This window comes from Gracilibacillus halotolerans, from assembly GCF_014206945.1.
Lineage (GTDB): Bacteria > Bacillota > Bacilli > Bacillales > Amphibacillaceae > Gracilibacillus > Gracilibacillus halotolerans.
The window spans coordinates 640,572-755,914 of record NZ_JACHON010000001.1 but is presented as its reverse complement, the minus strand read 5'-3'; the positions used below and the strand labels follow the sequence as shown (position 1 = coordinate 755,914).

The window sequence follows — 115,343 nt, the reverse complement described above, 5'->3', positions numbered from 1 at the left end:
CAGGAAATGGAGAGTTTGTTGAATTACAAGGTACCGGAGAAGAGGCAACTTTTTCGGGTAATCAGTTAATGGAAATGTTAGTTCTTGCCGAAGAAGGGATAAGAGAGATTTTTTCGATTCAAAAGCTTGCGATTGCGGAATATGATAAATATATCACGGAAAAAAATGAGGAACATGAATAATGAAAGAGATTGTTATTGCGACTCGAAATAAAGGCAAAGTGAAAGATTTTGAGCTTTTATTTAATAAGTACGGAATAAAAGTCAAATCATTACTAGACTTATCACCGGAAATAGGAGACATCGAAGAGACTGGTACAACATTTGAGGAGAACGCTGCGATTAAGGCAGAAGCCATTTCTGAAAAGCTTCATATACCTGTAATTGCTGACGATTCAGGCATTGAGATTGATGCACTGAATGGTGCCCCAGGTGTTTACTCTGCTAGATATGCGGGTACAGACAAAGATGATGAGGCTAATAACCAAAAAGTATTATCTGAATTAAAAAATATACCTTCTAGCGATAGAACAGCTCGGTTTGTATGTGTACTTGCAATTGCTGAACCAGGGAAATCAACAGTTTTTAAAAGGGGAGAATGTGAAGGTAAAATTGGTTTCGAACCAGTTGGGGAAAATGGATTTGGGTATGATCCGTTATTTTATCCATCAGGTTTTGATAAGACAATGGCACAAATGTCCCCTAAAGAAAAAAGTGAAATTAGCCACCGAAAAAAAGCTCTAGATCAACTTGAAGATTGGTTGCAAAAGTGATTATATAGTATTAAGGAGAGTTCTTCATGCCAAAAGTGTTAATTATGAGTGACAGTCATGGTTGGAAGGAAGAGGTTCTAACGATTAAAAATCGCCATCATTATGAGGTCGATGTAATGATACATTGTGGAGATTCAGAATTAGAGCCTGATAGTAAAGAACTAGAAGGATTTCAAGCAGTGAGAGGGAATATGGATTTTGATATGGATTTCCCTACAGAAAAAGAAGTGCAGACTGGTTCTTTACATTTCCTTGTCGTACATGGTCACCTACATCAAACTAATTCTACTTATATGAATGTACAATATCGAGCGCAAGAAATTGGTGCAAATGTTGTTTGTTTTGGTCATTCTCATATCCCAGTAGCTGAAAAAATAGGTGAAATTTTATATATAAATCCAGGTAGCATTCGTCAACCTCGCGTACAGTTACCCGGATCCTATGCTATTTTATCAGCAGATGATGATCTGGAAAACGTACAAATTGATTATTATACAAAAGAGGGACTAGAAATAGAAAAGCTCGCTTATAAAACGTCCTTATAAGCGCAATAAATAATAGCGAAAGAAAAATCGTATTATTTTGGTCGATTTTTTCTTTCCTATTAAGCTTTACGTTCTTTTTTGAAAAAATACATAAAAAATGTTGACATTCATTCAGGAAGTTAATATAATAATACTTGTCCGAAAAAAAGCAATAACTTTTTAAGCGGTCATACATATGATACCTAAAGAGCATGCGGGTGTAGTTTACTTAGTAGGTTGCTTAAGCACAACCGGGTGTGTATTAGTATGTGTTTTGCTCGTCACACTAGTTGCGTGAATACATAAGAGTTTTATTTATATTATGCGGGTGTAGTTTAGTGACGAGCATAACATCGTCGAAACCACATCGAGTTGTCCCGAAGAAGCCAACAACGAAGCGATACTAGAAGATGCAGGGACAGGAACCATAAGCTTAAATTAAAAGCGTGTTGGTATTGAAATTTATTATTTTAATTATTTTGCGGGTGTAGTTTAGTGGTAAAACCACAGCCTTCCAAGCTGTTGTCGAGGGTTCGATTCCCTTCACCCGCTCCATATTGTGTCCCAGTAGCTCAGCAGGATAGAGCAACAGACTTCTAATCTGTAGGTCGGGCGTTCGAATCGCTCCTGGGACGTTTTCTCAGCACTGTTAAACGTTAGAATATGACGTTAACAGTGCTTTTATTTTTATAGCAGTTCAAGCAAATAGTTTTGAAACTGTATCGTTATAAGTTTAGAAGGTAGCAAAGAAGTGAATACAAGTAATAGTGTGTATCTTTAAAAGGGAATCCTTATAGTTGTCTGTTTCACTCAACAATGCCTCTCAGCATCTGTAGATTATAGTTATTAAAGTTAAAAACTCACATAAGAAAACGACTATGTCATATTTTGTTGAAAATCCAGCTCTCTCTACATAATGGTGGTACTTGTATAAACGTGGTTATATTATTTATAATAAAAAGAAACGATAGACCAAGGCAGGTGAAAGAATGGAGGAGGAAAAAGAAAAAATCATTATATTTCCGAAATGGAAAGACAACTTAGAAAAAAAGGCTAAAGAAGCTATGGAAGCCAATCACTTTGAAGAGGCTCTCCGTTATTTTGAAGAATTAACATCAAATGGAGTAGCATCTCATGAAGTACATACAGGAAAATTAATTTGTATGATGGAAATGCAGATGCATGAAGAAGCAGAAATATACTGTGAAGCACTTCTATCTGAACATAATGATTATTATTTTTCCTATTTACATATCTATACGACATTGTTGCTAGAATCTAGCAAATATCAAGATATCATAGAATTACTGGAAGATGTGTTTCGTGATGAAGTGGTTCCGGATTTATTTAAAAGTCAGCTAGAGCACATCTATACATTAAGCAAAGAATTATTTGAGCAAGAGAGCGAGCAAACTTTCGGCGAAATAATTGAAAAACTGAAACAGGCAGTTATACATAAGAATGATCGTCAACAGTGGTATATGATGAAGCAATTACATAGTCTGAAATTAAGTAAGGATATCCCGATTTTAAAGCAAATGTTAGTAGATGAGAATATACATCCTGTAGTCAAATCGGCAATACTAGAATATTACATAGAAACGAAGCCAGTTGATACCATCGCTATAGAGAAATTCAATATTCATTACGAATGGGATTTAAATGATGTCAATAGCTTATCCCCAAGTGATTTTTTCTCGGGTGTTTACTACTACTTAGATGATATGGAAAGTGATGATCCGACATCCTATCAAATGATGCAATTTGTCTTAAACCGCTTTGCTTATGTTTACGCACCATTTTTACCAGAAGAAGAGAATTATCAAGCGTTAGCGGAAACATTACGTTATTATGTACATATGAGTTACGATTTAAAAAAACACGCAGACGATAAGCGGATATTACGCTTAAAAGAACATTATTTAAATATGATTGAGACTTCAGAAGCGTTGTATTCCTCGATTATTGATATGTAGAGAAGATTAATTCTTGCAAATCAATCAATCGTTGTATACAATTTTGCCATGTGAGTTTATTATTGAAAGGTATACTAGTTGTGTTATAATATTGTAGTTGTTTGCGTTCGGTCTACAATATATGAGAAGTGATATGAACGTTAATTATATGATTTATTGTTGGAGGGAAATGTAATGGCAGCAAAATGGGAAAAGCAAGAAGGTAATGAAGGAGTATTAACGGTTGAAGTTGAAGCCGAGAAATTTAATAGTGCACTAGATCAAGCATTCAAAAAAGTGGTAAAGGATGTACAAGTACCTGGATTCCGTAAAGGTAAAATGCCACGTGGTCTATTCGAAAAAAGATTTGGAGTAGAATCTCTATACCAAGACGCAGTAGATATTGTGTTACCTGCTGCATACACAGAAGCTATTGAAGAAACAGGAATCGAACCTGTTGATCAGCCAGAAATAGATATTGACCAAATCGAAAAAGGTAAAAATTTAATTTTCACTGCAAAAGTAACGGTTAAACCAGAAGTGAAGCTTGGAGAATATAAAGGCTTAGAAGTAGAAGAAGAAAATACAGAAGTTACAGATGAAGATGTAACTGAAGAACTTACAAAACGTCAAGAGCAACAAGCAGAGCTAGTTGTAAAAGAAGATGGAGAAATCGAAGACGGTGATACGGCTGTAATCGATTTTGAAGGGTTCTTAGGAGAAGAAGCTTTCGAAGGTGGTAAAGGTGAAAATCATTCATTAGAAATTGGTTCTGGTTCCTTTATCCCAGGTTTTGAAGAACAACTTGTTGGTAAAAAAGCTGGTGAGGAAACTGAAGTAACGGTTACGTTCCCAGAAGAATATCATGCAGAAGATCTAGCAGGTAAGGAAGCTGTCTTCAAAGTGAAAATCCATGAAATTAAGCAAAAAGAACTTCCTGAATTAGATGATGAATTTGCAAAAGACCTTGATGAAGAAGTTGAAACACTTGATGAATTAAAAGAAAAGATCAAGAAACAACTAAAAGATCAAAGAGAAACAGACGCAGATACTAAAAAACGTGAGTCTTTAGTTGAGCAAGCATCAGAAAATACAGAAGTTGATATTCCAGAAGCGATGGTAAATACAGAACTAGATCGTATGATGCAAGAGTTTGAACAACGTCTTCAAATGCAAGGTATGAATCTAGAAATGTATACTCAGTTCTCAGGCCAAGATGAGGATCAATTGAAAGAACAAATGAAAGAAGATGCAGGTAAACGTGTAAAAACGAACTTAACATTAGAAGCTATTGCAGAAGCTGAAAATGTTGAAGTAACAGAAGAAGATATCAATAAAGAACTTGAATCTATGGCTTCTCTTTATAACATGGAAGTTGATCAAATTAAACAAGCACTTGGTGGGAATACAGCAATGCTTCAAGATGACTTGAAATTCAGAAAAGCAATTGATGTATTAGTAGATAATAGCAAAACAAAATAAGTTAGCTTTAATGAAAACAAGGTACGGTGTTAAGTACCTTGTTTTCTCTCCATTTCGTTCATGAAAGAAACAGATCATATAAGAAGCTCATCTGGTTATCATACCTATTGTTGCCTTGTATAGGGCGAAAACATAATAAACGAACGAATGGATTAAATCCACAGTTACATACATATACTAAATATCGATGAGTACTTTTTTACATATCCATTATCCGAATCTCCTTAATCGCCATCAGACATATTAGTTGCTATACTGAATATAAATTTGGTATGCTTCACTCGTGTTTTGTCCAATCCAATTACAAATAAGACGATAAAATTAATCGCGCTAACATCATAAAATGTATATTACTTTTTTATTTTAGTTCAATTTGATATGATTGGCTAAAGAAAGAAGTGAAGGAATAATCTTATTTGGACAGGAGATATTCTATAGAAGGGGTGAGTCTCAACCATGTACAAATTTAATGAAGAAAAAGGACAATTAAAATGTTCTTTCTGTGGTAAAAACCAAGACCAGGTTCGTAAACTTGTTGCTGGACCAGGTGTTTATATATGTGATGAATGTATAGAGCTTTGCACGGAGATTGTAGAGGAAGAGCTAGGAACAGAGGAATCATCTGAATATAAAGATATTCCAAAGCCACAGGAGATCTGTGAAATTTTAAATGATTATGTTATTGGTCAAGAAGATGCTAAAAAGAATTTATCTGTAGCTGTATATAATCATTATAAGCGAATTAACGCTATATCAACGAAAGATGAAGTAGAATTAGCGAAAAGTAACATCGTTATGATTGGGCCGACTGGAAGCGGTAAAACCCTACTTGCACAAACTTTGGCACGTATATTAAACGTTCCATTTGCGATCGCAGATGCTACTTCTTTAACTGAGGCTGGCTACGTTGGAGAAGATGTAGAGAATATTTTGCTGAAGTTAATCCAAGCAGCAGATTATGACGTAGAAAAGGCTGAGAAAGGGATCATTTATATTGATGAGATTGACAAAGTAGCAAGAAAGTCGGAAAACCCATCGATAACACGTGATGTATCTGGAGAAGGTGTTCAACAAGCATTGTTGAAAATTCTAGAGGGTACAGTCGCAAGCGTACCTCCTCAAGGTGGAAGAAAGCATCCACACCAAGAGTTTATTCAAATAGATACCTCTAATGTTCTATTTATTTGTGGTGGAGCATTTGATGGTATTGATCAAATTATAAAACGTCGACTAGGTAAAAAAGTGATTGGTTTTGGTGCTGAAACCGAAGGTAATGATCTAAATAAAGCAGAATTGTTATCTAAAGTATTACCAGAGGATTTACTGCGCTTTGGGTTAATTCCTGAATTCATTGGAAGATTGCCTGTAATTGGAAGTCTTCAACCGTTAGATGAAGAAGCTTTAGTTGAGATTTTAACGAAACCTAAAAATGCACTCGCTAAACAATATCGTAAATTATTAGATATTGACGGTGTCGAGTTAGAATTCGAACAAGAAGCATTAGAAGCAATTGCGAAAAAAGCAATTGAACGTAAAACAGGTGCACGTGGTTTACGTTCCATAATTGAAGAAATTATGCTCGAAATCATGTTCGAAATACCTTCAAGAGACGACATTAAGAAGTGTATTATTACTAAAGAGACCGTTGTTAATGAAAAAGGTGTAGCTGTCTTATTAAATGAAGATGGCGAAGAAGTCAAAGTCTCCAAACAAACACCGAAAGAAAGTGCATAGCCACTAATAAATGCACCGATAGCCTATCAGGCTATGGTGCATTTTCTTTTTACATTGTACGAAAAATTTTACAAACATATTGTTTTTCATTAAACTTATACAAAATAGGGAATAATACATAATGATTTTTATCCTATGATAAAAATGAGACTGTTAGAAGATAATAACGATATGAGCTATTGTGTTATTATGCAACAAATGAGTTAAGCGGAGGTGCCACCATATGGACGAAAAAAAATTTATACATATCCCTTTACTGCCATTACGCGGTTTAATTGTTTTTCCGGGAATGGTTATTCACCTGGATGTTGGTCGTAAAAAATCAATTCAATCATTAGAAAAAGCTATGATGAATGATAAACATATCTTCCTTGCAGCCCAAAAAGAGAGTGCAATAGATGATCCAACAACGGAACAGATTTTTAATATTGGTACAGTTGCTAAGATTAATCAGATGTTAAAATTACCAAACGGAACGATGAGAGTATTAGTTGAAGGTGTTCATCGTGCAGAGATTTTACGATATATTAATGAAGAAGAGCAGTTCTTTGTAGAAGTCGAACCTTTAGAGGATAAAGAAGAGAACTCTAATAAAGAGATTGCACTTATGCGAGCTTTAATTGAGCAATTCGAATATTATAGTCAAATGTCTAAAAAAATTAGTAAAGAAACATTAGCGAGTGTAACAGACATTGAGGTACCGGGACGTCTGACAGATATGATTGCTTCTAACATTCCTTTAAAACAATCTGATAAACAAGCATTGTTGGAAACGATTAATGTGGAAGAGCGTTTGCAATTGTTACTTTCAATTATATCGAACGAGAAAGAGGTATTGGAGCTAGAACGCAAAATTGGAAAACGTGTAAAAAAATCAATGGAAGAAACACAGAAAGAATATTATTTGCGAGAGCAAATGAAAGCTATTCAAAAGGAACTAGGCGATAAGGACGGTAGAAATGGAGAAATAGCTGAAATTCGTAAGATGATTGAAGAAAAGCAGCTACCAGATAATATTCATAAGCTTGTCGAGAAAGAGTTAGCTCGATATGAGCGAGTTCCTCAAACATCCGCTGAAAGCTCCGTCATTCGTAACTACATTGATTGGGTTTTATCACTTCCTTGGACAGAAGAAACGGAAGATAATCTTGACCTACACCATGCGGAAAAAATCCTAAATGAAGATCATTATGGATTAGAAAAGGTAAAAGAAAGAGTTCTAGAGTATTTAGCTGTTCAACAGTTAACTAACTCGCTAAAAGGTCCAATTCTTTGTCTAGTTGGTCCTCCAGGTGTTGGAAAAACCTCCTTAGCTAGATCAATTGCTCGAGCGATTGACCGAAAATTTGTAAGAATATCACTTGGTGGTGTCCGAGACGAGGCGGAGATAAGAGGTCACAGACGTACATACGTTGGAGCTCTTCCAGGTCGTATCATACAAGGAATGAAAAAAGCTTCGACGATTAACCCTGTATTTCTTTTAGATGAAATAGATAAAATGTCTAATGATTTTCGGGGTGACCCATCTTCAGCAATGCTAGAAGTTCTTGATCCGGAGCAAAATAATACGTTTAGCGATCATTATCTCGAGGAAACATACGACTTATCTAAAGTAATGTTTGTAGCGACAGCTAATAATTTGGCAACAATTCCACAGCCTTTATTAGACAGAATGGAGATTATATCTATTCCAGGATATACAGAGGTAGAAAAAACACATATAGCCAAACAACACTTAATAACGAAACAACTAAAGGAAAATGGTTTGAAAAAAGGGCAACTACAAATTCGAGATGAAGGCTTAATCAAGCTAATTCGCCGATATACTCGAGAAGCGGGAGTTCGAGGATTAGAACGTCAAATTGCATCTATCTGTAGAAAAGCTGCACGTATGATTGTCGGAGAAAAGAAAAATAAAGTCATCGTAACAGAGAAGCAATTGGAAACGTTACTTGGTAAACCTCGTTTCCGTTATGGGTTAATGGAAGAAGAAGACCAAGTAGGGACTGCAACTGGACTAGCCTATACAGCTAGTGGTGGAGATATTCTCTCTATCGAAGTTAGTTTAGCAGTTGGGAAAGGAAAACTAACGTTAACTGGTAAACTAGGTGATGTAATGAAAGAATCTGCCCAGGCAGCGTTTAGTTATATTCGTTCTAGGGTAAATGAGCTAAGGATAGAGGAAGATTTCCATGAGAAATACGATGTCCATATTCATGTACCAGAAGGAGCGACACCAAAAGACGGACCTTCTGCAGGTATAACAATGGCGACTGCACTTGTTTCAGCTTTAACTGGACGCCCGGTTAAGCGCGAAGTCGGTATGACTGGTGAGATAACACTCCGAGGAAGAGTTCTACCTATAGGAGGTTTAAAGGAAAAATCTCTTAGTGCACATAGATCTGGAATAACAACAATAATAATTCCTAAAGATAATGAAAAAGATTTGGATGATATTCCAGAAAGCGTACGTAATGAATTGAGATTTATACCTGTCACTCATTTAGACGAGGTGTTACAACACGCTTTATCGGAGGAATATTATGAAAGTAACTAAAGCAGAAATAGTAATTAGTGCGGTATCAGAGAAACAATACCCAGATGGTAACTTACCTGAAATCGCGCTAGCTGGAAGATCCAATGTAGGAAAATCATCATTTATTAATAAGTTAATTAATCGTAAAAGTTTAGCACGTACATCATCGAAACCTGGAAAAACCCAAACGCTTAATTTCTATCTTATTAATGATGCCTTTCATTTTGTAGACGTACCTGGTTATGGGTATGCAAAAGTCTCGAAGCGAGAGCGCGAAAAATGGGGCAAAATGATGGAAGAGTACTTTACTAAAAGAACTAATTTGAAGCTAGCAGTACTAGTTGTTGATATACGTCACAAGCCTACCAATGACGATGTAATGATGTATGATTTTTTTAAATACTATGAGATGAAGGTATTAGTTATTGCAACTAAACTAGACAAAATCCCTAAAAATAAAAAGCAACAACATCTTCAGCAAGTTATTAATACGCTGGAACTAGATAAAAATGATACTATTATTCCCTTCTCAGCAGAAACTGGAGAAGGAAAAGATGCAGCTTGGAACTTCTTGCAGCAATACTTATAAAAAAGAGGACGAGACAGAAGTATTTTATCATAGTAGATACCGAACATATTGTAATAATTCGTTCGGTATCTACGCTTTTTTAATTACTTCGCAAAAACACTTCGCTTTCCGCAGGCAACGCTTCAACTAATTTCATAAGTTTCTAAAAAAACTTATGAAATGGATTTTCAGCTGTTGCTTTTCCTGCTGGAGTCTCGTGTTTTGACTACGTAATTTATATAACAGCATTTTGTTGTATTGAGTTATGTCTCAGACTTTTCTTTAATATTATTTATGGACGATGCTGGTATAGATAAGTAGTAAAATGGAAAAAGTAACTGATAACTCGTTACTTTTTCTTTACTAACATGTAAATTCCACCGAATATTAATAAGATAGGCCATGATTGGAACAACCAATTCATTATAGTATTTACCCACCCAAACCATTCCGGTTTATTTTCCATAAAAATTGCCATAAAAGAAATTAGTAATAGAACAATAGCAGGTACGAAGCCTTTCTTTGATTTCCACGCTTGAACGAGAAACGCTATTCCGATGATTAATGTAAACATAGCCCAATGATCAATCCAAAAGGAATAATATTTCAATCCATGAAAGTGGATACCAATTCCAAATAAAAGAACTCCAGGGAATATATTTTTATATTCTTTCGTACTAAACGAATGAATTAAAAAAGCGACACCAACGATAATAAGTAGTGTAGGCCATGAATAAAAATCCGTTAATATTGGAATTTTCCATTCTCTTAGTAAAAAATATAGGCCCACTCCAATTAATAAATAAGGAAAAAGACCATTCTTTTTCATTTTTAACACCCCAGATTATAATAATTATTATATGATATTAATTTCTTGATTGGTGTTTTAATCTGTGTTACATTAGCTATACGTTCATAAGTAGACACAATACACCTATTTTAGCATAGAAACAACTAACTGTTCATAAATTCCTCACGATTTATTCGTTCTAATTCTGCTATAATGGAAGATAAGTGTTTGTGTGGTTGGGGGTAGGTAGGCGTGCATATTATCGCAGCAGGTATAAATTATAAAACAGCACCAGTTGAAATAAGAGAAAAGTTAGCATTTACAGAATCTGAATTACAAGATGCTATGATGGCACTTAAGGAACGAAAAAGTATTCTGGAAAATGTTATCCTTTCTACATGTAATCGGACGGTAATATTTGCAGTTGTTGATCAACTTCATACAGGAAGATATTATATTCAGCAGTTCTTATCCGATTGGTTCTCAATTGATAAGGAAGTCTTTGCTCCTTACATTATCTCTCATGAAAATGAATCAGCAGTAGAACATTTATTACGTTTATGCTGTGGTTTAGAATCCATGATTGTAGGGGAAACTCAGATATTAGGACAGATAAGAACTGCTTTCTTAGAAGCTCAAGCTAAAAAGCTGACTGGAACGATTTTTAATGAATTGTTTAAACAGGCGATTACTTTTGGAAAACGTTGCCAACGTGATACTTCAATTAATGAGAATGCGGTATCTGTCAGTTATGCGGCAGTTGAGCTATCTAAAAAGACGTTAACAGAATTAAAAGACAAGCATGTAGTCGTAATAGGTGCAGGGAAGATGGGCGAGTTAGCGGCAAAAAATCTCTATGGCGCAGGTGCAAATCAGGTAACAGTGATTAATCGTACGAAAGAGAAGGCCGAAAAACTTGCAGAAAAATTCAATGGTATTGCAAAATCAACGGAAGAGCTAGAAGAAACGTTAGTAGAAGCGGATATTGTTATTAGCTCAACGGGGTCTCGAGATTATGTAGTGACACATCAACAAGTGGAAACAATCATAAGGCAACGTCAAGAGAAGCCGCTCTTCTTAGTAGATATTGCTGTACCAAGGGATATTGATCCAGAAGTAAACAATTTTGAGAATGTTCACTTATACGATATAGATGATTTATACGATACAGTTGATCAGAATCTTGAAGCAAGAAAAGAGGCAGCTAAGCAAATCGAAGAATGGATTGGTGAGGAGATAGCTGTTTTCTATGAATGGGTACAGACATTAGGCGTTGTACCAATCATCAACGCTTTAAGAGAGCAAGCGTTAACTGTACAAAAAGAAACAATGGAAAGCATTGAAAGAAAAATCCCTGACCTTACAGAACGGGAAAGAAAAGTACTGAATAAACATACAAAAAGTATTGTTAATCAATTATTAAAACAGCCAATTCTACAAGCAAAGGACCTTGCAGGAGAACCAAATGCAGAAGAGGCTCTAGCATTATTTATGAGGATTTTTGCTATAGATGAATCCGTTTATGAAACAGCGATACAAATTCGCAAAAAGACGAGTAAAGACTCGGAGCTTTCTATAATCAATAGTTAACAAAATGAAAAGCTAATGTAAGAATAATGGAAGCATTTTAAAAAGAAACCAGAGAGCGAATGTGCTTGCTTTCTGGTTTCTCACTATTAGTAGGTTTATGAGGTGATAGCATGCGGAAAATAGTTGTAGGATCGAGAAAAAGTAATTTAGCTCTTACCCAATCCAAATGGGTTATCGAGGAATTGAAAAGAGTAAGTAACGGAAAATATGAATTCGAACTAAAAGAAATCGTAACAAAAGGGGATAGAATTCTTGATGTGACCCTTTCTAAAGTAGGCGGAAAAGGATTATTTGTTAAGGAAATAGAAAAAGCAATGTATGATAAAGAGATAGACTTCGCAGTACATAGTATGAAGGATATGCCAGCCGTAATGCCTGAAGGTCTAATTATTGGATCCATTCCTGTTCGAGAAGATTCTCGAGATGCATTTATCTCTAAGGATGGACGTACGCTAGATCAATTGCCAGCAGGGGCTATCATTGGTACAAGTAGTCTGCGACGTGGTTCTCAAATACTTGCCGCTCGACCTGACTTAGAAGTAAAGTGGATTCGAGGAAATATCGAAACTCGGATGAGAAAGTTAAAGGAAGAGAATTTTGACGCAATCATACTTGCTGCAGCTGGTATGAAACGAGTAGGTTGGGATGAGAGCATTATAACGGAGTATTTGGAGCCAGAGGTTTGTGTGCCTGCAGTAGGACAAGGCGCGTTAGCTATTGAATGTAGGGAAGATGATTTGGAGCTACTGGAATTAATTAAAAAAATTAACGATGACTACACAGAAAAGACCGTGAAAGCAGAAAGAACATTCTTACATTTATTAAATGGAGGATGCCAGGTACCTATTGGAGGCTATGCAACACTAGAGGGTAATGAGATTACTTTAACGGCGCTTGTGGGTAGTAAAGACGGGGATATTATTTTGAAAGAAAAAATTACCGGAAACAATCCTGAAGAGGTTGGTAAAGAAGCTGCTGACCGTCTAGCTGCTAGAGGAGCAAAACAATTAATTGAAGAAGCTTTAAAGGAAGAAGAAGAATGAGTTCTCCGCTAGCAGGAAAGAAATTATTAGTAACAAGAGAGCAGAATCAAGCGGAAGAGTTAAAGGAATTGCTAATTAAATACGAAGCTCTTCCGATTGTCACTCCATTACTAAAGTTTGCCTCGATTCCAATTGAAGAAGTTTCTACTACTCTTGAAGAAATAAATAAATACGATTGGATATTCTTTACAAGTGCAAACACGGTACATTTCTTTCAAAAATTGAACGAAGGTAGATCGCTCGCGCTACCTAAGAAAATTGCGGCAGTTGGTGAAAAAACAGCGAAAGCATTAGAGCACTATGGCTACAAAACTGACTTTATTCCGTCACGATATAACGGCGAGACATTAGTTAAGGAATTTCATGCTAAATATGGCAAAGAATCGGTTGCATATTTATGTGGAGAAAAAGCAAGACCAGAAATACCTACTTTATTTCAAGAGTATGGAATTCATTTTGAAAAAATAATCTTATATCGTACAATTATGAATAGAGATATTCAACATGAGCTAGTGAAAATTATGCAAAATGAAAAAATGGATGGTTTATTGTTTACTAGTCCGTCTACTGTAGAGGCATTTTGTGAGTTACTTCCAACGGATTTGCTTACAGTGGTAAAATCAAACCAACTGACAGTTGCTATTGGTACAACTACCGCTGCTTCACTCGAATATCACAACTTTCAACAAGTGGTTTATCCGGAAAAATTCACCATTGATGCGATGGTTCAAGAACTGGAAAGATATCTTTTAATGAAAAATGGGTGATAATCAATGTTTGATCGACATAGAAAATTACGAAGCTCAGCTACAATGCGTAAGTTAGTACGTGAAACGGTACTCCAAAAAGAGGACATGATTTATCCTCTTTTTATAGCAGAAGGTGAAAATATTAAAAATGAAGTATCATCAATGCCAGGGGTATACCAACTTTCACTTGATTTATTAGATAGGGAAATCGACGAATTATTAGAGTTAGGTATTCCAGGTGTGCTACTTTTTGGTATTCCTAAGCATAAAGATGAAGTCGGATCTGGTGCATACGCAGATGATGGTATTGTCCAACAGGCTATTCGCCAGATTAAAAACAAAACGAAGGATTTGCTCGTGATTGCCGACACTTGTTTGTGTGAATATACATCACACGGTCATTGTGGAGTAATCCATGATGGTGACGTAGATAATGATGAGTCGTTACCTTTACATGTTAAAACGGCGATTACACAGGCAAAAGCTGGTGCTGATATTATTGCACCATCGAATATGATGGATGGATTTGTTGCTGAAATTCGTGAAGGATTAGATGAAGCAGGTTATGTACATGTACCAATTATGTCATATGCGGTAAAATATGCGTCTGCTTTTTATGGTCCGTTCCGAGATGCAGCAGATAGTACACCACAATTCGGTGATCGAAAAACATATCAAATGGACCCTGCCAATCGTTTAGAAGCAATACGTGAAGCGGATTCGGACATAAATGAAGGTGCAGATTTCTTAATTGTAAAACCTGCATTAGCATATATGGATATTATCCGTGAAGTAAAAGATCGCCATGCTGTTCCGGTTGTAGCCTACAACGTAAGTGGGGAATATTCCATGACAAAAGCGGCTAGTCTTAATGGTTGGGTAGACGAAAAAGCGATTGTGATGGAGCAATTAACAGCTATGAAACGAGCAGGCGCAGATATTATTATTACGTACTATGCAAAAGATGTAGCCAAATGGTTGAATGAACAATAGAGGAGGATAATTAGATTGAGAAATTATCAACAATCAATAGATGCTTATAAAGAAGCAGTGGATTTAATGCCTGGGGGAGTCAACTCTCCAGTACGTGCATTTAAATCTGTAGGAATGAATCCTATCTTCATGCAATCAGGTAAAGGGTCCAAAATATATGATATCGATGGAAATGAGTATATCGATTACGTTCTTAGCTGGGGACCTTTAATATTAGGTCATGCTGATGAACGAGTTGTCACAAAGCTAAAAGAAGTTGCAGAAAAAGGAACAAGCTTTGGAGCTCCAACTGAACTTGAAAGTGAGCTAGCACGCTTAGTAATTGAGCGCGTGCCATCTATTGAGATGGTTCGAATGGTTAACTCAGGAACAGAAGCCACAATGAGTGCTTTACGTTTAGCTCGTGGCTACACTGGCAGAAACAAAATTTTGAAATTTGAAGGTTGCTACCATGGCCATGGAGATTCTTTACTTATTAAAGCGGGTTCTGGAGTAGCGACATTAGGTCTACCAGATAGTCCTGGTGTTCCAGAAAGTGTGGCACAACAGACGATTACGGTTCCATATAATGATGTAGAAAGTGTTCGTTATGCATTTGAGCAATATGGATCGGATATTGCGGCTATTATTGTAGAGCCAGTCTCAGGAAACATGGGTGTAGTCCCACCAAAAGATGATTTCTTAGTGAAACTAAGAGAGATTACTAAAGAATATGGTTCCTTACTAATCTTTGATGAAGTAATGACTGGATTTAGAGTTGGTTACGAAAGTGCGCAAGGTCATTTTGGTGTCACTCCTGATATTACATGTCTTGGAAAAGTAATTGGTGGAGGCTTACCTGTAGGTGCTTATGGAGGTAAACGAGAAATAATGGAACGTATAGCACCAGTTGGAGACATTTATCAAGCTGGTACTTTATCAGGTAATCCATTGGCGATGACTGCTGGCTTAGAAACATTGAAAGCAATGACAAAAGAGGCTTACGAAAAGCTGAATGCTAAAGTTGATAAACTAGTCCAAGGATATAGAGAAGCTGCAGATAAACATGGTATTAGCTTGCAAATCAACAGAGTAGGTTCAATGGTAGGAGTATTCTTTAATGACCAGCCTGTTATTAATTACGAAACTGCTTCTTCATCCGATACAGACCGCTTTGCAAAGTATTATCGCAGTATGGCAGAACAAGGTATCTTCTTACCTCCATCTCAATTTGAAGGATTATTTGTTTCATCTGCCCACACGGATGAAGACATTGATCAAACCATTCAAGCTGTCAACAACGCTTTTCAAAATTTAAAATAAAAGAACACAAAGCTATCTGGAAGTTACCAACTTCTCGATAGCTTTTTTTGTCTTGGCAGGTAAAATCGGATAACTCATTTGAACATGGGAAATCTACCCCTTAAAATCAGATAACTCGTTTGAACGTTAGAAACCCACCTATCAAAATCAGATAACTCATGAGAGCATGTAGGAGAGATCCCCCCTTTACTCTTAAAATGACGAATAGATTGTGCACAATCCAATATTAGACCGCACGAATCTGATGTTAAATGCGTAAATCCAATATTAGACTGCACGAATCTGATGTTAAATGCGTCAATCCAATATTAAGCCGCACGAATCCAATGTTAAATGCATCAATCCAATATTAAGCCGCACGAATCCAATGTTAAATGCATCAATCCAATGTTACGTAAAATGTTTGATCTCTCAAGATTTCTTGAATCAGCATGTATATTCTTTTGCTAACCTCATATATATGTAAAGAATAAGATTGTACGGATATGGGGGAGGGAATCTCTATGACGGAAGCGTATGTTTTTGAACTAAATGAAACGATTTATTTTGATAGAGAAAACGAAATCGAAGAGATGTTAGGTGTTGGTTTAGAGCCAGTTATTACTGTAGAAGAGACAGGTGATGTTATTTCCGTAAGAGGGGTATTAGAATTACAGGGTGAGTACCGTAAAAAGAAGGAAGCAAATAATGAAATAATCATCGAAAGCTCCTTTGTTGACCGAGTAGAGCCTTTGTCAGAAGACTTAAATGAATTCTTTCATCGTTTTATGTTAGATATTTCATTATCTAATGAAAAAGTAAGAAATATAAATGATGTAGTGATAGAGGTAAGTCATTTCGATTATCAGTTACCATCCAGTGAAAGAATGGAAATTGAAGCGAAACTAGAGATACAAGGTTTGGTACCTTTTCGAATGGAAACTTCCGAAATACAAGAAGAGCATGATTTACCGTTAGCTACAGTAGATGAGGAAATCAACGATGAAGAACGAGAGCAATTTAGTTTTGAATTGAATCATAATGATGACCAAGTCTCACAATCTTTCAAACCACCTACAAGCTTCCAACCAGACTTTACGGAAAGAGAAATACCTAATGTTTTTGAGGTTGAAGCGAATCAACAGATGCCCGAGCAAGAAACAGAAGGAAAGGTGAGTGAAGAAATGGTTGAACATAGGGATGAGGAGATTCAGGGTGAAGAAATCGATGATAACGAAAGAGAAGAAGTCATAAATGAAGAGATTTTAGAAGATGAAATGGAAACAAATCAGCAAGTGGTGGAATTAGTACAAGACATTAGTGAAGAGGAAGAGCTCGATGAACGGGCGGAGGATTTAGAAGAAGATGAACAAGAAAATTCTGAAGAAATAGTAACCGTGCATGGGAAAAGTGAAAAAAGAGATGATGCTAGTTATTTAATGAATATTTTTAAACAAGAAGGGGAAGAAGATCGAACGAAGCTAACTATTTATATTGCACAACCAGAGGATAGCTTGAATGAAATAGCAGAAAAATATAAGATTTCTACATCGAAACTAGCGAGAATTAATCGTTTGGACGATGATTGGGTAGCTAATGGTCAAATTCTCTATATTCCAAAAAAGAGTAAATAGGAATGGAAAGAAGAGATAGTAAATGGAAATCACCTGCTGAGAACTCATGAATTGGTGAGTATACCAGCAGGTTTTCACTTTTCTAATGAAGAAGTTATAAAGGATAAATTTATGGAGGAAAGGAGCATTTTATGTTGTTCTCTTCTGCAATAACTACTATTTTATCGACGTATGGCATTACTGATTATCACCAAGAGAAAAGAACAGAAAGAGTATACCGAATTCAAACAAACACAGGTAGCTATGCGCTAAAAAAATCTCATGTAAACAATCAAACAATTGGAAAATGGCAAGCAGTCTACCAATGGGTTGTACAACAGCAAGTAGATGCCTTTCTACCAATTATGCCTAATCAAAACCAACAGTTACTTGTATTGCACGAAAACGAATATTATTATCTTACACCATGGATAGAGAATGAAACTGTTGATATGCATCCAGCCTTCTTTCATGCGATAGGGAAACTGCACGGATCTACCTTACAAAAAAAAGACTTTGTGTTGGATAACGGAAAGCGTCAAACTATAGAGGAATCCCTACTTGAAGAGCTTGAATTCTATCGAGGTCACATGAATGTCTACGTGGAACAAATTGAGAAAAAACGCTTTATGTCTCCGCTTGAATTACAAATAGTAATGAATTATCGGTATTTAATTAAACTATTTGATATTACTGAATATTGGCAAGCGATGTATGTAGAAGCGCTTGAGGAAGAAACAACATGGTCATCTTGTCTTGTGCATGGTAGTCTTACTCCTGAGCATCTGATTGTGAATGACTTTTACCAATATTTTTTAAATTGGGAATCTACGTATATAGGATCTCCTGTAGATGATTTATATACTTTGTGTCGCAATATGTTCAAGAACCACGATTGCTCCATGGATAAAGTGATGGAGGGATTTCAAATTTATGAAAACTACGTTACGTTTTCAAGGGTGGAGAAATGTTCCCTTATCTTACGTTTAATTGATATTAGACAACTTTTTACTCTTGTTCAAGAAATTATGGATCAACCAGTTGAGAAAAAAAGAATCCCGTTATCAATAGAGACAGAAAGAGAGTGGAGAAGGATCATTTTAAGTCTACAATTACAAGAAATACTACGGTCACAAATCGAGGCAGAGGAAGCAGAAACAGATTAAATCCAATGCAATCGAAAAGAGATATATACACCGATTAATATGCTAAGGATTATTATATCAAAGGAGGTAGGTATAAAAAGAGTTCGAATAGCTTGAAAGATAATGATAGGTAACAATGATCGCTCCAAAATAAATAAACATTCCCGACACCAAAGTGGTAATCGATAACGATAATAACGCCCCATTTCTTCACACTCCTCTGAAAACAGATGTCTATGACAAAAACTTTGCCTCAATCATTTTTTTCTTAGCGCATTATAGGATTGATTTTTGTACTAGAATTCTCCCAAGTTATCTCCATTATATGCAGCATCTCAAAAAATGTACCTAATATAATGTATCTTCTAATAATAGATAGCTTGATTTTTATCCCTACTATTTTAGTTTATTTTCGGGTAATGTAAGGTATACAATAATAGATGTCTCATGTATAAAATACAGGACATGACGTAAATTATCTGTATATGTAGAAAGGGTGGGATGAATGAAAGAAACGAAACCACATATTGTACTGCTTGGTGCTGGCTACGCAGGAATGATGACGACAAAAAAACTTTTACAAAAGCTATCTGCTCAAGATGCAGACATTACACTCGTTAATAAACATAATTATCATTATCAAACGACTTGGTTACACGAAGTCGCAGCTGGAACAATTGATGTCAACCGTTCGCGTATTATGATTTCAGATGTAATTGATTCGAACCGGGTACATATTATTCAAGATACCGTACTTAAAATCGATAAAGATAACAAGAAAGTAGAATTATCGAATAGTGAGCTTACGTACGATTACTTAGTAATTAGCTTAGGCTTCGAAAAAGCATCATTTGGTATTTCGGGTATGGATGAACATGCATTTTCTATTCAAGATGTAAATCAAAGTCGTTTGATTCGTGACCATATCGAGTATCAATTCGCTAAATATCAGAATGATGTAGAAAATCGTGATGAAAGCATGCTAACGATTATTGTAGGTGGAGCTGGCTTTACAGGTATTGAATTTTGTGGAGAGTTAGCTGAGAGAATTCCAGAATTGTGCAAAAAATATGATATTCCACGCAATCAAGTAAGGATTATTAATGTAGAGGGTATGGATTCTATTCTCCCAGGATTTGATCCGGAATTAGCAGAATATGCTGAGCAATCACTGCGCACTAGAGGGATTGAATTTCGATTAGGCACCTTTATTAAAGAAGTAAAAGAAGGTTCTATTATTGTAGGAGAAGGCGAAGAAATACGTGCTGGAACATTTATTTGGACAGGTGGTGTACAAGCAAACCGCTTAGTAGGTGAAGCAGGATTTGAGTTGACAAAAGGGAAAGTGAATGTAGATAACACATTGCGTCCAGCAGGATATGAAGATATATTTATCTTAGGAGATTGCTCTTGGGTATTAGATAAAGAAACGGCAATACCATATCCACCGACAGCGCAGTTAGCCATTCAAGAAGCGGATACATGTGCACATAATATTCATACCCTTATTTTTGGTGGGACATTACAGGAATTTAAGTATGATAATAAAGGGACTGTTGCTTCATTAGGTGGCCGTGATGCAATGGGCACAGTGTTTGACGGAAGAAAGCTATACGGTATCCAAGCGAAAGTAATGAAAAATGTTATTGATGACCGATATTTATTTATGTTAGGTGGTCCAAAGCTTGTTCTTAAGAAAGGTAAATTCCGTCCATTTTAATCGATAAGGAGTGACATTGAATGAAGAATACATTACTTTATACATTGATAGCGGCTGTAGGAATGTTTGTATATGCTATGGTTTCACGGAAAATGGAAGAGAAACGTGATTGGAGATAACTAGAGGAGAGTAGATAAAACATATCTGCTCTTTTCTATACCCATGACTAGGACAAGTAGCAACTAGGAGGAAGCAATGTTCTTATTAAAGGATATACACTACAAAGATATACTGCATATTCCATATTTAGAGATTAAATCTGGAGAAATAACATGTTTGTTTGGTGAGAGTGGTTCCGGGAAATCTACCTTACTTAGGATGTTAAATAACATGATTACACCTGACAAAGGAGAAATACGGTATCAAAATCAGAGTATTTCAGAATATATCCCAATGGAATTGAGACAGGAAGTCGTGATGCTTGGGCAGGAGCCAATCGTATTCGACGGCACAGTACGAGATAACTTGCTAAAAGGTTTAGAATTCTCAGGGAAGCCTGAGGTCGACGATTCCTCCTTGCTTGCATTAATGAATGAATTGAAACTACATAAAAAGCTAGATGAGGATGCAAGTAAGTTATCAGGAGGCGAGAAACAACGGGTTGCCTTTGGAAGAGTATTATTAATGGGAGCAAAAGTGTACCTACTTGATGAACCGACATCTGCTTTAGATGAAGAAACAGAAAATAGTATTATGGACTTTGTAACTACCGAAATAAAGAAGAAAAAGAAGACAGCTATTATGGTAACACATTCAAAATACGTAGCTAAAGAGTATTCCGATACGATTATTTATATGAATGAGATAGCCACTACACCTAACAACAAGGTAGGTACTGGACATGAATGAGATGTTAGATATTACACTAATCCAGTTAATTTCTGCGTATTTATTTATTGTGATATTACTGATTATTGTGAGACTCAGAAAAATACCGCGTGAAAAAGAGATTGTGATTTCGACGTTTAGAATGACCATCCAACTGGTATTGGTCGGTTATGTATTGACGTATATTTTTGAAAATGAACAATGGTATTATTCTGTTATTATCCTTATCATCATGGAAACTTTTGCGATTTACAATATTTTCAAACGATCGAAGCATCCACTGAATCGTGAGCTAAAGAAAATAATCGCAGTTTCTATGGTGGCGGGAACATTGTTTGCTTTTCTATACTTTGACTTTGTTGTTGTGCAATTTTCTCCATGGTATGATCCAAGATACTTTATCCCGATAGCTGGGATGCTTATCGGTAATTCTATGACAGGTATTACACTTGGAGTTAGCTCTCTCATGGAAGGTTTCTCCTCAAGGAAAAAAGAGGTTGAAGCAGCTTTAATGCTAGGAGCCACTCCTAACAAAGCATCGCAGAAACTCGTGAATCACGCGTTTGACTCAGCTATACTACCTACTATTAATAATATGGTAGGTATGGGGATAGTATTCCTACCTGGGATGATGACAGGGGTAATTTTATCTGGTGCCAGTCCATTATCCGCTATAAAGTATCAGATCGCGATTATGTTAGGTATTACTGGAAGTGTGGCACTATCTGTTATTCTGTTTCTATATTTTGGTTACAAAACGTTCTTTAATAAGTCTGCCCAACTAAATATTTAGTATTGACTGAATATTTTAACGTGAAAACTTGCGTTACTTCCGCTTTTTCGCTAAAATAACATCATATATGAATAGATGAAATGCGATGAAAGGGAAGAGTACTTTATACTCCTTCACCAGAGAGGAAAATCCTTAGGCTGTGAGATTTTCTAGAAGTAAGATAAAGGAACGTAGCCCTAGATGCAGCTTTACTGAAGGTAGTAGGTAAAGCCGGTTAGAACCGTTATGGAGTCAAGGGTATGAGTAAGATAGCTTATTCATGAACAAAGGTGGTACCGCGAAATAGAATCTTTTTCGTCCTTTTTAGGGTGGAGAAGATTTTTTTATTGGAATAAGATAGTACACGAAATGCAATAATTACATATTTTTTAACAGACACACTTCGTAATGAAAAAGTGGATAAAACTGATATAGGAGGATAAACATGTCAAAACAAAATGAAACGAATTTGCCACCAAAGTACGATCCAACTGCAGTTGAGAAAGGTCGCTATGACTATTGGGTAAATGGTAAATTTTTTGAAGCAAAAAGAGATGCAACAAAATCACCATTTACGATTGTTATTCCACCACCAAATGTAACTGGTAAACTTCATATTGGTCATGCTTGGGATACAACGTTACAGGATATTATTACGAGAGTAAAAAGAATGCAAGGCTATGACGTACTTTACTTACCAGGGATGGATCATGCTGGTATTGCAACTCAAGCAAAGGTAGAGGGTAAGCTCCGTGAGCAAGGAATATCTCGTTACGATTTAGGACGTGAGAAATTTTTAGAGAAATCGTGGGAATGGAAAGAAGAGTATGCAGGACATATCCGTGAGCAATGGTCCAAGCTAGGTTTAGGACTTGACTATTCTCGTGAACGATTCACTCTTGATGAAGGTTTATCTGAAGCGGTAAGAGAAGTATTCGTGCAGTTGTATGAAGAAGGACTCATTTATCGTGGTGAGTACATTATTAACTGGGATCCAGCTACAAAAACTGCACTCTCCGATATCGAGGTTATTTATAAAGATGTAACTGGACATTTTTATCATATGAAGTATCCATTAGCGGATGGTAGCGGACATATCGAAGTGGCGACAACGCGTCCGGAAACAATGTTAGGTGATACGGCTGTAGCGGTTCATCCGAAAGACGAGCGTTATCAACATTTAATAGGTAAAAAAGTTACGTTACCGATTGTTGGTAGAGAAATCGAAATCGTTGCGGATGATTATGTCGATATGGAGTTTGGTTCCGGCGCGGTAAAAATTACGCCTGCTCATGACCCAAATGACTTTGAAATCGGTAATCGTCATAATTTAGAACGAGTTCTTGTTATGAATGAAGACGGCACAATGAATGATAACGCTGGGAAATATCAAGGTATGGATCGATTTGAATGTCGTAAACAAATCGTAAAAGATTTAGAAGATCAAGGCGTATTATTCAAAATCGAAGAGCATGTCCATTCAGTTGGTCATTCTGAGAGAAGTGGAGCGGTTGTTGAGCCGTACTTATCAACTCAATGGTTTGTGAAGATGCAGCCACTTGCAGATACAGCTGTTGCTTTACAGAACGAATCAGATGATGAAAAAGTACATTTCGTACCAGAACGATTTGAAAAAACGTATTTACATTGGATGGATAATATCCGTGACTGGTGTATTTCGAGACAATTGTGGTGGGGTCACCGTATTCCTGCTTGGTATCATAAAGAAACAGGAGAAATGTATGTAGGAAAAGAAGCACCAAAGGACATAGAAAATTGGGAACAAGATCCTGACGTGTTAGATACATGGTTCTCATCTGCCTTATGGCCATTCTCTACGCTAAACTGGCCAAACAAAGAGGACGAGGATTTTAAGCGTTACTTCCCTACAAACGTTCTTGTAACAGGCTATGATATTATCTTTTTCTGGGTAGCACGTATGATTTTTCAATCGAAACACTTTAATGATACGCGACCATTTAAAGATGTTTTAATCCATGGTTTAGTACGTGACGCAGAAGGTAGAAAGATGAGTAAGTCACTTGGTAACGGAGTAGATCCTATGGAAGTCATTGAAAAATATGGCGCAGACTCCTTACGCTACTTCCTTTCAACTGGCTCAAGTCCAGGTCAGGATTTACGATTCCAGTGGGAAAAAGTCGAATCAACATGGAACTTTGTTAACAAAATATGGAATGCTTCTCGATTCGTATTGATGAATCTAGAAGGATTAAAACATGAACAAATTGATTTAACAGGTAAAAAATCGGTTGCAGATGAGTGGATTTTAACACGATTAAACGAGACGATTGAACAAGTTACTCGTAATGTCGATAAATATGACTTTGGTGAAGCAGCTCGTTACCTATACAATTTCATTTGGGATGAGTTTTGTGATTGGTATATCGAAATGGCGAAGCTTCCACTTTACGGTGAGGACGAACAGGCAAAACGTACAACTCGCTCCGTTTTAGCACATGTACTAGATAACATCATGCGTATGCTGCACCCTTTTATGCCATTTGTAACAGAAGAGATTTGGCAACAGTTACCACATGAAGGAGAGTCGATTGTAACAGCATCATGGCCAACTGTTGATCCATCACTTAGTAATAAGGATGCAAGCAATCAAATGACACGGTTAGTTGCTATTATTCGTTCTGTTCGTAACATTCGTGCAGAAGTAGATACGCCACTATCCAAGGAAATCCCAATATTCATCGAAGCAAACAGCGAAGAAATCAAGAATCAGTTAGAAGCGAATCGCCATTATTTAGATAGATTCTGTAATCCAAGCACGTTAACAATTGATACGGCAATGGATGCACCAGATAAATCAATGACAGCTGTTGTGTCAGGTGCAGAGATTTATTTACCACTTGAAGGTTTAATTGATATCGACAAAGAAATCGCTCGATTGGAAGCAGAACTCGATAAGCTTAATAAAGAAGTAGAGCGCGTCGACAAAAAACTTTCTAATCAAGGGTTTGTTAGCAAAGCTCCAGCACAAGTAGTAGAAGCGGAGAAAGAAAAACAAAAAGATTATATAGAAAAAAGAGCGAAAGTAAAAGAGCGTATTGCAGAATTGAAATAAAAAAATGTGCTGTCTAAAGAGGTTTACAACTAGTGACCTTTAAGACAGCTTCTTTTTTTCTATAAGTAGAGGTGAGACAATGATTCGTAATATGGAAGAACTACAGGAATTTTTTGAGGAACGAAGGAAGTTAGGTATTCAGCTAGGTTTGGAGAGATTAGACTATTTATTGGATAAAGTAAATCATCCTGAGAGAGACCTTCCTGTTATTCATATTGCGGGGACAAATGGGAAAGGTTCAACGTTATCCTATCTCCGTCAAGTAATGATGGATGCTGACTATACAGTCGGCTCATTCGTTTCCCCTGGTTTACCAACATTGTTAGATCACATTTTATTGAATGATCAACGAATCGATGTAGAAGAGTTCCTAGCGATTTTAAACGATCTCCTTCCAATCATTTATGAAATGGATGACCTAGAATTGAATCCATCCGAGTATGAAATTTTAATGGTAGTTACGTTATTGTTTTTTAAAGATAATGTGGATATCGCGCTTATCGAAACAGCAATGGGTGGTCGAGACGATATTACGAACTGTGTACAGCCTTTACTAACAATCATCACAAATATATCGTATGACCATACTCAATTTTTAGGTTCTACGTTAAAGGATATTGCAACACATAAAGGAGGTATTATCAAGAGGAATATTCCAGTAATTATTGGAGAAATGCATGAAGAAGCACTGTCTGTAGTGAAAGAGACAGCAAGCAAAAATAAGTCGCCAATCTACCAATACGGTAAGGAGTTTCAAGCAACTAACATTCGTTATGACGAAGGCAAGCAAGTATTTGTTTGGCAAAGTACTATCGATAAGAAAGTAATGGAAATTTCTATGCTAGGGATGCATCAAGTCCACAATGCTAGCTTGGCGTTAATGGCTTGTGAGTTATTGATAGAGCAAGGTTTTAACTTACAAGAGAGTCAGTTGATAGCGAGTTTTCGTAAGGCATCTCTGTCTTACAGGATGGAAAAAATCAGTTCTAATCCAGTTGTGTATGTTGACGGAGCACATAACGAAGCAGGGATACAGCAGTTTATTCAAACAGTAGACAAACACTTCTTAGTAAAAGATGTTGTCATAGTTATCGGTGTTTTTAAAGATAAGAGTGTAAAAAGAATGTTGGAATTATTGAAGGATAAGTTTGGAACAATTTACGCGATGGAATTTAAGCATCCACGTTCCATGAAAAAATCAGACTATGTGGCGTTAAACAACCAAGATTTCATCGAGATAATAGAAAGTCAATCTACACTTTATCAAGTAATCGCTGAAGCTACTAAAAAAGATAAGAACATAATCTTTGTTGGTTCCCTACACTTTGTCAGTTTCATAAAGACGTTACTAACTAATAGTTCAAAATAATCCATAGTACAATCTACATGTATGTAAAGCTAATATCCACAATAGGATGTTAGCTTTTTTGATTATAAAAACTCATGAAACTTCCAAAAAATGATGATAAAGGCAACTATAGTATGATATTTTATATTAAATAGGGCTAAAAGTATGATATAATATCTTCAAAACATAGTAAAAAATAAGGGGGAGAGAATGGTGTGTGAAAAGTCGAATATGGACAAGCAAAAAGGTTTTACATTGGTAGAAGTGTTAGCTTCTATAGTTCTTATCTCCCTTATAGTAATGGTATCCATTTCCTTTTTTATTCACTCCCAACAAACTCAGAATACCTCCGCACAAATAACAGATGCAACATACGTCGTTCAAAGTGAAATGGAAAATATCCTGAATTTAAGTAAGGCTGAAACGTTAAATATAGCGGTGGAACAACTACGGGATGATCCTGAGTATCAAGATCAATCCAATTCAAATATGTATAAATTTAAAAAAATAGAAACACCCTATTATTTAGAATTAAGAGTGATAAAAGATGAAGATAAAAATAATAAAGATGTAGATATGTATAAAATTATTATTGAAGCTTATGAAAATAGTAAATTAAAAGCAAAAATGGAAACGAAGATAGAATGGGAGGATGGAAGGTGAAGAGTAATCAACGAGGTTTTACATTAGTAGAGTTGTTAGCAGCTATTACATTAGCGAGTCTTGTTATTATCTTACTTGGTTCCGTCCACCTTTTCGCGCAAAAACAATACAACACACAAACAGAGTCTGTTAACCATCAAAAAGAAGTACGACTCGCCATGACGTCCATCACACAACAGTTACGAACGGTAACATTTAGCAATGATGGAGAAAATCTAGAAAATCAAGAAGATAATCCAGTTGAATTTAATGATAATACTCTTACTATAGATGGAGATAAAACGTATCACTGGGACGAACAGAGTCGCACGATTACATTAGATGGAGCAGTTTTAACGAAAGGTATAGCAACATTCGATGTGGACTTGTGTACAGATAAAACAGTATGTACGGAAAGATATATTATACTCACGATTGAAAGTGAGCAAAATAAACAAGGGAAAATAGCAGAATTAACTTCTACTATTTACTTTAGGGAGTAGATAAATATGAAAAGTTACTTCCAAAATGAAAGAGGCGGAATGTTAGTTTATACATTACTCGTGTTCCTTATCTTTACTATACTAGGAGTTTCTTTAATGGCTTACACATATTCTGATGTGAAATTATCTAAAGTTGATCAGAAGCAACAAGCTGCTTTCTATATAGCGGAAGCAGGCGCTAATGAAGCTTTCTATGACATTGATTCATATATAGATGATCTAATAAATATGCGCGCAGGGGAAAAAATAGAATTCGAATACATTAAGTTTGAAGAGCAATTTGGTGAGCAACCTAGTGCTGAGGTAGTGCTGGAAAAACAGGAAGATCAAGAATATGATTATGTTATTAAATCAACAGGTAAAATTGGAGAGCAGGAGAGAGCGGTATCTAAAGAATTTACTATAAAATTTGAAGAGGATGAATCATCAACTATAAACTTGCCCGAAGGAGTGGGTGGGATATTTAGAGATGAATTTAGAAAGAATGGAAACTCTGGTGAAATTAATGGAGATATTTATGTGTTATCAGGAGTAGTTATAGCTAATCCATTGGATAAAGCTATAAAAGGTACCATTTTTGTACCAAGACATAAAGTGAATGACTCACAAATGGCTCCTTTGCCACACGAATATGATATAAATTGGTATAACCAACTATCGAATAAAATAGAGGAACTTGTTAGTTCCTTTCCAGAGGAGGCAATATTTTATGATTCTATTAATGAGACATTAAATATAGATACTAAAGATAAGACTATGAACATAGTTGTGGATGATTTCAATTCGAATGCCAATATTAAGGTTAAGGGAGATGGAAAGGTTAACCTCTATATACGTAAAAATATTAATCTTAATAAAAATTTAAACAATAATGGTGATGCTAATCAACTAACTATTTATTATGCTGGTCATTCAGAAATAAAAATTAACGGGGGCAATGTTCTGGTAGGGAGTATAATAGCCCCTAATTCAGATGTAACTACTAGTGGGAATCCAACAATTAAGGGTATAGTCATAGCGAAAACATTAGAAGGTAACGGTGCCGTTGTCAATAATGGGGAGAATATTGATGTAAGTAACATAATTTCTTTTCCAGTAGAAGATAATAATGGACGAGAGATTATTACAGCGCCGACAATTGAAATAAAGTAAAAGGTGATATGGAGAGGGGGAACAGTCATGCCAATTCAACAACGTAAAAAGCTTGGGGATATCTTAAAAGAAGCAGGTATCGTCCAAGAAGAAGATATCATTAACGCATTAGAGAGTCGTAAATCGAATCAGAAACTCGGTGACGCATTAGTTGAACAAGGTTATATAACAGAGAAGCAATTACTAGAAGTATTGGAAATTCATTTGAATATTCCAAGTATTTCGTTATTTAGATATCCAATCGATGAGAAATTAATAAACTTGATTCCTAAAAACATTGCGATGGATCGAGTGATTTTGCCGATACAATTACAAGATAATACATTGGTACTGGCAATGAATGACCCGATGGATTATTTCACAATAGAAGATGTTGAATTATCCACTGGATTTACTGTTCGTCCGGTTGTTGCTACAAAGAATGACATCATGCAAACTGCAAGTAAGCTGTATGATATGGGGAATGAATGGGATTTAGAAGTGAATCCGGAAGACAACACTTCTGTTATTCGTTTACTTGATCAAATCCTTCAAACAGGTGTTTTAATGAAGGCGAGTGATATTCATCTTGATCCGTTAGAAACAGGCGTTACAGTTCGATATCGAGTAGATGGAATTCTTCACATTGATAAACATATTCCTAAAACTATCCAGAGTGCGTTAACGGCCCGAGTTAAGATTATGTCTAATTTAAACGTAACAGAAACACGACTACCTCAAGATGGAAGAATACGGATTATGATTGACAGCAAGCCGTTTGACCTTCGAGTTTCTACCTTACCTACGATACATGGCGAGAAGGTCGTAATGAGAATTCTAGATTTAACAGACGCGTTACAAAAGATTAATGAAATAGACTTGAGTGTTACTAATGAGACAATCCTCCGAAACACATTAAAGAAGCCATCCGGATTAGTACTTGTAACTGGACCAACAGGCTCTGGAAAAACGACAACATTATATGCAGCTATAAATGAGTTAAACAAAGAGGATGTTAATATTGTCACTGTTGAAGATCCAGTAGAATATCAGATGGATGGGGTAAATCAAGTCCAAGTAAATAGTGGAGTAGGTCTTACATTTGCGAAGGGATTACGTACGATATTACGTCAAGACCCTAACATTATTATGGTCGGTGAGATAAGGGATCAAGAGACGGCGGAAATTGCTATTCGTTCAGCGTTAACCGGTCATTTAGTTTTTAGTACGATTCATACAAATAGTGCTATAGCAGCTATTCCTAGATTAATAGATATGGGAATTGAGCCTTATTTAATCCTTTCCTCACTAGTGTCAACAGTTGCGCAACGACTTGTGAAAAAGATTTGTCCGGATTGTAAGCAGAAGCGTCCTGCGACAGCGATGGAAAAAGATATTTTCCATCGTCATGGACTTGAGATTGAAGAAATTTATTATGGTTTAGGCTGTAATCAATGTAAGGAAACAGGATTCCGAGGAAGAATGGCAATCCACGAAATATTTGAAATTACACCAAAAATTCGAGAACAAATTCAACAAAATCAATCTGTTGCACAATTAAAAGAGATTGCGACTAAAAATGGAATGATATTCTTAATTGAAGACGGCTTACAGAAAGTTAAAACGGGAGAAACAACATTAGAAGAAGTGTTGAAAGTAGTGAACGAAGAATAGGGGATACGACATGAGTCTTGATCAAATTCTTACAAATGCATTTTATCAGGAATCTTCTGATGTACATCTAACAGTAGGAGAGGTGCCTGTTTTTCGTATAAACGGAGATTTAGTTAAACGAGGTGAAAAACCTTTAACTCCCGGTGATACCGAGACAATGGCGAAACAAATTATTGGTGAGGAGAAATGGGCTACCTTCCAAGATAAAAGAGACATCGATATATCATATTCTATTCCATCAGTAAGTAGATTCCGTGTTAATATTTTTTATCAGCGAAATAGTATTGCTCTAGCAATTAGGATTATTGCTACAAAGATACCTAGTTTGACAGAATTAGGAATGCCAAAATTATTAGAAAAGCTTGCCATGAAACAGAAAGGTTTAATTCTGATAACAGGACTTACTGGCAGTGGTAAAAGTACAACCCTTGCAGCAATGCTCGATTATATGAACGAAACGAGTGCCAAACATATTATTACGCTTGAGGACCCAATAGAATACTTACACAAGCATAAGAATTCTATCATCGTTCAAAGAGAGCTTGATTTAGATGTAACAACTTTTGCAAAAGGCTTACGTGCTAGCTTACGGCAAGATCCCGATGTCATTATGGTTGGAGAAATGAGAGACTTGGAAACAATCTCTACAGCTATCACAGCAGCAGAGACAGGCCACCTTGTTTTAGCTACTTTGCATACGACAAATGCTGCCATGACGATTGATCGTATTATTGATGTGTTTCCAGCAGAGCAAAAATCACAGATTAGAATTCAGTTAGCTAGTGTACTAGAAGCGGTTATTTCACAACGACTATTTCCTCGAATCGATGAACCAGGAAGAGTGGCAGCAACAGAAATATTAATTAATACACCTGCAATTCAAAACTTAATCAGAAATGAAAAGATGCACCAAATACCGAATGTTATCCAAACCTCTAAAGAAGAACAAATGCATTTAATGAGAACAGATGTAGAGAGATTAGTGAGAGCCAATTTAATATCATCTAAATCGTTAGAACTACTGGAATAAGAAGGAGGTGGCCATTTGAGCATTTATCAATACCAAGGCAGACAGGAAGACGGCTCGCTAAGAAAAGGACAAATAGAAGCAAATACGAAAGAAGAAGCCAATGTTTTATTAAGAAACCAAGGGGTTACAGCTTTTCAAATTAAGCAGTTAAACCCTTTCTTATATAAAGACATTTATATTGGTAATCCGGTAAAAAATAAAGATTTTGTTATTTTTCTAAGACAGTACGCAACAATGATTGACGCTGGAATTCCGTTAGCCGAAGCAACAGGAGCCTTGGCAGAGCAATCGACAAATAAAGTATTAAGTCAAACATTAAAAGAAATCAAACAAAATCTAGAAGTTGGATCCAAACTATCAACTGCAATGAGCCACTATCCGAAAATATTCCCAGCGTTACTTGTTAATATGGTAGAGGCAGCAGAGGTAAGTGGTAATTTGGATGAAGTAATGGATGAGATGGCAGTATATTTTGAAAAGCAATACGAATTAAATCAAAAGATAAAAACGGCATTAACGTATCCAATAGTAGTAGGGACATTTTCGATGCTAATCATTACTTTCTTACTAATTTTTATCATTCCTATTTTTACGCAAATGTTTGAGGACAACGGTAGTGAATTACCTGCATTTACACAATTTGTATCGGATACGAGCGTATTTCTAGGGAATTATTGGTGGACAATCTTACTAGGTATTGGACTTTTGTTTGTTCTATATCGCTTGGCGGTAAGAAATGAGGAATTTGCTTTTTTAAAAGATAAATGGAAACTCAAAGTGCCGATCTTTGGAACGTTTATCCAAAAATCACTTTTAGCTAGGTATACCCAAACTATGAGCATGTTATTATCGAGTGCGGTACCTGTATTGCAGGCTATCAGCATCACAGAAAAAGTTATCGACAACAAAGTTATGAAAAAAGTTATAGCAGATAGCCACCAGTCAATCCAAGAAGGGAAAAGCTTATCTACTACATTAGCGCATAGTTGGATTTTTCCTAGTTTTGTTACACAGATGATGTATGTTGGAGAGCGTTCTGGAGAAATAGAGAAAATGTTAAAAAAGGTAGCGGACTTTTATGAGAGAGAGTTAGAAGAATCCTCCGAAAAGTTAAAGGCATTAATAGAACCATTACTTATTATCTTTCTTGCAATTGTAGTGGGTTCGGTCGTTTTATCTATAATTCTACCAATGTTCTCCTTATTTAACGAAATATAGGTAAAAATTAGGAAAAAACTATTGACTTAAGTTAATCTAGTTAGTATAATATGCTTATAAGTAATCTAGTTAACTGATGATAAATAACTAGATTGATAGGAAGAGGCGAAGAGTAACTATTTTTATCTGGGCACTTGAATAGTTAGGAGCCAGTAGTGCAACCGACTTACTATCGATGTACATGGACATCTTTAGTTTGACTTGGAGTAGAGCAATGAAGCACTAGGATAAAAATAAGTTAATGAGGTGAAAAGAATGAAACAATTAGTTAGTAAGTTCAAGAAAAGTGAGAAAGGTTTTACGTTAGTAGAGTTACTTGCAGTTATCGTTATTTTAGGAATTATTTTAGCTATCGCAATCCCAGCTATTGGAAATATTATTGATAATGCCAAAGACGATAACAAGGATAATCAAATTGAGTTAATTCATGATGCTGCTAGACTAGCTGAAGTTAATGATGAAGAAGGCATCACAACTGTTGGAGACCTAATTAGCAAAGGCTATCTTGAAGACACTAAAGCATTGGCGGGTTACAAAACTACAAAGTTATCTGAACTGGGAAGTTCCGAAGATGAAGATGAAGATGAAGACGAAGATGAAGACGAAGACGAAACTGGAAATTAGAAGCAAGAAATATTAGAAATTAGATCAATATTACTTCTTGAATAAAATATCGCTATCTTATTACTGAGATCCCATAACTTTGCTCATGGGGTCTCTACTTATATAAAGGTGAAACGATGGAAATTATATGGACCATTTATTTTTTTATTATAGGAATCGTGTTTGGCTCTTTTTTCAATGTCGTTGGTTTACGTACGAAGAAGGAGAAGCTATTTGAACAACAACGTTCGTTTTGTCCTCATTGTCGTCATACTTTATCCGCTAGAGAGTTAGTCCCAATCTTTTCCTATCTCTTTCAAAAAGGAAAATGTCGACATTGTAAAAAGCGAATTTCTCCGTTATATCCAACGATGGAATTTGTAACTGGTTGTTTATTTGCATATAGCTACACACATCTAGGGTTTCGAATGGAATTACTTACAGCATTATTGATGGTTAGTATGTTTATGATTCTGATGGTTACGGATTTGAAGTATATGCTCATCCCTAACCGTGTTTTATTATTTTTCCTTCCTCTTTTTGTTGTATTACGTATTATCGAACCGCTTGACTCTTGGTGGTCCCCATGGGTTGGTGGATTCGTCGGATTTAGTATCATAGCTCTTATCATTCTTTTGTCTAGGGGTGGTATGGGAGCTGGTGACATGAAGCTCTTTGGTGTTATTGGTATTATACTTGGATTTCCGAATGTATTACTTGCGTTTTTCTTTGCCAATTTGGTTGGCTTACTTTACTCAATGCCACTAATCATTGGCTCAAAAAAAGGATGGAAAAAAGCAGTTCCATTTGGTCCTGCTATTATTATCGGTTCGCTTATTACGTATTTTTTTGGCGAAGGTTTACTTGCATGGTATTTTGAACTCTTCTAAGGGGAGGTGCTTCTAATCGCACTTTTTACTAAATCGCATTTATCTATTTCTATAAGAGATACTTATCTTCGAATCATCGTTACACCGAATCACGAAAAAAGACAGGTAACATTTCATCAAGAAATCCCAATCGATGAAGGAATTATCGAGGACGGAGTTATTGTTGATCAAGAAAAATTACGTATGATTCTAATGAATATGGTTCAGGAGAATACATGGAAGGGAGCAACAGTCTCTTTTTTTGTCCATGATTCTCATATAAACATTCGAAAGATTCAAGTTCCAACTGAGTTAGATGAAAAAGAAATAGAACCGTATATTCTATTAAATAACGAAAGCACCTATCATTTACCGATTTCCAACCCAGCGATTGATTTTAAAGTGCTTCAAGAAACAGAAGGGATGAAGGAAGTACTTGTCTTTGCGTACCCAAAGGATATTTTAGATGATTATCTGTCTGTTTTCCGCGAATGTAAGTTGAAACCAATTGTTGCAGATCTCTCTCCATTAGCGTTGCACCGTCTCATCGAAAAATCAGAGGGTGGCAATGTTAGTGATTTACTACTAATTAGCTTGTATGCAGATACAATGACTTTAACGGCAATGACGGATGGTTATCCTTTATTTACACGTTCGATTGCGCTTAATCCAGCTACTAATCCAATTAGTGAAACATCTAATCCCTGGCTTCGCACGTCGGAAAATGCCCAACAATTACTTGAAAATCAAATTGCTAGTGTAGAACGTTTTATGAATTTCTATCAATATACGGTCCATCAAGGTGATCGGAGTATTACGAAGCTTGCAATTTATAGTGATCATGGAGGTACCGTTCCATTAGTAAATATGCTAGAGAGTTCTTTCTCTTTACCAGTTATATCCCTACATTCAGTAACAGAAGAAGTAAATCTCCCGCCACAATTTGCGGATGTCTTAGGTTTGGTAGGAAGAGATGTTTAGAAGGGAACAAGGCTAATGACAGTAAACATCAATTTTATAAAAAGAGAAGAAAAAAACTATTCCAACTATCTTTTATTTGGTATTGGTATTTTACTATTTATACTTGTTATAGCTGGTAGCTTTGGATTGAAGTTGATCACCGATCATCAAGCTAACGCAGTACAAGAGGAAATTCAGCAGAATAAAGTTGCTGAAACAGAAGCACAAAATAAGCAATTAATGCATCAAACATATCAAAATCACAAGCGACACAGTGATACAATACGAGATAATCAATTTCTGATGCATTACTTTTATACGGAGATGTTAGCTCTTGTTCCTAGTGAAATTAATTATCATGAGATAGCTTATATGAAAGAAGATATCTGGTTTATTCAATTAACATATGAGGAAGTTGAGTTAATCGCTCAATTAATGAAACAATGGGAAGAAAAAAGTTATATAGAGTCAATAGAAATTATTGAAACAATGTATGGTGAGCCAAATACGATCGCCCTAAATCTTCATGTTAACCATGACGGCTTTATTGTGGAGGTAACTAATGAAGTGGAATAGAACGCATACGGCAGTATTATTTTTAATAATCGGTTTAAGCTTTTTACTTTCCATTGGGATGTACTATCTCTTTCTTAAGGATAGTTTAGATAACTTTGAAGAAGTGTCAAATGAAAGAGAAAAACAAAAAAACATGATCGCCAATCAAACGCAATTCGACATAGAAGAAGATATTACGATGTTTCATAAATTGCCGGTGGATCAGAATCATAAAGATATACTAACGAGAATAGAAGCTGAGAGAGAGGCTCTTAACATCCAAATAAATCAATTAACTAAGACGGATGCGACAGTGGATGAAGAGCTGCCTGAAGGTATAGAAGTATCTACCTTTACTCTTTCAATCTCGGGTGAATCTGAACAAGAATTACTGGATTTTATGGAGTCAATAGAAGCGAATGAGCGGATTTTCTCTATAAATGAAGCCGTCGTAACAAGGATAGGTGAGCAAGCTTGGCAAGCGTCCCTCCTATTGAATAGCTATCATTATCCAAACAGTCAAAAACTAAAAGTATATATGGAAAACAGTCCATCCTAATGATGGCTGTTTTTTTGTCTTATTATGATGAATACTTTTTCAGAATCTTGACAAATTTCCTCTTACATTGCATTGCTCGTATGATAGGGTGATAGAAAAGGTAGCGAAAAGAGGGAATGACATGCCAAAAAAGAGTAAAACTATTACGTATCCAATATCTACTGAAAACTCCACTACTAGAAAAGATAGCTTTGAAGAAGAAAATGTTTTCCAAAGAGATTACCTGCCTACTGAACCTGAACCGGTACACAAGAAGAAAAGCTCCTTCTTTCAAAAATATAAATCATTTATCCTATCGGCAGTTACTGCAATAGTAATAGGGACCGGTTTAGGAATTATGATTATGAAGATGTTTATTGATCTAGACCCAGAAGCTTTTTCTGCTAGTGAAAATGACGCGAATCATTCTGTAGCAATTGCGAATGAAGCGGTAAGTAATACAGAAAGTACCCAAGTGCGGCTGCAAATCCCTACTTTACAAGGCTATGTTATTCAGGCTGGCGTTTTCTCTAGTGAGGAAAATGCGAAAAATTTCTTTGACTCCCATTTAGCTTCTTTTAATTTACCTTATTCTATCTGGTACCATGAGGAAATGTATTATATTTTTGTCCATCTTGCGGGTACAGAGGCAGGTTCAAAAGAGTTTCATCAGGCTGATTTAGAGAATAATGAAAATTTTTATTCTGGTAAACTGTGGACAACGGCTGAATTTTCGATTGATATAGACGAGGCTTCTAGTGATTGGCTAACTGCTTTTCCCGAAGTATTTACAACGACATTATCAGAGGGGAATACAACGGCTTGGGAACAATGGTTAGAGAAAAAACCAGAAAACCCACATTCGAGTCTAGAAGATTTTGTTACTCAATCGTTAGCTGTTGCAGAGAAAAATAGTGAAGCGGAAAAAATGGTCCAAGTACTCGAAGCTTGGAAGAGCTTAGTAGGTATAAGTAAATAAATAGAATGATATAAAAATGAAAATTGTCGCATCCTAAGCGGCAATTTTTTTAATTTCTCCAGAGCTCGTTTTGCTGAAATAAAGCCGAATGAATACTCAATTCATTATGAATGCATAGTTGTTGTTCCAATAAATACGTCCTAGAATAAAACATACTAGAAAGGAGGGAAGGATAATCGAGCTAAAAACAAGAATGAAGGAGTTACCCAGACAAGACAGACCTAGAGAGAGACTTATCGAACATGGTCCTGAAAATGTTTCGAATCAGGAATTACTAGCGATTTTGTTAGGAACTGGAACAAGGCAAGAAAATGTATTTCAACTCGCCGAAAAGGTACTGCAAAACTGGCAAGGGATCCACAACCTGCAGGATGTTACGATTGAGGAGCTAACGAACCTAAATGGGATTGGAACAGTGAAAGCTGTAAATGTATTAGCAGCTAGAGAGTTTGGGAAACGAATTTTTGCTTATCGTAACAATGAGAAGGTGGTGATACGTTCGCCTGAGGATGGAGCAAATTATTTAATGGAGGATATGTGCCGGTTAAAACAAGAGCATTTTGTCGTTATTTTCCTCGATACGAAAAACCAAATTATTCATCGTCAAACAATATTTATTGGTAGCCTTAATGCTTCAATCGTCCACCCCCGAGAAGTTTTCCGCGAAGCTGTCAAACGTTCCGCTGCATCGATTATTTGCGCGCATAATCACCCTTCTGGTGTGCGCCTATACGGTGTCTTGCATTAGTGATTACTAAGTAATCTGGAACTCCTTGCAATGTTCCATGGTCAGCATCTTACCTTGAGAGGAAACTCAATACAGGGACAATAGCATGATGTGAAAAGGAGAAGAGACGGAAATGCTATCGATCCGATTCAGTTCTTCAGACCAAATGATGTATGGCAAAGGCTAAACTGCTTGAAGCCTAAACGGATGAGCGGCGGGTGCGCCATTGCATTAGATAGCCTGTGGCAATGAGGATAAAATAGGAGGCACAGCTAGTAATAGTAAGCCTGTTGAGTATCACCAGAACTCTGCCTGTAGCAAGGTTTATCCTTCAATCCTCGAACAGAGGAAAACGTTGAAAGGGCTGCCTAACCATCATGTTTCTAATGTAAGATATAATATAGGGATTACCTACGTGTATCAATCATACATAAGGTAACGGAGTCTCCGTAGTACCCAACGTTTGCTTGTAATGAGTTTAGCATGGGGAAGGGAGACAGGTTGGTCCTAATTAGTGAGGGGAGTTGTATAATGGCGGAAACAATAAGGAAAGAGTTAAACTGGATGGGCAATACTTTAAATAAAGGTGAATGGATAAAGAATTGCAACAAACTGATATTGAGGCGAGATATTTGGATTCTTGCTTACGAGCAAGTATATCAGAAACAAGTAACGGAATCAGATGTGCAAAAGATGGATGTTATCATTTCTAAATTAGCCAATATGTTTCAACAACTCCAAAGAAAGAATTACATCATGTATCTTAACAATACTATTTTTGAAAATAGGCTACTAATAGAGGTCGTACGAATTATCTTGATGAAAATATACGAACATTATCTAAAAGAATATCCCATCATGAAAAATGAGATGGAGATGATTCACTATATTAAACGAACACGAAAAAAGGTAACTTGGCTATGCGCTGGAGAACTCAATCTCCAATCGTCACAAATAAATAAACGTTTCATATATCAGTTACGTCGTAATGTAAAAGATGAACTTTTCATACTGTTAGTTGATCGTATATGTAAGCGTGCAGTTGATAACAAAAATAAGTCCAATCAAGCTTTACGCTCGATATATCATCTTCTAGTCGATATTTCATTGATCGAATGGGACGCTTTAATGAGTGTTTCTCCACATGAGGTGTCATCTGCAAATTTTCATCCTCGCTATGTTTCCCCTACCTTCTATGTGCGGTATAAACAGCACTTCATCTGTGGTTATACAAGTTCGAAACGAATGGCTAAAAAACATCTTGAAGCTATGCAATATCTGAAAAAATGGAAGTTCGAACATAGTGGTGTGTATCACTGGCAAACAACGTTGCCATTTTTGGATTATACGCTACGTTTTAATGATAAACAAAACTCTTCGGTTCTCTTATCCAAATCGACAGTGAATAGGTTAATAACCACTTATGCCAACTTGCCGAGTTTATCCATTAAACACCGACCTCAATTAATCAATAAGACAGAATTAGAGATTATCCAAGTTTACAATAAAGAATTAACAAGTATGGCCGAAAAGTTCTTCTTTATAGATAATTTTTATGTGTTTGACAAAATTCGTTATTTTGCTAAATCTAGTTTAATCAAAACAATTGCTTGCAAACGAAGAAGTACATCTAAAAAAGTTACGATAAGCTTGAAAAATAATGAACATCAAACATTAGGGGTTTTCTATGAGAAGAATGGCAGCCGCTGTTGGTACGGTTTTATCACATATAGAGAATTGCGTACCATCCAATTTAACAAAAGGAAAGTCAAAAAGACCAACTGATGAGCCGTATACATTGAAAGGTGTACGTACGGTTCTGTGGGAGGACAATGAAACCTGTATTACATAAGGCGCATTGATTCTACCCTCGATCCACAACCTTCACAAGAAGATATACAAGTGACAAAACGATTAGCGGAAAGTGGAAAAATGATCGGGATTGAATTATTAGATCATTTAATTATTGGTGAATACAAATTCACATCTTTAAAAGAGAAAGGCTACTTATAAAAATCAATACAGCTCTTATGATTTTTTTCCTGATGTATAGAATTACTATCAATTTTTTACAAAGTTAAGTATAATAAATGGTAAAGGCTGATGATGGCGCCATATACAAGAATATCCCTTGTATAATGGCGCTTATTATACTTTAAAATAAATTAATGGATGTTTTTCTTGATTGAATACACGCTACGTCATAAAATATGAACAGAAATCGAACATCTATAGAGTAAGTATGTGAACATGCTTACAATGCTGAAAGGACGAAAATAATCAATGAAATTATTTAATTTTTCGCAAGATTTAGGGATAGATTTAGGTACTGCTAATACCCTTGTATTCGTGAATAATAAAGGGGTAGTAGTTAGAGAGCCTTCTGTAGTGGCAATTAACAAAAAAACAGGTGATATCGAGGCAGTAGGGAATGACGCTAGAAATATGATTGGGAGAACGCCTGGTAACATCGCAGTCATTCGACCAATGATGGACGGGGTCATCGCTGACTATGATACAACCGCAGCAATGATGAAATACTATATTAAATTAGCACAACGAAATCGTTCTTCTTTAGCTAAAAAACCAGATGTCATGGTTTGTGTTCCATCAGGGATTACAATGGTAGAAGAAAGAGCTGTCATAGATGCAACAAAACAAGCGGGTGCAAAAGACGCTTTTCCTATCGCTGAACCATTTGCTGCAGCGATTGGTGCTGGCTTACCTGTTTGGGAACCAACTGGTAGTATGATCGTGGACATTGGTGGAGGTACAACAGAGGTTGCAGTTGTTTCTCTAGGAGGAATTGTAACAAGCCAATCAATAAGAGTTGCAGGAAATAATATGGATGAAGCAATTACTCAATATGTGAAAAAGAAATACAATCTAATGATTGGTGAACGCTCCGCAGAATCGATTAAATTAGAAATTGGTTCAGCTAGTGGTACAAATGAAAAAGATGAAATGGATATTCGAGGAAGAGATTTGCTCACTGGTTTACCACAAACCATTACGATTCAAGCATCGGAAATAACATTAGCTTTAAAAGATACAGTTACAGCTATTGTGGATGCGGTAAAAAATACATTAGAAGAGACACCACCTGAATTGTCAGCTGATGTAATGGATCGAGGAATTGTGTTATCGGGTGGCGGTGCCTTGCTAAACGGTTTGGATAAAGTAATAAGTGAAGAGACGAAAATACCTGTTTTTATCGCGGATGAGCCACTTGATTGTGTTGCAATCGGAACAGGAAAATCACTCAAATACTTGGAACATTTCCGCAAAAATCCGAGTGGGGGATCTCCACGATTCAAGAAATAAGAAAAAGGTGGTTTCATGGCTGATAAAAAAAGGCGACTATTTATCCTTTTAGTCTCACTTATTATAGTTGTAGGAATAATAGGCTTTTCCCTTCGTGAACGAGCAAACTTAACAACGATAGAAGATTTCGTACATGACGCAGTTGGTTGGACGCAGAACATAATTAATAAACCAATCGCCTTTCTTGATAATCTAGGGGATAATATAAACGAAATAAAGCATGTATATGATGAAAATCAAGTTTTAAGAGAACACATTGATCAAATAAGACAATTAGAGTATGAAAATCAAGAATTAAGAAAGGAAATTTCTGAGCTAAAAGATGCTTTAGAAAAAGCAGATTCTGATTTTCTACTGAATTTCCAATCTATCCAAGCCTCCGTTATTGCTAAAAGTAAAGACCAGTGGTTTAAGCAAATTACGATAAATAAAGGAACGGAGCATGGGGTTCAGCCTAATATGGCAGTTATTACAGGTAAAGGAATGGTAGGGAAAGTTCAGTCAAGCTCACCATTTACATCTACAGTGCTTCTACTTAATGGGTTTGATCGTACCAATCGGATAAGCGTCAATGTAGATTTAGAAGATTCTGATAGAGACGCATCTGGTTTTATTGTTGGCTATGATGAAGAAACAAGCCAACTTATATTGGAATTGAATGAAAGAAACGATAAAATAGAAGAAGGACAATTTGTGTTTTCGTCAGGGATGGGTGGCCTATTTCCTAAAGGATTAGAAATTGGTACCATTACTGAAGTGACACAAGATAAATACCAATTAACACAATTAGCATATGTCGAACCTTCAGCTGAATTAGATGAGATTCATCATGTTATTGTCATTGATCGACTAATGACAACGACGGATGAAGCAGAAGAGGGGGATGAGGAATGAAGTCAATCGTCCCCTATAAAATTGCCTTATTATGCTTCATAATGGTTCTATTAGAAGGCATAGCAACGGTACTTACACTCCCTTTTACAAATGATAAAGATGTCGTTCTACACTTTTTATTTGTTTTTTTAGTATTGTTAGTTGTTTTTTTTGAAAAAAGTCATACATACTATGCCATACTTTTTTCGTTAATATTTAGTATAATGATAGATATACTGTTTACAAGTGTTCTTGGTGTGTATTTATTTTCCTATACAATTACGTTATATGCCATTCGTATTATTATGAAAGTGTTCCATTCGAACTTCTTTGTTGCAATGTTTATGGTTGTAATAGGAGTGGCACTTATGGACCATATCGTTTATTTGTTGAATAAGATAATTTTAATACATGATATAGCTTGGAACGATTATATCGTGGATCGTTTTATACCCACTATTATATGGAGTGTTATTATAGGGATAATTTTTTATCTGATTTTCGGGAAACGACTGGAAAGATGGTCCGATAAAAAATTCGGGGAGAATAAATAAAGAAAAACATGTTTTATCATTTGTTGAAGGAGTGGAAATTTGTTGGCTGTTAAACGAGGGGTTACGATAAAAGGAACGAGAGACGGTCTCTCGCTTTATATGGACGATACCTACAGTTATAAAGAGCTATTGTCTGAGCTAGAAGAAGTACTCTCGGCTCAACATATATTAGAAGAAGATCCACTAATAAGAGTGACGATAGAACTTGGCAATAGATACTTAACAAGCAAACAACAGGACGAAATTCGTCAAATTTTCGAAAAGCATAATAAATTAGTAATTGATAAGATTCAGTCCAACTTAATCGAAAAAAAGACTGCTTTAGAGTGGAAGGAACAGACAGATATTAAAATGTACCATCGTATGGTTCGTTCTGGACAAGTCCTCCATGTGGAAGGAGACCTATTTCTAATTGGCGACGTAAACCCGGGAGGAAAGGTGATGGCTTCTGGAAATGTGTTCGTATTAGGTAGTTTAAAAGGCATTGCACATGCAGGCTGTTCAGGTAATAAACAAGCTGTCATTGCTGCCTCTTATATGGCACCAAGTCAACTTAGAATAGCAGATATAATAAGTAGACCTCCAGATTCTGATGAAGAAGGAATGTATATGGAATGCGGATTCCTCGATGAATCTTATGAAAAGATTAGGATGGAACGAGTGACGGCCTTATCTAAAGTAAGGCCTGAATTAAATGGATTTGAAAGGAGAGTTATGAATGGGTGAAGCAATTGTTATCACGTCTGGAAAAGGTGGCGTAGGGAAAACAACAACAACGGCTAACTTGGGAACTGCTCTCGCATTATTAGGTAATAATGTTTGTTTGATCGATACAGACATTGGACTACGTAATTTAGACGTAGTGATGGGATTAGAGAACAGGATTATTTATGACATTATCGATGTTACCCAAAATAGATGTAATGCTAGACAAGCACTTGTGCGGGACAAGCGCTTTGATTGTCTACACTTGTTACCAGCAGCACAAACAAGTGATAAAACAGCATTAACACCAGAAGCAATGATCGAAATTATCCAGGATTTAAAACCTGACTATGATTATATATTAATAGATTGTCCAGCTGGAATTGAACAAGGCTACAAGAATGCAGTTGCTGGAGCAGATAAAGCTATAGTAGTTACAACTCCTGAGAAATCTAGTGTTCGAGACGCCGATCGAATTATTGGTTTACTAGAGCAAGAAGACATTGACCCACCAACATTGGTAATTAACCGAATTCGAAATCATATGGTGAATAATGGAGATATGTTAGAAATTGATGAAATCATACAAATTTTATCGATCGATTTAATCGGTATTGTTGCAGACGACGATGAGGTAATAAAGGCATCCAATCATGGTGAACCTGTAGCATTTCAGCCGAAAACAAAAGCGAGTATCGCATATCGAAATATTGCTCGACGTATTCTAGGTGAATCGATTCCGTTACAAACTTTAGATGAAAAAATTACATTTCTAGGGAAAATGAAAAAAATGCTAGGAATGAAGTAATAGAGACTGTGTAAAGACAATGAGAGTGTCTTTACACCTTTTTTTTGCCTGTTACGAACCTCGATAAGCATCGTATTCCCCCTTCCTATCTACTATTCTCGTATTCTTAGCTTTGTTTTATGCATAAATGGTAGTGCGGCTCATATAGTATTACAAATGCGAAAAAAAGGAATGGGTTGGGATGAATAAGGACAAGTTATCGCAAATCAGAAACAATATTTCTAAAAGAAAAGATCAAAAGAAAAAATATACTAAGATAGCCTCATCACAGGTTAAGACGGATAAATGGCGCGTAGCTCAGCATTTACCAGATGATGAAGCACGTCATGGCCATTTTTCTTCCATACCAACATATAACACGACCTCAAAAGACCGAGTTCCATTTGTACAAAAATTTTTATGGCAAAGTGTAGCAGCATCTGCGATATTTTTCGCAGCTGTGTTCTTCCAAGGAGCCTCACATACGTCTCTTGAAGAACCTAAAAAATGGACAAACTATGCATTAACCGAAGAGTTTCCATTTGCAACGGTAAATGCTTGGTATCAATCTAAGTTTGGTGCACCATTTGCTATTGAATCAGATATGGCTAGCACTGATAGCAGTCCATTAATCTCACTTCCAGTTTATGGAGAAGTAACGGAGACATTTCAAGAGAATGGAGATGGAGTGCTCATTTCTACAGATGAGAAAACGGAAGTGACAGCTGTCGATACAGGTACAGTCATATTTGCTGGTAAAGATAATGAAAAAGGTAATACTGTTATTGTTCAGCATGCCGATCAAAGTAAAACAATCTATGGTCATCTAACCAAAATTGATGTATATGTATATCAATCCATCCAAAAGAATCAAAAAATAGGTGAATATGAACCTGAAGATACCCAGCAAGCTATGTTCTTCTCCATCGAAAAAAATCGGCAAGCTATCGATCCGATTCAGGTGATTGAAGTTGGAAAACAAAAATAAATTTCCAACCATTCATATTCATCCCATATTAATTTTTTTTATTGCTGTGGGGATTGTAACCGGGATGCTAACAGAATTAATCATTATTTTTACGCTCGTCTGTTTCCATGAACTTGGACACTTTTTATGTGCACGGTTTTATAAATGGAGAATCGAGCGTATTTTTTTATGGGTATTTGGCGGTACAATGGAAACCGATGAAGCCTTCAGGAGACCGATAAAAGAGGAGTTTTTTGTTACATTGGCAGGTCCTTTTCAAAATGTTCTTGTTTTTATTATATTAATCTTTTTACCGAAGGATTTGTTTCCAGAGTCAGTGTATACATTAATTCTACAATATAATGGAGCTATTTTATTAGGAAATCTTCTTCCAATCTGGCCGTTAGACGGTGGAAAGCTAGTGAAGCTGACATTAGATTACTTGATTCCGTATCACCGAGCGCATTATTGGATGGTGAGCCTGTCCGTTTTTAGCCTAGTAATTGGTATAGCCTATTGTTTTCTAACTGATTTAGCAAACTTAAGTATCTTTCTCCTCTTTAGTTTTTTATTAATGGAAAATCGTTTAGAATGGAAAAGAAGATATTATCGTTGGTGGCGTTTTTTATGGTTTCGATGGACAGAGCCAAAACGTTATCCAAAAACAGAATGGCTCACATTTAATGATACGGAGAATGTTAAAGTAGTCCTTCAAAATTTTTATCGAAATAGGAATCATATCATTATTTTAGAAAAAGACGGACTGTCTTATCCAGTGCCAGAAAAGGAATTTCTACGTGTCTATATGAATGGGAAACATTTAACGATGAATAAGCACGTATGATTAGGGTGTGTAGAGATGAAAGAGATATATTTTTTAACGAAATTAACAGAAAAGTTTGGCATACTTGTTGAGAATGGAGATATAAGCGATTTATTTATAGAAAGACCTAGTAAAGTAGAGAAACTAGACTCCATTTTTGCAGGGAAAATTAGGAATAAAGATACCAGTCTTCAAGCTTTTTTCGTTGATATTGGAACTGACAAGCCAGGTTTTTTACCGTTCAATAACATACCAGATGCGGTTAAGGAAACGTACCCGTTGACAGATGGATCCTACCTTCCAGTACAAATATGGAAGGAAGCATATCAAGATAAAGGCCCTCGTCTCACAGCGAATATCACACTTTCAAATAGTGCACTCGTTTATAAGCCATTTGGAGAATCAATTAGTTTTTCTAAAAGGTTGAATCAAGAACACGCGGAAAATTGGAAGGCGATGTTTGAAAAAGTGCTAGAAGATACGGAAGGTGTGATTGTTCGTAGTGATGCAACTCTTTATTCAGAAGATGATATGCAAAACATGCTGCATCAATTACGTCAACAATGGGAGAAAATTGTTGACAGTATCACTAAAATTAAACGTGCTTCAATGATTTATGAACGTCCGCTTGTTCCTGACCAAATGTTAAATCGGTATCTTCATCAATCGGTAGACCGATTTTTGTTTGACGATTATGATGATTATCAAAGAATGACACAACACTTTCCTTCATTAAGTGAAGCGATGGAACTGGTTAAGACCCCATCCCAAATAGCAGGAGCTTCTATTGATGAGTGGTTAAATAGACTTTCAACTAAAGAGGTTACTAAAAAAAGTGGTGTAGCATTAACAATTGAAGTTACAGAAGCATTAACGGTAATCGATGTGGATACAAGTACATTCCGAACGAATCAGCCAAAGGACATTGCTGTATTTCAAGCAAACAAGAAGGCAGCAACCTACGCTGCTCAAGAAATAAGAAGGAGAAATTTGTCCGGTATAATTTTAATTGATTTTTTGAAGATGACGAATCAAAAGCACCGTGTAGCAATCATTCAACAAATGGAAGAGCTTTTCCAACAAGATGTGATTCAGACAAAAATCTATGGATTCACAAGACTTGGTCTTTTAGAAATAACAAGAAAAAGAGAGCGGATGGGATTATATTCTCTGATGCAAGAACAGGATGGCACTTTTTATCGATTAGAAAGAGAATTGTATGAATATAATAAAAAAACCTCTGTAGAGGCTGTTTTATTAAAAATTCATACAGATTTATATAAGGCTTGGGAAACGACATGGTTACCGAGGATCAAAGCATGGAATAGAATGACTATTTATTATGTGAAAGACTCGTCTGTAACTAACGTTGAATTTTATCGGGTTGGCAGTGAAGAATTAGTAAAAGAGTGGATAGTCAATCATCCTGAATTAATAATTGACAAAGTTTAAAGAAATGTGATATTATCAATACGTTATTCATGTAGCACCCGTGCTACAACCGCACAGATCAGGTATTAAGTTTTGCATAGTCAAAACACCTGTATGGCGAGTCTTAGTAAATGAGGAGGTGCATTTAATGTACGCGATTATTGAAACTGGTGGGAAACAAGTGAAAGTCGAAGAAGGCCAGGTAATTTATGTTGAAAAACTTTCAGCAGAAGCAGGAGACGCTGTCACTTTTGACAAAGTACTTGCAGTTGGAGGAGAAGAAGCTAAATTCGGTACTCCATATGTAGAAGGAGCAACTGTTACAGCTAAAGTTGAAAAACAAGGTCGTCAAAAGAAAATCACTGTTTTCAAATATAAGCCTAAAAAGAACTATTCACGTAAACAAGGTCATCGTCAGCCATACACGAAGCTAACAATCGAGAAGATTAATGCTTAAGGACTGGCTACTATGATACGGGTAAAAATTAAACGTGATAATGGCCAGATTAAGTCGTTTCAACTGAAAGGACATGCGGAAAGCGGTCCTGTTGGTCATGACTTAGTATGTGCTGCTGTTTCAGGAATTACTTTTGGTGCAGTAAATGCAGTCTTGGAATTATGTAACGTTCCTTTAGAGATTGACCAAGCTGGTTCTGAAGGAGGTTTTCTCAAGGTAACTATTGAGGATATGCAACCTTCTCCAGATTTAGAAAAGGCATGCTTGTTATTTGAAGGAATGCTGATATCTTTACAAACAGTGGAACACGATTATAGTAAACATATTTCTATTATAGATAAATAAGGAGGTGCAACAAATGCTACGTTTAGATTTACAGTTTTTTGCATCTAAAAAAGGGGTAGGTAGTTCTAAGAACGGACGTGACTCTGAAGCTAAGCGCCTTGGTGCGAAGCGTGCAGACGGTCAAGTCGTTTCTGGTGGATCTATTCTTTACCGTCAACGCGGTACAAAAATTTATCCAGGTGAGAACGTAGGTCGCGGTAGTGATGACACACTTTACGCTAAAATAGACGGTGTCGTACGCTTCGAGCGTTATGGTCGTGATCGTAAAAAAGTAAGTGTATACCCAGCATAATACAAGAGAGCTCTAAGTCATTATATCGTGGCTTAGAGCTCTTTTTTAATGAGAGAGTAGGTGTGTTTATGTTATATGATCAAAATTGTATCTTTTGTAACCCTGATAAAGATGAAAATCAAAATATAGTCTTTGAAAATGATACGTGCTATTTTTTACAACATAATCATCAACAAGATGTTTTAGAAGGTTGTGGTGTAATCGTTCCAAAACAACATAGACAGCATACATTTGAATTAACGAAGGAAGAATGGAACGATACGTATTATTTACTTCAAAAAGCAAAAGACTACCTCAATAAAGAATACACTCCTGACGGGTACACACTTGGATGGAATGTAGGAGAGGCATCTAATCAGTCAATTTTACATAGTCATTTTCATGTAATTCCAAGATACAATGATGAACCATTAGCAGGGAAGGGTCTTCGTCATTGGTTAAAGCAACCTGCAAACAAAAGGAAGAAATCGACAAAACAACTATAAATTCTTCTGTAAACATTTGTTAAGAACCTCCATGCGATGGAAGTTCTTTTTTGTTTTGCTCAGAATTAAAATAAAATAAATTGTAACAAAATTGTAGTTACAGAGTTATATAAGCGAAAGGGGGAAAAAGTTGGACTTTGAAACCATTTATCGAAAATATTTTAGAGAAGTATATTTGTATGTTCTTTCATTAAGTAGGGATTCCAATATAGCCGAAGAAATTACCCAAGAATCATTTTTTAAAGCGCTAAAAGCTATTGAAACGTTCGATGGTTCAAACGATATACGTGCGTGGTTATTTACGATTGCTCGTAATACATATTTTACTTACTTCAAGTTTAAAAAGCGAAACATACCTGTAGAAACTATAGAAGAATCAACCGATAATGTGGAATTAGTTGAACAATTAATGAACGAGGAGAGCGCTTTTAAAGTACATCAGTTTCTACATAAAATGAAGGAGCCATACAAAGAGGTATTTACACTACGAACTTTTGGAGAATTAACTTTTGAAAAAATAGGTTCTATATTTGGGAAATCAGCCGGTTGGGCAAGAGTAACATTTTATAGAGCGAGAAAGCAGATCATGGAATATATGGAGGAGGGCGAGAATGGAGAGAGTTAATTGTAATATTATACAAGACGTCTTACCCTTATATGTAGATGACATAGTCTCAAAGGAAACGAAAGAAATGGTGGACGCACACGTAATCGAATGTGAGACTTGTAGAAAAGAATTGGATATGATGAAGGAGAAGCTGTTCCTTCCAATAGAAAATAAAAGTCCTCAATTGCAAAAAATCAGCAAACAGTGGCGTAAGAAAAAGTCGATTGTCTCTCTAATTTCTGTCATTGGTACAGCGGTAGTATTAATAGGGATTTTTTCTTATTTAATCTATTTTGAAACAGTAATTCCTTATGACGAGGATTTAATTCAAATTGAGAGATATGGAGATGAATTAACCACACATTATTTTGGTGAATCCTATGCTACTTTTCATAGTACCCATCCATTCTCACTTGAAGTTAAAGGAGAAAAGAAAAATATTATTTTTATATACTATACAAAAACGATTGTTGATTCACCGACTAGAAATATTTTTAACACAGAAAACCATCAAGTTGAGGATGAATATATTTCAGTATTACCTGAAAGTGAAAAAACAGATGCTGTATATTATGTAGATTATGATAATAAAAAGGTTACTTCTGGAGAAGAATCTTGGGAGTCTATCTTAGAGCGCGCTGTATTAATTTGGGAAAAATAATGAATGCATGAGAACTTTGGACATAACAAACTATAATTTATGTCCAAAGTTCTTTTTTCTTGTATTATTAAATTGTATCCTAGTTAAAGATGATACGAATCCTTAACTATGCTATAATTTCGTTATTGTATAGGAGTGTGACGAAATGGACGAGAAAGTGGCAATCCAAATAATTCAGAAGTTACGTCATGATTGGATGAATGATCTTCAACTTATCCTTGGTTATATTCAGTTGGGTAAACCAGAAAAGGCAGAGGAGAAAATAGCGTCTGTTATAGAGTTAGCTGGAAAAAATCGTGCATTGGACCGATTACAACTTCCTAAAACAACGATTCTTCTCCTTCTTTTGAATGCCGAAAATGCGCATTTTCAATGGGAGTGGGAAGTGCGTACGACAAATTCTTCGAATGAGAGCTTTCCTAATGATGATGAATTAAAACAGCAACTAGTATCAATCTATGAGCTTTTACAAGAGCACTTAGTTGAATACGAAGTATATCATGCAACACTCTCCATTCAAAAGAAGGAAGAGGAATGCGCGTTCCAATTAATTGTAAATGAAGCATTGGATAATACGGAAACACTCGTGGAAAAATTAAAGAAACTCTCTTTTGTAGAGAGTATTACATCGACAGAGAGCTTCCAAATAAAATGGAAGCAATTTAGGAAGGTGATTGAATGTTTGTAGATCAGGTCAAGGTATATGTAAAAGCAGGAGACGGCGGTAATGGTAGCGTCGCCTTTCATAGAGAGAAATACGTGGCGATGGGAGGTCCTGCCGGTGGTGATGGAGGAAACGGTGGTGATATCGTTTTTGAAGTGGACGAAGGCTTAAACACTTTAATGGATTTTCGTTACCAAAGGCATTTCAAGGCGCCACGTGGAGAACATGGAAAAGGAAAAGGTATGCATGGAAAAAATGCTGAACCTTTAATATTGGCTGTTCCACCTGGTACTACCGTAAAGGATTTAGCAACGGATGAAGTAATTGCTGATTTAACAGAGCATAAACAACGAGCTGTTATTGCAAAAGGCGGTAGAGGTGGCCGTGGTAATATACGATTTGCCTCACCAAGAAATCCTGCTCCAGAAATCGCAGAAAACGGTGAACCAGGTATTGAAAGAGATATTCAAATAGAATTGAAACTAATTGCGGATGTGGGCTTGGTTGGCTTTCCAAGTGTCGGTAAATCTACACTTCTGTCCGTAGTTAGTGCTGCCAGACCAAAGATAGCGGATTATCATTTTACAACTCTTCAACCTAATTTAGGTGTTGTTGATACTGCTGATCAGCGAAGCTTTGTATTAGCAGATTTACCAGGTTTGATAGAAGGTGCTCATGAAGGAGTAGGTTTAGGTCATCAATTTTTAAGGCACGTAGAGAGGACACGAGTTATCCTTCACGTTTTAGATATGGCTGGATCTGAAGGAAGAGATCCTTATGATGATTTTATTACAATTAATAAAGAACTAGAACAATATGACGAAACTCTATTAGAAAGGCCTCAGCTTATCGTCGCAAATAAAATGGATATCGAGGAAGCGGAGGAGAATTTAGAGTTATTTAAAGAACAGCTAGAAGAAGACTACGAAATCATACCTGTTTCAACGATTACACGAGAAGGACTGCGTGAACTGTTATTTAAAGTCGCAGATAAGTTAGACGAGATTCCGAAAAACTATAAACCAATTGAAGAAAAAGAAGAACGAGTTATTTACCGTTATGAGAAACAAGAAGAAGCCTTCCATATTACACGTGATCCTGATGGTGCGTTTGTATTATCTGGAGCTAAGATCGAGAAACTATTTAAGATGACCGATTTCACAAGAGACGAATCCGCACAACGATTTGCTCGTCAAATGCGCTCCATGGGTGTGGATGCTGCACTTAGAGAACGTGGTGCTGTTGATGGGGATACCGTTCGTTTACTTGATTATGAATTTGAATTTATGGAATAATAGATATAATGCGCATCCATAGGAAAAAAGGGGAAAAGAGGATGTCTAATAATAATGAAAAATTCTATTTAGTCCGTGAAGACTTCTTATTAGAAGGAATGAAAAAAACGTTAGAGGCAAAGGAACTTGTCGAAACGCGTAAAGCGGACTCGATTCACGAAGCTGCAAAGATGGTCGGTGTATCAAGAAGTGTTTTTTATAAATATAGAGATGCAGTTTTTCCGTTTCAGCATATGGTGAAAGAACAATTAATTACTCTTTTCTTCCATTTGGAGGATCGTACAGGTGCTTTGTCTCAGCTACTAGCGGTTGTCGCAGGATCAGGTTGTAATATTTTAACAATCCACCAGACGATACCAATCCAAGGCAAAGCGAATGTGACGTTATCTTTAAATACCTCAGGAATGAAAAAGGAAATTCATCAGCTCTTAAGCGAGTTAAAAGAAATCGAATTTGTGAATCAAGTAGAAATATTGAGCTCTGGGGTTTCATAATTATAGGGGGAACAAATCAAATGACAACAAGTATTGGTTATTTGGGACCAAAGGGAACCTTCACCAAAATAGCAGTAGATGCTATGTTTAATGGGGATATTAAAAAAGCATACAAGAACATTCCTGAATGTATCTACGCAGTAGTTAATAATGAAGTAGACTATGCAGTTTTGCCACTTGAAAATGCAATCGAGGGAACCGTTAATCTTACACTCGATTACTTAATCCAAGCAAAAGAAGCGCATATTGTCAGTGAAGTGATTGTTCCGATACAACAACATTTAATGGTCCATCCAAATAATAAAAATTCAATCGAGCAATTAGAGGAAATACATTCACACTCACACGCAATTGCACAATGCCATCATTTTTTAAATAATCATTTGCCAGATGTTCCAACACACGCTGTAACTTCTACTGGGGCCGCAGCTAAGTTTGTTCGCGACAATCCTGATTTGAAAATTGCTGCAATTGCGAATCATTTAGCAGCGAAAGAATATGGGTTAGAAATAATTAAAAAAGATATTCATGATTTTGACAATAATCATACGAGATTTGTTGTCTTACACAAGGATAGTAAAGAATTAACTTCGAACAAACTAGAGGAAAAGGGATATAAAACTACGGTAATCGTTACATTACCATCTGATCAACCTGGTGCACTGCATCAAGTTTTATCTGCTTTTGCTTGGAGAAATATCAACCTGTCAAAAATTGAATCACGTCCAATGAAAACTGGTTTAGGAAAATACTTTTTCCTAATTGATATTGAACAAAAAATGGACGATGTTTTAATACCAAACGCAATTAAAGAGATGGAATCATTAGGGTGTGCGGTTACGATTCTAGGTAGCTATCCTTATTATCAACATAGTGGGAATGGCGTCACTGTTTCTAACTAGAATCAACATAAAAAACATCAAAAAGATAATTTGCTTTTTGATGTTTTTTTAGTAATTAGAGATCTAGTAAATCGTTTATTCAAGTAGAAACCCTTTTTGTTGCAGGTTTTGGATTGCTTGTTCGATTTGCCATTTTTCTTTAGAGGTAATGGTGTGATTATGTATTCCACCTGTTAATTCGAGCAGAAGTGGCGCTTGCTCGGCTTCCATACGGTCGATAAAGCGATCTACTTCAGCTCTATTGCTAACCATTAGAGAGGCTTTTAACTCTCCATAAACTGGATGCTCAATCATTACATCTTTCACGGTACAACCATAATCCACAATGGTGTATAATTCTTCACGCGTGTCCACCCCATCATGCTTACAAGCAATGACCTGTGTTATTACCCCTTCATTCGCTTCTGTACTCATATATATATATCCATTACTTGTTGCCATAATCGGGTGGTTCTTTGCTTTTAATAAAGAAATATCTTGTACAATTACTTGTCTACTAACATTTGCTTTAGTTGCTAACTCACTTCCTGTTAATGGTCGGTCGCTGGACTTCAACCAATTTAAAACAATCTCTCTTCTTTCGTTTCCTTGCAACTTTTTAGACATGAAGAATGCCTCCTTTAAGCCCTAATTAAATTTTAAAAGAAATCAATCTTTTATTCAACATTTTAGGCGGATTGCATATGTTGATAGGGAAGAAGAAAAGGTCGGTACAAAAGACCATTTTTTACTTATGGAAAGGAGAATACAAGTGAAAATTCATGTTGTTCAAGACAATGAAACATTATGGACGATTTCACAAAAATATGGAGTGTCCTTAGATGCAATCATTGCAGCGAATACACAGATTGCAAATCCAGATATGATAATGCCAGGCATGAAAATTAGAATACCAGGCGATTCTTCGTCTAAACAACATCAACAACAGCAACAACAGTCTCTACCTAAAAAACAACAACAGGTCCAGCAACAACAGATACAACAACCACAACCATCTCAGAAGGATAAGAAACAGTGGCTACCTAATATTAAAGAAGATGACGATAAAAAATGGGAATCTCTAAAAAAAGAAATGCCATCCTTGCCATTAACATTCCATACGAAAGAACCGATAATTCCACCAAAGGAACCGAAATTCCCACCGAAAGAACAAAAATTACCACCTAAAGATAAAACTTATGAAATGGAGGCTTTATGGCAACAACAGGACACGTATCTAAAACCAGCTCCATCGATGAAGCAACCTAAAGAGCCTAAAACATTTAAAACAGATAATCTACCATCAACTCCGACACCACAAACACCATCCTACAATCTGCCAGCTACTCCTACACCATCTTATAGTCAATCAGTTACTGAAACACCTAAGCCTACATCCCAAACAAGTCCTACTAGCTACCAACCATCACAAGCACAACCACAACTAGCTATGCAACAACCACACGTTCATCAACCAATATATCAATCTGACGGGTGCGGACCGCAAGGAAATAATCAGGTAATGTGGCCGCAGCATCAACAAACACCTAATATGCATTATCCAGGATGTCCTCCAAATCCATATGATTATATGTCTCAAAACTTATCACCATATGGTCATGGAGGATGGAATCCAAATATGATGACAGGATTACAACAACCAACGCAAAGTTTTGGATCACCTTCAGCTAATCCAGGGCAGATGATGCCGATGCAAGGATATGGTTCAATGAATCCTATGGCATCTCCTTATAGTATGAACCAACCTTACTATCAGCAACCGTATAGTAGTGCACCAAACTTAAATGATTGTGGATGCGGAAGTAGAGACGAACAGTAATTCAATAACGCGCATGGAGACCAGTAGATTTTAATTTACTGGTTTCTTAATTTATCTATTAATATATGGACGATTGCTCGCAAAGTGGAATTTCTCCTAAGTTCATCTTGAATAAAAGTGTAACTATAGAATGTCAGAGTTTTTTAGAAAAGTAATTGAAATAGTATTGACGAAAAAGCTAAAATTTGGTTAGATAGAGATATACATTATTTACATTTTTTTCAAGCGGGAGAGATAGGGGTTATCAAACGCATAGAAATATAGAGCAGATGGAGAAATGCCTATGGAGGAGCTGTTCGACCAAAAATGTAGCAAAAAAGAAACGATGCACCATATTTTCGAATCGTATTATAGTTATGTTAATTATACAGCGTATACATTAGTACATGATATTCATACAGCTGAAGATATTACACAAGAAACATTTATAAAAGCCTTTCATCACCTAGAAACCATTCATGATAATAAAAAGCTCGGTCCTTGGTTAAAAACAATTGCAACACGGACTGCTATCGATTTCTTAAGAAAAAATCACTATAAAATGAAAGTGCTTACTGATGCAGTAGAAATAGAAAACATACAAGTTCATTCTAAATATGGGCATTCTCAAATAGAGGAACTCGTAGAAAACAAAGACGACACTCTCTTATTAGAAGAAAAAATAAATAGTTTAAAACGAGAGTATCGAGAGATTCTTCTTTTAAAATATCGTTATGATTTGAAAAACATTGAGATAGCCGACACATTAGGAATTTCTGCGGCCGCAGCAAAAACACGTTTGTATCGTGCAAGACATCAGTTGAGATTAAAATTAAATAAATGTTCAACGATGCCATTTAGTTATTAGAAAACAGAGTTACTCTTTGTTGTGCACATTTTTCATCCAAATAGAATTATGGTAAAGTATAAGAGTATAGTAGTTTTAGTTCGTAGAGAGGTGAAAAAGAATGGCAGGACATTCTAAATGGAAGAATATACAACGTCGTAAAAATGCGCAGGACGCAAAACGTGGTAAAATTTTCATGAAGCATGCGAAGGATATATATGTCGCGGCAAAACAAGGTGGCGGGGATCCAGAGATGAATCCAAGCTTACGATTAGCGGTCGAAAAAGCCAAGAGCGATAATATGCCTAATGATAATATTGAGCGCGCCATTAAAAAAGCAACGGGTTCTTTAGATGGCAAGCAATATGAAGAACTGACGTATGAAGGTTATGGACCTGGTGGAACAGCGGTAATGGTAGAAGTATTAACCGATAACAAAAATCGTACTGCTGCTGAAATTAGACATGCTTTTAGTAAAAATGGCGGTAATCTTGGAGAAAATGGATGTGTAGCATTTATGTTTCAGAGAAAAGGTTATTTAGTAATTGATAATAGTAATAATGAATTAGATGAAGATACGGTCATGTTAGAAGCAATTGATGCAGGAGCGGAAGAAATGGAAGCAAATGACGGAGTTTTTGAAATCTATACAACTCCAGAAGAGTTTTCAACTGTGAAAGAAGCGATGGAAAATAGCGGATTCACTTTCTCGAATGCTGAGATAACGATGCATCCTCAAACACTATCTACAGTTTCCGATGAAGATGGTCAAAAAATGATTGGTCTTGTTACGATGTTAGAGGATTTAGAAGATGTGCAAGAAGTCCATCATAACGTGGATGCAAGTGAGGACATCCTGGCTGAATTATAATTATAATGAACGAACTGGCAATGTTTTATTGCCAGTTTTTTTATGGATACTTATACTCTTAAGAATAGCCTGAAGCACTTCTTGTTACTTTTATCCTACATTTTAAATTAAGTAATAAGTACCTATGAAAAATTTTCCAATAACCATATAATGAGTACTTGAGCAGAAAAAATAGAGGTGAAGATGGTAGTGGCGATAATAGGTATTGATTTAGGAACGTCGAATAGTGTTGTTGCATATTGGGATGGAAAAGAAGCAAAAGTTATTAAAAATAACTTAGGAAAAACTTTAACCCCATCTGTCATAAGTATAGATGAGAATGGAGATCTTCATGTTGGTGAAATTGCGAGAGAACGTTTAATATCTCACCCAGAATACTCCGTAGCGCTTTTTAAAAGGGATATGGGTACGAAGAAAAGAATCACACTTGGTAGCCATACGTATTTACCTGAAGAACTTTCTTCCTTTGTAATAAGAAAACTGAAGGAAGATGCAGAGTGTTTTTTGAAACAGGAAGTTAATGAAGCAGTTATAAGTGTACCTGCTTATTTTAATGATCAACAAAGAAGAGCAACAAAGCGAGCTGCAGAACTGAGTGGATTGAAGGTGGAAAGGCTAATAAGTGAACCGACTGCTGCAGCTTTGTCTTATGGATTACATAATCAACATGAAGATAGTAATTTCTTAGTATTTGATTTAGGCGGAGGAACATTTGACGTCTCCATATTAGAAAAGTTTTCAGGTGTTATTCAGGTTAGAGCAATAGCAGGCGATAATTATTTAGGTGGAGAAGATTTTACGAATGCTATTTTTGAATATGCTTTAAGTAGCCAAGATTTGGATAGAAGTGATTTGACGAAGAGCGAGGAACAGATTCTATTAAAGCAGTCAGAAAAAGCTAAGCGTCTCATGAATAATTCAGTAGAAACGGATTTAGTTTTTACAGTAAATAATACAGAAAGAATAACTAAGCTAACTCGACAGAAATTTGAAATTATAATAGAAGAATTGGCTTTACGTTTACGTGCACCTATTCTACGTGCTATGAACGATGCACATCTGAGTAGTAATGAAATCGACGCAGTTGTTTTAGTTGGTGGTGCAACGAAAATGTCTATCATTAAAAAATTAGTAGGTAAAATTGTTGGCCAGATACCATTTTCTGTTGTTGACCCTGATCATACAGTAGCTATTGGAACAGCAATTCAAGCAGCCTTAAAAGAACGCGATGAAAATTTGAAAGAAATTATTTTAACGGACGTTTGTCCTTACACGTTAGGAACAGAAATCGTAAAGCAAGTGGAGAATGGTCACTACGAAGATGGTTACTACTATCCGATTATAGAACGTAATACCCCTATTCCTGTAAGTATCGTTCGTAGACTTCATACAGTAGTCGATAATCAAACATCTATTGTAATTAATGTTTATCAAGGTGAGCATCGATTAACAAAGGATAATCTCAAAATTGGAGAAATTAATGTAAAAGTTCCACCGGCACCAGCAGGGGAAGAGTGCATTGATGTAAGATATACATATGATATTAACGGTATTCTTGAAGTCGAAGTAACGACCGTTTCTACTGGGATAAAAAATCGAATTATTATAGATCAAAGCTCTGGAGATTTATCTTTAGAAGAAATAGAGAGTCGGTTACAAGAGCTTAGTTCTATCAAAATCCACCCACGTGATGAAGAAAATAATCAACTACTTATTTCAAGAGCTGAGCGATTATATGAAGAATCACTCGGTGACAAGAGAAAATACATAGAACAGTTACTTGATAGGTTTGAAAGAGTATTGGATACGCAGAGAACAGACATAATTAAGGACGTTTATCTACAGCTCGAAAGAGAACTTGATCTAATGGAAAGGGGCAATCCTTTTCTATGATTGACTGGAGCTTATTAGAGATTGAACCTACATCCAATACGAATCAAATAAAAAAAGCATATGCAAAATTATTAAGTAAGCATCATCCTGAAGATGACCCAGAAGGCTATCAAAAGTTAAGGGAAGTATATGAAAAAGCAATAAAATATGCAAAAGGAGCTGAAAAAAATCCACAGCATGCCTTAAAAGAGGAGAGCGCATATCCTTATTCTGTTCCAGAGCAGACGAACTCAATTGAACAACCAATAGTAGAGGTTCAGAAGGAGAAACACTGGGATGAATTGTTACACGAGGTACTTAATTGTATCGAAAAAAGAATGAATGTAAATGATTGGAAGTCGTTATTAACGAATGATTTTATTTGGAATGTAGATATACTCTCAAGATTTAATCAATTGGTTAAAAATTATATACTTGAACGACCTTATCTTCCATACGAAATTTGGGAGATATTAGATGAACTGTTGGATTGGAAGAACGATGAGAAATTATCCTATGAAAAGAACATTGAAGAAATCTCCCAATTTGATTATTATCAAACTTTAAAAGTAAAAGATATTAATCACGAGCTGTTTTTTGCCACACGCCATGAAGCAAGAAACCACTATATTCAAAATGATATACGTGAGGCCTATAAGAAAACTACTGAAGCAATGTCTATCTATAACAAGGACGTTGATTTGTTGAAATTACGGGCAACTATCTGTCAACACTTACTAAAGTGGGAAGAGGCTCGAGATATTTATGAATTGATTGAAACAATCGATCCAGCTAACATAACGCACCAACCTGAAAAAATAAAAGTGCTTTATCGATTAGAGAAATGGGATGAAGTAATTAAGTTAGCGAAGGAAGATACAAGTAAGAAAAATGTCAAAGGTGTTCGTATTTTAATTGCTAAAGCATACATTAAAAGCGGTCTAAAGAAGGAAGCTAAAGGTATTTTAGACCAAATGTTAGCGGAGGATCGTAATGATATTGAAGCTCTCTTACTTTTAGAGCAACTAAAAGAAAAAAGGAAAAACCCTTTCAATTTTAAGACGATATTTGTTATTTTTCTTCGAAATCTCCTATCCATACAATTAATTGCGTTGGTAGTAGCTATCTTTGTCCTACAAATAAATATAAATAATCAAGTGGAACGTTATACAGGTTATGGATTTGTTGAATGGATTAAAGGTGGATTCCAGTCGAAAGAAGTAATTATAGCAGAATCAATCGATGAATTGTTGGAGTCGAAGGATGGTAATGGTTTAGTATTGGTTCCTTTTGAAAATGTAGAACATACTGGATTGTATCGAGTTGAAACAATAATAGATGGTAAGAAAGAGATAAGATTTATAAAGGAATGGCAAAAAGAAAATATGGTCTCTGATGGTATAGATGAGCAAATATATGTCGGACTCATAGATGGTTACTACATTCCTTTCTCACACCCTTATGAGTACCCAGAGAATCTAAAATCTTTTGAGCTATTAGCTGAATGGCAACCCTATCCTGATCTCGGGCTGTACCATTTACAAACAACGTTCGGGTTAGAAAGCAATCCTGGTTTCTCCGGTTTTGAACAAATCTTTAGTGATAGTGAAGAGGAACAAATGGAGTCTATTTTACAGGAAGAGGTAGAGTCAAATGAATATGATTATTTTCCAGAGGATAAGTATTTAGTTGCAAGTAACAGTCATCATCCTGAGCTTCTAAATCAATCATTGCCTTTGGTAGTATATATCTTTCTTATTGTAAATAGCTTGCTTATTATTCTAGTTCTAAAAAATCTTTTTCAAAAGCTACGGATTCTTTTAGGACGATAAATAGATTGGAAAGAAGGTGATTCGTAATGAAGAATCTGTTCGCAACTGCAATACTATCATTTAACTACGAAGGCGATATGTTTACTTTTGCAAGCCATAAGAAAAAACACTTAAGTAAAAGACTTTGTAAGGAAATTGTCGAAGGCTCAAATATAAGAGATAAGGAAACATTTCTTTCAATTTCAAACTGGTTTCTGGAAGAAGGTCCTAGATATTCATATAATAAAGAGTTAAATAAATTCAAAATTATGAGTCCAAATGCATTGGAAAGTTTTCTTATTAAACATGAACAAAGTGAAAAATATGAGTTTTATAAACATGTGATACAAAATATACACCGTATCCCACCTGGAAGCATTCTAGCGTTTGATATGGCTAACCTATTTTTGTTTATATACGCTAGTAGGAGATTAAATATCATCGGACAAAAAGAAGAAGAAATAGTTACGAATCAGGCAATAGAGTTATTGCAGTTACACTATTCTGACTGGACTGAGTTTATCTATGGAGTAAGTCTTGCTAAGAGAAACATAAGTTTAGATTTAAATAACAGTTATGTCTGGGATAATAAACTTTATTTAAGACATTGGGTGTACTCTAAAATTAGTCCGTTTAATAAAATTAAATGGTAGGAATATATAATAGCTGAATTTTAAGTGAACAAATTTAATTTAATGAATAAAAAGCTCCCCTATTGCCAATAATAGGTATAAAACTTCATTCCAACGACCTATTTAAGGTGAAGTGAAAAGGGGGAAATATAACCATGAACAAAATATGGTTGATAGCTAATTCGATCCTACTTATCGGTGTAGTTGTCTACGCAATCTTCCTTCCAACTCCTGAGACGCAAAGTCCGTCAGGGGAGGTTGCTACTGTATCGCAAAATTATTTATCCATGGATGTCATTTTAGAAACATATTATTTAGATGGAAAATCGGAGACTGAATATGTTGAAGAGACTATAACCTCTATGGAAGATTTTTGGTCTCAATATGAGGAATGGCAGGTAGTTGAGCAAAGAGAAGGTTTAATTCGCTTTAAACAAGAAAAAGATGATATTTCACCATACTTAAAAACTTACGGATATTTTGGCTTACAAGATGGTATGTTGACCATTTTTGAGGGGATTCCTATGGAAAATGCAGCAATTGAATCATTTTATCAAATTGATACAGGAGAGTTAGAAACTCATTTATATGAGAGGTTAAATCAGGGTATTAAAATCGAATCAAAGGAAAACTATTTAAATGTTATAGAAACGTTTAAAAATTATGAGAAGGCAGAAGCTGTAAGCAGTTGATACATATCAACTGCTTATTATTGTTAGAAGAGATGCTCAAACTATTAGCAGACGAATCATCGTTAATTTACAATTATCGAATAAGGAATAATACTTGAAAGATACGGCTATTGATAAGTATTTTAGAATAAGATATGATAAATACGAACGTATGATTGAGTGTAGGAGAATGAGATAGAGGAGAAATGTAATGTTTGCCTATATTAGGGGAAAGATAGAAGATATTACCGAGAATGCTGTTATTATAGAGGCTAATGGGGTTGGATACGAATTAATTTGTCCAAATCCGTTTCAATTTCACGGTGTCACTGATACAGTGAAAATTTTTACATACCATCATGTACGAGAAGATGCTCAATTACTATATGGTTTTAAAACTGTTGAAGAAAAAGAATTATTTACTAAAATACTCGGGGTCTCTGGCGTAGGTCCAAAAGGTGCCTTGGCTGTTCTAGCTAGTACCACAGTTGAAGACTTTGCTATCGCTATTGAACATGAGGACGAAAAATTCTTAACTACATTTCCAGGAGTAGGAAAGAAAACAGCGCGTCAAATGATTTTAGATTTGAAGGGGAAATTGACTTTTGATATTCGAACAGACGTAACAGACAAAAATCCTTCTACTATTAGTAATTCTAAGGCTTTAGAGGAAGCATTGGAGGCTTTAAAGGCCTTAGGCTATTCAGACTCTGAAATAAGACAAATCAAACCGGAATTAAAAAAGTTAGAAGTATTGGAAACAGATGGTTACATACGAAAAGGTTTGGCTTTATTAATGAAGTAGAGTTCTTCTGGAGAGGAGCATATTTATGGAAGAACGAATTATTTCTGCAGGACAAATGGAAAATGAAGAAATTGAGGAATTAAGTTTACGTCCTCATAAATTATCCCAATATATAGGGCAAGATAAAGTAAAAGAAAATTTATCAATATTTATCCAAGCAGCAAAAATGAGAAATGAATCATTAGATCATGTGTTACTGTATGGCCCACCTGGTCTTGGTAAAACAACTATGGCCCAAATTATAGCGAATGAAATGGGAGTACAATTTAAGCAAACATCTGGACCTGCAATTGAAAGGACAGGTGATTTGGCTGCAATATTATCCTCCCTCGAAGCAGGAGATGTATTGTTTATCGATGAAATACATCGTCTTCCAAAAGCTGTAGAAGAGATTCTATATCCAGCGATGGAGGATTTCTGTTTAGATATTGTGATTGGCCAGGGTCCTAGTGCACGTTCTGTCCAATTAGATTTGCCTCCATTTACATTGGTTGGCGCTACAACAAGAGCTGGTTTGTTAACAGCTCCTTTACGAGATAGGTTCGGTGTATTGAGTAGATTAGAGTTTTATGAAGTAAAAGATTTAACAGCTATTGTCGAGCGAACAGCGGATATATTCGATGTAGAGATTGACGGACTAGCTGCAAATGAAGTAGCAAGACGTTCTAGAGGTACACCGAGAATAGCCAATCGTTTATTAAAGCGTGTCAGAGATATTTCTCAAGTAAGAGGTGAGTCAGAAATTTCTCTTGAAACGACAAGAAAGGCATTAGAAATGCTCCAAGTAGACGATTCTGGTTTAGACCATATTGACCATAAGTTGTTATTAGCTATGATTGATAGTTTTAAAGGAGGTCCTGTCGGTTTAGATACATTAGCAGCTACTGTTGGGGAAGAGTCACAAACGATTGAAGATGTTTACGAGCCATACCTTCTACAACAAGGATTTATTCAGCGTACTCCTCGAGGAAGGACTGTTACTCCAAAAACATACGAGCATTTCAATCGGGAGGTGCCGCAAACTTGACGGATTTTGGCAAAATATTTATCGTAATAGGAGTAGTCTTTATTATCATTGGATTAGTATGGGGAGTAATAGGGAAATTACCTGGTGATATTAGCTTCAAAAAAGGTAACGTGTCCTTCCATTTTCCCATAGTGACTTCTATTATTATAAGTATTATATTAACCGTTATTTTTGCTATTATTGGACGCTTTAAGTAGAAGGAGTAAACTTCATGAACATTAACGAATTTGATTTTGATTTGCCTGAAGAATTAATTGCACAAACACCTTTAGCAGATAGGATAAGCTCACGTTTAATGGTATTAGATTATCAAAGAAAAGAACTGAGCCATCATTATTTCAGAGATATTACGGATTATCTAAAACCTGGAGATTGTTTAGTACTTAATGATACGAAGGTTTTGCCTGCGCGACTTTATGGAATTAAAGAAGACACAGGAGCAAAGGTTGAGGTATTGCTTCTCACGCAGCAAGAGGACGATGAATGGGAAGTGCTTGTAAAACCAGCAAAAAAAGTGAAGATAGGAACGATACTTCAGTTCGGAGATGGAAAATTACGAGCCGAATGCCTGGCAATTAGTGAGCACGGCGGAAGAAAACTACGCTTTACATATGATGGTATTTTTTATGAAATTATTGACGAGTTAGGTGAAATGCCATTACCACCATATATTAAGGAACAATTGCATGAGCGTGACAGATATCAGACGGTTTATGCGAGAGAAGAGGGGTCTGCAGCGGCTCCAACAGCAGGACTTCACTTTACAAAGGACTTGTTGAAGAAATTGGAAACAAAAGGTGTAGAAATCGCATTTATTACCCTTCATGTTGGGTTAGGAACCTTCCGACCAGTTAATGTTGATAATATTAAAGAGCATGAAATGCATGCAGAATTTTATCAAATGACAAAAGAAACGGCCGATCAGTTAAACCGTGTAAAAGAAAGAGGAAATCGAATAATATCTGTTGGTACGACATCTACCCGGACACTAGAAACCATTGCTCGTGATCACAATGGAAAATTTGTAGAAAAAAATGGTTGGACCGATATATTCATTTATCCCCCATATACTTTCCAAGCAGTAAATGGCTTAATCACAAACTTTCATTTGCCAAAGTCTACACTTATTATGTTAGTAAGCGCATTGGCTGGCAAAGAATTTGTATTACATGCATATAACGAAGCTGTAAAGGAACGTTACCGCTTTTTTAGCTTTGGGGACGCGATGTTAATTATTTAATAGAGAAAGGAAAACAATGATGAAACCAATCGTTTATGAACACATCAAGACATGTAAGCAGACAGGTGCTCGTTTAGGTAAAGTCCATACGCCGCATGGTTCCTTTGATACACCGGCTTTTATGCCTGTTGGCACATTAGCAACAGTAAAAACAATGAGTCCGGAAGAATTAAAGGAAATAGGTGCGAATATTATCCTTTCCAATACGTATCACTTGTGGTTAAGACCGGGCGAAGATATAGTAAAAGAAGCAGGTGGCTTACATTCTTTTATGAATTGGGATGGTGCCATTCTGACAGACTCTGGCGGTTTTCAAGTATTTAGTTTAAGTGATTTTCGTGAAATTAAAGAAGAGGGTGTCCATTTTAGAAGCCATTTGAATGGCGAAAAGCTCTTCTTGTCACCAGAAAAAGCAATGCAAATTCAAAATGACTTAGGTTCAGACATTATGATGGCGTTAGACGAATGTCCACCATATCCTGCTGAATACGGCTATATGAAAAAATCAGTCGAGAGAACGAGCCGTTGGGCAGAACGTTGTATTGAAGCACATCAACGACCAAATGAACAAGGACTCTTTGGGATTGTTCAAGGTGGAGAATACGAAGACTTACGTAAACAAAGTGCTGCTGACCTGACATCAATGGACTTTGCAGGTTACGCTATAGGCGGATTGTCAGTAGGTGAGCCTAAAGATGTAATGAATCGAGTTTTAGATTTCACGACACCTCTTTTACCTACAGATAAACCTAGGTACTTAATGGGAGTAGGTTCACCTGACTCGTTAATTGACGGGGCAATTCGCGGTATTGATATGTTTGACTGTGTGTTACCAACTAGAATTGCTCGTAACGGGACATGCATGACATCACTAGGTAGACTAGTAGTAAGAAATGCGAAATTTGCTCGTGATTTTTCACCAATTGATCCTAATTGTGATTGTCACGTTTGTAAAAATTACACTCGTGCATATATTCGACATCTAGTAAAAGCAAATGAAACATTTGGCTTTAGGCTTACTACTTATCATAATCTATATTTTTTGGTAAAATTAATGGAGCAAGTTCGGGAAGCAATTAAACAAGACCGGCTTGGTGATTTTAGAGAAAAGTTTTTTGAACAGTACGGCTTTAATAAACCGAATGCAAAAAACTTCTAAAAAGGAGGGGAAGAATGTGGAAGCTATTTTAGCGACTTTTGGTCCTTTGTTATTGATGGTTCTAATTTTTTATTTTCTATTGATTAGACCACAGCAAAAAAAGCAAAAGCAAGTACGTGAAATGCAAAGCAGTTTACAAAAAGGCGATAAAATTGTAACGATAGGTGGATTTCATGGTACCGTGCATGCTATTGATGAGGATGTCATTGTATTATTAGCTACGGATGGTGCAAAAGTTACATACGACAGATCAGCAATTGCAAGAGTAGTACAATCATAATAAAAACGAAGGACAAGCTCCCATTCTTACATGTTAGGAGCTTGTTTTTTTATGTTCTTGAAAGAGGTCAGGACAGATGTATTTTATCATAGTAGAGACCGAACGAAATGTTAGAAATCGTTCGGTGCCGGTGTCTACGCTTTTGACTACGTAATTAATGTTGGTAGTTTTGATTTCGAAGGAGCTCAAATATGAACCAGTTAAGAAGAAGTTCCGTCGGGATCACCACCGGATAAGTTGACTCCAAAAATAGCACCTAACATAGCGAGTAATAAATAGGCTCCGTGATTGACGAAGTCTGCAAGCTGAAAGCCAGTGTTTAATCCTAAATATCGGTAGCAAAAAACAAATAATGTGAAGCATAACCCCGTTGATAACCCTATAATTAACCCTCTCTTTTTGGCTTTCATGCCAGCTACAAACCCTCCAACAAATAAAGCAAGAAAACTTAATAAAAGTGTTACTAAATTGAGTGTGGATTCTCCTAATGAGGTAAAACGCAGTAATAAAGACAGTATAAGACTCGCTAATAGAATGACAGCCAAAATACTAACCCAACCATACAACATACTTATGAAGCCCTTCATCATTTTATCCCCTCCATCTACTCTTAGTAATGATATATGCATGTCCGTGGTCAATTAGAAGAACGAAATAAAGTAAGAATGATTCTTTTAGGACAAGAATATAAATGGTAGTAGCTTAAGTGAGAGGAGACCTTACATGACAACCATATTGGCCATCTCGGTATTTATTATAAGTTACTATTTTATTATGACGGAAAAGATAAATCGAGCGACCGTCGCGTTAGCAGGAGGAATGCTGTTACTATTAACACAAGTGTATACGTGGGAAACAGTTATTACGAAATACATTGATTGGCATACAATTGCACTTTTGTTTGCGATGATGGTCCTAGTTGGTATTACTAAAAATACCGGTGTGTTTAGTTTTATTGCGATACGTTTAGCGAAAGTCGTAAAAGGAGACCCGAAGAAACTATTAATTGGTGTGGGATTACTAACGGCTATTGGTTCCGCATTGTTAGATAACGTGACAACAGTTTTGCTATTTGTACCGATTATTATTACGTTGACGACTATGTTAAAGCAGCCTACATTTCCTTATTTAATTACGATCATTATAACTTCTAACATTGGCGGTACGGCCACATTAATTGGTGATCCACCTAATATTATGATTGGACAAGCTGTTCCGCATATTACTTTTGCTTCTTTTTTACAGCATACAGCACCTATATCTATTGTCATCCTCGTTATTACTCTAACATTACTCTACTATTTATTCCGAAAACAATTAAAGCCAATAGAAATCGATGATATAAAAAAATTAAAACTAATGAATGAGAGAGAGCATTTAAAAAAGTCACCTTTATTATATCAGTCTGTTAGTATCCTTATATTAACCATCATCGGCTTTATTCTTCACCCGATTATACATATGGATATTACTATGATTGCTCTTAGTGGTGCGATATTATTACTGCTATGTAGTGATAAAGAGTTACTAACAGAAAAGGTGTTTGAACAAGTTGAATGGATTACGTTATTTTTCTTTATTGGTTTATTCATGCTAGTAGGAGGATTACAAGAAGTAGGTGTTATTGATGAAATAGCGCGGTCAATTATGTGGGTAACTGGGGGAGATATGTCTAATACGGCTCTTTTACTACTATGGACTTCAGGCGTCTTATCTGGGGTTGTAGACAACATCCCTTTTGTTGCTGCGATGATACCGGTAATTCAAGAATTCGAATCCTACGGTATGGCAAATTTAGATCCACTATGGTGGTCACTAGCCTTAGGCGCGTGTCTAGGTGGCAATGGTTCATTAATAGGTGCTACTGCTAATGTTGTAGTTGCTGGACTTGCCGAAGCACAAAATAAAAAGATTGAATTTGTTAAGTATTTAAAGTATGGAATTCCGATTGTATTGTTATCTCTAGTTATTGCTACCATCTATATCTATTTTCGATACTTGGTACCATTTGAACAATCATTATAAGCGTATAAATTTATAGAGGACGGATAAACTAGCAATACTATAGAAATTTAGGAGCAGTGACAGTATTGGCTGGTGAAGACATTCTTACGATCATTGTACGAACGATTTTTTATTATACGGTGATTGTAATCATATTCCGGATGATGGGGAAACGAGAAATCGGAGAATTAAGTTTATTAGATATTGTAGTTTATATTATGATTGCAGAACTTGCGGTAGTTACAATTGAAGATTTAGAAATCGAATATTGGTTTACCCTAATACCTATGGCTATTTTGTTAATTATTCAAAGACTGACTGCCTTTATTTCTTTAAAAAGTCCTTTATTTCGAACCTATTTTGAAGGAAAGCCCTCCATTATTATCACGAATGGAAAAATAGATGAGCATGAGATGAAAAAAAATCGGTATAACTTCACAGATTTATTACAGCAATTGAGAGAAAATGGAACTGAAAGTATTAATGATGTCGAGTTTGCTATTTTAGAGCCATCTGGAAAGCTTTCTGTTATAGAAAAAAAAGATGATGATAAATCAGTATATCCAATGTCGGGATTAGTGTTACCATTAATTGTAGACGGAAAAATCCAACAAGATGCATTGAAAAACATTCAGAGAGACGAGAAATGGTTAAGAAAGATTCTGAAGGAAAAAGGTTTTCCAGATTTTAATGAAATCTCGTTCTGTTCGATTGACCGAAATAACGAGTGGTACATCGATAAGAAAAATGAAAAAAAATAAAAGCAACAGAAAATACCACTTTCTCGTACTATGGGAAAGTGGTATTTTGATTAGAAAATGATTGTTAAGCTGTAGGTTCATCTTTCCTGAATTGTTTTAATTCACTCTTGTTTATAAACTGTAAAGAAAATAAGAAAATAATATAGACGAAAAATAGGATTAGAATATGTCCGACAAAGAGTAGGGGTTCAGCTATTGGTAAGACGACGAGCTCTTTTATAAGGAAACCTGCCCAAAACGTACAACCTAACAATACAACCATTTTTACAATCATGCTAAAAGGAATGGTGAAATTTATTTTTCTACGTAAGGAAAGTAAATGTAAGATCGTTCCTATCATTACTCCAACGCACATTGCAATAGCGGCTCCATAAATGCCGATGTCGGGGTTAGTAGCTAACACAATCAGAACAACAAATTTAATCGTTGTCGCAATGATACTATTCCACATTGCCTGCTTTGCATGATCTAAAGCTTGTAACGTTGCATTCAGTGGAAATTGAATATACATAAAAATAAAACACGGTGCCATAATATAGAGAAAATATTTGGCGTTGTCTGTCCCATACATATAGGTTAATATTTGATCTGCAAAAAGTGTTAATAGAACGGTTGCAATCGCTCCGGACGCGAAGGATAACCGAACAGCTTGAAGTATCCGATAATGGATTAGTTGAAAATGTTGTTTCGCTTCTGCCTCACTAATATTAGGTACAAGCGCAACAGCTAAGGAATGGGTGATAAACGTTGGTAGAAAGAGTAAAGGGATCGCATAGCCAGTTAAGGCGCCATATTGTTTGGTTGCTATAGTTGAATGAAAACCAGCTAGAGCTAGACTTTGAGCAACTAGAATGGGCTCTAAAAAATTTGCGATGGAATTTACAAACCTACTAGCTGTATTTGGAATCGCTATTGAAAAAAGTTGATTCATTGTTTCTTTACCATTGCGTAGCACGTTCCAAAGATTTTTGCGAATTTTAATGCGTTTCTTTTTCTTAAACATTCGAAGCATGTATAAGAGGGAGACTACCTCGCCGATTATTACGGAAATCATAGCGCCAACAGCGGCAAATTCTACTCCATAAGGGATTAGCCATTGTACAAGAAAGAAAACACAGCTAATTCGGACAAATTGCTCAATTACTTGGGCGAAGCTTTGTGGCTTCATATTTTGCCTACCTTGAAAATAACCTCGAATTACTGACCCAACTGCACTAATGGGGATAATTGGTATGATAGCCATCATTGGATAAAACACACGAGCATCCGTTAAGAGAACGTTAGAGATATAAGGAATACTGATGAACATAATGATGGACGAGATAATACTCAAACTACACGTGATGGTTAGAGAGACTACTAAAATACGTCTAATCTTTTGATAATCCTTTTTAGCATCGGCTTCTGCAACACGTTTCGATATGGCTAACGGTAAACCAACTTGGGAAATGGTGTACATTAAAAAAAGAGTTGGCAGTGCCATATTATACAACCCGATACCTTCTTCCCCCATTACTCTAGCAACAACAATTCGGTTGATGAAGCCAAGAAATCGAGTAATCATTCCGGCAATAATTAATATAATAGTGCCTTTTAAAAAATTTTGTTTGGACACTCTCTTCTACCTGCCTTCTCAAATTAAAAGTTTTCATATACAATGAATTATATGCATGGTCAGAGGACAAGCATGACTAAATTTTAGAGTTAATCAAATTTTGAGAGAAATATGCAACTGGGATATGAACGAATAAAATGTAATGGAGGATTTGAATTGAGTATAAAAAAGCCTGTTTCTGAATGGAAAAAGAGTGTTACAGAGATTTTAGATAGTAAAGTTTCAGAATTTCATTTATTAGAATATTCAAAGGCCACTCCAGAAAATGTATGGGTTTGTCTTACTGAGAAGGTTTGGAGAGGAAATCCAGAGAAAGCACTTCATGAAGTGGTTCAAGATATTTTTCATCTAAGCCCTAATGTCTATATGACATACTTAACTCAGCAATCCTTTATGGACAATAATCTCAAGGAAACGCTTGACGCGATTCTTGGTGCAGTCACAGAAGAATAATATTTCTAAAGTTTGAACTATATTCTGTTACTTGTATAGAAGAGACTGAATATAGTAGAATAGTTTTATTGTCAATATATAACATTCGTACATAATGATGAAAAATTTTTGTTCAACCGAGTAGGGGGCTTTATACATGTTAAAACGAGCAAGAATCGTTGCCTTTTTTTTAATCGTGTTAGTATTGGGGGCAACAATAGGAACGACATATTCGCCGATAGCAAAAAATATAAATCTTGGCCTTGATTTACAAGGTGGTTTTGAAGTTTTATATACGGTCGAACCTTTAGATGAAACGCAAGAAGTAACGACAGATATGTTAGAAGCAACAGTTAGAATACTTAGTGAACGTGTCGATGTTTTAGGTGTAAATGAACCTAACTTTTCGATAGAGGAACCGGATAGAATACGAGTTCAATTAGCTGGTATCTCAAACCAGGATGAAGCTCGAGAACTTCTTGCAACATCAGCAAGTCTATCTTTCCGTGATGTTAATGATAAAGAGTATTTAAATGGATCTCATATAAATGACGGAAGCGCAAGGCAGGATTTTGATCCAACTACAAATGAACCGATTGTTACGGTTCAATTCAAAAATGCCAATTTATTTGGAGATGTGACACGGGAAATATTCAATGATCCATCATTAGATAACCGTGTTGTTATTTGGATGGATTATGAAGAAGGGGATAGCTATGCAGAAGAAGCAGTAAAAGCGGATCCTAAATTCGTCTCAGCTCCTGGTTTCAGCCAGATTCTACAAACTTCTGATATTATGATTACTGGTAATTTTACTGTGGACGAAGCGAAAAGACTTGCCGATATTTTAAATGCAGGTTCATTGCCAGTCGACTTACAGGAAGAATATTCTACCTCTGTTGGCGCACAATTTGGTCAGCAGGCACTTGATAAAACTGTTTTTGCTAGTATTATTGGTGTGCTACTCGTGTTTGCCTTTATGATTATTTATTACCGTTTCCCTGGTGTTATCGCAACAATTACATTATCTATTTATATTTATTTAGTGTTGTTAGTGTTTAACTTAATGAATGGTGTTCTAACGTTACCAGGTATCGCCGCGCTTGTTCTTGGTGTCGGTATGGCGGTTGATGCGAATATCTTAACAGCAGAGCGTATGAAAGAGGAACTTAAAGAAGGAAAATCTGTTAAAAATGCTTTCAAAGCTGGGAACAAGACATCTTTCGCTACGATTATGGACGCGAATATTACAACATTAATAGCTGCAACGGTACTATTTATATTTGGTACAAGCTCTGTTAAAGGATTTGCAACAATGTTAATCGTTAGTATCCTATTAAGCTTTATTACTGCAGTCTATGGTTCAAGATTACTGCTAGGCTTATGGATACAGAGTAATTGGTTAAACAAACGCTTTGGATGGTTTGGTGTAAAGAAAGAAGATATTATACCTCTTGAAAGTAAGGAAGAAGTTGTACCGACAGTGTTTGGACGTCAATTTAATATTGTTGGACATCGAAAAAAATTCTTTACAATTTCTATTGCTCTAGTTGTCCTGGGAGTTATATCTCTTTCCTTGTTCCGTTTAAACTTAGGAATCGATTTTGAAAGTGGTTCTCGTGTGGAGATACTTGCAGATGAATCATTAGACGTTGAAGTCTTAAGTGAAGAGTTTGAGGAGTTTGGATTAGAGCCAGCTAATCAAATAGTTCTCTCCGGGGATAATGATAACATTGGTGTAGCACGTTTCTCGGACGATTTATCTAAGGAACAGGTAGCAGAAGTACGTAGCTATTTTTCTGAAAAGTATGGACACGAACCGACTGTAAACACTGTCTCACCAGTTGTTGGGAAAGAGTTGGCTAAAAACGCTTTGCTAGCGGTTTTATACGCATCGATAGGAATTATAATCTATGTCTCATTCCGTTTTGAATTTCAGATGGGTGTGGCTGCTATTGTTTCCTTATTGCATGATGCATTCTTTATTCTCGTATTTTTCAGTATTACGAGGTTAGAATTTGATATTACGATTATTGCAGCAATTTTAGCGGTAGTAGGTTATTCCATAAATGATACGATTGTAACATTTGACCGAATTCGCGAAAATATAAGGAAACGGAAGCGAATTAAGACTTTTGATGAGTTGGCTACCATCGTAAATCATAGTCTAACGCAAACATTGACACGAAGTATCAACACAGTTATGACGGTTCTCCTAGTTGTACTCATGCTAGCGATATTTGGAGCTGTTTCTATTACTAACTTCTCCTTTGCTTTAATAGTAGGGTTGTTAGCAGGTACGTATTCATCTTTATTTATCGGTGCACAACTATGGTTAGTATGGCGTGGAAAAACAATCAAAGAGAAACCGATCGTATATCAAGAGAAAAAAATTAACGATGGTCCACAAGTATAATAGATAAGCGTATGACCCCTTTAAGTTAACTGAGAAGTTAATTTAGGGGGTTCTATTTTTTCAAGTTTATATATTTTTTGCTTAGAAATATTAGATGCTGGGTATAGCTAAGAAAAGGAGGCGTTTAGATGAAAGGACAAACATATATTATTATAGCAGTAATCTTTGCTGTTATTATTGCGGTTTTTGCAGTTATTAATATAGAACCTGTAGAAGTAAATTACCTTTTCGGTTCTGGAAATGCTCCACTAGTTTTAGTTATCTTATTTTCTGTATTGATGGGAGCAAGTATTACTGCTGCAGTCGGGGTGGTGCGAATGATCCGACTACAAAGAGAAATACGCCAATTAAAACGGGAACAGGAAGCATTAGTTTCTGGGCAACCAGTCGATACGGAAAAAGTTCATACAGATTATGAAGAAAATGAAGAAAATAGCGGAAAAATCTAGCATATTTAATGTTTTGGAATGTTTTGTAATAAATTATCTGTTTGCTACCCCTGGTACACTTTTGTATAATAAGTGAGTCAGGGGTGAATTTATGTTAGCAAGCCAATCAAAATGGATTTTTACATATAATGACAACCAGAATACAGAGAAACAGCCCTGGTCTCTAGAAGTTGAACCTATTGTTAAGCAGATGCTGTATCAGCGAGGTGTTACAACGGATGAGGAGGCAGAGTTGTTCTTAAACCCTACTTTAGCAGCACTTCATCACTCTAACTTATTAGATTCCATCGATAAAGCTGTGGAGCGCGTGAAGACAGCGATCGAGAAGGGAGAAAGTATTCTAGTATATGGTGACTATGATGCGGATGGTGTAACATCAACTGCTGTTATGGTGGAAGCATTGAGACAATCAGGCGCCATGTGTGACTACTATATCCCAAACCGTTTTACGGAAGGTTATGGCCCAAATGAAGAGGCGTTTAGGGAAGCACATCGTCAAGGTTTTCAATTGATAATAACTGTCGATAATGGCATAGCAGCTGTAAAAGAAGTTGATATTGCAAATGAATTAGGATTAGATGTGATTATAACCGATCACCATGAACTACAAGAAACATTACCGAATGCTTATGCAATTATTCATCCAAAATGTTCACCTGACTATCCATTTAAGGAATTAGCCGGTGTTGGAGTCGCATTTAAGTTCGCTACTCATCTTTTAGGCGATGTGCCGAAAGAATTACTAGATCTTGTTTCGATTGGCACAGTTGCCGATTTAGTACCGTTAAAAGACGAGAATAGAATATTGGTGCATTATGGATTAAAACAATTGAAATCAACTAAACGGCCCGGCTTAGTAGCGTTGAAAAATGCATCCAAGCTACAAGATGATGTCACAGAAGAGGATATTGGTTTTCGAATAGCACCACGATTAAATGCTGTTGGTCGCTTGCAGGACGCAAATGTAGCTGTAGATTTGTTATTAACAGATAATCCAGAAGAAGCGGAAGAATTAGCAGGCTATGTCCAGGAATTAAACACCGAACGTCAGCAAATCGTTACTCAAATTACAAAAGAAGCAAAAGAAATGATAGAAACGGATTCAAAGCATAAAGATTCTTCCGTTATAATTATTGCGAAAGAAGGCTGGAATCAAGGAGTTCTAGGAATTGTTGCTTCACGGTTAGTTGAGACGTTTAGAAAACCAGCAATTGTACTGAGTATTTTACCAGATAGCAATCAAGCAAAAGGATCCGCTAGAAGTATAGAAGCATTTGATCTATTTGAAAATTGTATGAAGGTGAAAGACTTATTTGACCAATTTGGTGGACATGCAATGGCAGCAGGAATGACGATAAGCCTAGAGAATATAGATAGATTACGTGAGGAATTAAGCGCACTTGCCGACGAGCTTGTCTCAGAAGAGGATGCAAAGCCGGTAATCTCTATTGATCAAACGGTCGAAGTGAAAGACATCACGTTAGATATGTTAAAGCAATTAGAAAAGTTTGCTCCTTATGGCATGGGAAATCCTAAGCCAATCTTTCATTTAGTAGCTATACCTTCTGACATGAGACAAATTGGCGCGTCAAAAAATCATTTAAAGTTTAAACTAAATGACCAAGATGCTGAAATAGACGGAATAGGTTTTGGCTTTGGACATTTAACAGATAGCATAGCACCTTTTACGGAAGTGGAAGTTGTCGGCGAACTAACTATTAATGAGTGGAATGGAATTAAAAAGCCGCAGTTATCCTTGAAGGATGTGTCCGTTTCCGACTGGCAGCTATTTGATTACCGTCGAATGAAAAACTGGTATACAAAAATATCTAATGAAGAGGATAGCTATTTTGTTGCTTTTCGAGAAGATACGAACATAGAGCAAATACCTGTTATCTCGAGTCCTAGTCAGTTATATGAACTAGATGCACCAGTGAAAAACTTGTATTTATTGGATTATCCTAAACGTTTATTGGAGCTTCAAAACTTTTTAAAGAAAGTAACCTTTCAGAAATTAACAGTTTGTTTTCAAGCAACTGACGATGCATTTTTCCACAGTATCCCAACGAAAGAAGAATTCAAGTGGTTATACCAATTGATTCGAAAAAGAAACTATTTTGATTATAAAATAGATGCACCAAAATTAGCGAAATACAAGGGTTGGAGATTGGATAAGATTAAATTTATGTTTCAAGTCTTTTATGAGCTTGGTTTTGTTACAAAGCAGGATCATGTTATCGTACCTACCCCGAATCCATCCAAAAAAGATTTAGAAACGTCTACTCTCTATCAAGAGAAGTTAAAAGCAATGGATGTAGAGGAATTATTACTATATTCTAGTTATGTAGATTTAAAAAAATGGTTAAACGAACAAATTGAGAGTGAATTGCCCAAGGAGGAAATGGCATATGGATTATAAAAAATATATTACGATTGTAAATGATTGGCCAAAAGAAGGGGTACAATTTAAAGATATTACTACATTAATGGATAATGGCCCTGCATTTAAATCAGCAATCGATGAAATCGTGGAATACGCAAAAAATAAAGAAATAGATATCGTCGTTGGACCAGAAGCTCGTGGTTTTATTGTAGGGTGCCCTGTGTCCTATGCGCTTGGTGTTGGATTTGCTCCTGTAAGGAAAGAAGGAAAGTTACCACGTGAAGTAATAAAAGTAAACTACGGACTAGAATATGGGGAAAACGTTCTAACGCTTCATAAAGATGCGATTAAAAAAGGACAAAGAGTTCTTATTACAGATGATTTACTAGCAACTGGTGGAACAATTGATGCAACAATAAAATTAGTTGAACAACTAGGTGGTATTGTTGTTGGATGTGCTTTCCTTGTGGAATTAACTTACCTTGATGGTCGAGATAAGTTAGAAGGATACGACGTAATAACATTGATGGAATATTAAGAGTGCTCTCTTGATGTGCACCCCTTAAGTTAGACCAAAATCTAGCTTAAGGGGTTCAGCACATTTCTGAGTACTCTTTTTTTTACTTTGATATTCCTAGATGAGCGGATACATTATTAATTTAGAATTCACTATGTATTGTTAGTTGTTTTGCCCTTTTTTGCCGAAATAGATAGATTTTAAGGAAAAATTGCTTATTTTCTGATATGATAGGTAAAAACATCGTTTCGAATGACAGTTGATAAAAAAAGGTGATTAATAAATGGCAAAAGATATCGTTTTAGAGCCAAATGATATATTCGAAAAAGCAGCAGAATACTTAAATGATGAAGATATTAAGTTTATTAAATATGCTTATGACTTCGCAAAAGAATCGCACAAGGAACAGTTCCGTAAATCAGGTGAACCTTATATTGTTCATCCTGTGCAAGTTGCAGGCATACTAGTCAATCTAAGACTTGACCCTGAAACTATTGCTGGAGGATTTCTTCATGATGTTGTTGAAGATACGGATGTTACGCTTGAAGATCTTTCTACTAACTTTAGCGAAGAAGTAGCAATGCTTGTCGATGGTGTCACAAAGCTCGGTAAAATTAAATATATGTCCAAAGAAGCTCAACAGGCAGAAAATCATCGTAAAATGTTTATTGCGATGTCAAAAGATATCCGTGTCATTTTAATTAAACTTGCTGATCGTTTACACAATATGAGAACGCTCAAGCATCTACCACCGGAGAAACAAAGAAGAATATCCAATGAAACATTAGAAATCTTTGCTCCGTTAGCACATCGTTTAGGTATATCCGCAATTAAATGGGAGCTGGAAGACACAGCATTACGTTATTTAAATCCTCAACAGTATTATCGAATTGTACATTTGATGAAACAAAAACGTGAAGAACGAGAAATGTACATCGAAGAGGTTATGGAACAAGTGCAAAAGCAGTTAAATGACGTAGGAATTGAAGCTGATTTATCAGGACGACCGAAGCATCTTTATAGTATCTATCGAAAAATGATGCTACAAAAGAAGCAATTTAATGAAATTTATGATTTGCTAGCTGTCCGTATTTTAGTGAAAAGTATTAAAGATTGCTATGCTGTGTTAGGCATCATCCATACTTGCTGGAAACCTATGCCTGGTCGCTTTAAAGATTATATAGCAATGCCTAAACCAAACTTGTACCAGTCACTTCATACGACGGTAATTGGACCAAAAGGTTCTCCACTTGAAGTTCAGATACGAACACGAGAAATGCATGAAATTGCAGAATACGGGATAGCAGCACATTGGGCTTATAAAGAGGGAAAAAGAATCAAACAAAGTAACGAAGACCGCCTTGCATGGTTCCGTGAAATTCTCGAATGGCAGAATGACGCTGATGATGCAGAAGAATTTATGGAATCATTGAAGGTCGACCTTTTCTCTGATATGGTGTATGTCTTCACGCCGAAAGGGGATGTCATTGAGTTACCTCGTGGTTCTGTACCGATTGACTTCGCTTATAAAATCCATACTGAAATTGGTAACCATACAATTGGTGCGAAGATTAATGGTAAAATGGAGCCACTCGATTACCGACTAAGGAATGGAGACATTGTAGAAGTAATGACTTCTAAGCATTCCTATGGCCCATCGCAAGATTGGCTGAAACTATCCCCAACTTCTCAAGCGAAGAATAAAATAAAGCAATTCTTCAAAAAACAGCGTCGTGATGAGAATGTGACAAAAGGGAAAGAATTAGTAGAGCTTGAGCTTAAAGCAAATGGCTATCAACCAAAGGATATATTGACGGAAGCAAATATTCAAATCGCAATGGATAAATTTAATTTTAGTACGGACGAGGATTTGTTTGCTGCTGTCGGTTATCATGGTCTTACTGCTGCTCAAGTAGTCACTCGTTTAACGGAAAAAATCCGTGAAGAACATGAGCAAAGTAAGCAAATGGAAGAAAAAATGGAAGAACTTAATGCCTCTGGTCGAACAGCTAAGCCTTCTAAAGCAGACTCAGGTTTAAAAGTTGAAGGTATTGATAACGTCATGGTTCGATTATCTAAATGCTGTAATCCTGTCCCAGGTGATCAAATCATTGGCTATATAACAAAGGGTAGAGGAGTTTCAGTCCATCGTACGGATTGTCCAAACGTGCTTACGGAAGAAGCAGAGAATCGATTAATTCATGTGGAGTGGGAAGGCAATAACTCAAACAAGGCGTATCATGTTGACTTAGAAATCTCAGGCTATGACCGACGTGGCTTATTAAATGACATTTTACAAGTAATTAATGAGTCAAAAACGAATATTGTTGCAGTTAATGGACGCACAGATCGAAACAAAATTGCTACGATTCATGTAACCATTTTGATTCATAATGTCAATCATCTCCGTAGAGTTGTGGAGCGTCTGAAGCAAATTCAAGATGTCTATACGGTAGAGAGGACTTTGCATTAGAAAGGAAAGCAATAAATATGAGAGTAGTGTTGCAACGAACGACAGCTGCGGAAGTGACCGTGTCAGGGAATGCAGTAGGAAAAATTAAACATGGCTTTGTCGCTCTAGTTGGGGTGACGCATGATGATACAGAAGAAGATATAAATTATCTAGTTAATAAGACGGTAAACTTACGTGTTTTTGAAGATGAAAATAATAAAATGAATCTATCTTTGAAGGATGTTGGTGGAAGCATTCTTTCCGTTTCTCAATTTACCCTTTACGGGGATTGCAAGAAAGGGAGAAGACCTAATTTTATGCAGGCGGCTAAACCTGATTTTGCCGAGGAAATGTATGAAAAGTGGAATGAGAAACTACGTCTAGAAGGTATACATGTAGAAACAGGCCAATTTGGTGCGATGATGGATGTTTCACTAACAAACGCTGGACCTGTTACCATTTTATTAGATTCAACAGATAAATAAAAGCAAAAATAGGCTCATCTAGCTTGCAGTGTTATCAAGCAGAGAGCCTATTTTTAATGGCTAATAGATATAGAATTTACAAATAATATTGACGTCACACCAACGTCAAGCCTTACTTAAGCATGTCGGGTGTGAACAAGGCTCTAGAGCTTTTTCTTTTATTTGTCTAGCTCTATCGCCTACCCCCTCGAGGTCTTAAGTAATGCTATTCTGTGGCAAAGAACGCCACGTCAAGCCTTACTTAAGCTTGTCGGGGGTGAAAAAGGCGCTAGAGCTTTTTTTATTAATGAGCGAAATAGCGATAGAGGCCCTGAACAATTCCTCGACTAGCTGCATCTAAAAAAGCATGGGTTCCAACTTCACGCTCTTCTTCCTCATTTGAGATAAATCCTAATTCAAGAAGTAATCCTGGGCGATGATTGATTCTTAATACTTGTAGGCTCTCTTGATGAATTCCTCTATCTCTAAAACCCGTATAACCTATAAGACCTTCTTGTACATAGCTTGCTAATAATTGATCACGTTCGTTGTAATAATAGGTGCCAATTCCTCTCGCTGAAGGGTGTTCAGGTGTGCTGTTATAGTGAATGCTCATAAAAACATCCGCATTTTGCATATTTGATAAACTACTCCTGCTTGTAAGGGGAACATAACGATCAGTATCTCGAGTTAATACAACCGTTGCTCCGTGTTCTTCCAGCATCCTTTTTAATACATTAGCCGTTTTTAAAGTATAATCGCTTTCTACATTAGTGGATACACCAATTGCTCCTACATCTCTCCCTCCATGTCCTGGATCAAGTACAATTACTTTACCGGTGAGAGAATAGGGATATTCGCTATCTTTTTGTTTACTATATGTATTTTCGGAAACGTTTGTTTTCTCCTCATTTGTAGCTTCCTCCTGCGTCGCTCTATCTATACTTGGTTCGTCTGTGCTACTTTCTGATACTTCGATAAAATCATTATGAACCCAGCCTTCTCCATCATTTAAATCAATTTTTATCCATTCCTCTGATTGTTCCAAAATAGTATACGTTTCATCGGTATTCACTTGATGAATTACATCATATTCTGTACCAGGACCTGAACGGACATTTAGGTTATCTCCTATAATAGTAGCTTCTTCTGCATAAATTACAGCGGTGATGAGAAACATAAGTGCTAAAGTGGTGATGATAATTTTACGACGCATTGTTAATCCTCCGTTCTTATAGCTACTGTTATGATAGCGAATTCGTTCTTTTTTTAAAAGCATTTTGGTATAAAATCACTTATTTTCTTATTCTTTTCTTAGGAAGGAGAGCGACTCATTTGCGGTTAACTAAAAAGCAAACCAGTTTAATACAAAGTGAGATAAGAGCGGGTTACCAACAAAAAGTAGAAGGGCAAACCTTTGAATCGGTAACAAAACCTTTTGGAGTTCACCTTCATTCCACGCAAAGAAATACAAGTCGGACCAAACATGCTTGACAAGACAAGTTTCGATATTTATTATAAATAAGTATACTCCAATTTAAAATAATCGAATACCTATGATAGAAAAAGTAACCAACATTACAGGTGCAGAGAGAGAATTCCATTTGGCTGAAAGAATTCTTACTATCGTAACTTGGTGAAAGACATTCTTGAGGTTTTATACTGAATCAAGTAAGTATAAACGTATGCAGGCGTTAACTGTTTTCGAGTGAGAGCAATGGAATGTTGCTCTAATAAGGGTGGCACCACGGGTAACTCTCGTCCCTATTGATATAGGGAGGGGAGTTTTTTGTGTTTTACACAACCAGACATAGTGTAGGATCATTCATAATTACTTCTTGCCAGCCTAATATGAGCAAGGGACAAATCTGAAAATCCAAACAATATAACATTCGACTTTTGTCTTACTGAGGTTCTTTTGTCCCGATCTCAATCTATCCTTTATCTAAAAGGAGAGCACGTACATATCTAAACTAGAAATAAAAAGGAGGAACTCTAATATGAAAGCACCTCGAGGAACACAAGATATCATACCTGGTGTATCAGAAAAATGGCAGTTTGTCGAGAAACAACTTATCGACATAAGTCGACGGTATAATTATAAAGAAATTCGTACGCCTATATTTGAACATACAGAGCTTTTCCAACGTGGAGTTGGTGAAACGACGGATATCGTTCAAAAAGAAATGTATACATTCAAGGATAAAGGAGATCGTAGCATTACGCTGAGACCGGAAGGAACAGCTTCCGTCGTTCGATCATTTGTCGAGCATAAGATGTTTGGGTCACCGAATCAGCCTGTGAAACTATTTTATACAGGACCAATGTTCCGGTATGAACGTCCTCAACAAGGTCGAATGCGTCAATTCGTCCAGTTTGGAGTAGAGGCTTTAGGAAGCGCGGATCCCGCCATCGATGCAGAAGTAATATCTCTAGCTATGAATCTTTACCGGGAATTAGGTTTGCAATCATTAAAGCTAATCATTAACAGCTTAGGGGATAAGGAAAGTAGAAACAATCATCGAGAAGCATTAATTGCACATTTTCAACCTGTTAAGGGTGAGTTATGCGAGGATTGTCAAACACGATTAGAACAGAATCCACTACGAGTGTTAGATTGTAAACAAGATCGTGAACATGAAGCCATGAAAACTGCACCATCTATATTAGATTTTCTAAGTGACGACTCATCAGCTTACTTTACAAAAGTAAAGGCCTACTTAGATGAGATGAATATCCCTTACGAGGTAGACCCAAACCTTGTGCGTGGTCTAGATTATTATAATCATACAGCTTTTGAGATTATGAGTGATGCAGAAGGTTTTGGTGCGATTACAACCCTGTCTGGTGGTGGACGCTATAATGGATTAGTACAAGATTTAGGCGGACCTGAAACACCAGGAATTGGTTTTGCTTTAAGTATCGAGAGATTATTAATGGCTTTAGAGGCTGAAGGAATTGACCTTCCAATCGACGAGAGTCTAGATTGCTTTGTTGTCGCGTTAGGTGATGAAGCGAGCATTAAAGCGGCTGGCATAGTAAATACATTGAGAAATGCAGGAATCCAGGCTGAGAAGGATTACCAGGAACGTAAGATGAAGGCTCAATTTAAAGCAGCAAATCGCTTGAATGCAAAATTCGTCCTTGTCTTAGGTGTAGAAGAACTACAAGAAGGATATGCTACTGTAAAAAACATGGAAACAGGTGAGCAAGAAAACATTGTGTTTGATGAAATACCTGTTTATTTAGAGCAAAATCTATAGGAGGAAGAATATTGAAAACACGTACACTATCAGGACAATTAGATAAAAGCCAAGTTGGACAGAAAGTAAGCTTAAAAGGCTGGGTACAAAGAAGAAGAGATTTAGGTGAAATTATCTTTATTGATTTACGTGACCGTTCTGGAATCGTACAAGTAGTATTTAATGGTGAAGAGGCTCAAAACGCCCATGCGATTGCGGATCAAGTTCGTAGTGAATACGTAATTGAGGTTCATGGTGAGGTAGTAGAGCGTGATCCAGAAACATATAACCCAAAGATTAAAACAGGAGAAATTGAAGTTAAAGCAGAGAATATTGTCGTACTGAACACATCTAACACACCACCATTTTCACTTACAGATGAAAAAGATGTGTCAGAAGATGTTCGTTTGAAATATCGTTATCTTGATTTACGTCGGGAATCTATGCAAGAAACATTCAAATTACGTCATCAAGCAACGCAAGTAATTCGCCAATTCCTTAACGAAGAAGCTTTTCTTGAGATGGAGACACCGATGTTAACAAAGAGTACACCAGAAGGAGCTCGTGATTACCTAGTACCAAGTCGTGTACACGAAGGATACTTTTATGCACTACCTCAATCGCCACAACTATTTAAACAATTATTAATGGTTGCTGGATTCGAGAAGTATTATCAGTTTGCACGTTGCTTCCGTGACGAGGATCTTCGCGCAGATCGCCAGCCAGAATTTACCCAAATAGATATTGAGACTTCTTTTATGTCTATGGAAGAAATAATGGCGATGACGGAACGAATGATGAAAAAGGTGATGAAGGAAGTAAAAGGGATTGACATCGAAACACCATTTATCCGAATCCCATACCAAGAAGCAATGGACCGTTTTGGATCAGATAAACCAGATACGCGTTTTGCGATGGAGTTAGTAAACTTAACAGAAACAGTAAAAGACTCTAGCTTTAAAGTTTTTAGACAAGCTGTTGAAAATGGCGGTAAAGTAAGTGCTATTAACTTAAAAGGTGAAGCAGAAAACTATTCGCGTAAGGATTTAGATCACCTAACTGAATTTGCGAAAATTTATGGTGCGAAAGGTTTAGCGTGGTTAAAAGCAGAAGCAGGATCATTAGCTGGTCCAATTGCTAAATTCTTTGAAAATGAAGAATTGCAAACATTCCGAGAAAAATTAGATGTGAATGATGGAGATATCATTTTCTTTGTAGCTGATAAAGAACAAGTAGTTTATGACACTCTGGGGGCTGTCAGAATAAAACTAGCAACGGATCATAATTTAATTGATGAAACGAAATTCAATTTCTTATGGGTAACAGATTGGCCACTTCTCGAATACGATGAGGACGCTAAGCGTTATACAGCAGCACACCATCCATTCACTATGCCATTTGAAGAGGATATTGACCTATTAGAAACAGATCCTGGAAAAGTTCGAGCACAAGCTTACGACCTTGTTTTAAATGGATATGAGCTTGGTGGTGGATCATTACGTATTTATAAGAGAGAGATGCAAAATCGGATGTTTGAAAGCTTAGGCTTTACTAAAGAACAGGCTGAAGAACAGTTTGGGTTCCTACTAAATGCATTAGAATACGGTGCACCACCACATGGAGGTATTGCAGTTGGTTACGATAGATTAATCATGCTATTATCTGGAAGAACTAACTTAAGAGACACGATTCTTTTCCCGAAAACAGCATCAGCATCAGATATTATGACCGAAGCACCAAATGCAGTGGATGATAAACAATTAAATGAATTACATTTAAAATTAAAGTAACATTGTAATAAAAATGTAAACAATTTCTATTTAGATTTTGTTGAAATGCTATTTTTGCTGTGCTATGATGAGTATACAAATTAAAGATTCCTGATGTGTTAGTCACCATATGAAGTTTTGACCGAACACCAATTAATACGGGAGTCCTTGTTCATTCTATGGAGTGCGTGCCGGTTTTGTCCGGAAGCATGAAGTAGGAGGCGGGACACCCACCTGCCTAGAGCGGGATCAAAACCTCAGTAAAACGTGACGGCACGATTGGGATAAGAAAAAACGCATCGATACTAGATATCGATGCGTTTTCTCTCTATTAAATATACAAGTTACTATTTTGCAACTTGCTCTAAATTACCGTTCTTATCCATACGGAATTTTGGTAATCTGCGTGATTCCTCTTCATCAAATACGACCATTTTTCTAGCACGATCAACTATTTTCATAAACATTTGATAATCTTCTTTCATGTTATGAAGTTCACTTTCTAATTCTTTCACTTTTTTCTGCTCTCTATCTAGCTGTTCGGTTAGTAGTTGATTATCTTGTGATAGTTTTGCTATTTCAGCAAATGATTGCTGGGAAGATTGTTCATTTTGTTGTAGCTGTTGCAAATAATGGATGACTTCGTCTAGAGTAATACTTTTTTGATCCGATTTCTCTAGCATGGCAAAAACTTCTCTGTCGTAATTATCTTCCACCATCGTTTGTTGAAGAGCTGTTTGCCATAGGGAGGGCTCAGGTGATTCATTTGCCATCACTTTGCCTTGGTTCGCTAGGGCGCGCTTCCGCTCTTTTCTCTGTTTCTTAGCCAGTTCAATTGCTTGTTCATAATTTGCTCTAACTTCTGCATTCCAGCGAAAGCCACAGGCTGCTGAGGTGCGATTTAATTTATCTCCCACTTCATCGAATGCTTTTAACTGGGTACTTCCTTCCCGAATATGTCGTAAAACTGTTTCGGCTAATAATAGGTCATCTTCATGTGACCATGCGTCTTGGCGTACTTTTGCCATTTACATTCACTCCTTGTTTGGTAGCAATAGTTTGTCTATTAAATGATACATTCATAGATTTAGTTCAACTTATTTGCTATTTTGACCAAAACAAGGAAAAATTAAACATTAACCTTTAAGATTTTTATATATTTGTTTTAAATTCTTTTCAAATTTACCAGTCTCTTTAGGATGGAAATACTGTTTGTGTTTTAATTTATCTGGTAAATATTGTTGCTTTACCCAACCACTTTCATAGCTATGAGGATATTTGTATTCAACTCCTCTACCAAGTTTTGCTGCTCCTTTGTAATGCGCATCCTTCAAGTGGGCTGGAATATCCCCTGGATTACCTTTTCGAATATCCGAAATAGCGGCATCAAGTGCTTGATAGGCACTATTTGATTTTGGTGACAAGCACAGTTCGATGATAGCTACGGATAACGGAATGCGCGCTTCTGGAAACCCAACACGTTCTGCAGATTCTATGGCAGCAAGTGTACGAGGTCCAGCATGTGGATTAGCTAGTCCTATATCTTCATAAGCACAAACTAGCATTCTTCTTGCGATACTGTCTAGATCACCAGCTTCAATTAATCTAGCTAAATAGTGAAGTGCAGCATCTGTATCAGAGCCTCTTATAGACTTTTGGAAGGCAGATAGAACATCATAATGACCATCGCCATCTTTATCATATGTAAGACTCTTTTTTTGCATACTTGCTTCTGCACTTTGTAAATTGATTACAATTTCTCCGTTGTTATCTTTAGGTGTAGAATACGCTGCCAGCTCTAATCCGTTTAAGGCGGACCGGATATCTCCATTTGCAGATAAAGCAAAGTGTTCTAGCGCTTCATCCTCGATTACTAAAGAAAGCTTGCCTAATCCATTTTTATCGTCATGGATTGCCCGCTCCAACGCCTCGATAATTTCTTCTTTCTCTACTGGATGCAATTCAAATATATGGCATCTACTACGGATAGCAGGGTTAATGGCATGGTATGGATTACTCGTTGTACAACCGATAAGCGTAATTAAATTCGATTCAAGATGAGGTAATAAAAAGTCTTGTTTTGCTTTATCCAAACGATGTACCTCATCAAGTATTACAATAAGCTGGCCAGACATTTTAGCTTCCTCCACTGCAATCTCCATATCTTTCTTTTTATCGATTGCAGCATTTAATAGCTTATATCGTAATCCAAGGCTATTCGCTATACCTATCGCCATGGATGTTTTTCCCGTACCAGGGGGACCATATAACACCATCGAATATAGTCGTTCCGCCTCGACCATCCGACGAATCATTTGGCCTTTACCTACTAAATGCTCTTGACCAATTACGTCATCAATATGTTGAGGACGCATACGGAAAGCTAATGGTTGATTCACTATATCATCACCCTTTCTCCAATCAAACAATCGGCTTGACAAGTACCTGTCCGTTCATTAATATAGGCAGGTATGTAAAGAAAACACTTGATGTTTCCTATTCTTTCATAAGTATAACATTATGATATAATAGCTACTAACAAGATAGCTTTATTCCACTTACCAATCTTCCAATTGGTAAAAGATAAAGAGGATAACTTAGTCTGGAATGGAAAAAATGAGGTGTAATGATGAAAATTTCAACTAAAGGACGTTACGGACTTACAATTATGATTGAATTAGCTAAAAATCAAGGTAATGGTCCACTTTCGTTGAAAACAATTGCTAACGATAATAATCTATCTGAGCATTATTTAGAACAATTAGTGGCACCACTTAGAAATGCCGGTTTAGTTCAGAGTGTTCGGGGTGCGTACGGTGGATATAAATTAGCTAAAGAGCCAACTGAAATTACAGCAGGTGATGTAATTCGAATTTTAGAAGGTCCCATAACACCGGTTGAAGGAATCGAAAATGAAGAACCTGCAAAACAGGAGCTTTGGATCCGAATAAGAGATGCAGTGAAAGATGTTCTTGATACGACCACCTTACAAGATTTATCTAATTACGGGAAACAAACACCTGATCCATATATGTTTTATATTTAAATAGAATAAAGGATGAAATAAATTGAATGCTATCTATTTAGACCATGCGGCAACGACTCCCATTCATCCAGCAGTAGTGGAACGAATGACCGAAATACTCACATCCCATTATGGAAACCCTTCTAGCATCCATTCGTATGGCAGGAAGGCACGTCAACTTCTTGACCAGTCAAGAAGGGTATGTGCCGATTCAATTGGTGCAAATGAGAAGGAAATTATCTTTACGAGTGGTGGGACGGAAGCAGACAATCTTGCTATTTTAGGCACGGCATTTGCAAATAAGGAAAAAGGTAGACACATCATAACAACAAAGATAGAACATCATGCAACATTGCATACAGCACAATACTTGGAACGAAATGGTTACGAGGTTACCTATTTAGATGTTACAGAGAATGGCACGATCGACCTTGAAGAGTTAAAACGTAATCTATCAGATCAAACAATTTTGGTATCGATTATGATGGTAAATAACGAGACAGGAGTTATTCAACCAATGAAACAGATTGGGGAAATTCTTAGCAACCATGGCGCTTATTTTCATACGGATGCAGTACAAGGTTATGGCCTTCTAGAAATTGACGTGAATGAGTTGCAGGTTGATTTACTGTCTGTCTCTTCCCATAAAATTAACGGTCCTAAAGGTTTAGGATTTTTATATGCACGAGAAGATGTAGCAATACAGAGCCTCCAATTCGGGGGAGAGCAAGAAAGAAAACGACGGGCTGGTACAGAAAATGTAGCAGGAATTGTAGGATTTGAAACAGCGATACAGTTAGCTGATTCCGAACGAGCGGAAAAAATTAATCTGTATCAAAAGTTCCGAGCAATTTTCATCGACACACTAAAGGAACATCATATCGACTTTACGGTAAACGGGGATAAAGCTGAACGAGTGCCTAATATTATTAATCTTAGCTTTCCGAATATGAATGTTGAAAAGTTACTCACTAACTTTGATTTAAGTGGTGTAGCTGCTTCAAGTGGAAGTGCTTGTACGGCTGGTTCCGTTGAGCCATCTCATGTTTTAACAGCGATGTATGAGGCCGATCATCCGTGTACAACAAACTCCATTCGCTTTAGTTTTGGACTAGCAAATAACGAAGAAAATGTAAAAGAAGCAGCTGAACGTGTCGCTGCTATTATACAACGATTATCTAAATAACAAGGTGGTGAACAAAATGAATGAAAATAATAATATAAGAGTTGTGGTCGGAATGAGTGGAGGAGTTGATTCATCTGTCACAGCACTTTTACTAAAAGAGCAAGGATACGATGTTGTAGGTATCTTTATGAAAAACTGGGATGATACAGATGAGAATGGCTTTTGTACCGCTACAGAGGATTACGATGATGTCGTTCGAGTTTGCAATCAATTAGACATTCCATACTATGCGGTTAATTTTGAAAAGCAGTATTGGGATAAAGTCTTCACATATTTCTTGGAAGAATACAAAGCTGGTCGAACCCCTAACCCTGACGTCATGTGTAATAAAGAGATTAAATTTAAGGCCTTTTTAGACCACGCATTATCGTTAGGAGCAGATTACGTAGCGACTGGTCATTATGCTCAACTTCGTCGAACAGATGGTCGTGTTGAATTATTACGAGGGATAGATAATAACAAGGATCAAACGTATTTCTTGAATCAACTATCTAGTGACGTTTTAGAAAAAGTAATGTTTCCATTAGGTCACTTAGATAAATCAGAAGTTCGTAAAATTGCTCATGAACATGGCCTAGCGACTGCAAGTAAAAAAGATAGTACAGGAATATGTTTTATTGGTGAAAGAAATTTCAAAGAATTCCTAAGCGAGTACTTGCCAGCACAACCAGGGAAAATGAAAACATTAACTGGTGAAGTAAAAGGTGAGCACGATGGTCTCATGTACTATACAATAGGTCAACGACAAGGATTAGGAATCGGTGGTCCAGGTGGTCCATGGTTTGTTATCGGTAAAAATTTAGAAGAAAATACGCTTTATGTTGGTGCCGATTATCATAACGATGCACTGTATTCAGATTCCCTAGTAGCTACGGAGCTTAATTGGATTAATGATACGCCATCAGAACCAATAACGTGTACGGCAAAATTCCGTTATCGTCAAAATGATAGTAGTGTCACGGTGTATCCACAAGAAGACGGCACAGTAAAAGTGGTGTTTGCTGAAGCACAAAGAGCTATTACGCCAGGACAAGCAGTCGTCTTTTATGATGGAGATGTTTGTCTAGGTGGAGGAACAATTGATACTGTTATCAAAAACAACAAACCATTAGACTACGTAGGTTAAACAAAGGCGCGAAGAGCTCAACAACTCTTCGGCCTTTTCTTTATAAGTAAAATAGTCCTAACTGAGATTGTTTCCGTTTTTTTATCTAATTTATGATAACGTAAAGATGGTAAAATAGTATACGCAGAATTAGACATAAGCTACAATACATAAAGGGGGTATCGCAATATGGATAAAGGATTGGAATGGATTAAGCAAGGTAACTATGAAAAAGCGGCTAAATTTTATAACGAGGCCATTGAACAAGAACCAACGAATCCAATACATTATATTAATGCAGGAAATTTACTATTACATATGAAAGAATATACTGGTGCAGAGCAATCTTTTTTGCGTGCCATTACAATAGATAAAGAAGCAGCTACTGCTTACTATGGCTTAGGAAATGTCTATTTTGAAATGGACAAGCTCCACGAAGCACGTGAGCAATTTCAAACAGCTATAAAACTTGGTCTAGAGGAAGCGGATAGTTATTTTATGATCGGGTTGACATTTTTATATAATGATAAATATAAGTTAGCTCTTCCATATTTACAGAGAGCGGCCGAATTAGCGAAAGAAGATGTTTCCATACAGTTTCAATATGCCTTGGCGCTTGCTCAATCTGAACAACTGGATCAGGCAGAGGCAATTTTACAGAATGTCGTAGCACTTGATGAATCTCATAGTGATGCTTACTATAATCTAGCAGTTATAGAATTACATCGTGAAAATGTCCAGAAAGCATTATCTTTGTTCGAAAAAGCGTTAGAGATAGAGCCGCGTAATATATTAGCAGCAAATGGAAAGAAACAAATAGAAAAAATGCTTGCAGATAATGAATAAAGGGAGTCACTAGCAATGGAACAAAATTCGGAAGTGAATCAGAAAAATTTCATAAAAGGAGAAATGATTCATACGATCTTCGAAAACAAAGAAGAGCATTTTTCTATTGCTAAAATTAAGATTTTAGAAACAAATCTAGAGATTAAGGAAGACGAATTCGTTGTGAAAGGATACTTTAGAAGTCTGGACCCAGGAGAAACCTATGAATTTTATGGCTTCATTGTAGACCATCCGAGATTCGGAAAACAACTACAAGTAGAGAGTTATCAACGGTTTTTACCGCAATCAAAAGAAGGTATTATCGCTTACTTATCTAGTGATTTATTTCCAGGCATCGGTAAGAGAACAGCGGAGAAAATTGTGGATACGCTTGGCGAGACAGCTTTAAGTTCTATTATGGACAATCAAGCAGTTTTAGAAAAAGTACCCGGCATACCGAAAGATAAACAAAAGAAGATATATGAAATTCTTCATGAAAATCAAGGTTTTGAACGAATCGTTGTGGAACTTTCTAAGTTCGGATTTGGATTGAAAATTGCCCAGAAAATGTATACTGCGTTTAAAGAGAATACACTTGAACAGCTGCAAAAAGATCCTTATGCATTTGTCTTTGAAGTCGAAGGATTTGGGTTCCTACGTGCTGATCAGATTGCTCGCACAAATAACCTTCCAAATGACCATCCGGCCAGGTTAAAGGCTGCGTGTATCTATACATTACAAAATAACATTCAAAATGGTCATGTCTATCTCCCGTTAGAAAGACTTCTTGCTGAGATGGACCAGTTATTAGATGGAGAGCAATATTCCATTGATCCTGAAAAAATGTCTGAACAAATTATAGAATTAAACCGTGAAAAACGAATCCTTCTAGCTGAAGAAAAAGTCTATTTACCGTCGTTATATTATTCGGAAACGGGTTTTGCTTCACATATTAAACGAATTTGTGATAAAAAAGTTGAAAAAACCTTTACAGACGCTGAATTATTACGAATCGTAGGGGATATAGAAGAAGAAGAAGCTATTAGTTATGGGAAAGAACAATATGAAGCGATACAGACAGCACTCTTGGAAAAAATGTTTATTTTAACAGGGGGACCTGGTACAGGAAAAACTACAGTAATCAAAGGAATTTTAAATGCTTTTGGAAACATTCATGAATGTTCTCTTGATGAGGATGATTACAAAGATGACGAGGACTTTCCATTTGTGTTGACGGCACCAACAGGTAGAGCAGCTAAGAGAATGCAAGAGTCTACTGGTATAACAAGTGTCACAATCCATCGATTATTAGGCTGGGATGGCCATGAAACCTTTGAAAAGGATGAAAATAATCAGTTGCGTGGTAAATTAATTGTTATCGATGAATTCTCGATGGTTGATACGTGGCTAGCTTATCAGTTATTTAAAGCCATACCGAGTGACATGCAAGTACTAATCGTTGGAGACGAAGATCAATTACCATCTGTTGGCCCTGGTCAAGTACTATCCGATTTATTAAAAAGCAACGTAATCAAGTCGGTATCGTTGAACGAAGTGTATCGTCAGAAGGAAGGGTCAAAGATTATCCAGTTAGCACACGACATAAAACATGCTAAGTTGGAAAAAGAAACTCTCACAAAAGCGAATGATTTTAACTTTTTAAGTTGTCCAGATTATCAAGTTGTCGATGTTGTAAAAAAAATCGTACATAAAGCATATGAAAAAGGTGTGGATTTAAAGCAATTGCAGGTTCTCGCTCCAATGTATCGCTCACAAGCGGGTATTCATAAATTAAACGAGGAGCTTCAAGCGATTTTAAATCCACGTACTAAAGGGAAAAGAGAAATGAGATTCGGAGAAGTTGTCTACCGAACTGGAGACAAAGTCATTCAATTGGTCAATCAACCTGAAGATGGTGTTTACAATGGAGACATCGGCCAGGTTGTAGCGATTTTCGAAAAAGATGAAAATGTCGAACAAGAAGAGCAGTTAGTTGTAGAGTTTGAGGATCGCGAAGTTAAATATTTACGCGGTGATCTAATTAACTTGATGCATGCTTATTGTACGTCCATTCATAAATCGCAAGGTAGTGAATTTCAAATTGTCATCATGCCGGTTATTAAAGGGTATTATCGAATGTTACGTAAAAATCTCTTATATACTGCGATAACTAGAGCGAAGCGTTCCCTTGTTATTTGTGGTGACAAGGAAGCTTTTATGCGTGGAATCAAAACAGAAGATACAAACAAGCGATTTACCGCACTAGTAGATTACTTAAATGAAGTCTTTCAGATAGAGACAAAACAACATACTGTAACACAAGACGAAACACCGACAGGTACTGCAGATGAAAGGTTACTGGCAGTTGAAATTGAACAAGAAGATTTTTCACCCTATGACTTTATGGAATAAACGATACGTAAAAGTAAACCTAGTTAAAGGAATGGTACATCCTTTACTAGGTTTTTTTATATTGAAAAAATCAGGTTCATTCAACAATACACTACCTCTACCTTACTATTACTCTAGATACTAGTTAACCTACAAAAATTATGAATAAAATGCACGGAAATTGGTTAGGATGATTAAAACCAAATTAAAAAAACTTACAAAGCGAGGGAGATAGAGTGATTTGTCCAAATTGTAGAGGAAAGGATATAGGTATCATAGGGCCAAATCAGTATTATTGTTGGAACTGTTTTATTGAGATGTCCATCCAGAATAATATGATTCACCTACATGAAGTCTCTTCCGATGGGTCATTAAGTTCACTCAATGATTTATTTTCGGAAGAGGAACGAAGAATGGAAGGATAATGGATGTCTAATAATCGAGTTATCCGTTGGCTACTTCGTTTGCTTCTTGTTTGTTTATCGGTGTTAGTTATTTATTTAATATATATTCTCTATCCGTTTTATAAAAATATCATTATAGTACTCGTTCAGATTAGTGCGCCATTTATTATAGCTGGGCTGATTGCTTATTTGTTACACCCATTGGTTGAAGAAATATCAAAAAGAAATATTCCAAGGACTTTTTCGATTCTTATAATCTATCTAATTTTTTTCTCGGCCATTGGGTTGGCCATTTATTATTCATTTCCAAAACTCGTTTCTCAATTAAAAGAATTACAAAGTAATTTTCCCGATTTTATTCGGTCGTATCGACTCTTAGTGTATGATTTATATGAGAGCACTTCGTTTTTACCTGAGGGGTTTCATAATCAATTAGATGTAATGTTTAATGAAATAGAGGGAGCGATTAGCAATCTCTTTTCGAATATGTTACGGCGAGTCTCTGTTCTTGTGAATGTCGCTGTAATGATCGCTGTAATCCCGATTCTCGCCTTTTACTTTTTGAAAGATTATAAGACCTTGCAAAAAAGTATCATTGCTATAATCCCAACTAAATTTCAAACAGTTACTAGACAAATAGGTAGAGGGCTCGAAGACAAATTAGGTAGATATATCCGAGGACAGATTTTAGTCTGTTTTCTTGTCGGTGTTATCAGCTACTTACTTTTAAAATGGATTGGTATAAGTTATCCACTAGTTCTTGCTTCGATTATGGGTTTTACGAATTTTATACCTTATTTTGGTCCGATTATAGGCGCAATTCCCGCTGTGTTAATTGCTTTTACGATATCTACAAAGATGGTATTCTTTGTCATATTATCTGTTTTTATCGTGCAAATAATAGAGGGGAATCTTTTGTCTCCCTTTATTGTTGGTAATAGTGTACGCATTCATCCAGTCTATATTATATTTACGTTATTTCTTGCAGCTGAAATAGGAGGGATTATTGCGATGATATTTGCCATTCCGATATTAGTAATTGGTAGAGTGGCCATCCCTCTCCTTAGAAGTCAAATGAAACTGCGTAAACAAGAAGAGTAAGTTCTCGGATGAATATGGAGAGGTGTTTATTGACAGAATGAATAATGTTCACTACAATATGAGCATATATTAAAAACGTAGAAGAACCCGAGTACATAAAAATCATTTTTTAGAGAAGAGTTTCCTTAGGCTGAAAGAAATTCTAAATGCTCTTTTTATGGAAGCTAGTTCAGAGTGCAGAAAACCCTGCCGTCTTATCCACGTTACGGATTGAAAGGTGACAGCTTGGATTTATAAATAGAGCTGTAATTAGGGTGGTACCGCGGAGTCAGACTCTCGTCCCTTGCATTGATGCAGGAGATGGGAGTTTTTTGTGTTGAACGAAAATTAGTAGCCGTATGGTATTTATCCTATTGGACGACTTGATATAAATATACATTGGAGGTCAAAGAGATGAAAAAGTTAACATCTGGACAAATAAGACAAATGTTTTTAGATTTCTTCGAAGAAAAAGGACATAAGGTAGAGCCGAGTGTTTCCCTTGTACCAAAAGATGATCCAACCTTATTGTGGATAAATAGTGGAGTTGCAACTTTAAAAAAATACTTTGATGGTAGGGTAGAGCCTGAAAATCCACGAATTACAAATGCACAGAAATCAATTCGAACGAATGATATTACCAACGTAGGATACACAGCAAGACACCATACTTTTTTTGAGATGCTAGGCAACTTTTCTGTAGGTAACTATTTTAAAGAGGAAGCGATAGAATTTGCTTGGGAGTTTTTAACAAGTAAAAAGTGGCTTAGCTTTGATCCGGAAAAACTTTCTGTTACCGTACACCCAGAAGATGAGGAAGCTTATAACTATTGGGTTGATAAAATTGGGTTACCGGAAGAACGAATTATACGATTAGAAGAGAACTTTTGGGATATTGGCGTCGGGCCAAGTGGACCAAACACAGAAATCTTTTACGATCGTGGAGAAGAATATGGAAGTGATCCGAATGATCCAGAGCTATACCCTGGTGGTGAAAATGAACGTTATTTAGAGATTTGGAATCTTGTATTTTCACAATTTAACCATAATCCAGATGATACGTATACACCATTACCAAAAAAGAATATTGATACCGGAATGGGATTAGAACGACTAGTTAGCGTGATTCAAAATACGAAAACGAACTTTGAAACAGATTTATTTTTGCCTATTATTAAACATACCGAACAGTTCGCAAATACGGAATATGGTAAAAATGAAGAGACAGACGTAGCATTTAAGGTAATCGCGGACCACGTGCGTACTGTAACATTTGCAGTAGGTGATGGTGCATTACCGTCGAATGAAGGTCGTGGTTACGTATTACGTCGATTACTCCGTCGTGCCGTTCGATATGCAAAACAAATCGGCATTGAAAAACCATTTATGTACCAGCTAGTACCAACAGTTGGTGATATTATGGAGTCCTATTATCCTGAGGTAAAAAGTAAAACAGATTACATTCAAAATGTGATAAAAACGGAAGAACAGCGATTCCATGAAACATTACAAGATGGTCTCCATATTTTACAATCGATTATGGAAAAAGAAAAAGCAGAAGGTAGAAGTATATTCCCAGGAGAAGAAGTATTCCGTTTATATGATACGTATGGATTTCCGAAAGAGCTTACCGAAGAATATGTTGCGGAAGAAGGATTTACGATTGATGAAGTTGGTTTCGAAAAGGAAATGGAAAAGCAACGTGAAAGAGCTCGTAACGCTCGTCAAAAGACAGATTCTATGCAAATACAAGACGAAGTGTTTGCTAGTTTAGACATAAAAAGCGAATTTATCGGCTATGATGAGTTGATTTCAACTACCACTATACAAGAAATCATTGTTGATAAGCAAAAAGTTGATCAAGTTTCTGCAGGTGATGAGGCATTAGTAATTTTAGCAGCGACACCATTCTATGCGGAGTCAGGTGGACAAATTGCTGATAAAGGTACAATTAAATTTGATGGAGGAGAAGCGGAAGTACTTGATGTACAAAAAGCTCCAAAGGGTCAACATTTACAAAGAATATATGTGAAAGAAGGCACGTTAACAAAAGGTCAAGAAATCCGTGCAGAGGTAGATAGCAATTCTCGCCAATTTATTATAAAAAATCATACAGCTACTCACTTACTACATCAGGCGTTAAAAGATGTGTTAGGAGATCATGTTAATCAAGCTGGATCGCTTGTAGCAAGTGAACGTTTACGATTTGATTTTTCACACTTTGGTGCTGTTACAGAGGAAGAGCTAAAGAGAATAGAGGGAATTGTCAATGAAAAAATATGGGCATCGATTCCTCTAAATATTAGTAATAAGCCGATTAACGAAGCGAAAGAAATGGGTGCAATGGCGCTATTTGGTGAAAAATATGGTGATGTTGTTAGAGTAGTAGAGATTGGTGACTATAGTATAGAACTTTGTGGTGGTTGTCATGTGCGAAATAGTGCAGAGATTGGTCTATTTAAGATTGTGTCTGAATCTGGAATTGGAGCGGGTACTCGTAGGATAGAAGCCGTTACTTCTAAAGGTGCCTACCAATATATAAATAACAAAGAAGAAATACTTCAAACAACTGCACAGGCACTTAAAGCAAAAGAAGAACAAGTACCTGACAAAGTAGATCAGCTTTTTAAAGAAATAAAAGAAGAAAAAAGGGTAATCGAATCTCTTCGTAGTAAGTTAGCACAGTTAGAGTCGGTATCCATTCTTGAAGAGGTACAAGATGTTAATGGTGTGTCATTATTAGCTAAAAAAGTCGATGTTTCGGATATGAATCAGCTTCGACAAATGGTAGATGATATGAAACAAAAATTAAAATCAGGTATTATTTTGCTAGCAAGTGTAAATAATGACAAAGTACAATTATCTGCTGGGGTAACGAAAGATTTAATGGAGCAGGGGTATCATGCTGGTAATCTAATTAAACAAGCTGCAACTATATGCGGTGGTGGCGGTGGCGGTCGTCCAGATATGGCACAAGCAGGCGGTAAAGACGCGTCGAAACTTCCAGAAGCATTAGCGTTCGCAGAAGAATATGTGAAAAAAGTACGTTAATCTTGGAGATTTTTGTGTAATGACGATATAATAAATATATATTTTTAATAGGCTAGTTAAGGGGGTGCTCCCATGGACGGTATGGATAAAACAATGAAATTTAATTTTTCTGAAGAATCAATGCAACAAGATATTGGAGAAGTATTGTTACTAGTTCATGATGCATTAGAAGAGAAAGGGTACCATCCGATTAATCAAATCGTCGGTTATTTATTATCTGGAGACCCAGCATATATCCCTCGCCATCAAGATGCGCGAAATATGTTAAGGAGAATTGAGCGCGACGAAATAATTGAAGAGTTAGTGAAACACTATATTCGCGCAAAAAAAGAAAAATGAGAAAAGTTTTAGGTTTAGATGTCGGTTCAAAAACGATAGGCATAGCAATTAGTGATTCTTTTGGTTGGACTGCACAAGGTTTGACTACAATCTATTGGGAAGAACCTAATTATGATTTGGTGGAAACAGCACTTAAAAAGCTTATAGAAGAACATGAAATAGAGAAGGTTGTTGTTGGCTTACCGAAGAACATGAATGGAACAATTGGACCAAGAGGAGAGGCGTCACAAGATTTCGCCTCTTTCTTGGAAAATAAGCTACAGGTTGAGACAATCCTTTGGGATGAACGTCTCACTACAATGGCGGCAGAAAAAGTCCTTCTTGAAGCAGATGTTAGTCGAGCAAAAAGAAAAAAGGTAATCGATAAAATGGCAGCAGCAATGATCTTACAAGGTTATCTAGATAGCAAATCATAGGAGGTTAATCATGGCATTAGAAGATAAAGAACGAATTATTATCCCGGATGAGCACGGAGTAGAACATTTATTTGAGGTGTTGTTTACATTTGATGTTGATGCAACAGGACATTCGTACGTAGCAGTCGTACCATCTGAAACACAAGAGGATGAAGAAGTGGAAGTATTTGCTTTCCGCTATGAAGAAAAAGAAAATGAAGATGATTTAACTTTATTCCAAATCGAATCAGATGACGAATGGGATATGGTTGAGGAAGTACTGAATACGATTGTAGATGAAGAAGAGTTAAATGATTAAACTGGCTTAAGTAAAGCCGGTTTTTTCTTCATATAAGCTAGTATGTTTTTTACAGTAAATTAGATAATCGTAGACAAATTCCCCCCTCTTTGCACAATATTTTTTTTATAGTATAATAAATCGGGTGAGAGGGGGAAATGCCTCGTGACAGATAACGAAAATAATCAATCTAAATTTGAAAAATGGAAAAAGAAATATAATGAAAATGCAACAAGCTATGGAAAAGACATGAGTATCGCTAGAAAGATTATCACATTGGTTGTAATCGTACTACTTGTTGTAATTGGTGTTGGTGGTTTCTCGGCTTATCAATTTATAAGTAAAGGTTTATCACCGGTCGATCCAAATAATGAAGAGACGATTCAAGTAACGATACCACTCGGTTCCTCGTCGTCTGACATAGCAAGAATTTTAGAAGAAAATGGCGTAATTGCAAATGATTTGCTTTATCGGTTTTATGTCAAATTTAACAATGCTTCTAATTTTCAAGCAGGAGACTATGAGTTATCACCATCGATGACATTAGCTGAAATAACAGATGAATTGGAAACTGGTTCAATTAGAGCAGAGCCAGTGTTCCGGGTAACGGTACCAGAAGGAAGAAATATTGAAGAGATTGCGAGTATTTATGCGGAAAATAATGTGATTGAAAAAGAAGCGTTTCTAGAAAAAATGCAAGATAACGAATTTATCAAGACGATGATGGAAAAATATCCTTCATTACTGACGGAGGAAATTTTACATGAGGACATTAGGTATCCGTTAGAGGGCTATCTCTTCGCAGCAACTTATGAATTTTACACGGACGAGCCTACAATTGAAGAAGTGATTGATCAAATGCTACAGAAAACGCACACGGTGCTTACTGCTCATACGGACGATATTGAGGGCAAAGAAGAATTTTCACTTCATGAAATTATTACGTTTGCTTCGTTAGTTGAAGAAGAAGCATCATCTGCAGAGGATCGAAAAATGATTTCGAGTGTTTTCTATAATCGGATGGATACTGGGATGAGACTACAAACGGATCCTACGGTTATTTATGCATATGGGGAACACATACCTAGATTAACCTATAGTCACTATGAGATTGAATCACCTTATAATACGTATCATGTAGATGGATTACCCGTAGGCCCTATATCAAACTTCGGAGAAAGTTCATTAACAGCAGTATTTGAGCCAGAAGAGACAGATTACTTGTTCTTCTTAGCAGATTCAGAAGGAAATGTTTATTACTCTCGTACATTAAAAGAACATCAAGCGTATGAAGAACAATATATTCATAATCGAGATTAAGAATTTATAGCAGGGTTATATCACCCTGCTTATTTCCTTCATTAATTACTTTAAAATAACGTTCAGATAAATAGTTAACATTTGTATTAGGCAACCGATAATGAAAGGTGAAGACTATGATAGACATAGAGCTTAAAGCGTATTTAGAGGAGCTAGAAAATCAACAAGAGGTTCCCGAATGGATAACTGATATGGAGACGTATGCGAAAGAGAATCGTATACCAATTATGGAGCCATTAGGAATTGCGTTCTTAAAGCAGTTAATCATGTTAAGAAGACCAAAGAATATACTAGAGATTGGTACTGCTATCGGATATTCGGCTCTACAAATGTTAGAAGGATTTCCTGACGCGCACATTGTAACATTGGAACGAAATCCCCAAATGGTTACCCAAGCAACTCAAAATATACGTAATCGACAGAAATGTTATTCGATTAAGATAATAGAGGGGGATGCATTAGAGTCAGTGGAAGAAGCTGAGCACTTTGCGCCTTATGACCTTATTTTCATTGATGCTGCGAAGGGGCAATATAAACGTTTTTTTGAATTGTACGAAAGACTTTTATCCAAGAATGGGGTTATTGTGACCGATAACGTTTTATTTAAAGGATATGTATCAGAACTTGAAGAGGCGCCAAAAAGATTAAGAAGTATGGTTGAAAAAATTAACGATTATAACGAATGGTTAATCCAACGGAAAGATTTTGATACGCACATATATCCAATAGGTGATGGGGTCGCTATCAGCATAAGGAAATAAGTCGAATAATAAGTGTGGAATGTAAAGGGATTGTAAAAATACTATTGAAAATTAGGAAGAAATCTGCCATAGTAATGGTTAGTATATTATGTTATGCGTTTTCATAAAATGAATAACATTAAAAATAGAATGTTGATTGGAAGAAGGAGTGTTAGTCATGGCTGAGGAAAAAAGTTTTTATATGACAGAAGAAGGTAAACAGAAACTTGAAAATGAATTAAATACATTAATTACTGAAAAAAGGCCAGAAGTGGTTGAAAGGATAAAAATAGCTAGAAGTTTTGGAGACTTATCTGAGAACTCTGAGTATGATGCTGCTAAAGACGAGCAAGCATTTGTGGAGTCGAGAATAGCACAAATCGAGAACATGATACGTAATGCAGTAATCATCGAAAATGATGCTTCTGATCCTGATATTGTTAGTTTAGGAAAGACCGTTACATTTGTTGAGCTACCAGATGGTGAAGAGGAAAGCTATACCATCGTTGGAAGCGCGGAAGCAGATCCATTTGAAGGGAAAATTTCAAATGATTCTCCTATCGCAAAGAGCTTGTTAGGAAACCGTATCGGAGATGAGGTTGCAGTCTCCACACCTGCTGGTGATATGAACGTAAAAATTGTAGGCATTGAATAAGAAGAGAGAGGTGTTCTGTTTTGTAAAATAGAACACCTCTCTTTCAGTTTGAAATTGGATTAGGCTGTGCAAATAATTTGATGTATGTTGTGTATCAATCGAAACTGCACTCGCCATGTTTTCACAGACTGTTTGAGGCCTATGTGAGTTCCAATCATATGAAGGTCAAGAAATTTTAATTAGTACGTAGTTTTTCATTCCTTTCTATTAGGTAATTAGGTATTAATATCTGTTGTATGAAGCTTTCTTTGTCGGTGTCTATAATGAATTGGAATAAGACATTCTCTGGAACAGAGTAAAACTGTAATACTGTTTGATCTAGACAATGAATAAATAAATCCTTCGACTCCTTATCATAGCTGACTGTTTCAAAGGAGTCTATTTTCCATAACTGCCGATTAAATGTGGTAGTTAATAGCATGTAGACACCCCTTACAAAAAATAATAGTGATATTAATCCCCCTGTTTCACTATCTTATTCGATAAATATGATGAATCTCCTTCTCATATGACAAAACTAGTCATTAATTCTTATTTTTCTCATTAAGAAATTATTTTTTCATAATAGAAGAGAAAATCACATATGATTGATTGGTGTAAGAATCCAATTTCTAGTATAATAAATCACAAAAGCTTCCATTATTCAGAGGAGGGAGAGAACGTGCAGGAGGATAATAGTTATAGCTCAAGAAAAAGACGCTATGAAAAACGTAGAGTAAATACCAAAATGATTAACTGGCTTGCTGTCGTTGGAGTAGTATTACTCTTATCGATAATATCTCTTTCTATTTTTGGTCAGAATGACGATTCTGAAAAAGCAGCAGTAGATAACGAAAAAGAAGAAACAGAAACACCAAATGAATTAGAAGAGGAAGAAACAATAGGAGAAGAAAATAATGAAAATCTAGACATTCCTATTGTGATTGAGGAAGTGGAAGACGAATCTGGTGAAGCTGAAAATACCTCAGATGCAGAACAGGCCATCTCATATATAGAAACCGGAGACTCGAATGTCAAATCAGCATATGAAGGTAATTGGCAACCAGTCGGTACAGAACAAACTGGTCCACATACGATACAATTCGATGATGGGTCAATAGATAGGAAAGAGATGGCATTAGCTGCAGAGTATGCAACACAAGTACCTGTTGAAGAACAAATTACTTGGTGGGTAGGTAGAGCTGGTGATGCACAAGTAGAAATGACTATCTCACCTAATTCGAATCAAGATGAGCTATACCGAGTTCATTTACAGTGGATTGATAACGAAGGATGGCAGCCAACATTAGTCGAAGAGTTAATTGAAAATGATACACCATCCGCACAACGTGAAAATGAGAACGCTGAAGCGGAGAACATAGAAGGATAAAAATTACTCAAATTGTTAAGATAGAACATAGGGGGCAAATCTAATTATGATCGCAATTATTGGAGCAATGGACGAAGAGGTAGAATTACTAAAATCAAAAATGACGATTTCAAAGGAAGAAAAAGTAGCAAACAGTAACTTTTATGTTGGTACGTTGGAAGGTAAAGAAGTAGTGCTTTTACAGTCCGGTATTGGCAAAGTAAATGCAGCTATGTCAACGACGATTATGTTTGAAAAATATCAACCGGATTATGTTATTAATACTGGATCATCAGGCGGATACCACTCAGATTTAGAAGTAGGTGATATTGTTATTTCAGATTATGTAGTACATCATGATGTAGATGTGACTGCATTTAAATATGAGTATGGACAAGTACCTGGTATGCCTCCGAAGTTTGAAGCCGACGAATTACTTATTACACGAACAATGGAGGCAGCTGCCAAAGTTGAGGGTATACAAGTTATGAAAGGATTAATTAGTACTGGTGATACGTTTATGGAGGATCCTGAGCGAGTGCAATTTGTTCGAGAAACGTTTCCAGATGTAATTGCTGCAGAGATGGAGGCAGCTGCAATTGCTCAAGTTTGTTATCAATATAATAAACCTTTCGTAGTAATTCGTGCGTTGTCTGATATTGCTGGCAAAAAATCATCCGTATCCTTTGATGCGTTTCTAAAAAAAGCAGCAGAAAATGCTTCTATACTTATTATGGATGTTATTAAAAAGCTTTAATAAGATAAATCCTGAGAACTTCTTTTTCTCAGGATTATTTTATTTCATTTCGGTAATACTCATGGAATACTTTCATAAGGGCACGTTTCTCAATTCGAGACACATAGCTTCTTGAAATATTGAGTTTTTCAGCAATCTCTCGTTGGGTTAGCTCTCTCTTTTTACCTAAACCAAAGCGACAGATGATAACTTCCTTCTCACGCTCATCTAAGATGGTTAAGTATTGTTGGATCTTCTTTAACTCCATATGTGTTTGAATTGCATCAATAAAGTCAGAATTTGTCGCTTCCAAAATATCTATTAGACTAATTTCATTACCTTCTTTATCTTGCCCAATTGGCTCTTGTAAGGAAACATCTTTTTTTGTTTTCTTCATCGCTCTTAAGTGCATTAATATTTCATTTTCTATACATCTAGCTGCATACGTCGCTAATTTCGTTCCTTTGTCTGGAGAAAAGCTCTCAATTCCTTTAATTAATCCAATTGTACCTATAGAAATTAAATCTTCTGACTCTTCACCAGTGTTTTCGAATTTTTTTACTATGTGGGCTACGAGTCTTAAATTATGTTCAATTAATTTATTTCTGGCTTCTGAATCTCCTTCTTGCATTCGTTTTAACATCTTTTTTTCTTCTGCTGATGATAAAGGTTGAGGAAAGGTGTTGTTTTTTACATAGGCAACGAAGAATAACGCTTCCTTAAATAATGCTATTAATCCAACTAATATCGACAAATGAACACCTCCATGAAATAGGTATCTGCCCGTATATACTATCCTATGAGCATGGTTTGTACATTGTGCCTATTTATATGAAAGGTTCATGATTTAAAATGAATGATGCCATTATTAAGCTTAATTTTCCTATACTTTGAGGTTTTTATCGATATAAAAAAGATACTAATCCCTAACTGAGATTAGCATCTTTTTCTCTGTCTAACTTTATTTTTGATTATTTTTTTCCTTTGCTTCAGCAAAAGCATCCCTGCTGTTGTCATCTTTTGCCCAAGGTTTTATACCGATGTGGTGTGCTGCTCTACCAAGCATATGAGCTGATATTGGTGCAGTTAACATAATGAAGATTATTCCTAGAATAAGCTTTCCACTTATGATACCATGCTCAATATAAAGGAAGAGAAAGGCACCAATCAATGTAGAAGAGATTCCTAGGGTTGCAGCCTTAGTAGATGCATGAAGTCGCGTGTAAACGTCAGGAAAACGTAAAATACCAATGGAAGCAGAGAGTATAAAAAACGTACCGAATACTAAAAAGAGAATGATAATCCATTGAACAATGCTTTCAATCGTCGTTTCCATCAATAATTACGCCCTTCTCTAAATATTTTGCTAGTGCTAACGTTCCAATGAACAGTAAAATACCAATTAATAAGATTACATCGTTAAGTTTCGTTGTTACTAAGATGATAGCTATGAATCCTGCAATCGCCATTAGATTGAGACCAAGAGCGTCTAGTGCTACCGCCCTGTCAGGATTAGTTGGCCCTTTAATTACTTGAATCAGTAAGAGGGTAATAGAGATGGCAACTACGATAGTACATCCGATAGCAGTGTACTGAATGATTTCACTCATCTCGTCACCTCCATAATTGCTTTTTCGAAGGAATCCTTAATGGATTCAATTTCCTTTTTATCGTCCTGTAAATCCATAGCATGTATATAAACTAGAGAGTTGTCATCAGAAATCGCTACAGATAGTGTACCAGGCGTAAGTGAAATTAACGATGTTAGAATCGCTATTTCCCAGTTGGTCTTTAAATCGATAGGTAATGCAAAAATTCCTGGGTTATACGTCCTTTTAGGTTGATAGACAAGTTTTACGATAGATACGTTTGATTTAATTAACTCTTTAATAAATAAAAGAATCAGACTAACGAACTTCCAAACACGGTATAAATAAAACCTACTAGGTATAAATCTTCTTAGTAAGAATAGTAGGAATGCACCTATAATGAAACCTGTTAGAAAACTAGGGAATTGGTAGGATTCAGTAAGGAACATCCACATAAATGCGATAATTAAATTTAAGGTTATTTGAAGTGACATTATCCATTACTCCTTTAATACAGAATCGATATAAATACTCGGATCCATCAGATATTCACCAATAGATATAAAATCTGGGAATACCCATTCTGCTCCTATTCCGAGAAAGATAATAAACACAAGGAGAAAAGCAATTGGATAACTAAAGGCCCTTGCTGTTTTCTTATCGGCTTGAATTGATGAATCTTTTTCTCCCCAAAAACCTCTTACAAAGATACGAAGCACTGAAAGTAGCATTAGTAAGCTAACTCCTAAGCCAATCAGAGCGAGTATCACTTCTCCTGCTTCAAAGGTTCCTTGTAGTAAGACAAGTTTACCAATAAACCCTCCAAATGGTGGAATACCTGCTAAAGCTAAAGTAGCAATTAATAGCATCCATCCAAGGAAAGGGTAGTGATGGATCATTCCGCGAATCTTCCGTAGATCACTCGTTCCAGCTAAATATGCAATCGCACCTACTAGTAAAAAGAGAATCGCTTTTAGTAACATATCGTTTACTAAGTAATAGATAGAACCACTAAATCCTGTACTGTTATATGCACTAACGCCCATTAATATAAAACCAATTGAAGGGATAACATTGTATGCGATGATGAGTTTAATATTCTGTGTTGAAAGAGCTCCGATAGCCCCGAATAATAGAGTAAGAGCCGCTATCCAAACGAATAATTGGTGTGTAATCTCTGTTTCATGAACGAAGATTAACGAAAATACTCGAATAATGCAATAAATCCCAACCTTGGTTAACAATGCACCGAATAAAGCCGAAATCACAGGGTTTGGAACAATATACGGTTTTGGTAGCCAATAATACAATGGAAATAGGGCAGCCTTCGTACCAAAAATGAAGAACAATAGAATCCCTATAGCCGTTAATACTCCAGTTTGCTCCGATTCAGCAACACGTTCCGCGATTTGTGCCATATTTACTGTTCCGACCACAGAATAAAGAAATGCTACAGTAGTTACAAATAATACGGAAGAGAATACGTTAATTAGTACATATTTTAAGGACTCTCTTAATTGTACTTTATCTCCACCTAGTGTAATTAATGCATAAGATGCCATAAGGAGCACTTCAAAGAATACAAATAAGTTAAACAGATCTCCTGTTAAAAAAGCACCTGATACACCTGAAATTAACAGGAAAAAGAATGTATAAAAATAGAATTTTTCTTGACGATCAGGAATGGATCTACTTGCAGCAAATACACATGCAAGAGCAACAATGTTCGTCGTTAAAGCAAGTATAATGGATAAAGAATCTGCTACAATGACAATCCCATAAGGTGCTACCCAATCTCCAGATTCAAGGACAATGGTACCATTATCCAGAACATACCATGTAATAAACGCAATTATAACGGTCTGAACAATCATCCATATTTGTGAAACAAGTCTTACCGCTTTTAACTTTTTTGGAAAAAAAGCTACCAGAACAGCGGCGACAAGTGGCAAAAGTATCGGCAATATTGCTAAATTGCTACTCATTTTCGTTACCCCTCAATTTCTCCATATTATCTGTTCCATTTTCTTTCGACGCTCGATACGCTAATACTAATAATAAGCTTGTGATACCAAAACTGATAACAATGGATGTGAGTATTAAAGCCTGTGGCAATGGATCAGAATAATTCTCAATCCCATCTTGTAATACTGGGGGAGCTCCACGCTTTAACTCTCCCATCGTTAATATAAATAAGTGAGCTCCATGTGAAATAAGAGTCGCACCTACAATAATTCGTAAAAGTTGCTTTTGAAGCAGATTATAGACCCCTGCTGTAAACAAGATTCCGGCAAGGACAGTCATTATTATCTCCATGTTTCTATTCTGCTCCTTTCTTGCTACGTAACTTAATTAATCCAAATATACCTAATGCGGCCAATCCTAACACAACTACTTCAAATAGCGTATCAATCCCACGCATATCCACTAAAATAACGTTGACTATGTTAGTTCCACCACCTAATGAATACGATGTTTCAACAAAATAGTCCGATATTTTATCGAATAACTTTGTGCTGTGAGCAGACAAGCCAATTATTGTAATTAAAGCCCCAAAACCAATCGAAATGACTAAATTGATCGAGCGACTAAACACACCCTCTGTTCTTTTACGTAAGTTAGGTAAATGATAGAAACATAAAAGGAAAAGAGCCATCGAAATAGTTTCTACAACCAGTTGTGTTAGTGCTAAATCTGGTGCACGGTATAGAATGAATAATAGTGCTAATCCATAGCCTACTACTCCAAGAGTTAGAATGGTAGCTATTTTATTATGAGTAAATATCGTAGCAATCGCAGCAATTGCAATTACAGCACCGATGATCACTTCATGTGTTGTAATCTCAGAAGTATTTGAGAAATTGATGTTGATTCCATCTGTCATCAATAAAATCGGAAAAGTAATCAGAACAATAGCACCTAAAATATAAAGCATATAATGGCGCAATGAGCCACTCATATAGCTTTTCGTTACTTTAGCTGAGAACTTCTCGGATTGATCCATAAGAAAATCATACACTTTATGCAAACTCAATTTACCTGGAAGATATTGATAAATCGCAACCCAATATTTTTTGAAATAAAATAATACAAACCCAACTCCAACTACGATTAGAGACATATAAAATGCAGGAACTAATCCATGCCAGAAGTAAATGTCCATTTCAATCGGAGCACCATATACAGCTTCAGCAACATGCGCAAGAAGAGGTGCATTTACTAAATTAGGCACTAAACCAATTAGGATTACCCCTAGAATTAATATGATAGGGGAGAGTAACATACCAATCGGTGCTTCATGAGGCTTTTTAGGTAACTGATCTAAATTTTTCTTGCCTGTAAATGTACCAAATACAAGGTACATAGAGTAAATAAATGTGAAAATACTACCGAATACAGCTAAATAAGGAATAGCTGCTGCTAAGAATTGCGCCGCACTAGATGTAAAACGATCTAGCTCAAGTGTAGCTTCAAAAAATAGTTCCTTACTATAAAAGCCGTTTAAGAAAGGTAAAGGAAAACCTGCCATCGAGAATGTTCCAAAAAACGCTAATGTAGCGGAGATAGGCATAAGTGTTACTAAACCACCTAATTTACGAATATCTCTCGTACCAGTCTCGTGGTCTACAATCCCAGCTATCATAAATAAACTACCTTTGAATGTAGCATGGTTAAGGATATGGAATACCGCAGCAAAGATCGCTACTTCAGTACCAAATCCTAGCATAGCCATTATCATACCAAGTTGACTAATGGTTGAAAAAGCGAGAATTCCTTTTAAGTCTGTTTGGCGTACAGCCATGTAGGAAGCCCATATTAGCGTTACTATTCCAATCCCACTTACAAGTAAGAAGAACCATTCATCTGCCGAGAAGATAGGTGTAAAACGTGCTACAAGGAAAATCCCTGCCTTTACCATCGTAGCAGAGTGTAAGTAAGCACTCACCGGTGTGGGAGCTTCCATTGCATCGGGAAGCCAAATATGAAACGGAAACTGAGCCGATTTAGTAAATGCTCCAAGTAAAATAAGCGCTAAAATCAGATAGAAGTACTCACTTTGTAAAATAATATCTGTCATTCCTAATATCGCTTGTATGCTTGTTGTACCAGTTATCAGATATAAAAGAATAAAACCACCTAGCATACTTAGTCCACCAAAAACCGTAATCATCATGGATTTTTGAGCACCATATCGAGAACGTTCTCTGGAATTCCAATATCCAATCAATAGAAAGGATGAAATAGATGTTAATTCCCAAAAGGAATAAAGGACAAATAAGTTATCGGATAAGACAACGCCTAACATTGCTGTCATGAAAATTAGCAAATAAACGTAGAACTGATCCAATCGTTCAGAAGTGTGTAAATAGAAGATTGAATATAATGTAACGAGCGTTCCAATCCCACTAATAAGTAGTACAAAAAGTAAACTTAATCCATCTAAATAAAAGTCAAAATTAATATTTAACGACGGGATCCAATTGTATTGGCCGATTGTCGGTTCGAAATTCACCCCAATAAACCGAACATAATAAATAAAAACAGCAAGGGGTGCTATCATTACAAACCAGCCAGTATGTATTTTTTCTTTGTATTTACTTATGAATGGTATCAAAATAGCCAATAATACTGGCAGGAATACAGTAAACAGCATGAATTTTTTTCCTCCTTAAACAAAATAAAAAGAACAATTAGTTATATTCTAATCTAAAAAAGTGAATTAATACAAGAGACGAAATCTGAATAATTTATGAATCAAGCGGGTTTGATGTATCTCTTCCTATATATAAATACTCCAAACTTTTTTATTTTAACTTATCTATATATGATGGAGTTTCTGTTATATTTTGTATCCAAAAATTAAAAAGCATGTAAAAATAAAAAAACAGAGTACTCGGTCAATTCGGACCTTAGTATCTCTGTGAACCCATTTTCTAATTTATTGTATATAGTCTGTAAGGGACCGGCGCTTCATTTCTTCCTCCATTAGTTGAATGAATTCATAGCTTAACTGAAGCTCGGTTGCTTTTCTATAGGATTCAATTAGTAACTCGTCAGATAATTTATCCACTGCTTGTCCCCTCCAATAACGAGTATAAATGAAGTTTGTTTTTATATAAGCTGTTATAGTAAATGTAGCATGAAATCGCTGTTTGAACAATAGTTAACTTATCTACAACAACCTGTTTATAACTTGTGTATAAACGTTTTTGTATATGATTAAACATAATGAAAATAAGGCTTTTTATTGTGTACAATGTTATCCACAGAAAGAAAAATGTCGTAATTTGTTGTACGATTGTACGAATAAATAGTAAACAATGTCTTCAACATGAAGCCATAAAAGCGTCTGTAAGAAGTGAAGCTTCATGGTTATTTTATGTCGAAGCAATTTCATGTAATTTATCTTTTCATTTTAGATTACTATTTCTTTTTTACATTATTTCCTTAAATTTTTGAACATTGAGAGGAAATTGTATAAGATAAGATAGGAGATAAATAATGGAAGTTTTCTTAGGAGTGGACGAGTTTGTTAAAAAAATTTTTACCGGACGAGCATGTAGAGCGTATTTTGGATATAACTCCGGAAAAACTAAAGCATGCTGGGATTAAAGGTGTTATTACGGATTTAGATAATACTTTGGTGGCTTGGGATGTTCGAGATGCTACACCGGAAGTTATTCAATGGTTTAAGTTAATGCGCGATAATGATATAAAAGTAACGATTATTTCGAATAACGAAAAAGAACGCGTCAGTATTTTTGCTGAGCCGTTAGAAGCTCCATTTGTTTATAGTGCAAAAAAACCGTTAAATCATGCATTTAGACAAGCTACAAAAGCAATGGGTTTGAACAAAGAAGAAGTAGTAGTTGTAGGTGATCAAATTCTTACAGACGTCTTAGGAGGTAACATTGCTGGCTTCCACACAATCTTAGTTGTCCCGATTGTACAAACTGACGGTAAGATTACACGAATTAATCGAATGATTGAACGTCGGATATTAAGATGGATGAAACGCAAAGGCATGATGACTTGGGAGGATAAATAATGACAGAAAGACTTTGTGACGGTTGTGGAGCTGTTTTGCAATCAGACGATAAAAGTAAAGCTGGATATGTACCAGAAAGTGCATTAAACAATGAGCATATCATTTGTAGAAGATGTTTCCGTTTAAAACATTATAACGAAGTTCAAGATGTAAATTATAGTGATGATGACTTTCTCGAGATGATACATCAAATTAGTAACACGAAGAGCCTTGTCGTTAACATCGTAGATATCTTCGATTTTAATGGAAGTTTCATTTCGGGGATTAAACGTCTTACAGGAAATAACCCCGTCTTGTTAGTAGCTAATAAAGTGGATTTATTGCCTAAATCTACGAACAGAAACCGATTGGTTCATTGGATGAAGAAGATGGCTGCAGAACAAGGGGTCAAAGTGGTAGATGTGTTTTTAATATCCGCTGCAAAAGGAATAGGTTTTGATGAAGTTGAAGAGGCAATGGAAAAGTACCGACAAGGGAAGGACATATATGTGGTCGGTTGTACGAATGTTGGAAAATCAACTTTTATAAATCAGTTAATTCAACGAACGAGTGGAACGAACGATGCTATTACAACTTCCTATTTTCCAGGAACCACATTAGGATTTATTGAAATCCCTTTAGATGATCGCACATCATTATTTGATACACCAGGCATCGTAAACCGTCACCAGCTCGTACATTATGTAAGTGAAAAAGATTTAAAGTTAATTACACCAAAGAAGGAACTAAAACCTAAAGTGTTTCAATTAAACGATCAACAAACATTATTTTTTGGCGGATTTTGTCGATTTGACTTTCAAAAAGGTATGAAGCAATCCATTATCTGTTATTTTTCGAATCAATTAATGATACACCGAACAAAATTAGAAAAAGCGGATGATTTCTTTCAAGAGCATGTTGGGGAATTGTTGCAACCTCCAAACCGAGAAACACTTGAAAAATTACCTGAGCTCATTACACATACATTTAAAATACCGCATGAAAAGACAGATATCGTGATACCTGGTCTAGGTTGGTTTACAATCGCTGAAGGTGGAATATCAATCGCTGTACATGCGCCAAAAGGCATCCAAATAAGTCTGCGACCAGCATTAATATAAAGAACATGGAGGGAGAGAGGAAAATGGTCTTACGCTTAGGTTTAATTGGCCATCCAATAAGTCATTCTCTTTCACCTTGGATACACAATGAATTTTTAAAAATAGCTAACATACAAGGTGAATATAAATTATATCATGGGAAACCGGAAGAATTATCAGATGTATTGAAACATTTACGCGAAATCGAAATAGATGGTTTTAATGTAACGGTTCCATATAAGCAAACAATCATGGACTACATCGACGAATTGGATCCTGAAGCTGAACAATTAGGAGCTGTAAATACGGTCGTAAATGAGAATGGAAAGTGGAAAGGGTATAGTACGGATGGTGAAGGCTATGTTAGATCTATTCAACGACCATTTCCTCAATTGCTAAATCGTGATACTTCTATCCTGTTGCTTGGTGCTGGTGGAGCAGCTCGGGGCATCTATCGTGCATTAATGAAAGAGCAATTGAAACAGGTTGATATCGCAAATCGTTCGATTGAAAAGGCGAAGCTATTTCTAAATATGCAATTAGGAAATTCTAAATCCGCTGTTTTAAGTTATAATGAAGCGGAAAAACAATTAATGAACTATGATTTAATTATTCAGACTACATCAGTAGGTATGAAACCAGCAGTAGATGAACAAATTATTTCATTAGAAAACGTAAAAAAAGATGCAGTGGTCAGTGATATCGTCTATCAACCAATAACAACAGCTTTACATCAAGAGGCATTATCTCGTGGTGCAAAAATCCATCATGGCCACGCAATGTTATTGTATCAAGCACAGTTAGCTTTTGAGAAATGGACAGGAATAGATATAGACGCGGAACATTTAGTCGAAAAATTAGAAAACCAACTTAGAGGTGAATAATTTGAATTTAACAGGTAAACAAAAACGCTTCTTGCGTTCAAAAGCACACCATTTAACGCCAATTTTCCAAGTGGGAAAAGATGGTGTAAATGACAATATGATAAAGCAAGTTGGAGAAGCATTAGAAAAGAGAGAGTTAATCAAAATATCAATATTGCAAAATTGTCTGGAGGATAAGGATGACGTTGCAAATGCACTTGCAGAAGGGACCGGCGCTTCCATTGTTCAAATCATTGGAAATACAATCGTTCTATATAAAGAATCTATCGAAAATAAAGTGATTGAGTTGCCTTAAATGACAGTAAAAAAGAGAGTTGGCCTTCTAGGGGGGACATTTGATCCTCCGCACTATGGTCACATGTTAATGGCAGAACGTGCTTATGAAGAAATGAATTTGGACGAAATTTGGTTTATTCCCTCTTATATTCCTCCTCATAAAGCAGAAGCTAAAACGGACGTAGCCGATCGAATAAAGATGCTAGAGCTTTCAGTAGCCGATCGGCCATCTTTCTATATAGAAACAATAGAAATAGATAGACAGGGAAAGTCATTTACGATCGATACGGTACAAGAGCTTCAAAAGCAAAACAAAGATACAGAATTCTTTTTTATTATTGGTGGGGACATGGTGGATTATTTGCCAAAATGGCACCGAATAGACGAATTGGCAGAACTAATAACATTTATCGGAATAGAACGACAAGGTTATACTACAAAGTCACCTTATCCGGTTAAGGAAGTAGAGATGCCGATTATCGAAATATCATCAACAGATATACGGGATCGAATAGCAAACGGAAAATCTATTCGATATTTAACAAGTCCACATGTCATAGATTTTATTAAAGAAAAAGGGTTATATCGGAAGTTAATGTGAACATAAGAATAACTATAACTCCAAAATAGATGCGGAGTGACGAATATGGAAAGAGCAGAAGCGTTAGAAATCGTTAAGAAACAACTTACCAAACCAAGATATGAACACACCGTTCGAGTAATGGAAACAGCGTTACAATTAGCGGATTATTACGAGGTAAATAAAGAAAAGACAGAACTTGCTGCTATTTTTCACGATTATGCTAAATATAGAGATAAAGAAGAAATGCAGAAGTGGATTATTAAAGAAAAACTTCCTCACGATTTATTGGAATATCATCCAGAGCTTTGGCATGGACCAGTGGGCTCTATCTTAGTTAAACATGAAGTTGGTATTAACGACGAAGAAGTATTGAGTGCCATTAGGTGGCATACAACTGGTAGACGAAATATGTCTTTATTGGACAGAATTATCTATATAGCGGATTACATTGAACCGGGGAGAGCGTTCCCAGGGGTAGATGAAGTAAGGAAAATGGTATATGAGGATTTAAATAATGCATGCTGGATGGCTGCTAAAAATACGATTGAATTTTTAATTGGGAGAAATCAATCGGTCTATCCAGATACATTCCATCTATATAACGAAAAATTTATCGGGAGGTCTCTGAATGGAGAGTAGACAAGTTATAGAAACAGTTGCAAAAGCGTGTGATGACAAGCGAGCAGAAGGTATTGTTGTTCTGGATATGAAGGAAGTATCCTTAATCGCTGATTATTTTCTTATCTGTGAAGCATCCAATGAACGACAAGTACAGGCTATTGCACGTGAAGTAAAAGACGTTGCAGATAGTCATAACATTGACATAAAGCGGATGG

115 protein-coding genes, 2 tRNA genes, 1 other RNA gene, 1 pseudogene, 1 riboswitch and 4 other annotated features (2 of these 124 cut by a window edge) are annotated in these 115,343 nt (G+C 36.2%); of the genes and pseudogenes, 103 read left to right on the top strand and 16 right to left on the bottom strand.

Annotation, left to right across the window (positions count from 1 at the left end; translation table 11 throughout):
• The 10 genes from rph to yihA form a co-directional block, all read left to right on the top strand.
• On the top strand, positions 1 to 182 hold the final stretch of the coding sequence (gene rph / locus GGQ92_RS03815; RefSeq protein WP_184244688.1) for a ribonuclease PH. 577 nt of this gene lie to the left of the window's left edge; the window shows 182 of its 759 coding nt (coding positions 578-759); its start codon lies off the left edge, out of view; it ends in the stop codon at positions 180 to 182.
• Positions 182 to 772, top strand: a complete 591-nt coding sequence (locus tag GGQ92_RS03810) for an XTP/dITP diphosphatase (protein WP_184244686.1) — start codon at positions 182 to 184, stop codon at positions 770 to 772. The genes rph and GGQ92_RS03810 overlap by 1 nt, the downstream gene beginning before the upstream one ends.
• 26 nt (positions 773 to 798) lie before the next feature.
• Positions 799 to 1,317, top strand: a complete 519-nt coding sequence (locus GGQ92_RS03805) for a metallophosphoesterase family protein (protein WP_184244684.1) — start codon at positions 799 to 801, stop codon at positions 1,315 to 1,317.
• Positions 1,318 to 1,777: 460 nt separating this feature from the next.
• Positions 1,778 to 1,851 (top strand) — tRNA-Gly (locus GGQ92_RS03800).
• Positions 1,852 to 1,857: 6 nt separating this feature from the next.
• A tRNA-Arg gene (locus GGQ92_RS03795) sits at positions 1,858 to 1,931 on the top strand.
• A gap of 354 nt (positions 1,932 to 2,285) precedes the next feature.
• Positions 2,286 to 3,272 (top strand): hypothetical protein, encoded by a 987-nt coding sequence (locus GGQ92_RS03790; RefSeq protein WP_184244682.1) that lies wholly within the window; start codon positions 2,286 to 2,288, stop codon positions 3,270 to 3,272.
• 174 nt (positions 3,273 to 3,446) lie between these two features.
• Positions 3,447 to 4,733, top strand: coding sequence for a trigger factor (gene tig, locus GGQ92_RS03785; protein WP_184244680.1), 1,287 nt, complete (start codon positions 3,447 to 3,449; stop codon positions 4,731 to 4,733).
• A 456-nt stretch (positions 4,734 to 5,189) separates the two neighbouring features.
• Positions 5,190 to 6,467, top strand: coding sequence for an ATP-dependent protease ATP-binding subunit ClpX (clpX, locus tag GGQ92_RS03780; RefSeq protein WP_184244678.1), 1,278 nt, complete (start codon positions 5,190 to 5,192; stop codon positions 6,465 to 6,467).
• Positions 6,468 to 6,690: 223 nt separating this feature from the next.
• On the top strand, positions 6,691 to 9,024 hold the full coding sequence (gene lon / locus GGQ92_RS03775) for an endopeptidase La (RefSeq protein WP_184244676.1): 2,334 nt from the start codon (positions 6,691 to 6,693) through the stop codon (positions 9,022 to 9,024).
• Positions 9,011 to 9,592 (top strand): ribosome biogenesis GTP-binding protein YihA/YsxC, encoded by a 582-nt coding sequence (gene yihA, locus GGQ92_RS03770; protein ID WP_184244674.1) that lies wholly within the window; start codon positions 9,011 to 9,013, stop codon positions 9,590 to 9,592. Before lon ends, yihA begins: the two co-directional genes overlap by 14 nt.
• A 328-nt stretch (positions 9,593 to 9,920) precedes the next feature.
• On the opposite strand, the gene GGQ92_RS03765 is transcribed toward yihA, so the two are convergent.
• A complete protein-coding gene (locus GGQ92_RS03765; protein WP_184244672.1) occupies positions 9,921 to 10,400 on the bottom strand; it encodes a LiaI-LiaF-like domain-containing protein in 480 nt (159 codons plus the stop codon).
• A 213-nt stretch (positions 10,401 to 10,613) separates the two neighbouring features.
• Between GGQ92_RS03765 and hemA the strand changes: the two genes are divergently transcribed.
• From hemA to pheA, 45 genes and pseudogenes are all read left to right on the top strand, one after another.
• Positions 10,614 to 11,951, top strand: a complete 1,338-nt coding sequence (hemA, locus tag GGQ92_RS03760; RefSeq protein WP_184244670.1) for a glutamyl-tRNA reductase — start codon at positions 10,614 to 10,616, stop codon at positions 11,949 to 11,951.
• Between the two features lie 110 nt (positions 11,952 to 12,061).
• On the top strand, positions 12,062 to 12,994 hold the full coding sequence (gene hemC, locus GGQ92_RS03755) for a hydroxymethylbilane synthase (protein ID WP_184244668.1): 933 nt from the start codon (positions 12,062 to 12,064) through the stop codon (positions 12,992 to 12,994).
• Positions 12,991 to 13,761 carry a uroporphyrinogen-III synthase gene (locus GGQ92_RS03750; RefSeq protein WP_184244666.1) on the top strand — a complete coding sequence of 257 codons (771 nt, stop codon included), beginning with the start codon at positions 12,991 to 12,993 and terminating at the stop codon, positions 13,759 to 13,761. The genes hemC and GGQ92_RS03750 overlap by 4 nt, the downstream gene beginning before the upstream one ends.
• 6 nt (positions 13,762 to 13,767) lie before the next feature.
• Positions 13,768 to 14,736: a porphobilinogen synthase gene (gene hemB, locus GGQ92_RS03745; protein WP_184244664.1), complete on the top strand. Its 969-nt coding sequence runs from the start codon at positions 13,768 to 13,770 to the stop codon at positions 14,734 to 14,736.
• A 15-nt stretch (positions 14,737 to 14,751) separates the two neighbouring features.
• Entirely contained in the window at positions 14,752 to 16,038 is a 1,287-nt protein-coding gene (hemL, locus tag GGQ92_RS03740; RefSeq protein ID WP_184244662.1) for a glutamate-1-semialdehyde 2,1-aminomutase, read from the top strand.
• A 503-nt stretch (positions 16,039 to 16,541) separates the two neighbouring features.
• On the top strand, positions 16,542 to 17,651 hold the full coding sequence (gene spoVID, locus GGQ92_RS03735; protein WP_184244660.1) for a stage VI sporulation protein D: 1,110 nt from the start codon (positions 16,542 to 16,544) through the stop codon (positions 17,649 to 17,651).
• A 131-nt stretch (positions 17,652 to 17,782) separates the two neighbouring features.
• Positions 17,783 to 18,796 carry a phosphotransferase gene (locus GGQ92_RS03730; protein WP_184244658.1) on the top strand — a complete coding sequence of 338 codons (1,014 nt, stop codon included), beginning with the start codon at positions 17,783 to 17,785 and terminating at the stop codon, positions 18,794 to 18,796.
• Positions 18,797 to 19,280: 484 nt separating this feature from the next.
• Entirely contained in the window at positions 19,281 to 20,495 is a 1,215-nt protein-coding gene (locus GGQ92_RS03725) for an NAD(P)/FAD-dependent oxidoreductase (protein WP_184244656.1), read from the top strand.
• Positions 20,496 to 20,690: 195 nt separating this feature from the next.
• Positions 20,691 to 21,344: an ABC transporter ATP-binding protein gene (locus tag GGQ92_RS03720; RefSeq protein WP_184244653.1), complete on the top strand. Its 654-nt coding sequence runs from the start codon at positions 20,691 to 20,693 to the stop codon at positions 21,342 to 21,344.
• Positions 21,337 to 22,116 carry an ABC transporter permease gene (locus GGQ92_RS03715; protein WP_184244651.1) on the top strand — a complete coding sequence of 260 codons (780 nt, stop codon included), beginning with the start codon at positions 21,337 to 21,339 and terminating at the stop codon, positions 22,114 to 22,116. The genes GGQ92_RS03720 and GGQ92_RS03715 overlap by 8 nt, the downstream gene beginning before the upstream one ends.
• A 76-nt stretch (positions 22,117 to 22,192) precedes the next feature.
• Positions 22,193 to 22,421, top strand: a binding site (T-box leader).
• A gap of 119 nt (positions 22,422 to 22,540) precedes the next feature.
• The gene (locus tag GGQ92_RS03710) at positions 22,541 to 25,189 is read left to right on the top strand and encodes a valine--tRNA ligase (RefSeq protein WP_184244649.1); all 2,649 of its coding nucleotides are present in this window, start codon (positions 22,541 to 22,543) and stop codon (positions 25,187 to 25,189) included.
• Positions 25,190 to 25,268: 79 nt separating this feature from the next.
• Positions 25,269 to 26,558, top strand: a complete 1,290-nt coding sequence (locus GGQ92_RS03705) for a bifunctional folylpolyglutamate synthase/dihydrofolate synthase (protein ID WP_184244647.1) — start codon at positions 25,269 to 25,271, stop codon at positions 26,556 to 26,558.
• Positions 26,559 to 26,747: 189 nt separating this feature from the next.
• Positions 26,748 to 27,200 (top strand): type IV pilus modification PilV family protein, encoded by a 453-nt coding sequence (locus GGQ92_RS03700; RefSeq protein WP_184244645.1) that lies wholly within the window; start codon positions 26,748 to 26,750, stop codon positions 27,198 to 27,200.
• Entirely contained in the window at positions 27,197 to 27,682 is a 486-nt protein-coding gene (locus GGQ92_RS03695; protein ID WP_184244643.1) for a PilW family protein, read from the top strand. The genes GGQ92_RS03700 and GGQ92_RS03695 overlap by 4 nt, the downstream gene beginning before the upstream one ends.
• A 6-nt stretch (positions 27,683 to 27,688) precedes the next feature.
• Positions 27,689 to 28,834 carry a pilus assembly PilX N-terminal domain-containing protein gene (locus GGQ92_RS03690; protein ID WP_343068751.1) on the top strand — a complete coding sequence of 382 codons (1,146 nt, stop codon included), beginning with the start codon at positions 27,689 to 27,691 and terminating at the stop codon, positions 28,832 to 28,834.
• 27 nt (positions 28,835 to 28,861) lie between these two features.
• Positions 28,862 to 30,487, top strand: a complete 1,626-nt coding sequence (locus GGQ92_RS03685; RefSeq protein ID WP_184244639.1) for a GspE/PulE family protein — start codon at positions 28,862 to 28,864, stop codon at positions 30,485 to 30,487.
• A gap of 10 nt (positions 30,488 to 30,497) precedes the next feature.
• Positions 30,498 to 31,517, top strand: coding sequence for a type IV pilus twitching motility protein PilT (locus GGQ92_RS03680; RefSeq protein WP_184244637.1), 1,020 nt, complete (start codon positions 30,498 to 30,500; stop codon positions 31,515 to 31,517).
• Positions 31,518 to 31,532: 15 nt separating this feature from the next.
• Entirely contained in the window at positions 31,533 to 32,735 is a 1,203-nt protein-coding gene (locus tag GGQ92_RS03675) for a type II secretion system F family protein (protein WP_184244636.1), read from the top strand.
• Between the two features lie 92 nt (positions 32,736 to 32,827).
• Positions 32,828 to 32,911: riboswitch (cyclic di-GMP riboswitch) on the top strand.
• A 79-nt stretch (positions 32,912 to 32,990) separates the two neighbouring features.
• On the top strand, positions 32,991 to 33,359 hold the full coding sequence (locus tag GGQ92_RS03670) for a prepilin-type N-terminal cleavage/methylation domain-containing protein (protein WP_184244634.1): 369 nt from the start codon (positions 32,991 to 32,993) through the stop codon (positions 33,357 to 33,359).
• A 116-nt stretch (positions 33,360 to 33,475) separates the two neighbouring features.
• Entirely contained in the window at positions 33,476 to 34,228 is a 753-nt protein-coding gene (locus GGQ92_RS03665; RefSeq protein ID WP_184244632.1) for a prepilin peptidase, read from the top strand.
• A gap of 6 nt (positions 34,229 to 34,234) precedes the next feature.
• The gene (gene pilM, locus GGQ92_RS03660; RefSeq protein WP_184244630.1) at positions 34,235 to 35,188 is read left to right on the top strand and encodes a pilus assembly protein PilM; all 954 of its coding nucleotides are present in this window, start codon (positions 34,235 to 34,237) and stop codon (positions 35,186 to 35,188) included.
• 15 nt (positions 35,189 to 35,203) lie between these two features.
• Positions 35,204 to 35,743, top strand: a complete 540-nt coding sequence (locus tag GGQ92_RS03655) for a hypothetical protein (protein WP_184244628.1) — start codon at positions 35,204 to 35,206, stop codon at positions 35,741 to 35,743.
• Positions 35,730 to 36,281, top strand: coding sequence for a hypothetical protein (locus tag GGQ92_RS03650; RefSeq protein ID WP_184244626.1), 552 nt, complete (start codon positions 35,730 to 35,732; stop codon positions 36,279 to 36,281). Before GGQ92_RS03655 ends, GGQ92_RS03650 begins: the two co-directional genes overlap by 14 nt.
• A 121-nt stretch (positions 36,282 to 36,402) precedes the next feature.
• The gene (locus GGQ92_RS03645) at positions 36,403 to 37,239 is read left to right on the top strand and encodes a hypothetical protein (protein ID WP_184244624.1); all 837 of its coding nucleotides are present in this window, start codon (positions 36,403 to 36,405) and stop codon (positions 37,237 to 37,239) included.
• Positions 37,240 to 37,432: 193 nt separating this feature from the next.
• Positions 37,433 to 37,987: a RadC family protein gene (gene radC / locus GGQ92_RS03640; RefSeq protein WP_184244622.1), complete on the top strand. Its 555-nt coding sequence runs from the start codon at positions 37,433 to 37,435 to the stop codon at positions 37,985 to 37,987.
• A 510-nt stretch (positions 37,988 to 38,497) separates the two neighbouring features.
• Complete coding sequence (locus tag GGQ92_RS03635; RefSeq protein ID WP_184244620.1) at positions 38,498 to 39,751, top strand: hypothetical protein; 1,254 nt, start codon at positions 38,498 to 38,500, stop codon at positions 39,749 to 39,751.
• Between the two features lie 87 nt (positions 39,752 to 39,838).
• Positions 39,839 to 39,979 (top strand): annotated as a pseudogene (locus GGQ92_RS03630) (JAB domain-containing protein); the annotation flags it as partial.
• Positions 39,980 to 40,249: 270 nt separating this feature from the next.
• Positions 40,250 to 41,290, top strand: a complete 1,041-nt coding sequence (locus GGQ92_RS03625; RefSeq protein ID WP_184244618.1) for a rod shape-determining protein — start codon at positions 40,250 to 40,252, stop codon at positions 41,288 to 41,290.
• 15 nt (positions 41,291 to 41,305) lie between these two features.
• On the top strand, positions 41,306 to 42,184 hold the full coding sequence (gene mreC, locus GGQ92_RS03620; RefSeq protein ID WP_184244616.1) for a rod shape-determining protein MreC: 879 nt from the start codon (positions 41,306 to 41,308) through the stop codon (positions 42,182 to 42,184).
• Positions 42,181 to 42,717, top strand: coding sequence for a rod shape-determining protein MreD (gene mreD, locus GGQ92_RS03615; RefSeq protein ID WP_184244614.1), 537 nt, complete (start codon positions 42,181 to 42,183; stop codon positions 42,715 to 42,717). Before mreC ends, mreD begins: the two co-directional genes overlap by 4 nt.
• 42 nt (positions 42,718 to 42,759) lie before the next feature.
• Positions 42,760 to 43,443 carry a septum site-determining protein MinC gene (gene minC / locus GGQ92_RS03610; RefSeq protein ID WP_343068749.1) on the top strand — a complete coding sequence of 228 codons (684 nt, stop codon included), beginning with the start codon at positions 42,760 to 42,762 and terminating at the stop codon, positions 43,441 to 43,443.
• Positions 43,436 to 44,230: a septum site-determining protein MinD gene (minD, locus tag GGQ92_RS03605; protein WP_184244610.1), complete on the top strand. Its 795-nt coding sequence runs from the start codon at positions 43,436 to 43,438 to the stop codon at positions 44,228 to 44,230. Before minC ends, minD begins: the two co-directional genes overlap by 8 nt.
• Positions 44,231 to 44,411: 181 nt before the next feature.
• Positions 44,412 to 45,197: a M23 family metallopeptidase gene (locus tag GGQ92_RS03600; RefSeq protein ID WP_184244608.1), complete on the top strand. Its 786-nt coding sequence runs from the start codon at positions 44,412 to 44,414 to the stop codon at positions 45,195 to 45,197.
• The gene (locus tag GGQ92_RS03595) at positions 45,181 to 46,020 is read left to right on the top strand and encodes a M50 family metallopeptidase (protein WP_184244606.1); all 840 of its coding nucleotides are present in this window, start codon (positions 45,181 to 45,183) and stop codon (positions 46,018 to 46,020) included. The genes GGQ92_RS03600 and GGQ92_RS03595 overlap by 17 nt, the downstream gene beginning before the upstream one ends.
• A 15-nt stretch (positions 46,021 to 46,035) precedes the next feature.
• The gene (locus tag GGQ92_RS03590; protein WP_184244604.1) at positions 46,036 to 47,451 is read left to right on the top strand and encodes a ribonuclease E/G; all 1,416 of its coding nucleotides are present in this window, start codon (positions 46,036 to 46,038) and stop codon (positions 47,449 to 47,451) included.
• A gap of 37 nt (positions 47,452 to 47,488) precedes the next feature.
• Positions 47,489 to 47,565 (top strand) — a sequence feature (ribosomal protein L21 leader region).
• Between the two features lie 13 nt (positions 47,566 to 47,578).
• Entirely contained in the window at positions 47,579 to 47,887 is a 309-nt protein-coding gene (gene rplU, locus GGQ92_RS03585; protein WP_184244602.1) for a 50S ribosomal protein L21, read from the top strand.
• Positions 47,888 to 47,899: 12 nt separating this feature from the next.
• Positions 47,900 to 48,232, top strand: coding sequence for a ribosomal-processing cysteine protease Prp (locus GGQ92_RS03580; RefSeq protein WP_184244600.1), 333 nt, complete (start codon positions 47,900 to 47,902; stop codon positions 48,230 to 48,232).
• A 13-nt stretch (positions 48,233 to 48,245) separates the two neighbouring features.
• Positions 48,246 to 48,524, top strand: coding sequence for a 50S ribosomal protein L27 (gene rpmA / locus GGQ92_RS03575; protein WP_184244598.1), 279 nt, complete (start codon positions 48,246 to 48,248; stop codon positions 48,522 to 48,524).
• Positions 48,525 to 48,592: 68 nt separating this feature from the next.
• Complete coding sequence (locus tag GGQ92_RS03570) at positions 48,593 to 49,009, top strand: HIT family protein (protein ID WP_184244596.1); 417 nt, start codon at positions 48,593 to 48,595, stop codon at positions 49,007 to 49,009.
• A gap of 130 nt (positions 49,010 to 49,139) precedes the next feature.
• Positions 49,140 to 49,634: an RNA polymerase sigma factor gene (locus GGQ92_RS03565; protein ID WP_184244594.1), complete on the top strand. Its 495-nt coding sequence runs from the start codon at positions 49,140 to 49,142 to the stop codon at positions 49,632 to 49,634.
• Positions 49,621 to 50,277, top strand: a complete 657-nt coding sequence (locus GGQ92_RS03560) for a zf-HC2 domain-containing protein (protein WP_184244592.1) — start codon at positions 49,621 to 49,623, stop codon at positions 50,275 to 50,277. The genes GGQ92_RS03565 and GGQ92_RS03560 overlap by 14 nt, the downstream gene beginning before the upstream one ends.
• Positions 50,278 to 50,422: 145 nt before the next feature.
• A complete protein-coding gene (locus GGQ92_RS03555) occupies positions 50,423 to 50,965 on the top strand; it encodes a Spo0B domain-containing protein (RefSeq protein ID WP_184244591.1) in 543 nt (180 codons plus the stop codon).
• A complete protein-coding gene (gene obgE, locus GGQ92_RS03550; protein ID WP_184244590.1) occupies positions 50,956 to 52,236 on the top strand; it encodes a GTPase ObgE in 1,281 nt (426 codons plus the stop codon). The genes GGQ92_RS03555 and obgE overlap by 10 nt, the downstream gene beginning before the upstream one ends.
• Before the next feature lie 41 nt (positions 52,237 to 52,277).
• Positions 52,278 to 52,730, top strand: a complete 453-nt coding sequence (locus tag GGQ92_RS03545) for an ACT domain-containing protein (protein ID WP_184244589.1) — start codon at positions 52,278 to 52,280, stop codon at positions 52,728 to 52,730.
• Between the two features lie 20 nt (positions 52,731 to 52,750).
• Positions 52,751 to 53,632 carry a prephenate dehydratase gene (gene pheA / locus GGQ92_RS03540; protein WP_184244588.1) on the top strand — a complete coding sequence of 294 codons (882 nt, stop codon included), beginning with the start codon at positions 52,751 to 52,753 and terminating at the stop codon, positions 53,630 to 53,632.
• Positions 53,633 to 53,707: 75 nt separating this feature from the next.
• On the opposite strand, the gene GGQ92_RS03535 is transcribed toward pheA, so the two are convergent.
• Complete coding sequence (locus tag GGQ92_RS03535) at positions 53,708 to 54,238, bottom strand: transcription repressor NadR (protein ID WP_184244587.1); 531 nt, start codon at positions 54,236 to 54,238, stop codon at positions 53,708 to 53,710.
• A 145-nt stretch (positions 54,239 to 54,383) separates the two neighbouring features.
• Between GGQ92_RS03535 and safA the strand changes: the two genes are divergently transcribed.
• The 13 genes from safA to yajC all read left to right on the top strand — a co-directional run bounded on the left by safA (position 54,384) and on the right by yajC (position 66,645).
• On the top strand, positions 54,384 to 55,451 hold the full coding sequence (gene safA / locus GGQ92_RS03530; protein WP_184244586.1) for a SafA/ExsA family spore coat assembly protein: 1,068 nt from the start codon (positions 54,384 to 54,386) through the stop codon (positions 55,449 to 55,451).
• Positions 55,452 to 55,734: 283 nt separating this feature from the next.
• Positions 55,735 to 56,298, top strand: a complete 564-nt coding sequence (locus GGQ92_RS03525; protein ID WP_184244585.1) for an RNA polymerase sigma factor — start codon at positions 55,735 to 55,737, stop codon at positions 56,296 to 56,298.
• Positions 56,299 to 56,398: 100 nt separating this feature from the next.
• A complete protein-coding gene (locus tag GGQ92_RS03520) occupies positions 56,399 to 57,148 on the top strand; it encodes a YebC/PmpR family DNA-binding transcriptional regulator (RefSeq protein ID WP_184244584.1) in 750 nt (249 codons plus the stop codon).
• A gap of 189 nt (positions 57,149 to 57,337) precedes the next feature.
• Entirely contained in the window at positions 57,338 to 59,041 is a 1,704-nt protein-coding gene (locus tag GGQ92_RS03515; protein ID WP_184244583.1) for an Hsp70 family protein, read from the top strand.
• Positions 59,038 to 60,852 (top strand): J domain-containing protein, encoded by a 1,815-nt coding sequence (locus GGQ92_RS03510; RefSeq protein ID WP_184244582.1) that lies wholly within the window; start codon positions 59,038 to 59,040, stop codon positions 60,850 to 60,852. Before GGQ92_RS03515 ends, GGQ92_RS03510 begins: the two co-directional genes overlap by 4 nt.
• Before the next feature lie 26 nt (positions 60,853 to 60,878).
• Complete coding sequence (locus GGQ92_RS03505) at positions 60,879 to 61,484, top strand: DUF1266 domain-containing protein (RefSeq protein WP_184244581.1); 606 nt, start codon at positions 60,879 to 60,881, stop codon at positions 61,482 to 61,484.
• A 134-nt stretch (positions 61,485 to 61,618) separates the two neighbouring features.
• Entirely contained in the window at positions 61,619 to 62,155 is a 537-nt protein-coding gene (locus GGQ92_RS03500) for a BofC C-terminal domain-containing protein (RefSeq protein WP_184244579.1), read from the top strand.
• Between the two features lie 190 nt (positions 62,156 to 62,345).
• Positions 62,346 to 62,939, top strand: coding sequence for a Holliday junction branch migration protein RuvA (gene ruvA / locus GGQ92_RS03495; RefSeq protein WP_184244577.1), 594 nt, complete (start codon positions 62,346 to 62,348; stop codon positions 62,937 to 62,939).
• A 25-nt stretch (positions 62,940 to 62,964) separates the two neighbouring features.
• Positions 62,965 to 63,966 (top strand): Holliday junction branch migration DNA helicase RuvB, encoded by a 1,002-nt coding sequence (ruvB, locus tag GGQ92_RS03490; RefSeq protein WP_184244575.1) that lies wholly within the window; start codon positions 62,965 to 62,967, stop codon positions 63,964 to 63,966.
• Positions 63,963 to 64,163, top strand: a complete 201-nt coding sequence (locus GGQ92_RS03485) for a DUF2905 family protein (protein WP_184244573.1) — start codon at positions 63,963 to 63,965, stop codon at positions 64,161 to 64,163. Before ruvB ends, GGQ92_RS03485 begins: the two co-directional genes overlap by 4 nt.
• Positions 64,164 to 64,177: 14 nt before the next feature.
• Positions 64,178 to 65,206 carry a tRNA preQ1(34) S-adenosylmethionine ribosyltransferase-isomerase QueA gene (queA, locus tag GGQ92_RS03480; protein ID WP_184244570.1) on the top strand — a complete coding sequence of 343 codons (1,029 nt, stop codon included), beginning with the start codon at positions 64,178 to 64,180 and terminating at the stop codon, positions 65,204 to 65,206.
• A 19-nt stretch (positions 65,207 to 65,225) separates the two neighbouring features.
• On the top strand, positions 65,226 to 66,365 hold the full coding sequence (tgt, locus tag GGQ92_RS03475; RefSeq protein ID WP_184244568.1) for a tRNA guanosine(34) transglycosylase Tgt: 1,140 nt from the start codon (positions 65,226 to 65,228) through the stop codon (positions 66,363 to 66,365).
• Positions 66,366 to 66,381: 16 nt separating this feature from the next.
• Complete coding sequence (gene yajC / locus GGQ92_RS03470; protein ID WP_343068747.1) at positions 66,382 to 66,645, top strand: preprotein translocase subunit YajC; 264 nt, start codon at positions 66,382 to 66,384, stop codon at positions 66,643 to 66,645.
• 200 nt (positions 66,646 to 66,845) lie between these two features.
• Here the strand turns inward: yajC and GGQ92_RS03465 are convergent, their stop codons facing one another.
• A complete protein-coding gene (locus GGQ92_RS03465; RefSeq protein ID WP_246383908.1) occupies positions 66,846 to 67,235 on the bottom strand; it encodes a TIGR04086 family membrane protein in 390 nt (129 codons plus the stop codon).
• Between the two features lie 133 nt (positions 67,236 to 67,368).
• Here GGQ92_RS03465 and GGQ92_RS03460 point away from each other — a divergent pair, with 133 nt between their 5' ends.
• Positions 67,369 to 68,670: an ArsB/NhaD family transporter gene (locus GGQ92_RS03460; RefSeq protein WP_184244566.1), complete on the top strand. Its 1,302-nt coding sequence runs from the start codon at positions 67,369 to 67,371 to the stop codon at positions 68,668 to 68,670.
• Positions 68,671 to 68,735: 65 nt separating this feature from the next.
• The gene (locus GGQ92_RS03455) at positions 68,736 to 69,410 is read left to right on the top strand and encodes a DUF421 domain-containing protein (RefSeq protein ID WP_246384007.1); all 675 of its coding nucleotides are present in this window, start codon (positions 68,736 to 68,738) and stop codon (positions 69,408 to 69,410) included.
• Between the two features lie 64 nt (positions 69,411 to 69,474).
• Here GGQ92_RS03455 and spoVB read toward each other — a convergent pair whose 3' ends face one another.
• On the bottom strand, positions 69,475 to 71,025 hold the full coding sequence (gene spoVB / locus GGQ92_RS03450) for a stage V sporulation protein B (protein ID WP_184244564.1): 1,551 nt from the start codon (positions 71,023 to 71,025) through the stop codon (positions 69,475 to 69,477).
• A 156-nt stretch (positions 71,026 to 71,181) separates the two neighbouring features.
• Here spoVB and GGQ92_RS03445 point away from each other — a divergent pair, with 156 nt between their 5' ends.
• The 7 genes from GGQ92_RS03445 (at position 71,182) to dtd (ending at position 80,159) form a co-directional block, all read left to right on the top strand.
• Positions 71,182 to 71,478 (top strand): post-transcriptional regulator, encoded by a 297-nt coding sequence (locus GGQ92_RS03445; RefSeq protein ID WP_184244562.1) that lies wholly within the window; start codon positions 71,182 to 71,184, stop codon positions 71,476 to 71,478.
• 136 nt (positions 71,479 to 71,614) lie between these two features.
• Positions 71,615 to 73,873, top strand: coding sequence for a protein translocase subunit SecDF (gene secDF, locus GGQ92_RS03440; RefSeq protein WP_184244560.1), 2,259 nt, complete (start codon positions 71,615 to 71,617; stop codon positions 73,871 to 73,873).
• A gap of 128 nt (positions 73,874 to 74,001) precedes the next feature.
• Positions 74,002 to 74,322 carry a LapA family protein gene (locus GGQ92_RS03435; RefSeq protein WP_184244558.1) on the top strand — a complete coding sequence of 107 codons (321 nt, stop codon included), beginning with the start codon at positions 74,002 to 74,004 and terminating at the stop codon, positions 74,320 to 74,322.
• A gap of 91 nt (positions 74,323 to 74,413) precedes the next feature.
• On the top strand, positions 74,414 to 76,741 hold the full coding sequence (gene recJ / locus GGQ92_RS03430) for a single-stranded-DNA-specific exonuclease RecJ (protein WP_184244556.1): 2,328 nt from the start codon (positions 74,414 to 74,416) through the stop codon (positions 76,739 to 76,741).
• Positions 76,731 to 77,243: an adenine phosphoribosyltransferase gene (locus tag GGQ92_RS03425; RefSeq protein WP_184244554.1), complete on the top strand. Its 513-nt coding sequence runs from the start codon at positions 76,731 to 76,733 to the stop codon at positions 77,241 to 77,243. Before recJ ends, GGQ92_RS03425 begins: the two co-directional genes overlap by 11 nt.
• Before the next feature lie 262 nt (positions 77,244 to 77,505).
• Positions 77,506 to 79,695: a RelA/SpoT family protein gene (locus tag GGQ92_RS03420; RefSeq protein WP_184244552.1), complete on the top strand. Its 2,190-nt coding sequence runs from the start codon at positions 77,506 to 77,508 to the stop codon at positions 79,693 to 79,695.
• A 17-nt stretch (positions 79,696 to 79,712) separates the two neighbouring features.
• Positions 79,713 to 80,159, top strand: a complete 447-nt coding sequence (gene dtd / locus GGQ92_RS03415; RefSeq protein WP_184244550.1) for a D-aminoacyl-tRNA deacylase — start codon at positions 79,713 to 79,715, stop codon at positions 80,157 to 80,159.
• A 283-nt stretch (positions 80,160 to 80,442) separates the two neighbouring features.
• On the opposite strand, the gene GGQ92_RS03410 is transcribed toward dtd, so the two are convergent.
• Positions 80,443 to 81,354, bottom strand: coding sequence for an N-acetylmuramoyl-L-alanine amidase (locus tag GGQ92_RS03410; RefSeq protein WP_184244548.1), 912 nt, complete (start codon positions 81,352 to 81,354; stop codon positions 80,443 to 80,445).
• 331 nt (positions 81,355 to 81,685) lie between these two features.
• Positions 81,686 to 81,907, top strand: a binding site (T-box leader).
• Between the two features lie 231 nt (positions 81,908 to 82,138).
• On the opposite strand from GGQ92_RS03410, the gene hisS reads away from it, so the two are divergent.
• From hisS to ssrS, 3 genes are all read left to right on the top strand, one after another.
• A complete protein-coding gene (gene hisS, locus GGQ92_RS03405; protein ID WP_184244546.1) occupies positions 82,139 to 83,401 on the top strand; it encodes a histidine--tRNA ligase in 1,263 nt (420 codons plus the stop codon).
• Positions 83,402 to 83,412: 11 nt separating this feature from the next.
• Positions 83,413 to 85,170, top strand: coding sequence for an aspartate--tRNA ligase (aspS, locus tag GGQ92_RS03400; protein ID WP_184244544.1), 1,758 nt, complete (start codon positions 83,413 to 83,415; stop codon positions 85,168 to 85,170).
• Between the two features lie 84 nt (positions 85,171 to 85,254).
• Positions 85,255 to 85,439: non-coding RNA, 6S RNA (ssrS, locus tag GGQ92_RS03395), on the top strand.
• Positions 85,440 to 85,496: 57 nt separating this feature from the next.
• Here the strand turns inward: ssrS and GGQ92_RS03390 are convergent.
• A complete protein-coding gene (locus GGQ92_RS03390; protein WP_184244542.1) occupies positions 85,497 to 86,177 on the bottom strand; it encodes an RsfA family transcriptional regulator in 681 nt (226 codons plus the stop codon).
• Between the two features lie 108 nt (positions 86,178 to 86,285).
• Complete coding sequence (locus tag GGQ92_RS03385; protein ID WP_184244812.1) at positions 86,286 to 87,551, bottom strand: AAA family ATPase; 1,266 nt, start codon at positions 87,549 to 87,551, stop codon at positions 86,286 to 86,288.
• A gap of 227 nt (positions 87,552 to 87,778) precedes the next feature.
• On the opposite strand from GGQ92_RS03385, the gene cymR reads away from it, so the two are divergent.
• The 14 genes from cymR (at position 87,779) to greA (ending at position 101,963) form a co-directional block, all read left to right on the top strand.
• The gene (cymR, locus tag GGQ92_RS03380; RefSeq protein ID WP_184244540.1) at positions 87,779 to 88,195 is read left to right on the top strand and encodes a cysteine metabolism transcriptional regulator CymR; all 417 of its coding nucleotides are present in this window, start codon (positions 87,779 to 87,781) and stop codon (positions 88,193 to 88,195) included.
• Positions 88,196 to 88,217: 22 nt separating this feature from the next.
• Positions 88,218 to 89,360, top strand: a complete 1,143-nt coding sequence (locus GGQ92_RS03375; protein ID WP_184244538.1) for a cysteine desulfurase family protein — start codon at positions 88,218 to 88,220, stop codon at positions 89,358 to 89,360.
• Positions 89,361 to 89,376: 16 nt separating this feature from the next.
• On the top strand, positions 89,377 to 90,486 hold the full coding sequence (mnmA, locus tag GGQ92_RS03370) for a tRNA 2-thiouridine(34) synthase MnmA (protein ID WP_221437205.1): 1,110 nt from the start codon (positions 89,377 to 89,379) through the stop codon (positions 90,484 to 90,486).
• 168 nt (positions 90,487 to 90,654) lie between these two features.
• Positions 90,655 to 91,311 carry a tetratricopeptide repeat protein gene (locus GGQ92_RS03365; protein ID WP_184244536.1) on the top strand — a complete coding sequence of 219 codons (657 nt, stop codon included), beginning with the start codon at positions 90,655 to 90,657 and terminating at the stop codon, positions 91,309 to 91,311.
• A 15-nt stretch (positions 91,312 to 91,326) separates the two neighbouring features.
• Positions 91,327 to 93,702, top strand: a complete 2,376-nt coding sequence (gene recD2, locus GGQ92_RS03360; protein WP_184244534.1) for an SF1B family DNA helicase RecD2 — start codon at positions 91,327 to 91,329, stop codon at positions 93,700 to 93,702.
• A gap of 215 nt (positions 93,703 to 93,917) precedes the next feature.
• Positions 93,918 to 94,106: a hypothetical protein gene (locus GGQ92_RS16340; protein WP_343068745.1), complete on the top strand. Its 189-nt coding sequence runs from the start codon at positions 93,918 to 93,920 to the stop codon at positions 94,104 to 94,106.
• Positions 94,107 to 94,109: 3 nt separating this feature from the next.
• Positions 94,110 to 95,186, top strand: a complete 1,077-nt coding sequence (locus GGQ92_RS03355; protein ID WP_184244532.1) for an AI-2E family transporter — start codon at positions 94,110 to 94,112, stop codon at positions 95,184 to 95,186.
• A gap of 69 nt (positions 95,187 to 95,255) precedes the next feature.
• Positions 95,256 to 95,473, top strand: a binding site (T-box leader).
• A gap of 106 nt (positions 95,474 to 95,579) precedes the next feature.
• Positions 95,580 to 98,216, top strand: a complete 2,637-nt coding sequence (alaS, locus tag GGQ92_RS03350) for an alanine--tRNA ligase (protein WP_184244530.1) — start codon at positions 95,580 to 95,582, stop codon at positions 98,214 to 98,216.
• A gap of 72 nt (positions 98,217 to 98,288) precedes the next feature.
• The gene (locus GGQ92_RS03345) at positions 98,289 to 98,555 is read left to right on the top strand and encodes an IreB family regulatory phosphoprotein (protein WP_184244528.1); all 267 of its coding nucleotides are present in this window, start codon (positions 98,289 to 98,291) and stop codon (positions 98,553 to 98,555) included.
• A complete protein-coding gene (gene ruvX, locus GGQ92_RS03340) occupies positions 98,552 to 98,971 on the top strand; it encodes a Holliday junction resolvase RuvX (protein ID WP_184244526.1) in 420 nt (139 codons plus the stop codon). Before GGQ92_RS03345 ends, ruvX begins: the two co-directional genes overlap by 4 nt.
• 10 nt (positions 98,972 to 98,981) lie before the next feature.
• Positions 98,982 to 99,269, top strand: coding sequence for a DUF1292 domain-containing protein (locus GGQ92_RS03335; protein ID WP_184244524.1), 288 nt, complete (start codon positions 98,982 to 98,984; stop codon positions 99,267 to 99,269).
• 144 nt (positions 99,270 to 99,413) lie between these two features.
• Positions 99,414 to 100,568: an endolytic transglycosylase MltG gene (gene mltG / locus GGQ92_RS03330; RefSeq protein WP_343068744.1), complete on the top strand. Its 1,155-nt coding sequence runs from the start codon at positions 99,414 to 99,416 to the stop codon at positions 100,566 to 100,568.
• 116 nt (positions 100,569 to 100,684) lie between these two features.
• The gene (locus tag GGQ92_RS03325; RefSeq protein WP_184244522.1) at positions 100,685 to 101,329 is read left to right on the top strand and encodes an O-methyltransferase; all 645 of its coding nucleotides are present in this window, start codon (positions 100,685 to 100,687) and stop codon (positions 101,327 to 101,329) included.
• A 157-nt stretch (positions 101,330 to 101,486) separates the two neighbouring features.
• Positions 101,487 to 101,963, top strand: a complete 477-nt coding sequence (greA, locus tag GGQ92_RS03320) for a transcription elongation factor GreA (protein ID WP_184244520.1) — start codon at positions 101,487 to 101,489, stop codon at positions 101,961 to 101,963.
• 175 nt (positions 101,964 to 102,138) lie between these two features.
• Here the strand turns inward: greA and GGQ92_RS03315 are convergent, their stop codons facing one another.
• Positions 102,139 to 102,384, bottom strand: a complete 246-nt coding sequence (locus tag GGQ92_RS03315; RefSeq protein ID WP_184244518.1) for a KTSC domain-containing protein — start codon at positions 102,382 to 102,384, stop codon at positions 102,139 to 102,141.
• 240 nt (positions 102,385 to 102,624) lie between these two features.
• On the opposite strand from GGQ92_RS03315, the gene GGQ92_RS03310 reads away from it, so the two are divergent.
• Together GGQ92_RS03310 and mtnN are read left to right on the top strand one after the other, a co-directional pair.
• On the top strand, positions 102,625 to 103,332 hold the full coding sequence (locus tag GGQ92_RS03310; protein WP_184244516.1) for a DUF1510 family protein: 708 nt from the start codon (positions 102,625 to 102,627) through the stop codon (positions 103,330 to 103,332).
• A gap of 43 nt (positions 103,333 to 103,375) precedes the next feature.
• Entirely contained in the window at positions 103,376 to 104,068 is a 693-nt protein-coding gene (gene mtnN / locus GGQ92_RS03305; RefSeq protein WP_184244806.1) for a 5'-methylthioadenosine/S-adenosylhomocysteine nucleosidase, read from the top strand.
• Positions 104,069 to 104,102: 34 nt separating this feature from the next.
• Here the strand turns inward: mtnN and sigK are convergent, their stop codons facing one another.
• From sigK to sda, 8 genes are all read right to left on the bottom strand, one after another.
• A complete protein-coding gene (sigK, locus tag GGQ92_RS03300; protein ID WP_184244514.1) occupies positions 104,103 to 104,801 on the bottom strand; it encodes an RNA polymerase sporulation sigma factor SigK in 699 nt (232 codons plus the stop codon).
• A gap of 207 nt (positions 104,802 to 105,008) precedes the next feature.
• On the bottom strand, positions 105,009 to 105,383 hold the full coding sequence (gene mnhG, locus GGQ92_RS03295) for a monovalent cation/H(+) antiporter subunit G (RefSeq protein WP_184244512.1): 375 nt from the start codon (positions 105,381 to 105,383) through the stop codon (positions 105,009 to 105,011).
• Complete coding sequence (locus tag GGQ92_RS03290; RefSeq protein ID WP_184244510.1) at positions 105,367 to 105,657, bottom strand: Na(+)/H(+) antiporter subunit F1; 291 nt, start codon at positions 105,655 to 105,657, stop codon at positions 105,367 to 105,369. The genes mnhG and GGQ92_RS03290 overlap by 17 nt, the downstream gene beginning before the upstream one ends.
• Positions 105,654 to 106,130 carry a Na+/H+ antiporter subunit E gene (locus GGQ92_RS03285; protein WP_184244508.1) on the bottom strand — a complete coding sequence of 159 codons (477 nt, stop codon included), beginning with the start codon at positions 106,128 to 106,130 and terminating at the stop codon, positions 105,654 to 105,656. Before GGQ92_RS03285 ends, GGQ92_RS03290 begins: the two co-directional genes overlap by 4 nt.
• A gap of 6 nt (positions 106,131 to 106,136) precedes the next feature.
• On the bottom strand, positions 106,137 to 107,621 hold the full coding sequence (locus GGQ92_RS03280) for a Na+/H+ antiporter subunit D (protein WP_184244506.1): 1,485 nt from the start codon (positions 107,619 to 107,621) through the stop codon (positions 106,137 to 106,139).
• Positions 107,614 to 107,952 carry a Na(+)/H(+) antiporter subunit C gene (locus GGQ92_RS03275; RefSeq protein ID WP_184244504.1) on the bottom strand — a complete coding sequence of 113 codons (339 nt, stop codon included), beginning with the start codon at positions 107,950 to 107,952 and terminating at the stop codon, positions 107,614 to 107,616. Before GGQ92_RS03275 ends, GGQ92_RS03280 begins: the two co-directional genes overlap by 8 nt.
• A 4-nt stretch (positions 107,953 to 107,956) precedes the next feature.
• The gene (locus tag GGQ92_RS03270) at positions 107,957 to 110,290 is read right to left on the bottom strand and encodes a Na+/H+ antiporter subunit A (RefSeq protein ID WP_184244502.1); all 2,334 of its coding nucleotides are present in this window, start codon (positions 110,288 to 110,290) and stop codon (positions 107,957 to 107,959) included.
• A 285-nt stretch (positions 110,291 to 110,575) separates the two neighbouring features.
• Positions 110,576 to 110,707, bottom strand: coding sequence for a sporulation histidine kinase inhibitor Sda (gene sda, locus GGQ92_RS16335; RefSeq protein WP_184244500.1), 132 nt, complete (start codon positions 110,705 to 110,707; stop codon positions 110,576 to 110,578).
• A 459-nt stretch (positions 110,708 to 111,166) separates the two neighbouring features.
• On the opposite strand from sda, the gene GGQ92_RS03260 reads away from it, so the two are divergent.
• The 7 genes in view from GGQ92_RS03260 to rsfS are tightly spaced (at most 45 nt apart) and all read left to right on the top strand, a layout consistent with a single transcriptional unit that may run on beyond the window.
• Complete coding sequence (locus GGQ92_RS03260; RefSeq protein ID WP_184244498.1) at positions 111,167 to 111,685, top strand: YqeG family HAD IIIA-type phosphatase; 519 nt, start codon at positions 111,167 to 111,169, stop codon at positions 111,683 to 111,685.
• A complete protein-coding gene (gene yqeH / locus GGQ92_RS03255; RefSeq protein WP_184244496.1) occupies positions 111,685 to 112,785 on the top strand; it encodes a ribosome biogenesis GTPase YqeH in 1,101 nt (366 codons plus the stop codon). Before GGQ92_RS03260 ends, yqeH begins: the two co-directional genes overlap by 1 nt.
• A 23-nt stretch (positions 112,786 to 112,808) precedes the next feature.
• The gene (gene aroE / locus GGQ92_RS03250) at positions 112,809 to 113,648 is read left to right on the top strand and encodes a shikimate dehydrogenase (protein ID WP_184244494.1); all 840 of its coding nucleotides are present in this window, start codon (positions 112,809 to 112,811) and stop codon (positions 113,646 to 113,648) included.
• 1 nt (position 113,649) lies between these two features.
• Entirely contained in the window at positions 113,650 to 113,943 is a 294-nt protein-coding gene (gene yhbY, locus GGQ92_RS03245) for a ribosome assembly RNA-binding protein YhbY (RefSeq protein WP_184244492.1), read from the top strand.
• Entirely contained in the window at positions 113,944 to 114,525 is a 582-nt protein-coding gene (locus GGQ92_RS03240) for a nicotinate-nucleotide adenylyltransferase (RefSeq protein WP_184244489.1), read from the top strand.
• A 45-nt stretch (positions 114,526 to 114,570) separates the two neighbouring features.
• Complete coding sequence (yqeK, locus tag GGQ92_RS03235) at positions 114,571 to 115,146, top strand: bis(5'-nucleosyl)-tetraphosphatase (symmetrical) YqeK (RefSeq protein ID WP_184244487.1); 576 nt, start codon at positions 114,571 to 114,573, stop codon at positions 115,144 to 115,146.
• Positions 115,136 to 115,343, top strand: partial view of a ribosome silencing factor gene (gene rsfS / locus GGQ92_RS03230; protein WP_184244485.1) — the 5' portion only. Its footprint extends 137 nt past the window's final position; only the first 208 of its 345 coding nucleotides appear in the window; it begins with the start codon at positions 115,136 to 115,138; the stop codon falls past the right edge of the window. The genes yqeK and rsfS overlap by 11 nt, the downstream gene beginning before the upstream one ends.

What these genes read in the sequence shown, in the direction of transcription:
- GGQ92_RS03280 (WP_184244506.1), bottom strand. Translation starts at nt 107,621, where the DNA reads ATGAGTAGCAATTTAGCAATATTGCCGATACTTTTGCCACTTGTCGCC.
- GGQ92_RS03425 (WP_184244554.1), top strand. Translation starts at nt 76,731, where the DNA reads ATGGATTATAAAAAATATATTACGATTGTAAATGATTGGCCAAAAGAA.
- GGQ92_RS03290 (WP_184244510.1), bottom strand. Translation starts at nt 105,657, where the DNA reads ATGAGTGAAATCATTCAGTACACTGCTATCGGATGTACTATCGTAGTT.
- ruvB (WP_184244575.1), top strand. Translation starts at nt 62,965, where the DNA reads ATGGAAGAACGAATTATTTCTGCAGGACAAATGGAAAATGAAGAAATT.
- recD2 (WP_184244534.1), top strand. Translation starts at nt 91,327, where the DNA reads ATGGAACAAAATTCGGAAGTGAATCAGAAAAATTTCATAAAAGGAGAA.
- lon (WP_184244676.1), top strand. Translation starts at nt 6,691, where the DNA reads ATGGACGAAAAAAAATTTATACATATCCCTTTACTGCCATTACGCGGT.
- GGQ92_RS03710 (WP_184244649.1), top strand. Translation starts at nt 22,541, where the DNA reads ATGTCAAAACAAAATGAAACGAATTTGCCACCAAAGTACGATCCAACT.
- GGQ92_RS03725 (WP_184244656.1), top strand. Translation starts at nt 19,281, where the DNA reads ATGAAAGAAACGAAACCACATATTGTACTGCTTGGTGCTGGCTACGCA.
- minD (WP_184244610.1), top strand. Translation starts at nt 43,436, where the DNA reads ATGGGTGAAGCAATTGTTATCACGTCTGGAAAAGGTGGCGTAGGGAAA.
- yqeK (WP_184244487.1), top strand. Translation starts at nt 114,571, where the DNA reads ATGGAAAGAGCAGAAGCGTTAGAAATCGTTAAGAAACAACTTACCAAA.
- mnhG (WP_184244512.1), bottom strand. Translation starts at nt 105,383, where the DNA reads ATGGAAACGACGATTGAAAGCATTGTTCAATGGATTATCATTCTCTTT.
- GGQ92_RS03345 (WP_184244528.1), top strand. Translation starts at nt 98,289, where the DNA reads ATGGACGGTATGGATAAAACAATGAAATTTAATTTTTCTGAAGAATCA.
- GGQ92_RS03465 (WP_246383908.1), bottom strand. Translation starts at nt 67,235, where the DNA reads ATGATGAAGGGCTTCATAAGTATGTTGTATGGTTGGGTTAGTATTTTG.
- hisS (WP_184244546.1), top strand. Translation starts at nt 82,139, where the DNA reads ATGAAAGCACCTCGAGGAACACAAGATATCATACCTGGTGTATCAGAA.
- GGQ92_RS03325 (WP_184244522.1), top strand. Translation starts at nt 100,685, where the DNA reads ATGATAGACATAGAGCTTAAAGCGTATTTAGAGGAGCTAGAAAATCAA.
- dtd (WP_184244550.1), top strand. Translation starts at nt 79,713, where the DNA reads ATGAGAGTAGTGTTGCAACGAACGACAGCTGCGGAAGTGACCGTGTCA.
- GGQ92_RS03525 (WP_184244585.1), top strand. Translation starts at nt 55,735, where the DNA reads ATGGAGGAGCTGTTCGACCAAAAATGTAGCAAAAAAGAAACGATGCAC.
- GGQ92_RS03580 (WP_184244600.1), top strand. Translation starts at nt 47,900, where the DNA reads ATGATACGGGTAAAAATTAAACGTGATAATGGCCAGATTAAGTCGTTT.
- clpX (WP_184244678.1), top strand. Translation starts at nt 5,190, where the DNA reads ATGTACAAATTTAATGAAGAAAAAGGACAATTAAAATGTTCTTTCTGT.
- hemC (WP_184244668.1), top strand. Translation starts at nt 12,062, where the DNA reads ATGCGGAAAATAGTTGTAGGATCGAGAAAAAGTAATTTAGCTCTTACC.
- rpmA (WP_184244598.1), top strand. Translation starts at nt 48,246, where the DNA reads ATGCTACGTTTAGATTTACAGTTTTTTGCATCTAAAAAAGGGGTAGGT.
- GGQ92_RS03270 (WP_184244502.1), bottom strand. Translation starts at nt 110,290, where the DNA reads ATGCTGTTTACTGTATTCCTGCCAGTATTATTGGCTATTTTGATACCA.
- GGQ92_RS03410 (WP_184244548.1), bottom strand. Translation starts at nt 81,354, where the DNA reads ATGCGTCGTAAAATTATCATCACCACTTTAGCACTTATGTTTCTCATC.
- GGQ92_RS03285 (WP_184244508.1), bottom strand. Translation starts at nt 106,130, where the DNA reads ATGTCACTTCAAATAACCTTAAATTTAATTATCGCATTTATGTGGATG.
- GGQ92_RS03690 (WP_343068751.1), top strand. Translation starts at nt 27,689, where the DNA reads ATGAAAAGTTACTTCCAAAATGAAAGAGGCGGAATGTTAGTTTATACA.
- spoVID (WP_184244660.1), top strand. Translation starts at nt 16,542, where the DNA reads ATGACGGAAGCGTATGTTTTTGAACTAAATGAAACGATTTATTTTGAT.
- GGQ92_RS03805 (WP_184244684.1), top strand. Translation starts at nt 799, where the DNA reads ATGCCAAAAGTGTTAATTATGAGTGACAGTCATGGTTGGAAGGAAGAG.
- GGQ92_RS03555 (WP_184244591.1), top strand. Translation starts at nt 50,423, where the DNA reads ATGGACGAGAAAGTGGCAATCCAAATAATTCAGAAGTTACGTCATGAT.
- tig (WP_184244680.1), top strand. Translation starts at nt 3,447, where the DNA reads ATGGCAGCAAAATGGGAAAAGCAAGAAGGTAATGAAGGAGTATTAACG.
- GGQ92_RS03715 (WP_184244651.1), top strand. Translation starts at nt 21,337, where the DNA reads ATGAATGAGATGTTAGATATTACACTAATCCAGTTAATTTCTGCGTAT.
- GGQ92_RS03500 (WP_184244579.1), top strand. Translation starts at nt 61,619, where the DNA reads ATGAACAAAATATGGTTGATAGCTAATTCGATCCTACTTATCGGTGTA.
- GGQ92_RS03720 (WP_184244653.1), top strand. Translation starts at nt 20,691, where the DNA reads ATGTTCTTATTAAAGGATATACACTACAAAGATATACTGCATATTCCA.
- hemB (WP_184244664.1), top strand. Translation starts at nt 13,768, where the DNA reads ATGTTTGATCGACATAGAAAATTACGAAGCTCAGCTACAATGCGTAAG.
- ruvA (WP_184244577.1), top strand. Translation starts at nt 62,346, where the DNA reads ATGTTTGCCTATATTAGGGGAAAGATAGAAGATATTACCGAGAATGCT.
- GGQ92_RS03570 (WP_184244596.1), top strand. Translation starts at nt 48,593, where the DNA reads ATGTTATATGATCAAAATTGTATCTTTTGTAACCCTGATAAAGATGAA.
- GGQ92_RS03535 (WP_184244587.1), bottom strand. Translation starts at nt 54,238, where the DNA reads ATGTCTAAAAAGTTGCAAGGAAACGAAAGAAGAGAGATTGTTTTAAAT.
- GGQ92_RS03685 (WP_184244639.1), top strand. Translation starts at nt 28,862, where the DNA reads ATGCCAATTCAACAACGTAAAAAGCTTGGGGATATCTTAAAAGAAGCA.
- cymR (WP_184244540.1), top strand. Translation starts at nt 87,779, where the DNA reads ATGAAAATTTCAACTAAAGGACGTTACGGACTTACAATTATGATTGAA.
- GGQ92_RS03590 (WP_184244604.1), top strand. Translation starts at nt 46,036, where the DNA reads ATGAAAGAGATATATTTTTTAACGAAATTAACAGAAAAGTTTGGCATA.
- GGQ92_RS03730 (WP_184244658.1), top strand. Translation starts at nt 17,783, where the DNA reads ATGTTGTTCTCTTCTGCAATAACTACTATTTTATCGACGTATGGCATT.
- secDF (WP_184244560.1), top strand. Translation starts at nt 71,615, where the DNA reads ATGTTAAAACGAGCAAGAATCGTTGCCTTTTTTTTAATCGTGTTAGTA.
- aroE (WP_184244494.1), top strand. Translation starts at nt 112,809, where the DNA reads ATGGTCTTACGCTTAGGTTTAATTGGCCATCCAATAAGTCATTCTCTT.
- GGQ92_RS03790 (WP_184244682.1), top strand. Translation starts at nt 2,286, where the DNA reads ATGGAGGAGGAAAAAGAAAAAATCATTATATTTCCGAAATGGAAAGAC.
- mreC (WP_184244616.1), top strand. Translation starts at nt 41,306, where the DNA reads ATGGCTGATAAAAAAAGGCGACTATTTATCCTTTTAGTCTCACTTATT.
- GGQ92_RS03560 (WP_184244592.1), top strand. Translation starts at nt 49,621, where the DNA reads ATGGAGAGAGTTAATTGTAATATTATACAAGACGTCTTACCCTTATAT.
- GGQ92_RS03390 (WP_184244542.1), bottom strand. Translation starts at nt 86,177, where the DNA reads ATGGCAAAAGTACGCCAAGACGCATGGTCACATGAAGATGACCTATTA.
- GGQ92_RS03700 (WP_184244645.1), top strand. Translation starts at nt 26,748, where the DNA reads ATGGTGTGTGAAAAGTCGAATATGGACAAGCAAAAAGGTTTTACATTG.
- GGQ92_RS03275 (WP_184244504.1), bottom strand. Translation starts at nt 107,952, where the DNA reads ATGGAGATAATAATGACTGTCCTTGCCGGAATCTTGTTTACAGCAGGG.
- queA (WP_184244570.1), top strand. Translation starts at nt 64,178, where the DNA reads ATGAACATTAACGAATTTGATTTTGATTTGCCTGAAGAATTAATTGCA.
- rplU (WP_184244602.1), top strand. Translation starts at nt 47,579, where the DNA reads ATGTACGCGATTATTGAAACTGGTGGGAAACAAGTGAAAGTCGAAGAA.
- GGQ92_RS03645 (WP_184244624.1), top strand. Translation starts at nt 36,403, where the DNA reads ATGCCAAAAAAGAGTAAAACTATTACGTATCCAATATCTACTGAAAAC.
- yqeH (WP_184244496.1), top strand. Translation starts at nt 111,685, where the DNA reads ATGACAGAAAGACTTTGTGACGGTTGTGGAGCTGTTTTGCAATCAGAC.
- GGQ92_RS03810 (WP_184244686.1), top strand. Translation starts at nt 182, where the DNA reads ATGAAAGAGATTGTTATTGCGACTCGAAATAAAGGCAAAGTGAAAGAT.
- GGQ92_RS03420 (WP_184244552.1), top strand. Translation starts at nt 77,506, where the DNA reads ATGGCAAAAGATATCGTTTTAGAGCCAAATGATATATTCGAAAAAGCA.
- radC (WP_184244622.1), top strand. Translation starts at nt 37,433, where the DNA reads ATGAAGGAGTTACCCAGACAAGACAGACCTAGAGAGAGACTTATCGAA.
- GGQ92_RS03625 (WP_184244618.1), top strand. Translation starts at nt 40,250, where the DNA reads ATGAAATTATTTAATTTTTCGCAAGATTTAGGGATAGATTTAGGTACT.
- GGQ92_RS03545 (WP_184244589.1), top strand. Translation starts at nt 52,278, where the DNA reads ATGTCTAATAATAATGAAAAATTCTATTTAGTCCGTGAAGACTTCTTA.
- yihA (WP_184244674.1), top strand. Translation starts at nt 9,011, where the DNA reads ATGAAAGTAACTAAAGCAGAAATAGTAATTAGTGCGGTATCAGAGAAA.
- ruvX (WP_184244526.1), top strand. Translation starts at nt 98,552, where the DNA reads ATGAGAAAAGTTTTAGGTTTAGATGTCGGTTCAAAAACGATAGGCATA.
- GGQ92_RS03670 (WP_184244634.1), top strand. Translation starts at nt 32,991, where the DNA reads ATGAAACAATTAGTTAGTAAGTTCAAGAAAAGTGAGAAAGGTTTTACG.
- GGQ92_RS03520 (WP_184244584.1), top strand. Translation starts at nt 56,399, where the DNA reads ATGGCAGGACATTCTAAATGGAAGAATATACAACGTCGTAAAAATGCG.
- GGQ92_RS03655 (WP_184244628.1), top strand. Translation starts at nt 35,204, where the DNA reads ATGACAGTAAACATCAATTTTATAAAAAGAGAAGAAAAAAACTATTCC.
- GGQ92_RS03665 (WP_184244632.1), top strand. Translation starts at nt 33,476, where the DNA reads ATGGAAATTATATGGACCATTTATTTTTTTATTATAGGAATCGTGTTT.
- GGQ92_RS03435 (WP_184244558.1), top strand. Translation starts at nt 74,002, where the DNA reads ATGAAAGGACAAACATATATTATTATAGCAGTAATCTTTGCTGTTATT.
- GGQ92_RS03505 (WP_184244581.1), top strand. Translation starts at nt 60,879, where the DNA reads ATGAAGAATCTGTTCGCAACTGCAATACTATCATTTAACTACGAAGGC.
- mreD (WP_184244614.1), top strand. Translation starts at nt 42,181, where the DNA reads ATGAAGTCAATCGTCCCCTATAAAATTGCCTTATTATGCTTCATAATG.
- obgE (WP_184244590.1), top strand. Translation starts at nt 50,956, where the DNA reads ATGTTTGTAGATCAGGTCAAGGTATATGTAAAAGCAGGAGACGGCGGT.
- GGQ92_RS03680 (WP_184244637.1), top strand. Translation starts at nt 30,498, where the DNA reads ATGAGTCTTGATCAAATTCTTACAAATGCATTTTATCAGGAATCTTCT.
- GGQ92_RS03315 (WP_184244518.1), bottom strand. Translation starts at nt 102,384, where the DNA reads ATGCTATTAACTACCACATTTAATCGGCAGTTATGGAAAATAGACTCC.
- greA (WP_184244520.1), top strand. Translation starts at nt 101,487, where the DNA reads ATGGCTGAGGAAAAAAGTTTTTATATGACAGAAGAAGGTAAACAGAAA.
- GGQ92_RS03355 (WP_184244532.1), top strand. Translation starts at nt 94,110, where the DNA reads ATGTCTAATAATCGAGTTATCCGTTGGCTACTTCGTTTGCTTCTTGTT.
- GGQ92_RS03635 (WP_184244620.1), top strand. Translation starts at nt 38,498, where the DNA reads ATGGCGGAAACAATAAGGAAAGAGTTAAACTGGATGGGCAATACTTTA.
- GGQ92_RS03765 (WP_184244672.1), bottom strand. Translation starts at nt 10,400, where the DNA reads ATGAAAAAGAATGGTCTTTTTCCTTATTTATTAATTGGAGTGGGCCTA.
- GGQ92_RS03365 (WP_184244536.1), top strand. Translation starts at nt 90,655, where the DNA reads ATGGATAAAGGATTGGAATGGATTAAGCAAGGTAACTATGAAAAAGCG.
- recJ (WP_184244556.1), top strand. Translation starts at nt 74,414, where the DNA reads ATGTTAGCAAGCCAATCAAAATGGATTTTTACATATAATGACAACCAG.
- GGQ92_RS03460 (WP_184244566.1), top strand. Translation starts at nt 67,369, where the DNA reads ATGACAACCATATTGGCCATCTCGGTATTTATTATAAGTTACTATTTT.
- GGQ92_RS03335 (WP_184244524.1), top strand. Translation starts at nt 98,982, where the DNA reads ATGGCATTAGAAGATAAAGAACGAATTATTATCCCGGATGAGCACGGA.
- GGQ92_RS03650 (WP_184244626.1), top strand. Translation starts at nt 35,730, where the DNA reads ATGAAGTGGAATAGAACGCATACGGCAGTATTATTTTTAATAATCGGT.
- pheA (WP_184244588.1), top strand. Translation starts at nt 52,751, where the DNA reads ATGACAACAAGTATTGGTTATTTGGGACCAAAGGGAACCTTCACCAAA.
- alaS (WP_184244530.1), top strand. Translation starts at nt 95,580, where the DNA reads ATGAAAAAGTTAACATCTGGACAAATAAGACAAATGTTTTTAGATTTC.
- GGQ92_RS03705 (WP_184244647.1), top strand. Translation starts at nt 25,269, where the DNA reads ATGATTCGTAATATGGAAGAACTACAGGAATTTTTTGAGGAACGAAGG.
- mnmA (WP_221437205.1), top strand. Translation starts at nt 89,377, where the DNA reads ATGAATGAAAATAATAATATAAGAGTTGTGGTCGGAATGAGTGGAGGA.
- GGQ92_RS03750 (WP_184244666.1), top strand. Translation starts at nt 12,991, where the DNA reads ATGAGTTCTCCGCTAGCAGGAAAGAAATTATTAGTAACAAGAGAGCAG.
- GGQ92_RS03600 (WP_184244608.1), top strand. Translation starts at nt 44,412, where the DNA reads ATGAATAAGGACAAGTTATCGCAAATCAGAAACAATATTTCTAAAAGA.
- GGQ92_RS03510 (WP_184244582.1), top strand. Translation starts at nt 59,038, where the DNA reads ATGATTGACTGGAGCTTATTAGAGATTGAACCTACATCCAATACGAAT.
- tgt (WP_184244568.1), top strand. Translation starts at nt 65,226, where the DNA reads ATGAAACCAATCGTTTATGAACACATCAAGACATGTAAGCAGACAGGT.
- GGQ92_RS03240 (WP_184244489.1), top strand. Translation starts at nt 113,944, where the DNA reads ATGACAGTAAAAAAGAGAGTTGGCCTTCTAGGGGGGACATTTGATCCT.